The organism is Agrobacterium sp. SORGH_AS 787 (assembly GCF_030819035.1).
Classification (GTDB): domain Bacteria; phylum Pseudomonadota; class Alphaproteobacteria; order Rhizobiales; family Rhizobiaceae; genus Agrobacterium; species Agrobacterium larrymoorei_B.
The window spans coordinates 732,844-847,105 of the sequence record NZ_JAUTBG010000002.1 but is presented as its reverse complement, the minus strand read 5'-3'; the positions used below and the strand labels follow the sequence as shown (position 1 = coordinate 847,105).

108 protein-coding genes and 2 riboswitches (1 of these 110 cut by a window edge) are annotated in these 114,262 nt (G+C 59.3%); of the genes, 62 read left to right on the top strand and 46 right to left on the bottom strand.

Annotation, left to right across the window (positions count from 1 at the left end; all coding sequences use genetic code 11):
• From QE435_RS13470 to rplU, 11 genes are all read right to left on the bottom strand, one after another.
• On the bottom strand, window positions 1–232 hold the 5' portion of the coding sequence (locus QE435_RS13470) for a murein hydrolase activator EnvC (protein WP_349041682.1). 1,190 nt of this gene lie to the left of the window's left edge; only the first 232 of its 1,422 coding nucleotides appear in the window; it begins with the start codon at window positions 230–232; its stop codon lies off the left edge, out of view.
• Window positions 233–376: 144 nt separating this feature from the next.
• A complete protein-coding gene (gene rlmH, locus QE435_RS13465) occupies window positions 377–859 on the bottom strand; it encodes a 23S rRNA (pseudouridine(1915)-N(3))-methyltransferase RlmH (protein ID WP_349041681.1) in 483 nt (160 codons plus the stop codon).
• A 203-nt stretch (window positions 860–1,062) separates the two neighbouring features.
• Entirely contained in the window at window positions 1,063–1,500 is a 438-nt protein-coding gene (rsfS, locus tag QE435_RS13460; protein WP_306934629.1) for a ribosome silencing factor, read from the bottom strand.
• Between the two features lie 99 nt (window positions 1,501–1,599).
• Entirely contained in the window at window positions 1,600–2,196 is a 597-nt protein-coding gene (locus QE435_RS13455; RefSeq protein WP_306934933.1) for a nicotinate-nucleotide adenylyltransferase, read from the bottom strand.
• A gap of 42 nt (window positions 2,197–2,238) precedes the next feature.
• The gene (locus QE435_RS13450; RefSeq protein WP_349041680.1) at window positions 2,239–3,525 is read right to left on the bottom strand and encodes a glutamate-5-semialdehyde dehydrogenase; all 1,287 of its coding nucleotides are present in this window, start codon (window positions 3,523–3,525) and stop codon (window positions 2,239–2,241) included.
• Window positions 3,518–4,687, bottom strand: a complete 1,170-nt coding sequence (gene proB, locus QE435_RS13445) for a glutamate 5-kinase (RefSeq protein WP_306934627.1) — start codon at window positions 4,685–4,687, stop codon at window positions 3,518–3,520. Before proB ends, QE435_RS13450 begins: the two co-directional genes overlap by 8 nt.
• The gene (obgE, locus tag QE435_RS13440) at window positions 4,684–5,748 is read right to left on the bottom strand and encodes a GTPase ObgE (protein ID WP_296019228.1); all 1,065 of its coding nucleotides are present in this window, start codon (window positions 5,746–5,748) and stop codon (window positions 4,684–4,686) included. Before obgE ends, proB begins: the two co-directional genes overlap by 4 nt.
• 174 nt (window positions 5,749–5,922) lie before the next feature.
• The gene (locus tag QE435_RS13435; protein ID WP_306934625.1) at window positions 5,923–6,507 is read right to left on the bottom strand and encodes a GNAT family N-acetyltransferase; all 585 of its coding nucleotides are present in this window, start codon (window positions 6,505–6,507) and stop codon (window positions 5,923–5,925) included.
• Entirely contained in the window at window positions 6,504–7,136 is a 633-nt protein-coding gene (locus tag QE435_RS13430; protein WP_062424760.1) for a GNAT family protein, read from the bottom strand. Before QE435_RS13430 ends, QE435_RS13435 begins: the two co-directional genes overlap by 4 nt.
• Window positions 7,137–7,265: 129 nt before the next feature.
• Window positions 7,266–7,535 (bottom strand): 50S ribosomal protein L27, encoded by a 270-nt coding sequence (rpmA, locus tag QE435_RS13425; protein ID WP_062424761.1) that lies wholly within the window; start codon window positions 7,533–7,535, stop codon window positions 7,266–7,268.
• A 40-nt stretch (window positions 7,536–7,575) separates the two neighbouring features.
• Complete coding sequence (gene rplU / locus QE435_RS13420; protein ID WP_309771983.1) at window positions 7,576–7,890, bottom strand: 50S ribosomal protein L21; 315 nt, start codon at window positions 7,888–7,890, stop codon at window positions 7,576–7,578.
• Window positions 7,891–8,215: 325 nt separating this feature from the next.
• Between rplU and QE435_RS13415 the strand changes: the two genes are divergently transcribed.
• The gene (locus QE435_RS13415; protein ID WP_309771982.1) at window positions 8,216–8,659 is read left to right on the top strand and encodes a metallopeptidase family protein; all 444 of its coding nucleotides are present in this window, start codon (window positions 8,216–8,218) and stop codon (window positions 8,657–8,659) included.
• Window positions 8,660–8,826: 167 nt separating this feature from the next.
• Here QE435_RS13415 and QE435_RS13410 read toward each other — a convergent pair whose 3' ends face one another.
• Together QE435_RS13410 and QE435_RS13405 are read right to left on the bottom strand one after the other, a co-directional pair.
• Window positions 8,827–9,033, bottom strand: coding sequence for a DUF1737 domain-containing protein (locus QE435_RS13410; RefSeq protein WP_306934622.1), 207 nt, complete (start codon window positions 9,031–9,033; stop codon window positions 8,827–8,829).
• The gene (locus tag QE435_RS13405; protein ID WP_349041679.1) at window positions 9,030–9,941 is read right to left on the bottom strand and encodes a CoA ester lyase; all 912 of its coding nucleotides are present in this window, start codon (window positions 9,939–9,941) and stop codon (window positions 9,030–9,032) included. The genes QE435_RS13410 and QE435_RS13405 overlap by 4 nt, the downstream gene beginning before the upstream one ends.
• 111 nt (window positions 9,942–10,052) lie before the next feature.
• Here QE435_RS13405 and QE435_RS13400 point away from each other — a divergent pair, with 111 nt between their 5' ends.
• The 3 genes from QE435_RS13400 (at window position 10,053) to leuB (ending at window position 12,464) form a co-directional block, all read left to right on the top strand.
• Entirely contained in the window at window positions 10,053–10,289 is a 237-nt protein-coding gene (locus tag QE435_RS13400; protein WP_306934620.1) for a hypothetical protein, read from the top strand.
• A 145-nt stretch (window positions 10,290–10,434) separates the two neighbouring features.
• Window positions 10,435–11,040: a 3-isopropylmalate dehydratase small subunit gene (gene leuD, locus QE435_RS13395; RefSeq protein ID WP_309771979.1), complete on the top strand. Its 606-nt coding sequence runs from the start codon at window positions 10,435–10,437 to the stop codon at window positions 11,038–11,040.
• Between the two features lie 317 nt (window positions 11,041–11,357).
• Window positions 11,358–12,464, top strand: coding sequence for a 3-isopropylmalate dehydrogenase (gene leuB, locus QE435_RS13390; protein WP_349041678.1), 1,107 nt, complete (start codon window positions 11,358–11,360; stop codon window positions 12,462–12,464).
• Between the two features lie 68 nt (window positions 12,465–12,532).
• Here the strand turns inward: leuB and QE435_RS13385 are convergent, their stop codons facing one another.
• Entirely contained in the window at window positions 12,533–13,150 is a 618-nt protein-coding gene (locus QE435_RS13385; protein ID WP_349041677.1) for a metalloregulator ArsR/SmtB family transcription factor, read from the bottom strand.
• A gap of 111 nt (window positions 13,151–13,261) precedes the next feature.
• Here QE435_RS13385 and QE435_RS13380 point away from each other — a divergent pair, with 111 nt between their 5' ends.
• Entirely contained in the window at window positions 13,262–14,701 is a 1,440-nt protein-coding gene (locus QE435_RS13380) for an MFS transporter (RefSeq protein ID WP_349041676.1), read from the top strand.
• Between the two features lie 44 nt (window positions 14,702–14,745).
• Here QE435_RS13380 and QE435_RS13375 read toward each other — a convergent pair whose 3' ends face one another.
• From QE435_RS13375 to QE435_RS13360, 4 genes are all read right to left on the bottom strand, one after another.
• Entirely contained in the window at window positions 14,746–15,996 is a 1,251-nt protein-coding gene (locus tag QE435_RS13375) for a cytochrome-c peroxidase (RefSeq protein ID WP_349041675.1), read from the bottom strand.
• Window positions 15,997–16,106: 110 nt separating this feature from the next.
• Window positions 16,107–16,484: a hypothetical protein gene (locus tag QE435_RS13370; RefSeq protein WP_062444471.1), complete on the bottom strand. Its 378-nt coding sequence runs from the start codon at window positions 16,482–16,484 to the stop codon at window positions 16,107–16,109.
• Between the two features lie 11 nt (window positions 16,485–16,495).
• Window positions 16,496–17,392 (bottom strand): glutathione-dependent disulfide-bond oxidoreductase, encoded by an 897-nt coding sequence (gene yghU, locus QE435_RS13365; RefSeq protein ID WP_349041674.1) that lies wholly within the window; start codon window positions 17,390–17,392, stop codon window positions 16,496–16,498.
• Window positions 17,393–17,518: 126 nt separating this feature from the next.
• Entirely contained in the window at window positions 17,519–18,832 is a 1,314-nt protein-coding gene (locus QE435_RS13360; RefSeq protein ID WP_349041673.1) for a cobyrinate a,c-diamide synthase, read from the bottom strand.
• A gap of 91 nt (window positions 18,833–18,923) precedes the next feature.
• Between QE435_RS13360 and QE435_RS13355 the strand changes: the two genes are divergently transcribed.
• Window positions 18,924–20,045, top strand: a complete 1,122-nt coding sequence (locus QE435_RS13355; RefSeq protein ID WP_349041672.1) for a cobalt-precorrin-5B (C(1))-methyltransferase — start codon at window positions 18,924–18,926, stop codon at window positions 20,043–20,045.
• A 7-nt stretch (window positions 20,046–20,052) separates the two neighbouring features.
• On the opposite strand, the gene QE435_RS13350 is transcribed toward QE435_RS13355, so the two are convergent.
• Window positions 20,053–20,196, bottom strand: a complete 144-nt coding sequence (locus QE435_RS13350) for a hypothetical protein (RefSeq protein ID WP_165457044.1) — start codon at window positions 20,194–20,196, stop codon at window positions 20,053–20,055.
• A gap of 228 nt (window positions 20,197–20,424) precedes the next feature.
• On the opposite strand from QE435_RS13350, the gene QE435_RS13345 reads away from it, so the two are divergent.
• Window positions 20,425–21,528: an NAD(P)/FAD-dependent oxidoreductase gene (locus tag QE435_RS13345; protein WP_349041671.1), complete on the top strand. Its 1,104-nt coding sequence runs from the start codon at window positions 20,425–20,427 to the stop codon at window positions 21,526–21,528.
• A gap of 16 nt (window positions 21,529–21,544) precedes the next feature.
• Here the strand turns inward: QE435_RS13345 and QE435_RS13340 are convergent, their stop codons facing one another.
• The 5 genes from QE435_RS13340 to denD all read right to left on the bottom strand — a co-directional run bounded on the left by QE435_RS13340 (window position 21,545) and on the right by denD (window position 26,553).
• Complete coding sequence (locus tag QE435_RS13340; protein WP_349041670.1) at window positions 21,545–21,943, bottom strand: cupin domain-containing protein; 399 nt, start codon at window positions 21,941–21,943, stop codon at window positions 21,545–21,547.
• Window positions 21,944–21,977: 34 nt separating this feature from the next.
• Entirely contained in the window at window positions 21,978–22,952 is a 975-nt protein-coding gene (locus tag QE435_RS13335; RefSeq protein WP_349042854.1) for a threonine/serine dehydratase, read from the bottom strand.
• A 108-nt stretch (window positions 22,953–23,060) separates the two neighbouring features.
• Window positions 23,061–24,494, bottom strand: coding sequence for an aldehyde dehydrogenase family protein (locus tag QE435_RS13330; protein ID WP_349041669.1), 1,434 nt, complete (start codon window positions 24,492–24,494; stop codon window positions 23,061–23,063).
• 173 nt (window positions 24,495–24,667) lie between these two features.
• Entirely contained in the window at window positions 24,668–25,570 is a 903-nt protein-coding gene (locus tag QE435_RS13325) for an NAD(P)-dependent oxidoreductase (RefSeq protein WP_349041668.1), read from the bottom strand.
• Window positions 25,567–26,553, bottom strand: a complete 987-nt coding sequence (gene denD / locus QE435_RS13320) for a D-erythronate dehydrogenase (protein WP_349041667.1) — start codon at window positions 26,551–26,553, stop codon at window positions 25,567–25,569. The genes QE435_RS13325 and denD overlap by 4 nt, the downstream gene beginning before the upstream one ends.
• Before the next feature lie 154 nt (window positions 26,554–26,707).
• On the opposite strand from denD, the gene QE435_RS13315 reads away from it, so the two are divergent.
• From QE435_RS13315 to QE435_RS13290, 6 genes are all read left to right on the top strand, one after another.
• Entirely contained in the window at window positions 26,708–28,153 is a 1,446-nt protein-coding gene (locus QE435_RS13315; protein WP_349041666.1) for an FAD-binding oxidoreductase, read from the top strand.
• 50 nt (window positions 28,154–28,203) lie between these two features.
• On the top strand, window positions 28,204–28,923 hold the full coding sequence (locus QE435_RS13310; RefSeq protein ID WP_349041665.1) for a FadR/GntR family transcriptional regulator: 720 nt from the start codon (window positions 28,204–28,206) through the stop codon (window positions 28,921–28,923).
• 193 nt (window positions 28,924–29,116) lie between these two features.
• Complete coding sequence (locus QE435_RS13305) at window positions 29,117–30,277, top strand: fumarylacetoacetate hydrolase family protein (protein ID WP_309771963.1); 1,161 nt, start codon at window positions 29,117–29,119, stop codon at window positions 30,275–30,277.
• Between the two features lie 116 nt (window positions 30,278–30,393).
• Window positions 30,394–30,924 carry a TRAP transporter small permease gene (locus tag QE435_RS13300; protein WP_306934603.1) on the top strand — a complete coding sequence of 177 codons (531 nt, stop codon included), beginning with the start codon at window positions 30,394–30,396 and terminating at the stop codon, window positions 30,922–30,924.
• A gap of 3 nt (window positions 30,925–30,927) precedes the next feature.
• On the top strand, window positions 30,928–32,205 hold the full coding sequence (locus QE435_RS13295; protein ID WP_349041664.1) for a TRAP transporter large permease subunit: 1,278 nt from the start codon (window positions 30,928–30,930) through the stop codon (window positions 32,203–32,205).
• Between the two features lie 35 nt (window positions 32,206–32,240).
• Window positions 32,241–33,248, top strand: coding sequence for a TRAP transporter substrate-binding protein (locus QE435_RS13290; protein ID WP_306934602.1), 1,008 nt, complete (start codon window positions 32,241–32,243; stop codon window positions 33,246–33,248).
• A gap of 229 nt (window positions 33,249–33,477) precedes the next feature.
• On the opposite strand, the gene acs is transcribed toward QE435_RS13290, so the two are convergent.
• Window positions 33,478–35,436: an acetate--CoA ligase gene (gene acs, locus QE435_RS13285; protein WP_349041663.1), complete on the bottom strand. Its 1,959-nt coding sequence runs from the start codon at window positions 35,434–35,436 to the stop codon at window positions 33,478–33,480.
• Window positions 35,437–35,665: 229 nt separating this feature from the next.
• Here acs and QE435_RS13280 point away from each other — a divergent pair, with 229 nt between their 5' ends.
• Window positions 35,666–36,367 (top strand): DUF1013 domain-containing protein, encoded by a 702-nt coding sequence (locus QE435_RS13280; protein ID WP_309771960.1) that lies wholly within the window; start codon window positions 35,666–35,668, stop codon window positions 36,365–36,367.
• A 270-nt stretch (window positions 36,368–36,637) separates the two neighbouring features.
• Here the strand turns inward: QE435_RS13280 and QE435_RS13275 are convergent, their stop codons facing one another.
• Window positions 36,638–38,422 carry a glucan ABC transporter ATP-binding protein/ permease gene (locus tag QE435_RS13275; RefSeq protein ID WP_309771959.1) on the bottom strand — a complete coding sequence of 595 codons (1,785 nt, stop codon included), beginning with the start codon at window positions 38,420–38,422 and terminating at the stop codon, window positions 36,638–36,640.
• 343 nt (window positions 38,423–38,765) lie between these two features.
• On the opposite strand from QE435_RS13275, the gene QE435_RS13270 reads away from it, so the two are divergent.
• The 6 genes from QE435_RS13270 to QE435_RS13245 all read left to right on the top strand — a co-directional run bounded on the left by QE435_RS13270 (window position 38,766) and on the right by QE435_RS13245 (window position 47,387).
• Window positions 38,766–39,503 (top strand): LuxR family transcriptional regulator, encoded by a 738-nt coding sequence (locus tag QE435_RS13270; RefSeq protein WP_309771958.1) that lies wholly within the window; start codon window positions 38,766–38,768, stop codon window positions 39,501–39,503.
• 122 nt (window positions 39,504–39,625) lie between these two features.
• Entirely contained in the window at window positions 39,626–43,087 is a 3,462-nt protein-coding gene (gene pyc, locus QE435_RS13265; protein ID WP_349041662.1) for a pyruvate carboxylase, read from the top strand.
• Between the two features lie 113 nt (window positions 43,088–43,200).
• Window positions 43,201–44,025: a DeoR/GlpR family DNA-binding transcription regulator gene (locus QE435_RS13260; RefSeq protein WP_349041661.1), complete on the top strand. Its 825-nt coding sequence runs from the start codon at window positions 43,201–43,203 to the stop codon at window positions 44,023–44,025.
• Window positions 44,022–45,209 (top strand): MFS transporter, encoded by a 1,188-nt coding sequence (locus tag QE435_RS13255; RefSeq protein WP_349041660.1) that lies wholly within the window; start codon window positions 44,022–44,024, stop codon window positions 45,207–45,209. The genes QE435_RS13260 and QE435_RS13255 overlap by 4 nt, the downstream gene beginning before the upstream one ends.
• Window positions 45,210–45,405: 196 nt before the next feature.
• Window positions 45,406–46,656, top strand: a complete 1,251-nt coding sequence (ispG, locus tag QE435_RS13250; RefSeq protein WP_309771954.1) for a flavodoxin-dependent (E)-4-hydroxy-3-methylbut-2-enyl-diphosphate synthase — start codon at window positions 45,406–45,408, stop codon at window positions 46,654–46,656.
• Between the two features lie 68 nt (window positions 46,657–46,724).
• Entirely contained in the window at window positions 46,725–47,387 is a 663-nt protein-coding gene (locus QE435_RS13245) for an OmpA family protein (protein ID WP_306934595.1), read from the top strand.
• 97 nt (window positions 47,388–47,484) lie between these two features.
• Here the strand turns inward: QE435_RS13245 and QE435_RS13240 are convergent, their stop codons facing one another.
• Window positions 47,485–48,384, bottom strand: a complete 900-nt coding sequence (locus QE435_RS13240; RefSeq protein ID WP_349041659.1) for a polyprenyl synthetase family protein — start codon at window positions 48,382–48,384, stop codon at window positions 47,485–47,487.
• Between the two features lie 427 nt (window positions 48,385–48,811).
• Here QE435_RS13240 and mtgA point away from each other — a divergent pair, with 427 nt between their 5' ends.
• Complete coding sequence (gene mtgA, locus QE435_RS13235) at window positions 48,812–49,459, top strand: monofunctional biosynthetic peptidoglycan transglycosylase (protein ID WP_306934927.1); 648 nt, start codon at window positions 48,812–48,814, stop codon at window positions 49,457–49,459.
• Window positions 49,460–49,465: 6 nt separating this feature from the next.
• Here the strand turns inward: mtgA and QE435_RS13230 are convergent, their stop codons facing one another.
• Together QE435_RS13230 and metA are read right to left on the bottom strand one after the other, a co-directional pair.
• Window positions 49,466–50,491, bottom strand: coding sequence for an aldose epimerase family protein (locus QE435_RS13230; protein ID WP_349041658.1), 1,026 nt, complete (start codon window positions 50,489–50,491; stop codon window positions 49,466–49,468).
• Between the two features lie 43 nt (window positions 50,492–50,534).
• A complete protein-coding gene (gene metA / locus QE435_RS13225) occupies window positions 50,535–51,515 on the bottom strand; it encodes a homoserine O-succinyltransferase (RefSeq protein WP_349041657.1) in 981 nt (326 codons plus the stop codon).
• Window positions 51,516–51,577: 62 nt separating this feature from the next.
• Window positions 51,578–51,654: riboswitch (SAM riboswitch) on the bottom strand.
• Window positions 51,655–51,744: 90 nt separating this feature from the next.
• On the opposite strand from metA, the gene QE435_RS13220 reads away from it, so the two are divergent.
• The 7 genes from QE435_RS13220 (at window position 51,745) to QE435_RS13190 (ending at window position 60,066) form a co-directional block, all read left to right on the top strand.
• Window positions 51,745–52,395, top strand: a complete 651-nt coding sequence (locus QE435_RS13220; protein WP_349041656.1) for a thiamine diphosphokinase — start codon at window positions 51,745–51,747, stop codon at window positions 52,393–52,395.
• Window positions 52,396–52,399: 4 nt separating this feature from the next.
• Entirely contained in the window at window positions 52,400–54,226 is a 1,827-nt protein-coding gene (locus tag QE435_RS13215) for an ABC-F family ATP-binding cassette domain-containing protein (protein WP_349041655.1), read from the top strand.
• A 97-nt stretch (window positions 54,227–54,323) separates the two neighbouring features.
• On the top strand, window positions 54,324–54,716 hold the full coding sequence (locus QE435_RS13210; RefSeq protein WP_349041654.1) for a VOC family protein: 393 nt from the start codon (window positions 54,324–54,326) through the stop codon (window positions 54,714–54,716).
• A 45-nt stretch (window positions 54,717–54,761) separates the two neighbouring features.
• Window positions 54,762–54,869: riboswitch (TPP riboswitch) on the top strand.
• 38 nt (window positions 54,870–54,907) lie between these two features.
• Window positions 54,908–55,921, top strand: coding sequence for a thiamine ABC transporter substrate binding subunit (gene thiB, locus QE435_RS13205; RefSeq protein WP_349041653.1), 1,014 nt, complete (start codon window positions 54,908–54,910; stop codon window positions 55,919–55,921).
• A 19-nt stretch (window positions 55,922–55,940) separates the two neighbouring features.
• Window positions 55,941–57,566, top strand: coding sequence for a thiamine/thiamine pyrophosphate ABC transporter permease ThiP (thiP, locus tag QE435_RS13200; protein ID WP_349041652.1), 1,626 nt, complete (start codon window positions 55,941–55,943; stop codon window positions 57,564–57,566).
• A complete protein-coding gene (locus QE435_RS13195; protein ID WP_349041651.1) occupies window positions 57,563–58,279 on the top strand; it encodes an ATP-binding cassette domain-containing protein in 717 nt (238 codons plus the stop codon). Before thiP ends, QE435_RS13195 begins: the two co-directional genes overlap by 4 nt.
• A 263-nt stretch (window positions 58,280–58,542) precedes the next feature.
• On the top strand, window positions 58,543–60,066 hold the full coding sequence (locus QE435_RS13190) for a M48 family metalloprotease (protein ID WP_309771945.1): 1,524 nt from the start codon (window positions 58,543–58,545) through the stop codon (window positions 60,064–60,066).
• Between the two features lie 41 nt (window positions 60,067–60,107).
• On the opposite strand, the gene QE435_RS13185 is transcribed toward QE435_RS13190, so the two are convergent.
• On the bottom strand, window positions 60,108–61,181 hold the full coding sequence (locus QE435_RS13185; protein WP_349041650.1) for an MBL fold metallo-hydrolase: 1,074 nt from the start codon (window positions 61,179–61,181) through the stop codon (window positions 60,108–60,110).
• 337 nt (window positions 61,182–61,518) lie between these two features.
• On the opposite strand from QE435_RS13185, the gene ffh reads away from it, so the two are divergent.
• From ffh to trmD, 5 genes are all read left to right on the top strand, one after another.
• Window positions 61,519–63,087 (top strand): signal recognition particle protein, encoded by a 1,569-nt coding sequence (ffh, locus tag QE435_RS13180; protein ID WP_349041649.1) that lies wholly within the window; start codon window positions 61,519–61,521, stop codon window positions 63,085–63,087.
• A gap of 8 nt (window positions 63,088–63,095) precedes the next feature.
• Window positions 63,096–63,413: a chorismate mutase gene (locus QE435_RS13175; RefSeq protein ID WP_349041648.1), complete on the top strand. Its 318-nt coding sequence runs from the start codon at window positions 63,096–63,098 to the stop codon at window positions 63,411–63,413.
• A 32-nt stretch (window positions 63,414–63,445) separates the two neighbouring features.
• On the top strand, window positions 63,446–63,823 hold the full coding sequence (rpsP, locus tag QE435_RS13170; protein WP_306934584.1) for a 30S ribosomal protein S16: 378 nt from the start codon (window positions 63,446–63,448) through the stop codon (window positions 63,821–63,823).
• A 134-nt stretch (window positions 63,824–63,957) separates the two neighbouring features.
• Window positions 63,958–64,533, top strand: a complete 576-nt coding sequence (gene rimM, locus QE435_RS13165) for a ribosome maturation factor RimM (protein WP_306934583.1) — start codon at window positions 63,958–63,960, stop codon at window positions 64,531–64,533.
• 4 nt (window positions 64,534–64,537) lie between these two features.
• Complete coding sequence (gene trmD, locus QE435_RS13160; RefSeq protein WP_349041647.1) at window positions 64,538–65,236, top strand: tRNA (guanosine(37)-N1)-methyltransferase TrmD; 699 nt, start codon at window positions 64,538–64,540, stop codon at window positions 65,234–65,236.
• Here trmD and QE435_RS13155 read toward each other — a convergent pair.
• A complete protein-coding gene (locus QE435_RS13155) occupies window positions 65,218–65,964 on the bottom strand; it encodes a sulfite exporter TauE/SafE family protein (protein ID WP_349041646.1) in 747 nt (248 codons plus the stop codon). The genes trmD and QE435_RS13155 overlap by 19 nt on opposite strands.
• Window positions 65,965–66,227: 263 nt before the next feature.
• Between QE435_RS13155 and rplS the strand changes: the two genes are divergently transcribed.
• The 3 genes from rplS to QE435_RS13140 all read left to right on the top strand — a co-directional run bounded on the left by rplS (window position 66,228) and on the right by QE435_RS13140 (window position 68,634).
• Window positions 66,228–66,773, top strand: coding sequence for a 50S ribosomal protein L19 (gene rplS / locus QE435_RS13150; RefSeq protein ID WP_296076383.1), 546 nt, complete (start codon window positions 66,228–66,230; stop codon window positions 66,771–66,773).
• 214 nt (window positions 66,774–66,987) lie between these two features.
• Window positions 66,988–67,782, top strand: a complete 795-nt coding sequence (locus tag QE435_RS13145; protein ID WP_349041645.1) for a transporter substrate-binding domain-containing protein — start codon at window positions 66,988–66,990, stop codon at window positions 67,780–67,782.
• A gap of 36 nt (window positions 67,783–67,818) precedes the next feature.
• The gene (locus tag QE435_RS13140; protein ID WP_349041644.1) at window positions 67,819–68,634 is read left to right on the top strand and encodes an amino acid ABC transporter permease; all 816 of its coding nucleotides are present in this window, start codon (window positions 67,819–67,821) and stop codon (window positions 68,632–68,634) included.
• A 5-nt stretch (window positions 68,635–68,639) separates the two neighbouring features.
• On the opposite strand, the gene QE435_RS13135 is transcribed toward QE435_RS13140, so the two are convergent.
• Window positions 68,640–69,932, bottom strand: a complete 1,293-nt coding sequence (locus tag QE435_RS13135; RefSeq protein WP_349041643.1) for an MFS transporter — start codon at window positions 69,930–69,932, stop codon at window positions 68,640–68,642.
• 543 nt (window positions 69,933–70,475) lie between these two features.
• Between QE435_RS13135 and leuC the strand changes: the two genes are divergently transcribed.
• The 7 genes from leuC (at window position 70,476) to QE435_RS13100 (ending at window position 78,409) form a co-directional block, all read left to right on the top strand.
• Window positions 70,476–71,885, top strand: coding sequence for a 3-isopropylmalate dehydratase large subunit (leuC, locus tag QE435_RS13130; protein WP_309771936.1), 1,410 nt, complete (start codon window positions 70,476–70,478; stop codon window positions 71,883–71,885).
• A 326-nt stretch (window positions 71,886–72,211) separates the two neighbouring features.
• Window positions 72,212–73,144 (top strand): diaminopimelate epimerase, encoded by a 933-nt coding sequence (dapF, locus tag QE435_RS13125; RefSeq protein ID WP_349041642.1) that lies wholly within the window; start codon window positions 72,212–72,214, stop codon window positions 73,142–73,144.
• A complete protein-coding gene (mtaB, locus tag QE435_RS13120) occupies window positions 73,141–74,415 on the top strand; it encodes a tRNA (N(6)-L-threonylcarbamoyladenosine(37)-C(2))-methylthiotransferase MtaB (protein WP_349041641.1) in 1,275 nt (424 codons plus the stop codon). Before dapF ends, mtaB begins: the two co-directional genes overlap by 4 nt.
• Window positions 74,416–74,435: 20 nt before the next feature.
• Entirely contained in the window at window positions 74,436–75,884 is a 1,449-nt protein-coding gene (ftsY, locus tag QE435_RS13115; RefSeq protein WP_349041640.1) for a signal recognition particle-docking protein FtsY, read from the top strand.
• A gap of 2 nt (window positions 75,885–75,886) precedes the next feature.
• On the top strand, window positions 75,887–76,537 hold the full coding sequence (locus QE435_RS13110; protein WP_349041639.1) for a septation protein A: 651 nt from the start codon (window positions 75,887–75,889) through the stop codon (window positions 76,535–76,537).
• Window positions 76,534–77,130: a DUF2585 domain-containing protein gene (locus QE435_RS13105; RefSeq protein WP_349041638.1), complete on the top strand. Its 597-nt coding sequence runs from the start codon at window positions 76,534–76,536 to the stop codon at window positions 77,128–77,130. Before QE435_RS13110 ends, QE435_RS13105 begins: the two co-directional genes overlap by 4 nt.
• A 295-nt stretch (window positions 77,131–77,425) precedes the next feature.
• Complete coding sequence (locus tag QE435_RS13100) at window positions 77,426–78,409, top strand: GGDEF domain-containing protein (protein WP_349041637.1); 984 nt, start codon at window positions 77,426–77,428, stop codon at window positions 78,407–78,409.
• A gap of 18 nt (window positions 78,410–78,427) precedes the next feature.
• Here the strand turns inward: QE435_RS13100 and QE435_RS13095 are convergent, their stop codons facing one another.
• The 5 genes from QE435_RS13095 to ccmA form a co-directional block, all read right to left on the bottom strand.
• Complete coding sequence (locus QE435_RS13095; RefSeq protein WP_349041636.1) at window positions 78,428–79,027, bottom strand: DsbE family thiol:disulfide interchange protein; 600 nt, start codon at window positions 79,025–79,027, stop codon at window positions 78,428–78,430.
• The gene (ccmD, locus tag QE435_RS13090; protein ID WP_349041635.1) at window positions 79,024–79,200 is read right to left on the bottom strand and encodes a heme exporter protein CcmD; all 177 of its coding nucleotides are present in this window, start codon (window positions 79,198–79,200) and stop codon (window positions 79,024–79,026) included. The genes QE435_RS13095 and ccmD overlap by 4 nt, the downstream gene beginning before the upstream one ends.
• Window positions 79,201–79,204: 4 nt before the next feature.
• Window positions 79,205–79,966 (bottom strand): heme ABC transporter permease, encoded by a 762-nt coding sequence (locus QE435_RS13085; protein WP_349041634.1) that lies wholly within the window; start codon window positions 79,964–79,966, stop codon window positions 79,205–79,207.
• Between the two features lie 66 nt (window positions 79,967–80,032).
• On the bottom strand, window positions 80,033–80,692 hold the full coding sequence (ccmB, locus tag QE435_RS13080) for a heme exporter protein CcmB (protein WP_130978523.1): 660 nt from the start codon (window positions 80,690–80,692) through the stop codon (window positions 80,033–80,035).
• A 232-nt stretch (window positions 80,693–80,924) separates the two neighbouring features.
• Window positions 80,925–81,566 (bottom strand): heme ABC exporter ATP-binding protein CcmA, encoded by a 642-nt coding sequence (ccmA, locus tag QE435_RS13075; protein ID WP_349041633.1) that lies wholly within the window; start codon window positions 81,564–81,566, stop codon window positions 80,925–80,927.
• A 274-nt stretch (window positions 81,567–81,840) separates the two neighbouring features.
• Between ccmA and acnA the strand changes: the two genes are divergently transcribed.
• The 3 genes from acnA to QE435_RS13060 all read left to right on the top strand — a co-directional run bounded on the left by acnA (window position 81,841) and on the right by QE435_RS13060 (window position 86,272).
• A complete protein-coding gene (acnA, locus tag QE435_RS13070; RefSeq protein WP_349041632.1) occupies window positions 81,841–84,534 on the top strand; it encodes an aconitate hydratase AcnA in 2,694 nt (897 codons plus the stop codon).
• A 269-nt stretch (window positions 84,535–84,803) separates the two neighbouring features.
• The gene (locus QE435_RS13065; protein ID WP_349041631.1) at window positions 84,804–85,586 is read left to right on the top strand and encodes a thioredoxin family protein; all 783 of its coding nucleotides are present in this window, start codon (window positions 84,804–84,806) and stop codon (window positions 85,584–85,586) included.
• A 293-nt stretch (window positions 85,587–85,879) separates the two neighbouring features.
• The gene (locus QE435_RS13060) at window positions 85,880–86,272 is read left to right on the top strand and encodes a DUF2794 domain-containing protein (protein ID WP_062444399.1); all 393 of its coding nucleotides are present in this window, start codon (window positions 85,880–85,882) and stop codon (window positions 86,270–86,272) included.
• Between the two features lie 72 nt (window positions 86,273–86,344).
• Here the strand turns inward: QE435_RS13060 and QE435_RS13055 are convergent, their stop codons facing one another.
• From QE435_RS13055 to QE435_RS13045, 3 genes are all read right to left on the bottom strand, one after another.
• Complete coding sequence (locus QE435_RS13055) at window positions 86,345–87,127, bottom strand: Bax inhibitor-1/YccA family protein (RefSeq protein WP_349041630.1); 783 nt, start codon at window positions 87,125–87,127, stop codon at window positions 86,345–86,347.
• 266 nt (window positions 87,128–87,393) lie between these two features.
• Window positions 87,394–89,943 (bottom strand): ABC transporter permease, encoded by a 2,550-nt coding sequence (locus tag QE435_RS13050; protein WP_349041629.1) that lies wholly within the window; start codon window positions 89,941–89,943, stop codon window positions 87,394–87,396.
• The gene (locus tag QE435_RS13045) at window positions 89,940–90,653 is read right to left on the bottom strand and encodes an ABC transporter ATP-binding protein (RefSeq protein ID WP_349041628.1); all 714 of its coding nucleotides are present in this window, start codon (window positions 90,651–90,653) and stop codon (window positions 89,940–89,942) included. Before QE435_RS13045 ends, QE435_RS13050 begins: the two co-directional genes overlap by 4 nt.
• A gap of 67 nt (window positions 90,654–90,720) precedes the next feature.
• On the opposite strand from QE435_RS13045, the gene QE435_RS13040 reads away from it, so the two are divergent.
• The 6 genes from QE435_RS13040 (at window position 90,721) to rlmN (ending at window position 95,229) form a co-directional block, all read left to right on the top strand.
• The gene (locus QE435_RS13040) at window positions 90,721–91,371 is read left to right on the top strand and encodes an arylesterase (protein WP_349041627.1); all 651 of its coding nucleotides are present in this window, start codon (window positions 90,721–90,723) and stop codon (window positions 91,369–91,371) included.
• 68 nt (window positions 91,372–91,439) lie between these two features.
• On the top strand, window positions 91,440–92,033 hold the full coding sequence (gene thpR, locus QE435_RS13035; protein WP_306934561.1) for an RNA 2',3'-cyclic phosphodiesterase: 594 nt from the start codon (window positions 91,440–91,442) through the stop codon (window positions 92,031–92,033).
• 155 nt (window positions 92,034–92,188) lie between these two features.
• Complete coding sequence (locus tag QE435_RS13030) at window positions 92,189–92,494, top strand: 4a-hydroxytetrahydrobiopterin dehydratase (RefSeq protein WP_062424920.1); 306 nt, start codon at window positions 92,189–92,191, stop codon at window positions 92,492–92,494.
• Between the two features lie 52 nt (window positions 92,495–92,546).
• Window positions 92,547–92,924: a YkvA family protein gene (locus QE435_RS13025; RefSeq protein WP_306934559.1), complete on the top strand. Its 378-nt coding sequence runs from the start codon at window positions 92,547–92,549 to the stop codon at window positions 92,922–92,924.
• A gap of 359 nt (window positions 92,925–93,283) precedes the next feature.
• Window positions 93,284–93,787 (top strand): invasion associated locus B family protein, encoded by a 504-nt coding sequence (locus QE435_RS13020; RefSeq protein WP_306934558.1) that lies wholly within the window; start codon window positions 93,284–93,286, stop codon window positions 93,785–93,787.
• A gap of 269 nt (window positions 93,788–94,056) precedes the next feature.
• Window positions 94,057–95,229 (top strand): 23S rRNA (adenine(2503)-C(2))-methyltransferase RlmN, encoded by a 1,173-nt coding sequence (rlmN, locus tag QE435_RS13015; RefSeq protein ID WP_306934924.1) that lies wholly within the window; start codon window positions 94,057–94,059, stop codon window positions 95,227–95,229.
• Window positions 95,230–95,376: 147 nt separating this feature from the next.
• Here rlmN and QE435_RS13010 read toward each other — a convergent pair whose 3' ends face one another.
• Window positions 95,377–96,441 (bottom strand): M48 family metallopeptidase, encoded by a 1,065-nt coding sequence (locus tag QE435_RS13010; RefSeq protein WP_349041626.1) that lies wholly within the window; start codon window positions 96,439–96,441, stop codon window positions 95,377–95,379.
• A 480-nt stretch (window positions 96,442–96,921) separates the two neighbouring features.
• Here QE435_RS13010 and QE435_RS13005 point away from each other — a divergent pair, with 480 nt between their 5' ends.
• From QE435_RS13005 to QE435_RS12995, 3 genes are all read left to right on the top strand, one after another.
• Window positions 96,922–97,875: an ABC transporter substrate-binding protein gene (locus QE435_RS13005; protein WP_349041625.1), complete on the top strand. Its 954-nt coding sequence runs from the start codon at window positions 96,922–96,924 to the stop codon at window positions 97,873–97,875.
• A 184-nt stretch (window positions 97,876–98,059) separates the two neighbouring features.
• A complete protein-coding gene (locus tag QE435_RS13000; protein WP_309771914.1) occupies window positions 98,060–98,941 on the top strand; it encodes an ABC transporter permease in 882 nt (293 codons plus the stop codon).
• Window positions 98,938–99,732 carry an ABC transporter ATP-binding protein gene (locus QE435_RS12995; protein WP_309771913.1) on the top strand — a complete coding sequence of 265 codons (795 nt, stop codon included), beginning with the start codon at window positions 98,938–98,940 and terminating at the stop codon, window positions 99,730–99,732. Before QE435_RS13000 ends, QE435_RS12995 begins: the two co-directional genes overlap by 4 nt.
• A 41-nt stretch (window positions 99,733–99,773) precedes the next feature.
• Here the strand turns inward: QE435_RS12995 and QE435_RS12990 are convergent, their stop codons facing one another.
• Complete coding sequence (locus tag QE435_RS12990; protein ID WP_306934553.1) at window positions 99,774–100,421, bottom strand: LysE family translocator; 648 nt, start codon at window positions 100,419–100,421, stop codon at window positions 99,774–99,776.
• A gap of 79 nt (window positions 100,422–100,500) precedes the next feature.
• Window positions 100,501–101,355 (bottom strand): SDR family NAD(P)-dependent oxidoreductase, encoded by an 855-nt coding sequence (locus tag QE435_RS12985; RefSeq protein WP_306934552.1) that lies wholly within the window; start codon window positions 101,353–101,355, stop codon window positions 100,501–100,503.
• Window positions 101,356–101,613: 258 nt separating this feature from the next.
• Here QE435_RS12985 and QE435_RS12980 point away from each other — a divergent pair, with 258 nt between their 5' ends.
• Window positions 101,614–102,837, top strand: a complete 1,224-nt coding sequence (locus QE435_RS12980; RefSeq protein WP_306934551.1) for an argininosuccinate synthase — start codon at window positions 101,614–101,616, stop codon at window positions 102,835–102,837.
• Window positions 102,838–102,898: 61 nt separating this feature from the next.
• Here the strand turns inward: QE435_RS12980 and QE435_RS12975 are convergent, their stop codons facing one another.
• On the bottom strand, window positions 102,899–103,366 hold the full coding sequence (locus QE435_RS12975; protein WP_349042853.1) for a MarR family transcriptional regulator: 468 nt from the start codon (window positions 103,364–103,366) through the stop codon (window positions 102,899–102,901).
• A gap of 243 nt (window positions 103,367–103,609) precedes the next feature.
• Here QE435_RS12975 and QE435_RS12970 point away from each other — a divergent pair, with 243 nt between their 5' ends.
• From QE435_RS12970 to QE435_RS12945, 6 genes are all read left to right on the top strand, one after another.
• On the top strand, window positions 103,610–105,676 hold the full coding sequence (locus tag QE435_RS12970; protein ID WP_349041624.1) for a M3 family metallopeptidase: 2,067 nt from the start codon (window positions 103,610–103,612) through the stop codon (window positions 105,674–105,676).
• Between the two features lie 270 nt (window positions 105,677–105,946).
• Window positions 105,947–107,767: a translational GTPase TypA gene (typA, locus tag QE435_RS12965; protein ID WP_296039711.1), complete on the top strand. Its 1,821-nt coding sequence runs from the start codon at window positions 105,947–105,949 to the stop codon at window positions 107,765–107,767.
• Window positions 107,768–107,979: 212 nt separating this feature from the next.
• Window positions 107,980–108,486, top strand: coding sequence for a GNAT family N-acetyltransferase (locus QE435_RS12960; RefSeq protein WP_306934549.1), 507 nt, complete (start codon window positions 107,980–107,982; stop codon window positions 108,484–108,486).
• 246 nt (window positions 108,487–108,732) lie between these two features.
• Window positions 108,733–109,266, top strand: a complete 534-nt coding sequence (gene ppa, locus QE435_RS12955; protein WP_296020462.1) for an inorganic diphosphatase — start codon at window positions 108,733–108,735, stop codon at window positions 109,264–109,266.
• 239 nt (window positions 109,267–109,505) lie between these two features.
• Window positions 109,506–111,068 carry a PLP-dependent aminotransferase family protein gene (locus QE435_RS12950; RefSeq protein WP_349041623.1) on the top strand — a complete coding sequence of 521 codons (1,563 nt, stop codon included), beginning with the start codon at window positions 109,506–109,508 and terminating at the stop codon, window positions 111,066–111,068.
• Window positions 111,069–111,174: 106 nt separating this feature from the next.
• Entirely contained in the window at window positions 111,175–112,557 is a 1,383-nt protein-coding gene (locus tag QE435_RS12945; protein ID WP_349041622.1) for an aminotransferase class III-fold pyridoxal phosphate-dependent enzyme, read from the top strand.
• Window positions 112,558–112,618: 61 nt separating this feature from the next.
• Here the strand turns inward: QE435_RS12945 and QE435_RS12940 are convergent, their stop codons facing one another.
• Together QE435_RS12940 and QE435_RS12935 are read right to left on the bottom strand one after the other, a co-directional pair.
• Window positions 112,619–113,380 carry an SDR family NAD(P)-dependent oxidoreductase gene (locus QE435_RS12940; RefSeq protein ID WP_349041621.1) on the bottom strand — a complete coding sequence of 254 codons (762 nt, stop codon included), beginning with the start codon at window positions 113,378–113,380 and terminating at the stop codon, window positions 112,619–112,621.
• Window positions 113,381–113,400: 20 nt separating this feature from the next.
• Complete coding sequence (locus tag QE435_RS12935; protein WP_349041620.1) at window positions 113,401–114,144, bottom strand: sulfite exporter TauE/SafE family protein; 744 nt, start codon at window positions 114,142–114,144, stop codon at window positions 113,401–113,403.
• Between the last annotated feature and the right edge of the window lie 118 nt (window positions 114,145–114,262).

The window sequence follows — 114,262 nt, the reverse complement described above, 5'->3', positions numbered from 1 at the left end:
TGCTGTCCACCAGTTCCTGTAGATCCTGGCGGTTCTGGTTGCGCCGGGTTTCCAGTTCCTGCAATTCGCTCGATGATTCTGCCGGTGGAGTGGCCGTGGTCGGTGCCGCATCCTGAGCCGCTGTGCTTTGCGGGGTGAGGTATGTCAGACCGATGATGACAGCTGCGCTTGCTCGGAGCGCAAATCGACCCGCCCGCGGGGCAAGTCGAGATCTGTCGCACGCTGGACCCATGATGATGTTCTTCTACCCGCTTTATAAGATTGGCGACCATACGCTGCTTCGCGGCTTCGCGCCAATAGGCATGATCGCGACGCGACATAGACGCGTGTTTGCGACGAAAACATGTCGATGACGGGAAGACCTTAGGGGCCGAATCTAAATCCGGTGATAGGGATGGCCGGAGAGAATGGTCACGGCGCGGTAAAGCTGCTCGGAAATCAGGAAGCGGACGATCTGGTGCGGCCAGGTGAGTTTGCCGAGGCAGAGTGTTGCGGTCGCCTTCTCAGTCAACGACGGGTCGAGCCCATCTGCGCCGCCAATGGCGATGATCACATCGCGCTTTCCATTGTCACGCATGGTGGCGAAAAGCTCGGCGAAAGCGGGGCTGTCCAGCGCCTTGCCGCGCTCGTCGAGAAGGATCAGTGCGGCACCGTCGGCCAGATGCTTTTCCAGCATTGCCGCTTCTTCACGTTTGCGCGTGTCCGGGTTGGAGGCGCGACTTTCCTGCACCTCGATCATCTTGGCAAATTCCAGCCCGATCGCCGGGCCAGCCTTGGCAAAACGATCCAGATAGCGAGACGCAAGCTCTTTCTCAGGGCCGGATTTCAGCCGTCCCACCGCAAAAATTGAAATCCGCATTCACATATCAGCCTATTCGCAACCTGTTGAGTTGCGCTCGTAGCAGAATTGGCTGCGGGTTTCCATGCGACCGAAAAAGGCCTTCGGCCTAAGGCGTGTCGCGATCTTTCAGATCCACTCCCTACGCCTTATTCCTATGCCTTATCGCATCTTGTTATCGCAAAACCGCTGCCCATTTTTGCGCGGCATGCTCTAACCCGCGATCAATGCAGCGTTTCTTCCTCAATGTCCGGCGTCGCCCACATCTTTTCGATGTTGTAGAACGCTCGCACTTCAGGACGGAACACATGGACGATGACATCGCCTGCGTCGATCAGCACCCAGTCGCCGGCCTCGAGGCCTTCAACACGCGCACCGCCGAAACCCTCATCCTTCATATCGGTAATGAGATGTTCGCAGATCGCCGTCACATGCCTGTTCGACCGCCCGGACACGACCACCATGTAGTCTGCCAGCGCCGATTTTCCGGCAATGTTCAGGGAAACGATATCTTCTGCTTTGGAGTCCTCGACACTTGCAAGGACGGTTTCCAGGGCACGACGGGCGGCATCGACGCCACTCTCCTGGCCCTTCGGGATAGCGCTGTAAGCTCTTCCCTTCGTGTGTACTGTTGTCAGAGGTTGTCCTTTCCGAAATGACAAAACAGATACTGTGCGACGCGATTCTCAGCGACGCATAACAAAGGTGGCACCATTACATTCACTTTTCAAGATGTGGGGAACAACGCCCACGCTCATACTTCATTTATGGTGCGGGCTGTTGCCGTTGCGCAAAGCCGTCGAGCTCAGCGTCGAGCGCGGACCATGGATGAAGACCCAGGCAGGCGCCTGCTTCTTCCACAACACTCCGGCATCGTCTTCATCGATGCGCGCATGGCTGAAGGCCTGCGCCATGGTCGATGAAAGATAGGCAAGCGTTGCCCCCGGACGGTCGATCACCGCAATCGGAAAGGTCTCAGCGATCACGCGCCATTTCTGCCAATGGTGGAAGGTTCTGAGATTATCCGCCCCCATGACCCAGATGAAATGGGCGTGCGGATTGCGCGCCTTTATCTTGGCGAGCGTATTGGCCGTGTAGCTGACACCAAGCGTCTGTTCAAACGCGGTGATCTTGATGCGCGGGTCGGTGACGAGATCTTCGCAAGCGGCGATACGCTCGGCAAGCGGCGCCAATTCGGTCTTGCTCTTCAGCGGATTGCCGGGCGTCACCATCCACCAGAGTTGATCGAGGCCGAGGCGGCGCATGGCGATTTCCGCCACCAGCGCGTGACCGTCATGGGGTGGGTTGAACGACCCACCGAATAGCCCAATCACCATGCCGCGCTCGGTGTGCGGCATGGTCAGGTAACGTTGGTCAAGAGCCCGATCAGCCGCCAAATATCAGATCCGCGTTTGGCCGGTGCCATGCACGCGGTACTTAAAGGAGGTCAGCTGCTCCACGCCGACTGGCCCACGCGCGTGCATCTTGCCAGTCGCAATGCCGATTTCCGCCCCCATGCCGAACTCGCCGCCATCGGCAAATTGCGTCGAGGCATTGTGTAGCAGAATCGCACTGTCGATCTCGTTGAAGAAGCGCGCAACGACCTCCGGATCTTCGGCTATCACCGCTTCGGTGTGGTTGGAGGAATAGGTACCGATGTGCTGAATTGCACCGTCGATACCGTCCACCAGAGCCACTGAGATAATGGCGTCGAGATACTCCGTGTGCCAGTCCTCTTCGGTCGCCAGCTTTACCCCGGCAACGGCTTTCTGTACGTCCTCCGAACCGCGAACTTCGCAACCGGCATCCAGCAGAATTTTCACCAAGGGCTCGAGGTGGGTTGCTGCCACGGCGCGGTCCACCAGCAAGGTTTCGGCAGAGCCGCAAATGCCGGTGCGGCGCATCTTGGCGTTCAGCACGATCTTCTTCGCCATCTCAAGATCGGCGGATTTGTCGACATAGACGTGGCAGATGCCCTCCAGATGGGCGAAGACCGGCACGCGGGCTTCCGTCTGGACGCGTCCGACAAGGCTTTTGCCTCCACGCGGTACGATCACATCGACCGTGCCGCCAAGACCGCCGAGCAGCAGGCCAACGGCGGCACGGTCGGTGACCGGCACGAGTTGGATCGCATGCTCTGGAAGCCCTGCAATCTTCAAACCTTCCACGAGGCAGGCGTGGATAGCGCGCGATGAATATTGCGAATCCGATCCGCCGCGCAGGATCACGGCGTTGCCAGCCTTGAGGCACAGCGCACCGGCATCCGCCGTCACATTGGGGCGGCTTTCATAGATCACGCCGATGACGCCGAGTGGCGTGCGCACGCGTTCGATCTTCAAGCCGTTCGGACGATCCCAGGCGGCGATCACCTCGCCGACAGGATCGGCAAGATTGGCAATCGCACGGATGCCTTCGGAAATGCCAGCAATGCGCGACGGGTCGAGCTTCAGGCGATCGATGAAGGAGCCTGCCACGCCTGCCTGTTCGGCCGCTGCGACGTCCTTTTTATTGGCCTCGAGAATGCGGTCCACAGACGCGTCGATGGCGGATGCCATGGCGAGAAGCGCGCGGTTCTTCTGTGCGGTCGAAGCGATGGACAACGGTCGTGAAGCTGCTTTCGCCTGAGCGCCGATATTCATCATCAGCGCATCAACAGACTGGCTTTGCTTCACGGCCTGGTCAGGCATCGACTTCATCCTTCTTTGCTTTTTTGATTTTCACGGCAGCGCCGGTCATCACCAGATCGTCGCGATGGATCATCGCGGAGCGTCCGACATAACCAAGAATGGCTTCGATCTCGTTCGACTTGTGGCCGTTGATGCGGCGGGCCTCGTCGGCGTCGTAACCGGCAAGCCCGCGCGCGATTTCCCGGCCTTGCACCCCGATAATGGCAACGGCATCGCCGCGACCGAAATTGCCCTTCACCAGTTTGACACCGGCAGGCAGAAGGCTCTTGCCTTGATGGAGTGCCTTTTCGGCACCCTCATCGACATGCATTTCGCCGGCTGGCTGGAGCTGGCCGGCAATCCAGGTCTTGCGGGCTGTCACGGGCGTGCCGGAAGGCGCAAACCAGGAGGAGCGCGCTCCGTTCTCGATGGCTTTCAGCGGATGCAGCGTCTTGCCCGACGCGATGATCATGGCGCAACCGGCGGCAGTCGCAATCTTGCCCGCATCGATCTTGGTCCGCATGCCGCCACGCGACAGTTCAGATGCAGCGCCGCCCGCCATGGCTTCGATCTCAGGCGTGATTTCTGCGATGGTCTCGAGGAACCTGGCGTCTGGATCGAGATGCGGCGGGGCTGTGTAGAGACCGTCGATGTCGGAGAGCAGCACCAGAAGGTCAGCGCCGGTCATGGTCGCAACGCGGGCGGCCAAGCGGTCATTGTCGCCATAGCGGATTTCGGTCGTCGCCACCGTATCGTTTTCATTGATGATCGGCGTCGCACCAATCTTCAGCAACTGGTTGATCGTCGCACGCGCGTTGAGATAGCGGCGGCGTTCCTCCGTGTCAGAGAGCGTCAGCAGGATTTGCCCCGCAACGATATCGTGCTTGGAAAGGCTTTCGGACCAGGCGCGTGCCAGAGCAATCTGCCCCACGGCTGCCGCCGCCTGGCTTTCCTCCAGCTTCAACGCGCCAGAGGGCAGGTCGAGCACTGTGCGGCCAAGCGCGATCGCGCCCGAAGAGACGACCTGCACATCGGCGCCGTTCTTCTTCAGCGCCGCGATGTCATCGCAGATCGCGTCCAGCCAGTCCTTCTTCAGCCCCGTCTTGCGGTCCACCAGAAGCGCGGAGCCGATCTTGATGACGATGCGATGATGGCTGCCGAGCGGTTTTCGCGCAAGCGTCATAGACGGTCGTCTCCGTCTTCCAGCTCTTCGATGGGCATGGAACGGTCAGGAAGAGCTGTCTCGCCGCCTTCGCTGGCATCGACGATCACGTCACGAAGCGCGCGCAAGGCTTCCGTCATGCCGATATGGGCAGCAGCGGAAAGCAGAAGCGGCGGACGGCCACAGGCCTTTTCCAGCTCCTTGGCTTTCTTCTTCAGTTCCTTCTCATCCAGCACGTCGATCTGCGACAGCGCGACGATCTCGCGCTTGTCCGTCAAGCCACCACCATAGGCGTTCAGCTCCGCCTTGACGGTCTTGTAGGCCTGGCCAACCTTTTCTTCCTGAGCGGAAACCAGATGAAGCAGCACGCGGGTGCGCTCCACATGGCCGAGGAAGCGATCGCCAATGCCCACGCCTTCATGCGCGCCTTCGATGAGACCCGGAATATCGGCCAGAACGAATTCGCGGCCGTCAATCGTGGCAACGCCGAGATTGGGGTGGAGCGTGGTGAAGGGATAGTTGGCGATCTTCGGACGCGCGCGCGTAACCGTCGCCAGGAAGGTGGACTTGCCGGCATTCGGCAGGCCGACGAGACCCGCATCGGCGATCAGCTTAAGGCGAAGCCAGATCGTCTTTTCTTCACCTGCCAGGCCTGGATTGGCGTGCGTCGGCGCCTGGTTGGTCGAGGATTTGAAATACGCATTGCCGAAGCCGCCATTGCCGCCGGCGGCAAGACGAAAGCGCTGGCCTTCCTTGGTCAGGTCGACGATCAGCGTCTCATTGTCTTCCTCGAAGATCTGCGTGCCGACCGGCACTTTCAGCACCACGTCGGAGCCTTTGGCGCCGGTGCGCGTCTTGCCCATACCGTGCTGGCCGATCGAAGCCTTGAAATGCTGCTGGAAACGGAAGTCGATCAGCGTGTTGAGGCCGTTGACGACCTCGACCCACACATCACCGCCGCGTCCGCCGTCACCGCCATCCGGGCCACCGAACTCGATGAATTTTTCGCGCCGGAAAGAGACGGCACCTGCGCCGCCATCGCCGGACTTGATATAGACTTTTGCTTCATCGAGAAATTTCATCGGAATGCCGTTCTGTCAGCTTACATGCGGTCATGGACATGCCATCCGCGTCAAAAAGGTTCTGCCGCCTGGAATATAGCCGCTTGCCCTGAAGGTCAAAGATTATCATGGGCGAGCGCCGTTGGAACAAGGCCGGTTCGCGACAAAACCGGCCTTGCCCGTCATTGCTTCACATTACGGTCGAACAAAATCTTCCGCCGTTAACTCGGTATCGATATGCGCCACCATGGTGGAGCGTGCGACCGCGTAGATCTCGCTGCAGCCGGTGATGTTGAAGCCGAGCTTTTGCTGCACCTTCAGCGAGGCCGGGTTGTCGGCAAAGACGCCGGAATGCAGCACCTCGCCCGGCATGCGCCGGAAGAAGCGCTCGACGACCGCGCCGACAGCCTCAGTCATGTAGCCTCTGCCCCAGTAGAAGCGGTTCAGCCAGTAACCGAGATGCCACTGGCCGTGACGCCGTTCTACCGACACCACGCCGATCAGGGTGTCATCACCAGCGGTGATGGCAAAATCCCAGTCGGGCAGGGTGCCGGAGGTGCGCAGGATCAGCCATTCCAACGCATCCTGCTTGTAGTAGGGTGCGGGAACGCGGGCCAGCATCCGGGTGACCTGGAAATCGGCAAGCGATTCCGCGATCGAGCCCGCATCGCTAAGCCGCTGGGGGCGAAGCACCAGCCGCTTGGTTTCGATTGTCGGGCAGGGGCCGGGCGGGGCCATGGTTTCGACGCTGCGAGGGCGCATCAACTGAGCCGTACTCATCGCATGTCTCCCCAGCTTCTCAACGATACCCATGTCTTGCGATCCAGCCTGTACCATTCGACGGGAACCATGGCGCCCAGCGCCAGCGATCCGACCATGCCGGAACCCTGCAACTGAAAGCCGCACTTTTGTATGACGCGGCGCGAGCCGATATTGGTCACCCGGCAGCGCGCATCGATCTGGTCGATCTCGCGGGTACGAAAGGCCATGTCGATCAGCGCATGCGCCGCTTCGGTGGTGTAGCCCCTGTTCCAATAGGGTTCGCCAAGCCAGTAGCCCATTTCAAGGGTCTTCTCGTCTTCCTGCGGCTCCAGTCCGCAGCATCCCATGAACTCGCCATTGTCCATGCGCGTAATCGCATAGACGCACTTGCCAATCTCGCCATTTGCTGCACGGCGCACGAAATCCGCGGCGTCTTTCGCCGTGTATGGGTGCGGCATGCGCGACACCATGGTCGCGATGTTGGCGTTGTTGGCAAGATGGGCAAGGGCGTCGATGTCTTCTTCGTGGGGTTTGCGCAGAACAAGTCTCTGCGACAACAAGACGGGGCAATCGCTCCTTGACCGTTCAGGTCTTATCCGTTCCTCGGGTGACCGTGATTGGTCGACCCTCAACAATTCAGCTTGCATGGTTCAGTCCTCCGTGGAGTTAAAGAAAAAGGGGAGTTGGGTGGTGCCCCAACTCCCCTTTTTTGTGACTGAACCTGTTACGTCTCAGCCGGGTCATTGGGACACCGGCTGCATATGACGCTTACCGGCTTATTCTGCGGCTTCCGCTTTCGGCGCTACGGACACGAATACGCGACCATTGGCCTTCGTGCGGAAGTTAACGTTGCCTGCCGTGAGTGCAAAAAGCGTATGATCTTTGCCCATGCCGACATTGGCGTCGGGATGCCACTGCGTGCCACGCTGACGAACGATAATGTTGCCTGGAATGACGGCTTCGCCGCCGAACTTCTTCACGCCAAGGCGCTTGGAGTTGGAATCGCGACCGTTACGCGAAGAACCGCCAGCTTTTTTGTGTGCCATTGGATTGCTCCTTTAAACCTAGTTTCCCGTGTCGCGCCGATTAGGCAGCAACGATGTCCGTGATACGGACGACAGTGTGATGCTGACGATGGCCGCGCGAACGCTTGGAGTTCTGACGACGACGCTTCTTGAAGGCGATGACCTTCTTGCCGCGATTGTGCTCGACAACTTCAGCCTTGACCGTTGCGCCAGCAACGAAAGGTGCACCGAACTTTGCATCAGCGCCAACGCCGACAACGAGAACTTCAGTGAATTCTACAGTTGCGCCTGCGTCTGCTTCCAGCTTTTCGATGGTCAGCACGTCGTTGGCGCTTACGCGGTACTGCTTACCGCCGGTCTTGATGACTGCGAACATTTTTTATCCTTTCATGTTCGTTCCGGCTCTGCGCTTTTGGCGCTGGCCGTCTTTTTATCAGTCGGAGTAGCGGAAATTCGTCGAGGCAAATGCCCTTGGAAACTCTGCCGGTGAACCACTTTTTTCAAAGCGGAGTAAACGGAAGGCGCAATACGCCATCAATTTCGCTCGGGAGTTACGCGAGAGAGCCCCTTCTGTCAAGGTTCAAAACCGCCTAAAAACAACGGTGTCGCCTAGAAAATCGGGCCTTTTCTACCGTTGTTGCAAACAGGTCTCGAATTTTGCGCCGCAAGGGTTTATATCAGCCCCACAGCAAGGAGCAGAAATGGCCCGCATAGACAGTACCGACGATTGGCGGGATCGCCACGCGCCGACAATATCAGCGTTTGAATCGCTTGCCATTGAGGCATATGGCCACCTGCCGGAAGAATTTCGTGCGCTGACGAAAGATCTGATCATCGAGATCTCGGAATTTCCGACCGATGATGTGTTCGAGGACATGGCGCTCGAAACGCCGTTCGACCTGCTCGGTCTTTTCGAAGGCCGCGGTGTGTCGGAGCGTTTCACCATGGAAACCGGCGAGATGGTGAACCGCATCACCCTCTATCGCCGCCCGATCCTGGATTATTGGGCCGAGAACGAAGAAACGCTCGGCGACATCATCACCCACGTCCTCATCCACGAAATCGGCCATCACTTCGGCCTGTCGGACGATGACATGGAGCGGATCGAGGAAAGCGCCGACGACGCGGCGACCGATCGCGGGTGAGTGACTTAGCTTGCGTGCGCGTGTGCGACAAAGCCGCAACGCCCGCTTTTTGTCATTCTCGCCCTTGAGGCGAGGATCCATAAGCCATTGACGCTATTGGTAAAGGTGGATCCTCGGGTCAGGCCCGAGGATGACGGTAGAGGAGGCGTCGACCGTCACAAACGCTCTTACTGCTCACCCAGCTTCATATCAGGATGATAGTCCTTGCCTTCGACGGTCTTGGTCACCGCCTGGCCGCAATGCATGATGCCGGCTGCTGCGTTGAAGGCGTAGCTTGGGGAGCCCGCCAGTTCCCAGCCCTTGTTGAGGGCTTCGGTCACGCGGTGACAAAATTTGGCGTCGTCGGGGCCGGTGATGAAACGGTAGACCTTCATGTATTCTCTGCCTTTCTTGCGGCGATGATCTCGGCGATTGCGACGAGGCGTTGCGCTTGGCCCACATGCAGCCGTTCGATCATCCGTCCGTTCATGTTGATGACGTTCAATCCCACAGATTCGGGTTTTGCGAAAGCCGCGATCGTTTCGCGGGCTTCGGCAAGTGCGATCTCGTCCGGAGCAAAGGCGGTGTTGGCCGCATCGATCTGCGCCGGGTGGATCAGCATCTTGCCATCGAAGCCCATGTCGCGCCCCTGCTCACATTCCCTCGCAAAAGCGTCGAGATCGCGAAAATCATTCGAAACGCTGTCGATCACGTCCAGCCCGTAGGCGCGGGCCGCGAGTACAACCTGCATCAGCCAGGGCACGAGGTAGGCGCGTCCCGGTCTTGCCGGAACGCGGGTGTCCTTGCGCAGATCATTCAGACCCACCACAAAGGCGCCGAGTCTCGCGGCTTTGGTGTGAGCAGCCTCGGCGATCGCTGCGGCATTCAGGACGCCGCGCGGCGTCTCGATCATCGCCCAGATACGCAAACTTTCTGGAGCATCGGCCTCGTCCAGAAGATCGGCAAGTTCATGGATGTCCGAGGGCTGCTCGACCTTCGGCAGCAGCAAGGCCTGGGGTGCGCAGGTCAGCGCAGCCTCTACATCCTTGCGTCCGGCCGGAGTGGAGAGCGGATTGATCCGAATGATCGCTTCGTGGTTGGCAGGAGGTGTTTCGCGGAAGAAGGAAAGAAGGTTGTTTCGCGCCTCATCCTTCATGTCTGGAGCGACCGAATCTTCCAAATCAAAGATCGCGCCATCGCAGGCAAGAGAGCTCAATTTTTGTAAGGCTCTCAGATTAATAGCAGGCACTGAAAGCAGCGAGCGGCGCGGGCGGACAGTATTATCGACAAAAAAATCGGCCATGCCCCACTTGTGTCAATCTTTTGTTACATCTGCAAGGTCGATGACGGTGTGAAACCTCTTGCAAGCGTCAAGAAGAAGGCCCACATTCGTCTGGACAGAAAGGTTTGGACCATGCAGGGCATTCGTACATTCTTCATCGCAGCCTCCAGCATCGCAGTTCTGGCTTTGGCCGCGCTCTTCACCGCATCTCTGACGATCGCGTTCGTCGGAACGCTTGCGGTTCTCAGCATCGCCAAGATGTTCTCCTCCCGCCTCAAGCCTGAGCCTATCCGGGTTAAAACGCAGGACCACCGCCAGCAGAACATGCGCGTGTGGAATGACGGTCGCGGCACGATCATAGACCTCTGATCGCGTTGGCTGATTCTCGGGCATAAAGACCCAGATTATATGCGGCGTACCGCAATGGCGTGCTTTGATCTTCAAAAGCGCGCCTTTTTGCTTTAATGGCCTTGGTTAAACGGCTAAGGGCCGCAGCAGAAGTTCGGAGTGAGAGATGGATAAGTTCACCAAGCTGACGGGTGTCGCCGCCCCCATGCCGGTCGTCAATGTCGACACGGACATGATCATTCCCAAGGATTACCTCAAGACGATCAAGCGCACCGGTCTGGGCAAGGGCCTCTTCGCCGAATCGCGCTATTTGGAAGACGGTTCGCCAAATCCTGATTTCGTGCTGAACAAGCCCGCTTATCAGAATGCCCAGATTCTGGTGGCCGGGGATAATTTCGGCTGCGGCTCCTCGCGTGAGCATGCGCCATGGGCGCTGCTCGATTTCGGTATCCGCTGCGTCATCTCAACGAGCTTTGCCGATATCTTCTACAATAACTGTTTCAAGAACGGCATTCTGCCCATCGTCGTCAGCCCCGAAAACCTCGAGAAGCTCTTGGACGATGCCTCGCGCGGCTCCAATGCCGTGTTGACGATCGACCTGGAAAACCAGGAAATCAGTGGCCCGGATGGCGGACGCATCACCTTCGAGATCGATGCCTTCAAGCGTCACTGCCTGCTGAACGGTCTGGATGATATCGGCTTGACGCTGGAACATGCCGGCGCGATCGACAGCTTCGAAAAGACCAACGCCTCCGCCCGGCCCTGGGCCTAACAGCCCGTCCCATAATTGCCGTTGGCCGCCTGCAAATGGCAATTTCTGCGCTTCCGGTGCTCACGTACTTAAGTACGCTGCGCTCCGGTTCTCGAAATCCCCATTTTCGGCAGACCAGCGACAATTCTTGAACAGACTGTGAAACGAAACGAGGACGTCTCGAAAGCCGGTTTGGTGCGTCACCCGTACCGAATCGGCTTTTGCTTTGCTTGAAATGCTTGAGGTCGAGCGCTAAGAAGCCCGCATCTTGCAGCCCTTCGGTGTTGCAAACCATGTTTTGACGTGCGCTTTTTTTCCAAGCGCCCAAGGAGGATTTCATGACTGTGCGCTCGCTCTTCCTGTTGCCTGGCGACGGTATTGGCCCGGAGGCCATGGCCGAGGTCCGCAAGCTGATCGATTATATGAACAGCGAGAAGAATGCTGGCTTCACGGTTGAGGAAGGTCTTGTTGGCGGTTGCGCCTACGATGCGCATGGTGCGGCGATTTCCGATGCGGATATGGAAAAGGCGCTTGCAGCTGACGCCATTCTCTTCGGCGCGGTCGGCGGACCCAAGTGGGACGGCGTGCCTTATGAAGTTCGTCCGGAAGCGGGCCTGCTGCGCCTGCGCAAGGATCTTGAGCTTTTCGCAAACCTGCGTCCCGCCATCTGCTACCCGGCGCTCGCTTCTGCCTCGTCGTTGAAGCCGGAGCTGGTTGAAGGTCTCGACATTCTCATCGTCCGCGAACTCACCGGCGGCGTCTATTTCGGCGAGCCGAAGCAGATCATCGATCTCGGCAACGGCCAGAAGCGCGGGATCGACACGCAGATCTACGACACATTCGAAATCGAGCGTATCGCCAGCGTCGCTTTCGAACTGGCGCGCACGCGCGGCAACCGCGTCTGCTCCATGGAAAAGCGCAACGTCATGAAGTCCGGCGTCCTGTGGAACCAGGTCGTCACCGAAACGCATGCGGCGAAGTACAAGGATGTGCAGCTTGAGCATATGCTGGCCGATGCCGGTGGCATGCAGCTGGTGCGCAAGCCCAAGCAGTTCGATGTCATCGTCACCGACAACCTCTTCGGCGACATGCTCTCCGACGTCGCGGCCATGCTGACGGGTTCGCTCGGCATGCTGCCCTCCGCGTCTCTCGGTGCACCGGATGCGAAGACCGGCAAGCGCAAGGCTATGTATGAGCCGGTTCACGGCTCCGCGCCAGATATTGCCGGCCAGGGCATTGCCAATCCAATTGCGATGATCGCCTCCTTTGCCATGTGCCTGCGCTACTCCTTCAACATGGTCGATGACGCCACGAAGCTTGAAACGGCGATCGCCAATGTGCTGGAAAAAGGCATCCGCACCGTCGACATCATGGCGGCCGGCGCGCGCCAAGTCAGCACGTCGGAAATGGGCGATGCGGTTCTGGCGGAATTCAAGGCTCTGTAAGAAGGCCTCAACGTTCAGTGGCGCCCGAGCTTTGCTTGGGTGCCACTCTCACAGGGGGGAGCCTTGTGCTAGCCGATCCGGTAGGCGCACCGTCTTGCGCCGTGTAACAGGTGCTCGGTGCGCTCCACCGGTGCACTCAGCACAGTTCTGAAAATATCAATCTCTGAACGGCAGAAGCCACGGCAGGCGGTTGCGGCGGCACATATCGGACAATGGTTCTCGACGAGAATGAAGTGTCCGCTCGCTTCCTGCCACCAGCTTGCCATGTAACCCTCGGCGACCCGCAAGGCTGAGAGCCGTGCCACACGCTCGTCCAACGTTTCTGCGCCGAGAAGAGCCGCGCTATAAATCGCCGTTGTCTTGCGTTCTCGCGCTGTCATGATCGTTTCCAGCGCATTTTCACCAAGCTCGCTGCCTATCGCTTCGATGAGTGACACCGCCACGTCAGTGTGACCATCCGGAAATTCGCGATGGCCAGCACTGGTCAGACGCCAGCTTTGACGTGGTCGTCCCCGCCCGACTGCGGGCTGTGCAATGCTTTCCACCAAGCCTTCATCGGCGAGTTTGGCTAGCTGCTGGCGCGCCGCTTCGCCGGTCAGGCCAAGACTCTCGCTGAGCGCTGACGTGGCTTGCGGGCCTTCGGTCTTCAACAGGAAGAGTAGCCTGTCACGGGGAGAGGGGCGCATTTTGTCTGTCCTGCCGCTTGCTTAATTTATCTGCGGGTGTAATTTCCAAGATATAACTTGGATAAATCCAGACGGCCGACTTTGCAACGGCCTTTTATCGGAAATTCGATCATGTCTCCTTCCGGCACGCCTCCGTCAACCAACCTTTGGACTCTCTTTTCTGCCCGGCATGTGGCAGCAAGCCTGATGCTCTCGGGTGGCATCGCGCTTTATGCGATCGAGACCTACGTGACTGCCACGATCATGCCGTCTGTCGTGCGTGATATTGGTGGCCTGCCTCTCTTCGCTTGGGTGACGACGCTCTACGTCACTGCCTCTGTGCTGGGCTCGGTCTTTATCGCCATCCGTCCACGTGGCCTTAGCCTCAATCGGACCTACAGTCTCGGCGCAATCCTCTTTCTCCTCGGTTCGGCGATCTGCGCTGTGGCCCCAACCATGGAGATCGTCCTCGCCGGGCGAGCGGTGCAGGGCTTCGGGGCCGGGACATTGGCAACGCTGGGCTATGCTTTCATCCGCTATGTCTATCCCGAGTCTCTGTGGAACAAGGCAACGACGCTCTATGCCGCGATCTGGGGCATCTCGACCTTCATCGGACCGACGCTCGGTGGCTTCTTCGCTGAGGGCAGCGCATGGCGGCATGCTTTTGCGATCATCGTGCCCTTCGCACTTGTCATGGGCGTTCTCGCGCCGCGCCTGCTTCCAAAAGGGGTGGACGACCGGACCCAGACCAAGGCGCCGCTCCGGCAGATGATCCTGCTGTCTGCTTCGCTGCTGCTGGTCAGCTTCGCGAGCACCGCCGAACAGGTTGGCCTCCGCATCTCGCTTGTTGGTTGCGCCCTTGTTGCGATTGCCGGACTTCTGCTCGTCGAAAGACGAGCGACGCTGCGCATTCTGCCGCGCGGCGGCACCCTGCTCTCGATGCCGATCGCCCGCGTTTATGCCGCGATGGTCATGCTGCTGGCGGCGCTGACTTGCGACATTTACATCCCGTATTTTCTCCAGCATCTGCACGCGGTCCCACCGCTGATTTCTGGCTATCTGGTCGCCCTCGTGGCGCTCGGCTGGACGGTAGCCGCATTCATGTGCAGCAATTTCACAGGCAAGGCGATGCGCCATTCCATCCTTGCAGGCGCCATTTTGGAAGCTGTCTGCATCGGCATGCTGGCAGTGACGCTGGCACGGCCCAATCTCGATGGAAATGTGCTTCTGGTTAGCGCAGCCGCTTTCCTGATCTTCGGCATGGGCTTCGGTGTTGGGCTGGGATGGGCGCATCTCGTAACCCATGTTCTGCATCTCGCCGAGCCTGACGAGAAAGATAAGGCATCAGCTGGCATCACCACCGTACAGTCTCTCGGCAGCGCGTTTGGCGCGGCTCTTTCCGGTGTCATCGTCAACAGCACCGGGCTTGTCAGCCCCGGCGGCGTTGAAGGTGCTGCATCTGCCGCGACGTGGCTCTTCGTGCTCTTTGCGGTGCCTGCGGTTCTGGCAGCGTTCGCGGCCTTCTCATTGCCAGAGCCACGCTACGGAGCGCAGCTGCAAGAGGGTACTTGAACGGTCCTGGCCTGACCCGGAGACTTCGAAGTGCTTGCGAGTGCTTAGTTCTTCGCAGCCTCGCCAGGCTTTGCGGAGATGGCATGGACGGTCGGATCTTCCGGGCGTCCGATGTTCTCGCCCTTGGCAAGCAGTGGCTCGTAGCGCTTGTCGGTAAGCGTCTTGAGGAAAGCCACGATGGCATCGACACGTTTGTCGTCGAGTGCCGGCGCGGATGTCAGTTCTTCCATGGCGATGTTGTCCGGCACCTCCGGGGCGTCCCACTTTTCGCCCGTTTCCGGGTTGATCTGACGGCTCGGCTTCTTGCTCTTATATTTCACGTAGAACAGCACGACGGTGCGCAGGTCCTTGAAGACGCCGTTGTGCATGTAAGGACCGGTCACCGCGACATTGCGGAGCGACGGCACCTTGAACTTGCCGCGCTGTGCCGGATCGTCGCCGACCGCCGGGTTTTGCGACAGCCCCAGATCGACGGCATCCGGCTTCGAACCATTGGCCGCGCGCGCTATTTTATTGGCCGGGACGCCGATGTTGAAATATTTGTGGTTGGTAAAGACGCCGTCCGAGAGGCCGTGTTCGCCCTTGATCGTGTGGCAGGTGTTACAGTTGGTGAACTGTGTTGACGACATCAACACGCGGCCGAGTTCTTCCTGGTCAGTGAGCTTTTCCTCGCCGCGCAGGAAGCGGTCATATTTGGAATCGAACGTCGAAAGCGCGTCGGAGCGCTCGTAAGCCGCCAGCGCCTTGCCCATGGCGGCAAAGGCCTCCTCGTCGTTCTGGAGGACGTCTGGTCCAAAGTAGCTCGAAAACGCGGTGACATAGTCGGGGTTTTCCTTCAGCCGCTTCACCACGCTGCCCTTGTCGGCCATCCCCATTTCAATCGGGTTGAGCGGCGGGCCGCCGGCCTGATCTTCCAGCGTTGCGGCGCGTCCATCCCAGAACTGGCCGCCAACATAGTTTCCTTCGGCGTCCTTGCCGAAGGGCGGGGAGAATCTGGCGTAAGTTGCCGTCGGCGCGTTGCGATCCCCCAGCGACTTGCCATCATCGCCAAGCGAAACGGCATGGCCTGCCTTTTCCGTATCGCGGATGTCGGTAAAGCCATTAGCAGAGGTATGGCAGGTGGAACAGGACATCGTCCGGTTCATCGACAGATTGGTGTCGTGAAACAGCGCCTCACCGAGTTTTTCGACGGTTGGGTAACCAGTGCCGCCATGGGCCGCTCCGCCAAGACCCATCGCAACGGGGAGGAGAATCAGTGCCGAAGCGGCAAGAAAATGAGAGAATTGCCTGACCATGTCAGAGCCGCCGGAAATAATGAAACCGGTGTCTCTATACCATCTTCTACACGCCGCGCACAGAAACTTTCTTCAAGGTCTCCACTTTGTCGCAGGCGCTTGTTTCGGCCTTAGACGTCGAAGTAGTCCTCGAAGGATTCCGGGAAGCTCTGGCGCGCCACGCGCTCGTCGATCACGAGCATCGCCTCATAGGAAAGCGGATCGAAATTCTTCTCGGCGGGGAGAACTTCACGTCCGAAGAGTAGGCTGAGGCGGGCGGCATCGAGATTGCCGCGCTCGAAGGGTTCCGCGCCGAAATGGTGCCAGAGCGCGTGCAGGAAAGCCGCATCGATACGATGTTCCGGCGTGCCGGGCCGGGCTTTGCGCGGCAGCTGCTTGATGGGGGTGACGCCGCGCGGATTGGCGCGGCGTATGGTGAACTGGACGCCTGTGCCCGGCATGCCGGATGGAAAACCACGGTGTTTGGTCATGTCGGGCAGGTTTGCCATTCGTCTATCCTTCAGCTCTTGCCGATCTTGTCCTGCGTCTTGGTGTCGAAATCGGACGCGTCGTGACGTTCATGTAGCTGTTCTGAAGGATCACCGGAAGCCTTGTTGACCATGCGACCGCGTTTGACGGCGGGACGCTCGGCAATTTCATCGGCCCAGCGCTTCACATTCTTGTAGCTTGCGGCATCCAGGAACACTTCCGCCTTCGGGTAGGATTGTCCACGCGCCAAGTTGCCATACCAAGGCCAGATGGCAATATCGGCAATCGAATACTCGTCGCCCGCCATGTAGCGGTTCTCGGCGAGATGGCGATCGAGCACGTCCATCTGGCGCTTGGCCTCCATGGCAAAACGATCGATGGCATATTTGATGTGGATCGGTGCGTAGGCGTAGAAATGGCCGAAGCCGCCGCCGAGGAAGGGCGCCGAACCCATCTGCCAGAAGAGCCAGCTCAGCGCCTCGGTGCGGGCCTTATGCTCCTTCGGCAGGAGGGCGCCGAATTTTTCTGCGAGATAGAGGAGAATGGAGCCGCTTTCGAAGACGCGCGTTGGCTCTGGCGTAGAGTGATCGACGAGAACAGGAATCTTGGAATTCGGATTGGCCGCCACGAAGCCTGAACCGAACTGGTCGCCATCGCCGATCTTGATCAGCCAGGCATCATATTCCGCACCCGAATGGCCTGCCGCCAAAAGCTCTTCCAGCAGAATGCCGACCTTCTGGCCGTTGGGTGTTGCCAGCGAATAAAGCTGCAGCGGATGCTTGCCGACCGGCAGTTCCTTTTCATGGGTTGGCCCGGCGATCGGCCGGTTGATATTGGCAAACGCTCCGCCATTGCCCTTTTCCCACTGCCAGACCTCTGGTGGCTGGTAGCCTGCGGGGAAATTGTTTTCGGGAGACTTGTCGGTCATGAAGATCCGTCCTTATTCCAAATGGGGTTCCAGGTAGGGATGCAGTGTTTCAGCAATATAGGAAATGCAAAGTCGTTCCTCCACTCCCGCAAAGGACGGAACACCTGCCTCCAGAAAAAGAACCTGCTAAGCCTTTGCGATCGCGTGGAAAAATGTTCCGCTGACGAGGCCGCGCCTGCCGCCGGATGGCCCGAGCGGCTTGCCGAGACCATCGGCGATTTCCGCGAAAGGTTGATCGGTGCCGGCATCCGTGACGCTGGCATAATGAAACTCATGTCCGCGTAAAATATCGCCGGCTAGCCCAAGCGGGCCGGTCTCTGCAATCTTCGCCTGACGGTAACCCAGGTTCATTTTCCGCTTGGCAAAGCTGGTGGCGTGGGAGAGCAGACCAGTCATGGCATGCGTCACGCCGTTTGCGTCCTCCAGCGCTTCACCCAACACCATATAGCCTCCACATTCGCCATGGACCGGCTTCGTCTGCGAAAAATGGGCAAGCGAGGCCTTGAAGCGCGACGCGGTTGCAAGCGGACCGGCAAAAAGCTCTGGATAACCGCCGGGCAGCCAGCAGATGTCGCAGGATGCATCTGGACCTTCATCGGCAAGCGGGGAGAAGGGGAAAATCTCGGCACCGGCTTCCCGCCATTGGCGCTTCAGATGCGGATAGAGGAAGGTAAAAGCGGCATCTTCGGCCAAGGCGATGCGTTGGCCGGGCGGGGCAATTCCCGCTACGAGAGAACCTTCGGCCAAGTTTACGGGCGTTGCCAGAGCCAGCAGCGCATCGAGATCGATGGCGCGCTCCATCGTGTCGGCCAGTCTTTCGATATGGGCGTCGATTTCCGGATGTTCGCTCGCCTGCACCAGACCCAGATGCCGCTCGGGCAGGGTCAGCGACGGATCGCGCATGACGCAGCCGGCAACGGGAAGGCCGATCTTTTCGATCGCTTCGGTGCAGAGCGTGCGGTGGCGTTCGCTGCCCGCGCGGTTGAGGACCACGGCAGCCATCTTCACCGCCGGATCGTAATGGGCAAAACCATGCGCCATCGCAGCCGCCGTTTGCGACTGGCCGGACACATCCAGCACCAGCAGCACGGGGATATCGAACAGACCCGCCAGATCGGCGGCCGAACCGGTCCGGTTGTCGGAAACGGCAATGCCATCGAAGAGGCCCATGGCGCTTTCGATCAGCAGAAGGTCCGCGCCTTCTGCCTGTTGGGTCAGAAGATGGCGCAGCAGCTCGGGCTGCATCGCCCAGCTGTCGAGGTTGAGACCGGGTGTTCCGGTTGCAACCGCATGGAAGCCTGGATCGATATAATCCGGCCCGGTCTTGATGCCGCGCACTTTGACGCCGCGGCGGGCAAAGGCGCGCAGCAGACCGATGGTGACGCTGGTCTTGCCGGAGCCGGAGCGGGGCGCGCCGATGATGATGGCTTTTGCGGTCATGGCAGAATTCTAAACTCCGGGCCCTGTCTGATGTGCAATTGGTCTGTTGTTTACCGATGACGGCTCACGCTGCAAGGTCTATAGGACATTCATGGAAACGGATGGCAAAAACCTTCGGCGTGGCTGGACCACCGGCACCTGCGCTGCCGCAGCGACGAAGGCCGCCTGCCAGGCGCTTTTGACCGGTTACTTCCCCGATCTTGTCGATGTCGAACTTCCAAACGGGTCTCGACCGGCCTTTGTTCTGGCGACGGAGGAGAAGGGTGACGGGTTCGCCCGCGCGGGCATCGTCAAGGATGCCGGCGACGATCCCGATGTCACCCATGGCGCGCTGATCGAAAGCACGCTGCGCAGAACGGAGAAGGGAAGCGGTATCAGCTTCAAGGCGGGCAAGGGCGTGGGCATCGTCACCCGGCCCGGCCTACCGCTTTCGGTGGGAGAGCCTGCGATCAATCCCGTCCCGCGTCAAATGATCGCCACTGCAATCCATGAGGTGGCAGGCGGTGAGGCGGATTTTGAAGTGGAAATTTCCGTGCGCGATGGAGAGACGCTGGCGGAAAAGACGCTGAATGGACGGCTTGGGATCGTCGGCGGGCTCTCCATTCTCGGCACCACCGGCATCGTCATTCCTTTCTCCTGTTCCGCTTGGATCCACTCGATTTGGCGCGGCATCGATGTGGCACGGGCGGAAGGGCTTCCCCATCTGCTTGGCGCTACGGGGAATGCCTCGGAAAAGGCGGGACAAGCCTTTTATGGCCTGCCCGAGACCGCGTTGATCGACATGGGCGATTTCATTGGCGGCATGCTGAAATATCTGAAGAGCCATCCCGTCCCGAGAGTAACCGTGGCGGGCGGTGTTGCGAAGATGACCAAGCTGGCGCAGGGAATGCTGGATGTGCATTCCAAGCGTGGGATGGCGGATCTGGAAGCGTTGGCAACGCTGGCGGAAGAGGCAGGGGCGAAGGCTGAGCTTTCAGCCGCCATTCGGCAGGCCAATATGGTGGCGCACGCTTTTCAACTGGCCGAGGCGGCTCACATCGATCTTGGGCAAATTGTTGCTGAGAAGGCCTGGGTCACCGCCGCGGCAGCGCTTGGCCGGAATGATATCGTGTTCGATATTCTGGTCTTTGATCGCGACGGAAGCCTTAAGGGCCGAACATTGCCGACGCCATCCGATCACGCGGCCCCTTATTCCGAGGGGCCGATCGGCTAAAGCCTGATCACGGCACCAAGCCGAAGATCACCGCGGCGACGAAGGCGAAGCAGATGCCGACGAGCGCTGTATGGATCGATGCCTGCCAGCCGCGATGCGGCGCGGTTGACGGCGTGAAATCTCTTGCTTTTCCTGCTTTGGAATAAGACATCGCACCCTCCTGTTCGTCCAAAAATCGGTACCGCCGATCTGCGGGATCATGACGCTGAGAATATCGCTATTCTCTAGTGTTCCAGTAGAGATAAATTTCCATAAGATTGGGCTTGCGGAGAAAATACCGGTCGTGACTTGCCTCCTAACAAGGTCCGATCTACCGCATTCACGATTCTTTAACGTCCGAGTGGTGTTTCGGTTCAACGGGTAAAAGGCGGCTGTAAGCGTGGCGGATATCGATGCGATCATCATAGGGGCGGGCGTCATAGGCCTTGCCATCGGGCGTGCGCTGGCGCTTCAAGGCCGGTCCGTTATCGTATTGGAAAAGGAAGCGGAATTCGGCAGCGCCACCTCCTCGCGCAACAGTGAGGTTATCCATGCCGGGCTTTACTATCCTCAAGGCAGCCTGAAGGCGCGGCTCTGTGTCGAGGGGCGAAAGCGGCTCTATCACTTTTGCGAGAGCCATGGGGTTGCGCATCGCCGCTGCGGCAAGCTGATCGTGGCGACGAACGAGAGCGAAATTCCTCTGATCGAAGACCTGCAGCGCCGAGGTCTCGACAATGGTTGCGAGGCGCTGGATCTGATCAGTGCAACAGAGGCAAAGGTGCTAGAGCCCGCGCTCTCCTGCAAGGCAGCGCTCTCGTCACCCATGACAGGCATCATCGACAGCCATGGCTATATGCTGGCGCTGCTTGGCGACATGGAGGATGCGGGCGGCAGTCTCGCTTACAGAGCGCCATTCTTGCGCGCTGTCGTGGAAGATGACGGCTTTCGGGTCTTCGTCGGCGGTGGTGAGCCGGTAGAATTGACCTGCCGAATGCTGATCAATTCGGGCGGGCTGGTGGCACCGCAGATTGCCTGCGCCATCGAGGGGCTGGCGGCGGAGCATATTCCGCAAGCCTTTTACGCTAAGGGCTCGTATTTCTCGCTGAAAGGCAGATCGCCTTTTTCGCGGCTCGTCTATCCGGCCCCGCATAGCCATGGCCTCGGCGTGCATCTGACACTCGACATTGCCGGTCAGGCGCGTTTCGGCCCCGACATTGAATGGATCGACCATATTGATTACGCCGTCGATCCCGAGCGCTCCGCTGGCTTTGACGAGGCTATCCGCCGCTATTGGCCTGGCTTGCCGGATAATGCGCTTCAGCCAGCCTATTCCGGCATCAGGCCCAAGATTTCAGAGCCTTCAGAGCCTGCTATGGATTTTAGGATCGACGGACCGGAGCGGCATGGCGTTGCTGGCCTCGTCAATCTTTTCGGTATCGAGAGCCCCGGTTTGACGGCCTCGCTGGCAATTGCGGATGAGGTTGTCGCAAGGCTTACGGAGTAGCGTCTCTTATCGAACCTTAGCCGCCCGCGTATTGCGCATCCGTAACATGCTCAATCCAGTCCACGACCTTGCCATCTCTCACTTCCTGAATGGCAATATGGGTCATGGCGGTTTCCGCCGCCGCGCCGTGCCAATGCTTTTCACCCGGCGCGAACCAGACCACATCGCCGGGCGCAATTGTCTCGATCGGGCCACCTTCGCGCTGCACCAGACCCGATCCGGAGGTCACGATCAATGTTTGACCAAGGGGATGGGTGTGCCAGGCTGTGCGGGCGCCGGGTTCGAACGTCACCTGCGCGCCTTGCACGCGCTCTGCATCATGCGGATTGAACAGCGGGTCGATGCGCACCGTCCCGGTAAAATAGTCAGCCGGGCCTTTGCCGGATGGTTTCGTGCCAGCGCGGGTGATCTCCATGATCATTTTCCTCGTCTCGTTGAACTCTTGAAGATCAAGCGTATTTCGACAGAGCGTCCGCCATGATGGCGGGATCGACATTGCCACCGGATGCCACGGCGATCACGGTTTCGGTCTCCAACGCATCGCCATGGAAGAGGGCGGCGGCAAGTGCCACGGCACCGCCCGGCTCCACCACGATCTTCAGGCGCTGGAAGGCGAGCACCATGGCGCGCAGCGCTTCTTCTTCCGTAACGGCGATGCCTGCGCCGCAGAGGCGTTTCAGGATCGGGAAAGTGATATTGCCGGGTTGCGGCGTGATGATCGCGTCGCAGATGGAGCCGCTGAGTGCCGCGTTTCGCTCGATCTTTCCTGAAGCGAGCGAGCGCGCCACGTCGTCGAAATGTTCAGGCTCTGCCGTGCGCACCTTAAAGCCCGGTGCCTTGGCTTCCAAGGCAAGCGCGACACCCGAGGTCAGACCGCCCCCACCGCAGCAGACAAGCACCTCAGCCTTCTCGACACCGGCCTCTTGTGCCTGTTCGGCGATCTCCAGGCCCACCGTGCCTTGGCCGGCAATCACCAGAGGTTCGTCATAGGGGCGGATCAAGGTCAGGCCGCGTTCTTCGGAAAGCGTGGCGCCGATCGCGTCACGGTCTTCATTGGCGCGATCGTAAAGCACGACCTCAGCGCCATAGGCTTTGGTGTTCTCGATTTTGATCCGCGGTGCATCCCGCGGCATGATGATGACGGCAGGCACGCCGTGCAGGCTTGCCGCCAGTGCGACGCCTTGCGCATGGTTGCCGGAAGAAAAGGCGATGACGCCGCGCTTTCGCACCTCGGGTTCCAGGGCCGACACAGCCGACCAGCCGCCGCGAAATTTGAAGGAGCCGGTGCGCTGAAGGCACTCAGGCTTGATCAGCACCTTGCGGTCGGCAATCTCGTCGAGAAAAGGGGAGGACATCAAAGGGGTGCGGATTGCCTCGCCGCTCATACGCTGGCGGGCCGCTTCGATCATCGCAATATCGGTCATCATCGTCTCACGTCATTCCAGATGTTGCCTACCATAGGGCCAAATGCAGCGACGTGAAGCCAAAAAAATCCCCGGCCGAAGCCGGGGATTTTCAAAGTCTAACTCGGCTCAAGCCAGGGTATAAGCCGTCTTCACCGTGGTGAAGAACTCGTTGGCATATTTGCCCTGCTCGCGTGGGCCGAAGGAGGATGCCTTGCGGCCACCGAATGGCACGTGGAAGTCGACACCAGCGGTCGGCAGGTTGACCATGACCATGCCAGCTTCGGCGTTGCGCTTGAAGTGCGTCGCGTGCTTCAGGTTGGTGGTAGCGATGCCGGAAGACAGGCCGAAAGGCGTGTCGTTGGCAACGGCCAGAGCCTCATCATAATCCTTGACGCGGATGACGGAGGCGACCGGTCCGAAGATCTCTTCACGCGAAATGCGCATGTCGTTGGTGGCTTCGGTGAAAAGCGTCGGCTGCAGGAAGAAGCCGGGGGTTTCGCGCTTCAGCACTTCGCCGCCGAAGGCGAGCTTCGCGCCTTCCTTCTTTCCGATTTCGATGTAGTCGCAATCCTGCTTCAACTGCTTTTCGTCGACGACCGGACCGACATGGGTGTCCTTTGACAGAGCGTTGCCGACATTGATCTTGGCCAGACGCTCGGAAAGCGCTGCCACGAACTTGTCGTGGATGCCTTCGGTCACAATGATGCGCGAAGAGGCGGTGCAGCGTTGTCCGGTGGAGTAGAAGCCGGAGTTTGCAGCCGCTTCGACGGCAACGCCAAGGTCTGCATCATCGAGAACGACGAAGGGGTTCTTGCCGCCCATTTCCAGCTGGAACTTGCGGTTGAACGGCAGGGACGAAGCGGCAACGCGCTGGCCGGTGCCGGTGGAGCCGGTGAAGGTGATGCCAGCGAGATCCGGGCTGTCGAGCATCGCCTGACCGACGACGGAACCGCGACCCATGACGAGGTTCAGAACGCCCTTTGGCAGGCCTGCGCGATGCAGGATATCGACGATCGCCCAGGCGCAGCCCGGAACGAGGTCGGCCGGCTTGAAGACGATGGTGTTGCCGTAGCAAAGCGCCGGTGCAATCTTCCAGGCCGGAATGGCAATCGGGAAGTTCCAAGGGGTGATGATGCCGATAACGCCGAGCGGCTCGCGTGTCACTTCCACGCCGATATTCGGGCGAGCCGACGGAATGACTTCACCCGCCAGACGCAATGCTTCGCCGGCGAAGAAATCGAAAATCTGGGCGGCGCGGATCGTTTCGCCAATGCCTTCTGCGAGAACCTTACCTTCTTCACGCGCGAGAAGCGCGCCAAGCTCGTCCTTGCGGGCGAGAATTTCATCGGCGGTCTTCTTCAGGATGGCGTGACGCTCGAGAATGCCGGAGCGCGACCATGCCGGGAAAGCGGCCTTGGCTGCTGCGATGGCCTGCTTTGCGTCTTCGGCTGAAGCCTGGGCGTAAAGGCCGACGACTTCGTTGGTGTCGGAAGGATTGATGTTCTTCGACGTGTCGGATCCGATCCATTCGCCGCCGATAAGGTTTTGATGAATTGTCATTGGTGCACTCCCTATAAAGTTTTAAATCTGTGGTGTTGGACAGCGTCCGGCGCTGCCTTCCTCCCTCGCGATGTCACGCCGCACGAATGCGCGCGACGACGTCGGCGGTGACCCTATGTCATGTCATCCCGCCGCGAAAGGCATTCAGGCGTCTAATTGTATGATTTTTTAAATCAGCCTTTATGGTCGCGATTGTTCAGTCTTTCCAGATGCAGTAACAGGCCGCTGTGATCGATATCGGCGCCGCCATTGCTGACGAAGGTGTCGAAAGCGCGGGTCACTTCTTGCGTCAGCGGCAGGGCGAGATCGAGATCCTTGGCCGTGGCCAATACGCCGTTGAGATCCTTCAGCTGAAATTTCGACGGACCGCCGGGCACGAAGTCGCGCTTGACCATGCGCTCGCCATGCAGCTCCAGAATGCGGCTTTCGGCAAAGCCGCCACGGATAGCGTTGCGGAAGCCTTCGCGCGACGCACCACCGGCTTCAACCAGCATCATGGCTTCCGCCACCGCGCCGATGGTGATCGCGACGATCTGCTGATTGGCGAGCTTGCACAGCTGGCCGGCACCGGATGGTCCCACATAGGTGAGGCGACCCATGGCGGAGAAGACATCGGCGAGACTTGTCACGGTTGTCTCATCGCCACCGGCCATGATCGCCAGCGTTCCGGCGGTTGCGCCGGGCACGCCGCCGGACACCGGTGCGTCCACATGGGCAATACCAAGCGCTTTCAGCTTTTGCGAATGGTCGCGGGCGATTGGTGGGGCAATGGAACTGCTATCGACGACGATAGCGCCTTTTTTCAACGCCTCCGCAACGCCCATGTCGAACAGCACATTGCCGACGGCATTGCCATCGCTCAGCATGGTGATGACGACATCGGCACCTTTCGCCGCGTCCGCAGGGGAGGCGGCGAGGACCGCCCCATGCTCCACCAGCGCCTGCGCTTTCTCCACGCTGCGGTTCCAGACACGCACCGTGAAGCCGGCTTTCAACAGATTGCGGGCCATGGGACCGCCCATCAGGCCGGTGCCGAGGAAAGCGATGGTACGCGCTTGTTTGTCAGACTCACTCATTTCAACGAACCTCCCAGCTCATCTTCGATATGGACCTTGATGATCTCTTCGAAGCTCGTCTCTGCTGTGAAGCCCAGTTCGCGGGCGCGGGTCGCCTCGAAGCCGGGTGCCCAGCCCTCACACATGCGCATGATCATCTCGTTCGGCTCGCGGCGGATAAGGCTGACGGCTTTTTCGCCCGCGATCTTGCGCAGCGCCTCGATCTGCTCGCCCACCGTGGCGCTGAGGCCCGGCATGGAGAGATTGCGGCGGGGGCCGACCTTGTTGGTATCGATGGTTGCACCATGCAGCAGGAAGCCGACCGCCGAACGCGGCGAAGCGTGCCAGTGGCGGATCGATTCTGGTACTGGCAGTACGGCTTCCTGGCCGACCAGCGGCTCGCGCAAAATGTTGGAGAAGAAGCCGGAGGCAGCAGCATTCGGCTTTCCTGGGCGGATGCAGATCGTCGGCAGGCGAATGCCAATGCCTTCGAAGAAACCGCGTCTGGTATAGTCGGACAGCAGCAGCTCCGAAATCGCCTTCTGCGTGCCGTAGCTGGTCAGCGGTGTGGTGTGGAAATCATCGGGGATAGGGTAAGGCAGAGGCGCGCCGAAGACCGCGATGGACGAGGTGAAGACCACTCGCGGCTTGTAGCCATCCTGACCATGGGCAAGGCGGATGGCGTCGAAGAGATAACGCGTGCCGTCCAGATTGATACGATAGCCCTTGTCGAAATCGAGTTCGGCTTCGCCCGAGACGATAGCCGCGAGATGGAAGATCACATCCGGTCGCGTCGACACCAGTTTTTCGGCCTCGCCGGGAGCGGACAGATCGACCGCTCTGGCATCAACCGTGCCCTTGAAGCCAGCTGGCGATTCGGGCTGGAATACATCGATCAGGGTAAATTTCTCGATCTCCTTGCCATTCAGGTTTCCTTCGCGAACGAGCCTTTCGGTCAGTTTGCGTCCTACCATTCCGGCTGCGCCGACAATCGCTACATGCATCTGGTTTCTCCTCCACGGCATCACAAAAATTGACTTGTAAGGTTGTCTGATAACCTTATATGACTGGCTTGAAAACACTATTTTGAGAAACTGAAAGATTTAAGAGCGGAGACGCCGAAGAAGCGTTGCCGCCTGGGTGGAGGCGAAAGGGCAGATGCTCGAGGTTCATGCGCAATCACGCGAGGAGTTGCAGGCTTCGTTGAAGGCCGGTCTCGGCGAGGGGTTGGTTCTGACGGATGCCGTAGAAGTGGTCCGCTACTGCCGTGACTGGCATGGCGATGTCTCAAGCAGTGCCGTTGCCGTCATTCGCCCGCGCCATGTGGAAGACGTTGCCGCGACCGTGCGGCTCTGCGCAGAGTTGGGGCTCGCCATTGTGCCGCAGGGTGGCAATACCGGTCTCGTGCTGGGTGGCGTGCCGGATGCGCCGGATCGCCAGATCGTTCTCAGCCTTGAGCGCATGAATGCCATCCGCGCCATCGATACGGATGATTTTTCCGCGGTGGTGGAGGCGGGCTGCATTCTCTCTGAATTCAAGGATGCGGTGCAGGAGAAGGGCATGTTCTTCCCGCTGTCGCTCGGCGCGCAAGGATCCTGTCGCATCGGCGGCAACGTTTCGACCAATGCGGGTGGCATCAATGTGCTGCGCTATGGCATGACGCGCGAACTGGTGCTCGGTCTTGAAGTCGTTCTTCCGGATGGGACGATCTGGAACGGGCTGTCAACGCTTCGCAAGGACAACCGCGGTATCGATCTCAAGCAGCTTTTTATCGGCGCGGAAGGAACGCTTGGCATCATCACCGCCGTCTCGGTGAAGCTCTACCCCAATCCCGATCATGTCGAGACAGCGCTTCTTGGCGTGAACTCGCTGGACGATGCGATCAAGCTTTATCGCCGCGCGCGTCGTGAGTGCTGCGACCTGATGTCGGCCTTCGAATTCATGCCGCCGGTTGCCTTCACGCTTGCGATGGAAGCCATTCCGGATCTGAAGATGCCGATCGCCGGCGATTATGCCGCCTATGTGCTGATGGAAATTTCAGGCTCGGGTCTGGTGGACACCAGCGATCTGATGAGCCGCTTCCTCGAAGGCGTGATGGAAGACGGGCTCGTGCTGGATGGCGTCATTGCATCCTCGCGTGCGCAGGCCCAGTCGCTCTGGCTATTCCGCGAAGGCATGAATGAGGGCCAGGCGCTGCGCGGCGCGCATATGCGCACCGATATCTCCGTGCCACTGTCGCGTCTTGCCGAATTCGTTGCAGAAGCGGAGGCGGAACTGGCCAAGGATCTGCCGGAATGCCTCGCGGTTTCTTACGGCCATGTGGGAGATGGCAATGTGCATCTCAACGTATTGCCGCCGAATGGCAGCACGCGTGAGGAGCGGGACGCGTACATCTACAAGGCCAAGGTCATCGTCAATACGGTGCTTGATCGTTATGCCGGCAGCATCAGTGCCGAACACGGCATTGGTCGTTTGAAGCGCGAGGATTTCGAAAGCCGTCTCGGCTCCGTCCAGCGCGGCATGATCGAGCGGCTGAAAGCGGCCTTCGATCCGGAGCTTCTCATGAATCCCGGTTGCCAGCTTGCCGTACAAGCGGCTAGCTAGAAGAATGAAAGTGCGCCGTCCTTCGGCGTTTATGTCCACCGGGAGCCACCATGACGCTGGAGTTCAACCAGATTCACCGCACCGATCATCTTCCTGGCCGGATCGCCACGGAGATTGCGCGTGAGATCAATGATGGAAAGCTCAAAGCGGGCGACAAGCTCCCCACGGAGCATGTTCTGTCCAAGACATTCGGCGTCAGCCGTTCGGTGATCCGCGAGGCCATTGCCCAGCTTCGCAATGAGGGTGCGGTCGAAACGCGCCAGGGTGTCGGGGCTTTCGTCAGCGATCCTCGCCATCGCGTCTCCATTCGCATCGAGCGGTCCAAGCTCAACGATCCCGATAGTTTCCGCGATCTCTTCCAGTTGCGTCTGCCGCTGGAAATCGAGGCTGCGGGACTGGCCGCCGTCAATCGCACGCCGGAGCAGTTGAGCAGGCTGGAAGCGGTTCTCAACACTATGCGCAATGCACCAGAGTGGGAAAAGGAAGGCATTGCTGCCGATCTCGATTTCCATCGGACCCTGGCCGAGTCGACGCAGAACGATTATTTCTCGATGTTCCTCGGTTTCATAGCCGAGCGCATCAGCTACGCCATCAACATCGCCTTTTCGCGTGCGGTCTTCGGCGAAATTCTCGAGACCACGATCGCCGAGCACGTGGCGATCTATGATGCCATCGCAGCGTCGAATGCGGCGGCAGCACGAGCCGCCATGCGTGCCCATCTGCTCGGCGCCGCGCGCCGCGTCAACCTTGAGCTTGAAGTCTACGAATAAGCGGTCGCGTTGGGCTCATCGCGCTCCGCTCACCAAGGGTTGCGAATTTCATCGAAAATTCGGCGTCTGGCAGGCTGGACTAAGGCCTTTTCTCATACTAAGAAGATTGACGTATTCAGGTTGTCAGACATCCAGACAATACAGTCGCTGTGGAGGCAGTGGTCGGATGGGCTGAAAGTGGGAGGGATAAAGCTTGGTCGGATCTAGGACTGTCGATGCTGCTGCAATTTTGCCGGAAGACCATCAGGACGCGATCCTGATCGGTCGAGTCTGGTCCAAGAGCGAAGACGGCCCCTGTCCCGTCCTGTTGAAGGATGGCGTTCTCTACGATCTCTCCAAGCTTGCACCGACAGTGTCGGAACTCTTGGAAAAGCATGATCTCGTCGACCGGCTTTCCGACACCTTGCAGTTTGCCGCGCTCGGCGCCTTCGATGCCTTTCTTGACGGTTCGGCGGGGCAGTTGCTCTCGCCAAACGATGTTCAGGCGGTGAAGGCTGCCGGCGTGACCTTTGCCGACAGCATGCTGGAACGCGTCATCGAAGAACAGGCCAAGGGCGATCCGCAGCGCGCGCAGGAAATCCGCGGCCGTCTGGCTCCCGTACTTGGCGATAGTCTCAAGGGCGTTGAGGCCGGCTCCGAAAAGGCTGCCGAGGTCAAGCGCCTGCTGCAGGAAATGGGCCTCTGGTCGCAATATCTGGAAGTCGGTATCGGTCCGGATGCGGAGATATTCTCCAAGGCGCAGCCCATGTCTTCCGTTGGTTGCGGCTCGTTGATCGGCGTTCACCCGAAGTCGCAGTGGAACAATCCTGAGCCGGAAGTGGTGCTGGCCGTTACCTCCGATGGCCGCATTGTCGGCGCGGCCCTTGGCAATGACGTCAACCTGCGCGATTTCGAAGGGCGCTCCGCCCTGCTGCTGAGCAAGGCGAAGGATAATAATGCGTCCTGCTCCATCGGCCCGTTCATCCGTCTGTTCGACGGCAAGTTTACACTGGACGATGTGAAGCAGGCACAGATTTCGCTGCTGGTCGAAGGCGAAGACGGGTTCACCATGACGGGTGTCAGCCCGATGCAGGCGATCAGCCGCACGCCGGAAAACCTGGTGTCGCAGCTTCTCAACCGCGATCATCAGTATCCGGATGGCGCCGTCTTCTTCCTCGGCACCATGTTCGCTCCGGTCAAGGATCGTCATGGCCCAGGTCTTGGCTTCACCCATGCCAAGGGCGACCGCGTGGAAATCTCAAGCCCGCGGTTGGGCAAGCTGATCAACTGGGTGGCCAGCACATCCGATTGTCCGGAATGGACCTTCGGCACGACGGCATTGATGCGCAATCTCGCAAAGCGCGGGCTTCTATAACGTCCGTTGCGAGGCGAGCGATCTCGCTGACGCGACACGCATATCCACAGGCTTAAAACGTTGCGCGCGCGCCTCTTTGTGTTCGCGCCGCTTCGGATCATTCTCGGGAGGGGAAGATGCAGAAAGTCATCAATCTTTTTTACCGCATCCTCGAGACCATTCTCGTCGCGCTTCTTGCAGGCATGGCAATCATGGTCTTCATCAATGTGGTCATGCGCTACACCATGAATTCGGGCATCAATGTCTCGGAAGAACTGGCGCGCTATTTCTTCGTCTGGATCACCTTCATCGGTGCGGTCGTGACCTTCCGAGAAAACAGCCATATGGGCATCGAAACGCTGGTGATGTTCCTGTCGCGGCGCATGCGCATTGTCTGCATGATCCTGTCCAACATCATCATCCTTCTCTGCTCGGCGATCTTCTTCTGGGGAACGTGGAAGCAGTCCGCCATCAATGCCAGCATGCATGCGCCCGTCACCGGTCTGTCGATGATCTGGGTCTATGGCGTGGGCATGTTCACCGGCGGAATCATGTTCCTGATTGCTCTGGAACGGCTTTACCGGCTTTTGACCGGCAAGGTCCGTGAAGACGAGATTGCCGCCTTTGCCGGTGAAAATCTCACCATCGAACAGCTTTCGGAGCGCTGACACATGACACTTCTCGTTTTTGTCGGCTCGCTTCTCGGCGCCATGGCAATCGGCGTTCCCGTTGCCTTCTCGCTGATGTTCTGCGGCGTCGTGCTGATGTGGTACATGAGCATGTTCAATACGGCGATTATCGCCCAGAACATGATTTCCGGTGCCGATACCTTCACGCTGCTCGCCATCCCTTTCTTCATCCTGGCCGGTGAATTGATGAATTCCGGCGGCCTGTCGCGCCGCATCATCGACTTCGCCATCGCGCTGGTCGGCCATATTCGCGGTGGTCTTGGCATCGTTGCGATCGTCGCCGCCATCATCATGGCATCGATCTCCGGTTCTGCTGCGGCGGATACCGCGGCACTCGCCGCGATCCTGATCCCGATGATGGCGAAGGCCGGTTACAATATTCCGCGTTCCGGTGGTCTGATCGCGGCCGGTGGTATCATCGCTCCCGTCATCCCGCCGTCCATGGCCTTCATCGTCTTCGGTGTTGCGGCGAACGTGTCGATCACCCAGCTCTTTCTCGCCGGTATCGTGCCCGGCGTCCTGATGGGCATTTCGCTGATCGTCGCGTGGCTGATCGTCGTGCGCAAGGACAATGTCCAGCCGCTGCCGAAGACGACAGCGAAGGAGCGTCTCGTGGCGACGGGACGTGCCGGATGGGCGCTGGGCATGCCGGTTATCATTCTCGGCGGCATCAAGGCCGGTATCATGACGCCGACGGAAGCGGCGGTCGTTGCAGCCGTCTACGCGCTCTTTGTCGGCATGGTCATCTACCGGGAATTGAAGCCCGCCGATCTCGTTCATGTGCTGCTGCGCGCTGCCAAGAGCACCTCGATCATCATGTTCCTGGTTGCCGCGGCACTCGTTTCGGCCTGGCTGATCACGGCTGCCAATATTCCGGCGGAGGTTGCCGGCTATATCGAACCGCTGATCGACCGTCCGATGCTGCTCATGGCCGTGATCATGGTGCTGGTCTTCATCGTCGGCACAGCACTCGATCTCACGCCCACCATCCTGATCCTGACCCCTGTGCTGATGCCGATCATCAAGCAGGCAGGCATCGATCCGGTCTATTTCGGCGTGCTCTTCATCATCAACAACGCCATCGGCCTCATCACGCCGCCGGTCGGTGTTGTCCTCAATGTGGTTTCAGGTGTCGGGCGCATTCCGCTCGGCAAGGTTACGGTCGGCGTCTGGCCTTTCCTTGTCGCCGAAACCATCGTCCTGGCTCTGCTGGTGCTCTTCCCGCAGATCGTCATGGTGCCGCTGCAATATCTGCGTTGACCGAACGAATCGGTTTGTTTCCAAGGGAGGAAAACATGAGAAAGCTACTTCTACTCACAACGGCCATTGCCTTCACCGCCGGTGCTTCCGCACCTGCTTTTGCCGAATACAACAGCCGCATGATCCGCGTGTCGAACGGTATCAACCAGGATCACCCCGTCGGCAACGGCATCAAGGCCATGCAGGCCTGCCTGGACGAGAAGACCGGTGGCAAGCTGAAAATGACCGCATTCTGGGGCGGCGCGCTTGGCGGCGACTTGCAGGCAACGCAGGCACTGCGTTCGGGCGTTCAGGAAGCGGTCGTCACCTCGTCCTCGCCACTCGTCGGCCTTATCCCGGCGCTCGGCGTGTTCGATCTGCCCTTTCTGTTTTCCAACACCAAGGAAGTGGATGCCGTTCTCGACGGCGAGTTCGGCGACATGATGAACAAGAAGCTGGAAGAGCAGGGCCTCGTCAACCTGGCCTATTGGGAAAACGGCTTCCGCAATCTCTCCAACTCCAAGCGCGCGGTCGACAAGTGGGAAGACTTCTCCGGCCTCAAGGTCCGCGTGATGCAGAACAACATCTTCCTCGACACCTTCCAGAACCTCGGCGCCAATGCAACGCCGATGGCCTTTGGTGAAGTGTTCTCGGCGCTTGAAACCAATGCGATCGACGCCCAGGAAAACCCCTATGTGACCATCGACACCTCGAAGTTCTATGAGGTGCAGAAATTCGTCACCGAGACGAACCACGCTTACACGCCGTTCCTCTTCCTCTTCTCCAAGCCGATCTTCGACAGCTACACGCCCGAAGAGCAGACCGCCCTTCGCGAATGCGCGATCGTTGGTCGGGACGAAGAGCGCAAGGTTATCCGCGCGCTGAACCAGAAGTCGCTCGACAAGATCAAGGAAGCGGGCCTTAAGGTGAACGTCCTGTCTCCTGAAGAGCAGGCTCGTATTCGCGAGAAGTCCGCGGTCGTCTATGAAAAGCACAAGGCTCAGATCGGTGCCGACGTGGTTGACGGCATTCAGGCCAAGCTCAAGGAAGTTCGCGCCCAGTAACAGTCTATCCCATAATCGCCGCTGGCCGCCTGCAAATGGCAATTTCTGCGCTTCCGGTGCTCACGTACTCAAGTACGCTGCGCTCCGGTTCTCGAAATTACCATTTTCGGCAGGCCAGCGGCAATTCTTGAACAGACTGCGCGACGTAGAGCCTCAGATGAAAAACGCCCGGTGACAGATCGTCGCCGGGCGTTTGTCGTTTCGTAGGACCTACGGGTTGATGAAGACCTTATGCCGCCACAGGCTTGTTCTGGCGGTTCTCGATCAGGTCGTCGACGACCGCGGGATCGGCAAGTGTCGAGGTGTCGCCCAGCGCGCCAAAATCGTCTTCGGCGATCTTGCGCAGGATACGGCGCATGATCTTGCCCGATCGGGTTTTTGGCAGGCCGGGTGCGAACTGGATCTTATCCGGCGTCGCCACTGGGCCAATCTCATCGCGCACATGCTTGATGAGTTCGGCGCGTAGCGCTTCGTCGCCGGTCTTGCCCTTCATCAGCGTCACGTAGCAGTAGATGCCCTGTCCCTTGATATGGTGCGGATAGCCAACCACGGCTGCTTCTGACACGGCGCTGTGGGAGACAAGAGCCGATTCCACTTCGGCCGTGCCGAGACGGTGGCCGGAGACGTTCAACACGTCATCGACGCGACCGGTGATCCAGTAATAGCCGTCCTCGTCGCGCCGGCAGCCGTCGCCGGTGAAGTACTTCCCTTTATAGGTAGAGAAGTAGGTCTCGATGAAGCGCTGATGATCGCCATAGACGGTGCGCGCCTGGCCTGGCCAGCTATCGATGATGCAAAGATTGCCGTCGGCTGCCCCTTCCAGCACCTTGCCCTCGGCATCGACTAATTGCGGCTGGACGCCGAAGAAGGGACGGGTGGCCGAACCCGGCTTCAGATCGGTCGCGCCGGGAAGCGGCGAAATCAGAATGCCGCCCGTTTCCGTCTGCCACCAGGTATCGACGATCGGGCTCTTGTCCTCGCCGACCACGTGATAATACCATTCCCAGGCTTCCGGATTGATCGGCTCGCCGACCGTGCCGAGCAGGCGGATGCTGGAGCGCTCGGACCGTTTGACGAACTCGTCGCCAGCACCCATCAGCGAGCGGAGTGCCGTTGGCGCGGTGTAGAAGATATTGACCTTGTGCTTGTCGATGACTTCCCAGAAACGCCCCTGGTCGGGGAAATTCGGCACGCCTTCGAACATCAGCGTCGTGGCGCAATTGGCGAGCGGGCCGTAGACGATGTAGGAGTGGCCGGTCACCCAGCCGACATCGGCCGTGCACCAGTAGATATCGCCGTCCTTGTAGTCGAAGACATATTCATGCGTCATCGACACATAGACGAGATAGCCGCCGGTCGTATGCAGCACACCCTTCGGCTTGCCGGTGGAGCCCGATGTATAGAGAATGAAGAGCGGGTCTTCCGCCTTCATCTTCACCGGCTCGCAATGGGGTTTTACGTTTGCGGTCTCCTGGTGGTACCAGAGGTCGCGACCGGGCGCCCAGTTGGTCTTGCCGCCGGTGCGGCGCACGACCAGAACCTTGTTGACGATGACATGCTGGCGCGCAGCGATATGGATCGCCTTGTCGGTGTTTTCCTTCAGCGGAATGGGTTTGCCGCCGCGCACGCCTTCATCGCAGGTGATGACGAAAGTGGACTGGCAGTCGACGATGCGCCCCGCCAGCGCTTCGGGCGAGAAGCCGCCGAAGACGACGGAATGGATGGCACCGATACGGGCGCAAGCGAGCATCGCATAGGCCGCTTCCGGGATCATCGGCATGTAGATCGTGACGCGGTCGCCTTTCTTGACGCCGTGCTTCTTCAGCACGTTGGCGAGCCGGCAGACGGCGTCATAGAGCTGGTTGTAGGTGATCTTTTTGTCGATATAGGGATTGTCACCTTCCCAGATGATTGCGGTGCGTTCGCCATGCGTCTTCAGATGTCGGTCAATACAGTTGTAGGAGACGTTGGTCAGGCCGTCCTCGAACCATTTGATCGGCACCTTGCCCTTGAAGGAGGTGTTCTTGACCTTGGTGTATGGCTTGAACCAGTCGATCCGCTTGCCGTGCTTGCCCCAGAATTTTTCCGGGTCTTCCACGCTGTCCTGATACCATTTCAGATAGCGGTCATTGTCGATCAGCGTGCCGGTTTTGGCCGATTTGAGAACCGGGTAGATCTTCGCAGACATGAACTCCTCCTCATGCAGATTGTCTTTTAAGTCTGGAGACTCCAGTCCTCCAGTCATGTGTCCAATTCATAACAGGTTGGTGACATCCGGCAATTAGACAAAGGTCATTTGTTTCTCGAACAATTGCAATTCTGATGCAATCCGGTTATAGAGCCGTCATATTTCCGGAAATCAGTGGTTTTATCCCACGCCCGCGACACCGGCGCGGACGCTCAGAAGGATTGTATCTATGGCTCAAACACTGCTCATGCCGAAAGCGACTGCCGTCTGGCTGGTTGACAACACGGCGCTGTCGTTCGATCAGATCGCCACGTTCTGCAAGCTTCATCCGCTTGAAGTCAAGGCGATTGCCGATGGTGAAGCAGCGCAGGGCATCAAAGGTCTCGATCCGATCGCAACCGGCCAGCTCTCCCGCGATGAAATCCAGCGTGCGGAAGCCAATCCGAACCACAAGCTGAAGCTTTCCGAACCGAAGGTTCGCGTTCCCGAATCCAAGCGTCGCGGCCCGCGTTACACGCCGGTCTCCAAGCGTCAGGACCGTCCGAACGCCATTCTCTGGCTGGTGCGCAACCATCCGGAACTGAAGGATGCGCAGATTTCGCGTCTCGTCGGCACCACCAAGTCCACCATCGAGCAGATTCGCGATCGCACCCACTGGAATGCCGCCAACCTGACGCCGATGGACCCGGTCACGCTGGGCCTCTGCAGCCAGATCGATCTAGACCTCGAAGTCGAACGCGCATCGCGCGGTCGTCCGCTTCCGACCCAGGAAGAGCTGGACGCGACGCTGCAGCCAGCCAGCACCACCGAAAAGCTCGACTTCAGCTACGAGCGTGAAGAAGAGAAGGAAATCGACGCCAACGCCGTTTTCGCCAAGCTCTCCTCGCTCAAGTCGACGCGTAAGGATGACGACGAGGACGACAATTACTAAGCCGGTCTGCTAGAGCGCCGTGCGTCCTACTGGACGCACAAAGGACGCTTTATCTTATTCGATCTACTCATCGTGCTTTCCGAAAATCGATACCGATTTTCGGACCCATGTTGTAGGGCCAAGATCGCTCTTCACTCCATGGTAGTTTTACCGAAGCCCCGGTTCGCGCCGGGGCTTTTTGTTTCCTGCCGTTCGAGCAAAGGACACAAAGAAAAACCCCCGCAGCGCTGGGCGGCGGAGGTCAGTCTTATATCAGGACGTCTTTTTGTCTTATGCGTGGTTCATCTGTCGCTGCGGCATGTTGAGCGACGTGACACCCGTTTTTTCGTCATCATTGACAAGGCCGCTGGCTCTGAGAAGCGAGGTGAAGCGGCCGCCGCGCATGCTGAGTTCATCGAAGGTCCCCTTCTCGACGATCCGGCCATTGTCCATGAACAGCACCAGATCGGCGTCGCGGACCGTCGACAGACGGTGGGCGATAATGAAGGTGGTGCGGTCCTTGCGCAACGCATCCACCGCATCCTTGACGCGCGCTTCGGTTTCCACGTCGAGCGCACTCGTCGCTTCATCGAGAACGAGGATCGGCGCATTCTTCAGGACCGCACGGGCAATGGCGATACGCTGGCGCTCACCACCGGAGAGGCGGTTGCCGCGCTCACCCACCTGCGTCATGTAGCCGTTCAGCCTGCTGTCGATGAAGTCGGTCGCCGCTGCCGCAGTTGCGGCCTGAACGATTTCGTCGTCAGTTGCCGAATCGCGGCCAAGACGGATGTTGTCGCGGATCGACCGGTTCAAAAGGCCCGCATCCTGGAACACGGTTGCAATCGAGCTTCTGAGCGACTGGCGCGTGACCGTCGAGATATCGATGCCATCGACAAGGATCTGGCCGGAGCTTGGGTCATAGACGCGCTGCAACAGGTTGATGAGCGTCGTCTTGCCCGCACCTGTCGGGCCGACGATGGCGACCGTCTCGCCAGCATTGGCGACGAAGGAGACGTCATGCACGCCCTGCTTGGTGTTGGCGAAGCCGAAATTGACGTTGCGGAATTCGACCGTGCCTTCGACATGGCCGAGTTCGCCAGCCGAATTCGGTTCTTCACGTTCCTGCACGGAATCTTCCAGCTTGAAGAAGTCCTCGAGCTTGGCGCGGGCTTCGAAAATCTGGCTGACAAAGGCGCGCATCTGGTCGAGGCGGCCGATCAGCAGGTTGGCAAAGCCGATAAAGGCAATGACGTCACCGACGCGAAGCTCGCCGTTCTTCACCAGGATCGTACCGATGATGAGGATGATCATCATCGACAGCGTCGAGGCCGTGCGGTTCAGCGCGCTGGCGAAAGCCCACCAGTCGAGTACCGGATACTGGGCACTGAGCAGACGCTCGGTGAAAGACTTCAGGGCCTTGGTTTCCGCTTCGATGCGGTTGTAGCTGTGCAGCACCGAGACGTTGCTGATGGAGTCGCTCACATGGGCGAAGACGGTGTGGTAATGCTCTTCGACGGAGGCCTGGCCTTCCTTCGTGCGGTTCATCACCCACTTGCCGATGAACCAATAGAATATACCAAGGCCAACCAGCACGAAGCTGAGGCGAATATCCATCGAAAAGGCAGTCGGGATCAGCAGCGCCACGGCAACGAAGGTTGCCAGATGCGTGCGCATGAACTCAAGCCAAAGGCCGAACAGCGTCTCGCTGGCGCGCAGCAGTGTATGCAGCGCGTTGGAGGTGCCGCGCTGATGATGCCAGGAGAGCGGCATGGAAATGATGCGGCCGAAGGCTTCCGTCAGAAGCGAGGCGCGGCGCCCATGTGCAAGCCTGTCCGCCTCACGCGCCACGGCGACGTAAGCGACCGTGTTGAACAGGCCGAAGGCGCCCCAGAGAATGAGGATGTTGGTCGGAACGGACCCTGTCGACAGCGCATCGATGATCTTGCCGAACAAAACCGGCTCAGCGATGGTGATTGCCGCAAGAATAACGTTTGCAACAACGACGATCGTGACCCGCCACTTGTTGGTTGCAAGGTAGCGCAGGGCGCGCGTGTAAACTTGAAACAGTGTCAATTTCCAAATCCCGTCTTCATGTCAGTCCTGCCCCTGGAGGGCGAAACCCTCGACTTCAGCGACAAGGGCGATTGCGGGCTATGCAAGCAGTTGTTTTATCGCTCTTTCTACATGAATGGGCGCTTAACGCGGGGGCTTTTCAAGGGTCAGTCAAAAAAAATCGCAGTTTATCGAATCTGAACATTATGGATTGTCAAATCACTCCGTTTCGCGGAAAAGTTTCAATGCATGATAAGTTTCTTGATTACAAAGTCGCCGCGTTTGAACCTGGCTGATCGAGGGCGCGGAGAGGGTGCCTCCTGCAAGGTTCACGGTCTTTTTCACTGCCAGGATCCATTTTGAGATGCAGACGCTATTTACGTTCATGGATACCCATGCAGAGCCCTCGGGCCTGGATGAATTTCTATCTTTTTTTCAGCGCGTTATCAGCCATTATGGCTTTGACTATTATCGCATTTTTCGCCGCGCCGTTCGGCGTCTGGCGGTCAAGGATGTCGTGCTGGCCGAGCAGCAGCCGGAAGGCTGGTCCGCCGTTTACGATGCGAAGAAATACAGTGAGGTCGATCCCATCGAGCGGTCGCTTTGCCTCCTGCAAAAGCCCATCAGGTGGCGGGATTCGGCCTGCCTTCTTTCTCAGGCGACGCATCGTAAACGTGCAGCGAAACTTTTTCAGGATGCGGCTCGTCATGGAATACGAGAAGGCTATGCTTTTCCGATCCATGGGCGCAACGGGATGCTCGGTGGCATCTTCATCGGCGGCCTCGGCTGCCATCTGACCGAAACCGAACTGGCGATCTTCGATGCCGTCATGCGCGCGACCTTCTGGCGTGTGGCAGACTTTACCGGCCATTCGGAAGATCTGCTGGCCCTTCCCGACTTGTCGGTGGCGCAATTGACGCGCCGGGAGCGGGATGTGCTGGTCCTCCTGGCACTCGGCAACACGTCGCCCGAGATCGGCAAGGCACTTTCCATCTCCTGCCACACCGCCGATTGGTACCTCAGCGGCATTCAACGCAAGCTCGGCGCGCGCAATCGTCAGCACGTCGTGGCGCTTGCGTTTCGCTATGGCTTGATCGGCTGACGCATCCAGACGAGCCTCGCGAACGGAGATCACGAAAATCGCCCTTTCCAACATCTAATTTTGCTGCTTAATTTCGCGGTGCAGCATGATGGATTGCTCGTCTAGGTTCTTGGGAGGCCGTTTTGAAGATATCGAAAATTCTCGTTGCCAATCGTTCGGAGATCGCAATCCGCGTATTTCGTGCCGCCAACGAGCTCGGTATAAAAACGGTCGCCATCTGGGCCGAAGAGGACAAGCTCTCGCTTCACCGCTTCAAGGCGGATGAAAGCTATCAGGTGGGACGCGGCCCGCATCTTGCCAAGGATATGGGTCCGATCGAGAGCTATCTGTCGATCGAGGAAGTGATCCGCGTTGCCAAGCTCTCCGGCGCCGACGCCATCCATCCAGGCTACGGCCTTCTGTCGGAAAGCCCCGAATTCGTCGATGCCTGCGATGCGGCGGGCATCACCTTCATCGGCCCGCGCCCGGCAACCATGCGTCAGCTCGGCAACAAGGTGGCCGCGCGCAATCTGGCAATTTCGGTTGGGGTTCCGGTTGTTCCGGCAACAGAACCACTGCCGGATGATCTTGCCGCAGTGGAGCGCATGGCTGAAGAGATCGGCTATCCGGTCATGCTGAAAGCCTCCTGGGGCGGCGGCGGTCGCGGCATGCGCGCCATCCGCAAAAAGGAAGATCTGGCGCGGGAAGTCACCGAGGCCAAGCGCGAAGCAAAGGCCGCCTTCGGCAAGGACGAAGTCTATCTCGAAAAGCTGGTGGAACGCGCGCGCCACGTGGAAAGCCAGATTCTTGGCGATACGCACGGCAATGTCGTCCACCTCTTCGAGCGCGACTGCTCCATCCAGCGGCGTAACCAGAAGGTGGTCGAGCGCGCGCCAGCGCCCTATCTTTCCGAAGCGCAGCGCCAGGAGCTTGCCAGTTATTCGCTGAAGATCGCAGCCGCGACCAATTACGTCGGTGCCGGCACGGTCGAATATCTGATGGATGCCGATACCGGCAAATTCTACTTCATCGAGGTCAATCCGCGCATCCAGGTGGAGCACACGGTGACCGAAGTCGTCACCGGCATCGATATCGTCAAGGCGCAGATCCACATCCTTGAGGGTGCTGCCATCGGCACGCCGGAATCCGGCGTTCCCGAACAGAAGGATATCCGTCTCAACGGCCATGCGCTTCAGTGCCGCATCACTACGGAAGATCCCGAGCACAACTTCATTCCCGATTACGGTCGTATCACCGCCTATCGCTCCGCGTCCGGCTTCGGCATTCGTCTGGATGGCGGCACCTCCTATAGCGGCGCCGTCATCACCCGCTATTACGATCCGCTGCTCGTCAAGGTCACGGCATGGGCGCCGAAGCCGGATGAGGCGATCAGCCGTATGGACCGCGCACTGCGCGAATTCCGCATCCGCGGTGTGGCGACGAACCTCACCTTCCTCGAGGCCATTATCGGTCACGAGAGCTTCCGCAATAACACCTACACGACGCGCTTCATCGACTCGACGCCTGAGCTTTTCGCCCAGGTGAAGCGTCAGGACCGTGCGACCAAGCTTCTGACCTATCTTGCCGATGTGACCATCAACGGCCATCCGGAAACCAAGGGTCGCGCCAAGCCCTCCGACAAGGCCGTCAAGCCCGTCGTGCCCTACATCGATGCGCCGACGCCGGATGGAACCAAGCAGCTTTTGGACAGGCTGGGGCCGAAGGGTTTTGCCGACTGGATGCGCAACGAGAAACGTGTTCTCGTCACCGACACCACCATGCGCGACGGTCACCAGTCGCTTCTGGCAACGCGCGTGCGCACCCATGACATCGCCCGCGTGGCAAGCGTCTATGCCAAGGCGCTGCCGCAGCTTCTGTCGCTCGAATGCTGGGGTGGTGCGACCTTCGACGTCTCCATGCGCTTTCTCACCGAAGACCCATGGGAGCGTCTGGCGCTGATTCGCGAAGGCGCGCCGAACCTGCTTTTGCAGATGCTTCTGCGTGGCGCGAATGGCGTCGGCTACAAGAACTATCCCGACAATGTCGTCAAATATTTCGTCCGCCAGGCGGCAAAGGGCGGCGTCGATCTCTTCCGCGTCTTCGACTGCCTCAACTGGGTCGAGAATATGCGCGTGTCGATGGATGCGATCGCTGAAGAGAACAAACTCTGCGAAGCGACGATCTGCTATACCGGCGACCTGCTGAATTCGGCGCGTCCGAAATACGACCTCAAATATTACACAAGCCTTGCAGCCGAGCTGGAAAAGGCGGGCGCCCACATCATCGCCGTCAAGGACATGGCGGGGCTTCTGAAGCCCGCTGCGGCCAAGGTTCTGTTCAAGGCGCTGCGCGAAGCAACCAGTCTGCCGATCCATTTCCACACGCATGATACATCCGGCATTGCCGCGGCCACCGTCCTGGCCGCAGTGGATGCGGGCGTGGATGCGGTCGATGCGGCAATGGATGCCTTCTCCGGCACCACCTCGCAGCCGTGCCTTGGCTCCATCGTCGAGGCTCTGGCCGGTTCGGAGCGCGACACCGGTCTCGATGCGGAGTGGATCCGCCGCATCTCCTTCTATTGGGAGGCGGTGCGCAACCAGTATGTCGCCTTTGAAAGTGACCTCAAGGGACCGGCATCGGAAGTCTATCTGCATGAAATGCCGGGTGGCCAGTTCACCAACCTCAAGGAACAGGCCCGTTCGCTCGGTCTCGAAAGCCGCTGGCACGAAGTGGCGCAGGCCTATGCCGATGCCAACAAGATGTTTGGCGATATCGTCAAGGTCACGCCATCGTCAAAGGTCGTCGGCGACATGGCGCTGATGATGGTCAGCCAGGATCTGACGGTGGCCGATGTCGAAAACCCAGACAAGGAAGTTTCCTTCCCGGATTCGGTCGTCTCGATGCTGAAGGGCGATCTCGGTCAATCGCCGGGCGGCTGGCCCGAAGCGTTGCAGAAGAAAGCATTGAAGGGTGAGAAGCCTTACACGGTTCGCCCCGGCTCGCTTCTGGACGATGCCGATCTCGATGCTGAGCGCAAGGCAATCGAGACCAAGCTCGAGCGTACGGTCGATGATTTCGAGTTTGCCTCCTATCTGATGTATCCGAAGGTCTTCACCGATTTTGCACTTGCCTCGGAAACCTACGGTCCTGTCTCGGTGCTGCCGACGCATGCTTACTTCTACGGCATGGAAGATGGCGAAGAGCTGTTTGCCGATATCGAACGCGGCAAGACGCTCGTCATCGTCAATCAGGCATCTTCCGGCGTCGACGATAAGGGCATGGTCACCGTGTTCTTCGAGATCAATGGCCAGCCGCGGCGCATCAAGGTGCCGAACCGCGCGCACGGTGCCAGCGGCTCGGCTGCCCGCCGAAAGGCAGAGCCGGGCAATGCCGCTCATGTCGGCGCGCCGATGCCGGGCGTCATCTCCCGCGTCTTCGCCAATGCCGGGCAGGATGTGAAGGCGGGCGACGTTCTGGTCTCGATCGAAGCGATGAAGATGGAAACCGCTCTCCACGCCGAGCGGGATGGCAAAATTGCTGAAGTCCTCGTACGGCCAAGTGACCAGATCGACGCCAAGGATTTGCTGGTCGTTTACGCAGAGTAACGAACCGACATGAAGCGTTAAGAGGATGCCCGCCCTGTGCGGGCATTTCTGCTTGTAGATAAGGCTTTCTGCATGTATGCATGTTTGTGCACGATTCCACATGTTGATGCCGAATGTCCAAGATCGATCACTTTGTCAGCGAGCGTCAGACGCTCATCTTCACCGAGCTTCAGAACAAGGGCCGCGTTCTTGCGCAGGATCTCGCCCAGGCTTTCGATGTCTCGGAAGACACGATCCGGCGCGACCTTCGGGATATGGCGGCGCGTGGCCTCTGCGAGCGCGTCTATGGAGGAGCGCTGATCTCCGGCGGCAACACCGTTCCTCTCAGCCATCGCGTGGCGGATAGGCGGGACCGCAAAGATGCCCTCGGCCGAGCGGCAGCGTCCCGCATCGCATCGGGGATAACGATCTTTCTCGACGCCGGCTCCACCAATCTTGCCATCGCCCGCCATCTGCCGGAGAGCGCGAAGCTCACCGTTATCACCAATACACCCATTATCGCCTCCGAACTCTCAGGTCGTAGCGATCTCGAATTGATCGTGATCGGCGGACGGATCGATCCCGCCGTCGGTGCCGCCATCGACACGACGGCGATTTCGCAGCTGCAAGAGATGCGGCCCGACCTCTGCATCCTCGGTGTCTGCGGCATGACGACTGATGGCGGGCTGTCTGCCGATATCTATCAGGATGCGATCTTCAAGCGGCTGGCCTGCAAGGCGAGTGCGAGAACGCTGGCCGCCATCACCAGCGAGAAACTGGGTGCCGGGGCTGCCTTCCATGTGGCGCCGCTCAGCCCCGATCTGACCCTTGTTCTGGAAGGCGATGCGGAAGAGGCTTTCGTTCGCGATCTCCGGAGACAAAAGCTCGATATTCATGTTGCCGGACTCGATCCCCGTACGCCTTCCCAGCCATACTCACCGAAGGACCAGCCCGCATGACCGGCTCCCCAACGACCGCTTCCACGGTCCGCACCCCCTATATGACGAGAACCCGGTTTGGCGTGTCCCTGCTGTTCCTGATGAACGGTTTCATGATGGGTTCCTGGGCGCCGATGATCCCGGAATTTGCCAAGCGCCTTGCCTTGAGCGAAGGCGAACTCGGCCTCGTTATTCTCGTCTTCGGTCTCGGCTCTCTTGCCTGCATGCCGGTGGCCGGTTCGCAGATCGCGCGTGTCGGATCACGCACGGTGGTGCTGTTCTGCGCTGCCATCTTCGTGCCCACACTGCTTCTCATCACCCTGTCCAACACCGTCTGGGCGGGTGTCATCAACGTCTTCCTCTTTGGCGGTCTGACGGGGGCGATGGATGTGGCGATGAATGCCAATGCGGTTGTGGTGGAGCGCGGCATGCGTCGCGCCATCATGTCGTCATGCCATGCCTTCTGGAGCCTCGGCGGTCTGATCGGCGCGGGCCTCGGCGGCCTGCTGATCACCAAGATCGGCATTTATGGCCATGCGGTTGCCCTTACCATCATTGCTGCGGCACTTCTTGCGATTGCCTGGCCACGGGTCATGGTGGATCGTCCGCATCCTGAAGAAGAACGGCCGAAGGGTCGTTTGCCGCTCACGCCGCTGCCCTGGATCATCGGCCTGATGGCGCTGTTCTCCATGGTGCCGGAGGGTGCGGTTCTCGATTGGGGTGCGCTTTATCTGCGCAACGAGCTTGGTGCATCCGTTGCCGTTTCGGGCTTTGCCTTCGCCGCCTTCTCGCTGACCATGGCGGTCATGCGCTTTGCCGGCGACCTGGTGCGCGAACGGTTGGGGGCGGTGCGCACATTGCAAGTCTGCTCGGCTATGTCGATCGTCGGTCTTCTGATCGCTGGCGCTGCCGGAGACGCCTTCATCGCCATTATCGGCTTTGCCATTGCCGGTATCGGCATTTCCAACATGGTGCCGATTGCCTTTTCCGCTGCCGGCAACATGCCTGGGCTGGCACCGGGGATCGGTCTGTCTGTCGTTACCACCATGGGCTATTCCGGCATTCTGGTCGCGCCATCGGCGATCGGCTTCATTGCGGAACATACCGGCCTTGCGACAGTGTTCCTGTTCATTCCGCTTCTGCACGTGGTCGTGCTGCTGCTCTCCAGGCTTGCTCGTCATGCCGATGGTGCGAGCGGGCATTAAAGCCCAACCTTTGCGTGCTCCGTTTGATCAAAGTGCTTCCATTGCCAATGGAAGCGCTTTCGTTTTGGTAAGCTGGCAGACAGGCTCGAATTTCGCCACGATTGCAGTAAACTACCAGTTGACTGCTTCGATGTTGACAAGGCGCCCGCCTTGATCCACCTGAATGATGACCCTTACCGCAGTTGCAGAGACCATGATGAACGCACACGCCGACTACGATCCCAAGCCACGCCGCGCCTCTGTTGCCGTCGATGTGGGTGGCGTTATCGTCGGTGGCGGTGCTCCGGTCGTCGTGCAATCCATGACCAATACGGATACCGCCGATATCGATGCGACGGTCCAGCAGGTTGCAGCCCTCCATCGGGCCGGTTCTGAAATCGTCCGCATTACCGTGGACCGCGATGAGAGCGCTGCTGCCGTTCCGAAAATCCGCGACCGTCTGCTGCGGCTTGGCATGGACGTGCCGCTTGTCGGTGACTTTCACTATATCGGGCATAAGCTGCTCGCCGATCATCCGGCTTGCGCCGAGGCTTTGGCGAAGTACCGCATCAATCCCGGCAATGTCGGTTTCAAGGACAAGAAGGACAAGCAGTTCGGCGATATCATCGAGATGGCGATCCGCTACGACAAGCCGGTGCGCATCGGCGTCAACTGGGGATCGCTCGATCAGGAACTGCTCACCAGCCTGATGGACAAGAACAAGGAAGAGGGCTTTCCGCTGTCCGCCCGTCAGGTGACGCGCGAAGCCATCGTTCAATCGGCGCTGATTTCCGCCGAGCTTGCCGAAGAGATCGGCCTGCCGCGCAACCGCATCATTCTGTCCGCCAAGGTAAGCCAGGTGCAGGACCTGATCGCGGTCTACTCGATGCTGTCGGAGCGCTCCGACCACGCGCTGCATCTCGGCCTCACCGAGGCAGGCATGGGCTCGAAGGGCATCGTCGCCTCTTCGGCTGCCATGGGCTACGTACTCCAGCATGGCATCGGTGATACGATCCGCGTATCGCTGACACCGGAGCCGAATGGCGACCGCACCCGCGAAGTGCAGGTGGCGCAGGAGCTTCTACAGGTTATGGGCTTTCGCCAGTTCATTCCGGTGGTCGCGGCATGTCCGGGATGTGGACGCACGACGTCGACGGTTTTCCAGGAGCTGGCGCAGAACATTCAAAACGATATTCGCAAGAACATGCCGGTCTGGCGTGAGAAATATCCGGGCGTCGAAGCGCTGAACGTTGCCGTCATGGGCTGCATCGTCAATGGTCCGGGCGAGAGCAAGCATGCGGATATCGGTATTTCGCTGCCTGGAACGGGCGAGAGCCCTGCGGCACCCGTCTTCATTGATGGCGAAAAGGCGCTGACCTTGCGCGGTCCGAACATCGCCTCGGACTTCGAGGCACTGGTGACCGACTATATCGAAAAACGTTTTGGCCAAAAGGACGCGGCGGAGTGAGTCTCGACCGTGAAAATGCCCGAATCGCTGTGTTTTACCTCCAGAAACTCACGGAGCAATGATTTCCAATGATCAAGAAGTTTGCTGTTCTTGCGCTTGCCGCAACTTACCTTTCCGCCTGCACCACGACCGATCCCTACACGGGTGAGCAGAAGGTCTCCAATATGGCGGGCGGTGCGGGTCTTGGCGCGCTGGCCGGTGCAGTCGGCGGTCTGGCGATCGGCGGTGGCAATAAGGGCCGCAACGCGCTGATCGGTGCCGGTATCGGCGCGCTCGCCGGCGGTGCGATCGGCGGCTATATGGACAATCAGGAAGCCGAGCTTCGCCAGCAGTTGCAGGGCACCGGCGTCTCCGTCACCCGTCGTGGCGACAGCATCGTTCTTAACATGCCGTCCAACATCACCTTCGCGACGGATCAGGATCAGGTGATCCCGCCATTCTACCCGACGCTGAATTCGGTCGCGATCGTTCTGAACAAGTTCAACAAGACCTATATCGACGTCAACGGCTACACCGACTCCACCGGCAGCCTGAACCATAACCAGCTCCTGTCGCAGCGCCGCGCTGCCTCGGTTGCCAATTATCTCGCAAGCCAGGGTGTCGATCAGCGCCGCATGTCCACCATGGGCTTCGGCCCATCGCAGCCGGTGGCATCCAACGCAACGCCGGATGGCCGCGCCCAGAACCGCCGCGTGGAAGTGCTGATCTCGCCGCTGACGCAGAACGGCTAAAACGCACTAAAAGGCAATCGCGCCTATCGGATTTTAGAAAAGGGCTGCTTCGGCGGCCCTTTTTGTTGTTGGGCAAGCGTGAGAGGCGCTTGCGCTTTCAACTCTTCCGCTCAGCAATGAAGCGGGCCGCCTGTACCAGAATATCTGCCTTCTCTCCATAGGGAGAAAGCAGGTTTGCGGCATCGCGCACCTGCTCCTGAAGTTTCATCCGCGCCCAGTCTTCACCGCGCAGAGCCACCAGCGTGCCCTTGCCGCGGGCGGCATCCTTGCCGGTTGCCTTGCCCATGGTGGCGGCATCGGAGGTGAGATCGAGGAGATCGTCGGCAAGCTGGAAGGCGAGGCCGATCTTTTCTCCGAAGCTTCGCAGCGTCTGCCGGTGGGACGCATCGTTTCCGGCAATGATCGCACCGGCCTCGCAGGCGAAGCGCAGAAGCGCGCCGGTTTTCATAGCCTGCAATGTCACGATACCTTGCTCGTCCGGTGCCCGTTTTTCCGCCGCCAGATCGAGCGCCTGACCGCCTGCCATGCCGCCAATGCCGGCGGCGCGGGAAAGTGCCAGCACGAGTGCCGTCTTCTGGTCGCCGGTTAGCGGTGTTTCGGGAGCCGCGATGATATCGAAGGCGAGTGTCAGCAGGCTATCTCCCGCAAGAATCGCGGTCGCCTCGTCGAACTTCTTGTGCACCGTCGGCTGGCCGCGGCGCAGGTCGTCGTCGTCCATGGCGGGAAGATCGTCATGCACCAGCGAATAGCAGTGAAGGCATTCCAGTGCGGCACCCACACGCAGGGCGGCAGCTTCGTTTCCACCGAGAAGCCGCGCGGTTTCGATGACAAGGAAAGGCCGCAGGCGCTTGCCGCCATTCAGCACGCCATGGCGCATGGCGTCCAGCAGGTTTGCGGGCCGGGCGATCTCGTCGTCACCGACCGTGCCCGTCAGAAGCTCTGCCAGCAGTTTTTCCGTGCTTGCCGCGTTATCGCGCAGCCTGGTTTCGAATGTCATGGCACCGCTTCCTTCCGTCTCGCGGCTGTTTGGCATGGGTAAAAAGGGCTGGCAAATGTTTTGTTAAACCATAATACCAAAGATCACTGATGATGACCCATTCGACCGGCGCCGACGCCTTGGCCTGGAAATCGGCCACCGGAGGGCGTCGAAATCCTCGACCGATGCACAGACATCGCTCTGCGGTTTCTCCTACCCGGATGACCGTTTCCAAGCCATCGCATGGATCATCATCAGTGATCTTTGGTATGGAACTTCATCATCGTGAGTAGCCTTGATGGTGCAAGCGGAATATGAAAGGCTTGATCTGAACGAGCGGGGACGGGATGTGAGCAGTACGCCGGAAAGCGATAGGGAGTACGAAGCGCTTCCCGACGAGGAGAGCAGGCCGAAGGTGGATATCAAGAACCTTGCCAAACGCGTCGGCATGTTCGTGCTCGCTTTGCTGATCCTGCCCTATCTGCTGATCCCTGTTTATGCGCTTCCCTTCATTCGCCCCGTCTCGACGCTGATGCTTGCCGATCTGGTGACGTTTCAGGGCTATGACCGGCAGTGGGTGCCGCTTGAAGACATTTCGCCCCGTCTGATCCAGTCGGTCATGATGTCGGAAGACGGCCAATTCTGCTTCCATCATGGCGTCGACTGGAACCAGATGCAGGATGTCGTCAACGACGCATTGGAAGGTGAGGCCACACGTGGGGCCAGCACCATTCCGATGCAGACCGCCAAGAATCTCTTTCTCTGGAACGGCCGATCCCTTATCCGCAAAGGGCTGGAGCTTCCGCTTGCACTTTTCTCCGACTTCGTCTGGTCGAAGAAGCGGATGATGGAGATTTATCTCAATATCGCCGAATGGGGCCCGGGCATCTACGGTATCGAGGCCGCAGCGCAATACCATTTCAAGGTGCCCGCTTCCAAGCTGACAGCCCGTCAGGCCGCGCTTCTCGCCGTATCCTTGCCAAACCCGATCGATCGCAATGCCAGCAAGCCCGGCCGCGGTATGCAGCGCCTTGCGGGGCTGATCGAGCGCCGGGCCAGAGGCTCCGGCGCTTATGTCGGATGCGTACTGGACTGAACCACCTCACCCCTTGGTAAAGATGTAATCCGTTTCTTGCCGCAGCGTTTCGCCAGGGCGAAGGATGGCCTTGGGGAAGCCTTCGTGGTTGACGGCGTCCGGCCAGATCTGGGTTTCCAGGCAGAAGCCGGCAAAGGGGCCGTAGTGGCGGCCGTCATGACCGGGGACGGCGGTGTTCAGCTTGAAGCCGGAATAGAACTGCACGCCGGGTTCGGTGGTGTGAACTTCGAGCGAAATGCCGGAGGCCGGCGCATGGACGCGGGCGACTTTGCGCTTGGCCACACGCTCTGCGGAGAGGCAGAAATTGTGGTCGTAAAGCACCTGTTCGCCTTGGTCGTCCTTTCGGCTCATCGGCGTCGGCTCACGCAGGTCGAAGACGGTACCGGAAACGGCACGGATTTCACCGGTTGGAATCTGGCGCTCATCGGTCGGTAGATAATGATCGGCGGCGATTTCAATCTGGTGATCGAGTGCGGTTTCAGCACCATCGAGATTGAAATAGGAGTGCTGGCAGACATTGGCGATGGTCGGCAGGTCGGTCGTCGTCTCATACAAGACAGAAAGCACGCCGCCTTCGCGGATCGTGTAAGTTGCCGTTATCGTGCAATTGCCGGGATAGCCAGCGCGGCCGTTCGGATCGATGATCTGCAGCACGACGTGGCTTGGCCCATGTTCCATGATCAGCCAGTTGCGCTTGCCCGTGCCATCGCTGCCGCCATGGAGATGGCTGATGCCCTTTTCGTTGAGCTCGAGTTGGTAGTCCTTGCCGTCGATGGAGAACGTACCGCCACCGATGCGATTGGCGTTTCGGCCCGGCGTAGCGCCGAAGTAGGAGGAGTATTTCGGGTAGTCGTCAAAACCATCGAAGCCGAGCACCAACGGCGGCTGATGACCCTCAAGGCGCAGATCCTGGATGACCGCACCCCAGGTCATCACCTTGGCGGTCAGGCCGCCAGCGGAAATCGTTACCCGCTCGACCTTTTCGCCGGTTGCCGTAAAGCCGAAATTCTCCCGTGCGCCTGCTTCGCTCATCCCGAATGCTCCCTATCGCTTGCGATTTGTGCGGGACGTTGCGTCATTTTAGCGTCTGGCGCAACGCCGCAATGTCAAATTCGTCACGGCTCTTGATCAGCCGGTCGTCTTTGCCGATCTCGGCGAGTTCGTAAGGTGTCGTCTGGTAGATCTCGTTGATCCAGTTGCCGAAGAACAGATGGGCATGGCTGCGCCAGCGGTTGAGCGGCGTCAGCGCCGGGTCGTTATGCGGGAAGTAGTCATGCGGCAGCTTGATTGGCACGCCGGAATTCACGTCGCGGAAATATTCGTCTCCGAGCGACGTGGAATCATATTCCACATGGTTGAACATGTAGAGGCGCTTGCCGCGCTTCTCATGCACCAGGCACACGCCCATTTCCTCGGATTCCATCAGGATTTCCAGGTCGGGATGCTTCTCGATATCGGCGCGGCGCACTTCCGTCCAGCGGGACACCGGCACCTGGAAGTCGTCGGAGAAGCCGTTCAGATAGATGGAGGCGGGGCAGAGATTGCGGTGGCGATAGACGCCGAAGGCCTTCTCTTTCAATTCGTGCTTCGGCACGCCATGGAAGTGGTAGATTGCCGCCATCGCACCCCAGCAGACATTCAGCGTCGAGTGGACGTTGGTCTCCGTCCAGTCGAAGATCTTCTTCATCTCGTCCCAGTAGGTCACGTCCTCATAGGCCAGCGTTTCCACCGGTGCGCCGGTGATGATGAAGCCGTCGAACTTGCGGTGGCGCACCTCTTCCCACGTCTCGTAGAAGGAAAGCAGATGTTCTTCCGGCGTGTTCTTGGCGCGGTGTCCGCCAATGCGCACCAGTGACAGCTCCACCTGAAGCGGCGAGGCGCCGACGAGTCGGGCCATCTGGATTTCGGTCTTGATCTTGTTCGGCATGAGGTTCAGGAGCCCGATCTGCAGCGGGCGGATATCCTGACGGATCGCCACGGTCTCGGTCATCACCCGCACACCCTCATTCACCAGGGTTTCGAAGGCGGGCAGCGTATCGGGGATCTTGATGGGCATTGCGAACTCTCACGTCCAAAAACAAAAAAACCGGCAGCGAAATCGCGACCGGTCCTCGGAAATTGCCTGTTTCCTCGACCCTTTAGCGACTTCTTTAAAGTGGCTGCAAGCCGGTCGGCAAATCACCACTGGCGGCTGTCATAATCCTCTCTGGCCGAAAAATCAATATCGCCGCCCTTCTGGGCGTTTCCGCCTTTCCTTGAGGGGATGTTTCGCGATAAGGCAGGGCATGACATCGGATCATTTCACCATTCTGCTGGGCGGCGATATTGTCGTGACGGATCGCCTGCACAAGGCGGTTGCAGGATCGCGTGTGATTGCCGCAGACAGCGGCATGAAACATGCCAAGCCACTTGGTCTGAAGCCTGAGCTTTGGGTGGGTGATTTCGACTCTGCCGATGCAGCGCTTGTCGACGAATGGCCAGATGTGCCGCAGCAACCTTTTCCCGCCGCCAAGGGTGAGACCGATGGCGAGATTGCCGTTTCCGAGGCTTTGGCGCGGGGTGCGAAACGATTGACGCTGGTCGGCGCGCTTGCAGGCGAGCGATCCGACCATGCGCAGTTTCATCTGCTCTATGCTGTAGCGCTGGCCGAGCGCGGCTTCAAGGTAACGCTGACTTCCGGCAACGAGGAAGCGTTCCCGTTGCTTGAAGGTGAACTCGTGCTCGATTTGCCGCGCGGCTCGCTATTTTCCGTCGCCGGTTTTACAGTCCTTTCCGGCCTCGACATCGAGAATGCCCGCTACCCTCTCAACGATTTTGCGCTTGCCTTCGGCTCGTCGCGCACTATGTCCAACGTGGCTGAGGGTGACATTCGCCTTCGCCTCAAAAGCGGCAAGGCCATCGTGCTTGCCCGTCCTTACGATCTAACCGGAGCCTGATGCCTTGGCACCCCCCATTCTGAAACTCGACGATATCAAGCTGACCTTTGGCGTGACGCCCCTTCTGGATGGCGCCAACTTACAGGTGGAGCCGGGCGACCGTATCTGCCTCGTCGGCCGCAACGGGTCGGGCAAATCGACGCTGATGAAGATCGCCGCCGGCCTGGTCGAAGCGCAATCGGGCGAGGTTTTTCGTCATCCCTCCGCGACGATCCGTTATCTGGAGCAGGCGCCGGATTTCGGCGCTTACGACACCGTGCAGGCCTATGCCGAATCCGGTCTTGGACCAGGCGACGATCCCTATCGCGTCAGCTATATTCTCGAACATCTCGGTCTGACCGGCCAGGAAAATCCAGCAAGCCTGTCGGGCGGTGAAGCGCGTCGCGCGGCCTTGGCGCGGGTCATGGCGCCGGAGCCGGACATTCTCATGCTGGACGAGCCGACCAACCATCTCGACCTGCCGACCATCGAATGGCTGGAAAGCGAATTGCAGCAGACGCGAAGCGCGCTTGTCCTCATTTCGCATGACCGTCGTTTCCTCGAAAAGGTCTCGACCGCCACCGTCTGGCTCGACCGCGGCCAGTCGCGCCGTCTCAATCGCGGCTTCGGCCATTTCGAGGAATGGCGCGACAAGGTGCTGGAAGAGGAAGAGCTGGAACAGCACAAGCTTGGCAAGGCCATCGAGCGCGAAGAGCACTGGATGCGTTATGGCGTGACGGCACGCCGCAAGCGCAACATGCGCCGCGTGGGAGAGCTGCGCGACATGCGCGCCGCCTATCGCGGACATAAGGGTCCGCAGGGCACCGTGCAGGCAACCGCAGTCGAAGCGCGCGAATCCGGCAAGCTGGTCATCGAGGCGGAAGCCATCACCAAGGCTTATGGCGATCGCACCATCGTCGCCCCTTTTTCGCTGCGCGTGCATCGCGGCGACTGCATCGGCCTTGTTGGCCCAAATGGTGCTGGCAAGACCACGCTTCTCAAGATGCTGACCGGAGAGTTGGCACCCGACAGCGGCACGGTGAAGCTCGGCACCAATCTGGAAATCGCGACACTCGACCAGAAGCGCGAGGACCTCAATCCGAACGATACGCTGGCGCATTACCTGACCGATGGTCGTGGCGAAAGCCTGCTGGTCAATGGCGAGCAGAAGCATGTGACCGGCTATATGAAGGACTTCCTGTTCCAGCCGGAACAGGCCCGTACGCCGATTCGCAATCTGTCCGGTGGTGAGCGCGCGCGTCTCATTCTGGCGCGGATCCTGGCAAGACCGACCAACCTACTGATCCTCGATGAGCCGACGAACGATCTCGACATCGAGACCCTGGATCTGCTTCAGGAGATCGTCGCAAGCTTCTCAGGCACCGTCATCCTCGTCAGCCACGATCGCGACTTTCTCGATCGTACGGTGACCTCGACGATCGCGCCTGCCAATCCGGATGCGCCGGACGGACGCTGGATTGAATATGCAGGCGGCTATTCCGACATGATGGCGCAGCGCAAGGGTGCGGCAGAAGACAAGAAGCGTTCGGAAAAGCAGGAAAAGGCCAAGGCCTCGGCAAGCGCCGCGACCAGTGCCGAGCCTGCCAAGGCCAGGGGCAAGCTTTCCTTCAAGCAGAAATTCGCGCTCGAAAACCTGCCGAAGGAAATGGAAAAGCTTCAAGGCGAAATTGCCAAGCGCGAAGAGCGCATGGCCGATCCGCAACTTTTCGCCAAGGACCCCGGCGGCTTCAACAAGCTGGCAGACGAGATGGCGAAGCTGCGTGAGAAGCTTGAGGCCATGGAAGAAGAGTGGCTAGAGCTTGAGATGCTGCGCGAAGAGATGGAAGGCTAGGGCGCTTTCCGTCAAGGAATACGCTTCATTTTAGCGCCGTCTTTGACAGGTGCGTGAATATGGGCTTTGCTTTGCTCCAACAGGGAGGAGCCAGCCCATGCGTATGATCTTCGTCAATTTGCCGGTGAAGAATATCGAGATATCGAAAGCCTTCTTCACCGCGCTCGGCTTCAGCTTCAATCCGGAATATTCGGATGAGCGAACGCTGTGCATGATCGTCGAGAAGAACATCTTCGTCATGCTGCTTCAGGAAGAGCGCTTCCGCGATTTCATCAATGGCGAGATCGCCGATGCGAAGAGCAGCACGGAAGTGCTGACCTGTCTCTCGGCGTCCAGCCGTCAGGAGATCGACAGCATGCTAAAGACGGCGCTGTCCTCCGGTGGGCGCGAGTGGAAACCGGTGCAGGATCATGGCTTCATGTATGCCGCAAGCTTTCAGGATCCCGATGGCCATGTATGGGAACTGGTTTACATGACGGAGCAAGCATAGGCGCTTGCCGTCTTGCCAATAACCGATTGTGTCATTACATCTTTTCTCGCTCTAACGGGGTGCTTTGTCGGAAAGACGAGGCTGAGAGGCTTTAGCCAACCCGAAGAACCTGATCCGGTTAACACCGGCGGAGGGATTAGACGGCTTCCATCCAGACGCCTATTCCCGTAACCCATTCGAGAAGGTGTCTGATGTATCGTCGTTTTCTGCTGTCCGGCCTCGTCGCCGCATCCTTCCTCCTGCCGAGCCTTGGTGCTGCGCAGGACAAGAAGGTTCTCACCGTCTACACCTATGAAAGCTTCGTCTCCGAATGGGGTCCAGGCCCCAAGGTCAAGGCGGCGTTCGAGAAGACCTGCGATTGCACCGTCAATTTCGTCGGCGTCGCCGATGGTGTGGCGCTGCTCAACCGCCTGAAGCTGGAAGGTGCCGGCTCCAAGGCGGATGTCGTGGTCGGTCTCGACACCAATCTTATTGCCGAAGCTAAAGACACCGGGCTTTTCGAAGCATCGGGCATCGATGCCTCCGCGGCCAAGGTTCCCGGTGGCTTCAAGGACGATGTCTTCGTTCCCTATGATTACGGGCACTTCGCCGTCGTCTATGACACCCAGACGCTGAAGAACCCGCCAAAGAGCCTGAAGGAACTGGTTGAGGGCGACCCGTCGCAGAAGATCGCCATTCAAGATCCAAGGACCTCGACGCCGGGCCTCGGCCTGCTGCTCTGGGTCAAGTCGGTCTATGGCGACAAGGCGCCGAAAGCCTGGGCAAAGCTCAAGGATCGCGTTTTGACGGTGACCCCCGGCTGGTCGGAATCCTATGGCCTCTTCACCAAGGGCGAAGTGCCGATGGTGCTCTCCTATACCACGTCGCCCGCCTATCACATGGTGTCCGAGCACAGCGAGCGCTATCAGGCTGCAAGCTTCGAGGAAGGCCATTACATTCAGATCGAAGTCGCCGGTCTGTTGAAGAACGCGCCGGAGAAGGAGCTGGGCAAAAAGTTCCTTGCCTTCATCCTGACCCCTGGTTTCCAGGATGCCATTCCGGAAAACAACTGGATGATGCCGGTCACCGCTACGTCGCAGCCGCTGCCGGATGCCTTCAACAAGCTGGTCCAGCCGACCAAGACCTTCCTGATGTCGCCGGAAGAGGTGGCGAAGAACCGTAAGGCCTGGATCGATGAGTGGCTGACCGCGATGAGTGTGAAGTAATATCACGCGGACCCCGCCCGTGATTGCGCGCAGCGACAGAAGATGGTTCCTGATCAGTGGCACGGCGGCTTTCACCGCCGTGTTGCTCTTCATCGGGCTTGCGGTCGCAGCGCTTCTGTCCTTCGATACACAGGCGGCGTCGGGCGCCCTCTTCGATACCTACACGCTGCGCATTCTTCGCTTCACGCTATGGCAGGCGACGCTCTCCACCGTTCTTTCGGTCGCGCTCGGTCTACCGGTCGCCTTGGCGCTCGCTAGACAGAGAGATTTTCCCGGCCGTATCTGGATCATCCGGCTGATGGCGGTGCCCATGGGTCTGCCGGTGATCGTTGGTGCTCTCGGGCTGATCGCCATCTGGGGCAGGCAGGGGCTTCTCAATACGGCACTCCTCTCTGCCGGGGTGGAACAGCCTTTCAGCATTTACGGCCTTTCCGGCATTCTCATTGCCCATGTCTTCTTCAACCTGCCGCTTGCCGTGCGTTTCTTCCTGGCGGGGCTGGAAAGAATGCCCGACGAATATTGGCGCATGAGTGCCGTGCTCGGCATGAATTCCCTCTCCACGTTCCGCTTCATCGAATGGCCGGTGGTACGGCGGCTGGTGCCGGGTGTGGCGGGCCTGATCTTCATGCTCTGCGCCACGAGCTTCACGCTCGTCCTGCTGCTCGGCGGCGGTCCGGCTGCGACCACGATCGAAGTGGCGATCTATCAGGCGCTGCGCTTCGATTTCGATCCGCCACGTGCCATAGCACTCTCGCTAATGCAGATTGCGATGACCGGCCTGCTTCTCGTGCTGCTCTCGTTTCTGCCGGGTGCGGAAGCGGAGGGTCAGACGCAGAGCCAGACGGTTCGTCGTTTCGATGCCGCTCGCCCGTTGGCGCGTCTTTGGGATGGGCTTGTCATTGTTCTTGCGATGCTGCTGGTCGGGTCGCCGCTGATAGCGGTCGCAGTCTCCGGGCTGACTGCCGATCTGGGGCGTCTTTTGAGCGCCGAGGTGTTTCGACGCGCGGCGATCACCAGCCTGTCGATTGCCCTTCTCTCGGCATCGCTCTCGGTCCTTATTTCCGTGGCGCTTATTCGGGCGCGCCAGGCGATTGCAGATCGCCGCGAGCCGGGGCGGGGCGCGAGGGTTCTTTCGGCGATGCTGGGTGGCGGCGCTTCGATGGTGCTTCTGGTGCCACCCGTGGTGCTTGGCAGTGGCTGGTTCCTGCTGTTGCGTTCTTTCGGCGATGTGTCCGTCTTCGCGCCATTTCTCGTGGCGCTCATCAACATGCTGGTGGCCTTGCCCTTTGCCATGCGTGTTCTGGAACCTGCATTCACCACACATCAGGCGAGAACCGGCAGACTAGTTGCCAGCCTAGGGCTTAGCGGTTTTTCCCGCTTTCGCCTGATCGATCTCCCGGTCCTGTGGCGGACCTTCGCCATGGCCTTTTCCTTCGCCATGGCGCTGTCGCTCGGTGATCTCGGGGCCGTCGCTCTCTTCGGGTCCGAAAGCTTCGTCACCTTGCCGTGGCTGGTCTATAGCAATATGGGCAGCTACCGCACCAATGATGCAGCGGGTTATGCCTTCATCCTTGGCGTTATTTGCCTCATCCTCGCGGCAGGCGGCGTGTCGCGCCAATCCGAGAGAGCGAAAATAGCAGCATGAAAAGCGATCGAGTAAACGTCACGCTGGAACAGGTATCGCTGCAGCTTGGACAGCAGGCGTTCTTCCTTGATACGTCCTTCGAGGAAGCGAAGGTGACGGCGGTCGTCGGTCCTTCCGGGTCGGGCAAGTCGACGCTTCTCAACCTTGTAGCGGGCTTTGAAAAGCCGGCGAGCGGTCGCGTGCTGATTGGGCTTGAGGATGTCAGTGGACGCGATCCGGCCGAACGCCCGATCTCGCTGATCTTTCAGGATAACAACCTCTTCGCCCATCTCGATATCGCCACCAATATCGGTCTCGGCATCAGTCCATCGCTCCGTTTGACCAGCGAAGACAAGGCCAAGATTGCGTCAGCGCTGGAACGCGTGGGGCTTGCGGGTTTTGAAAAGCGGCTGCCATCCAGCATGTCCGGCGGCGAACGTCAGCGTGCGGCGCTGGCGCGGGCACTTGTTCGCCAACGGGCCGTCATGTTGTTGGACGAACCCTTTGCAGCACTCGATCCGGGCTTGCGTGCCGGCATGGCGGGGCTGTTGAAAGACCTGCAATCGGAAAACGGCAACACGGTCCTTCTCGTGACCCATCACCCGGACGATATTCGCCGTCTTGCCGATGCCGTGGTGTTTCTGTCGGATGGCAAGATCCTGTTTCAGGGAACGACGGAGGCCTTCTTTTCCGCCACAGACATTCCCGAGGTCGGCGCCTTCCTCCAGAAGTAGTGCGTTGCCGTGCCACAATTTGGACGCGGCGCAATGTCAATCCTGCAAATAGACAGTGAAGGTGCGTATTTTTTGCACTTGCCAATTAGGCTCAACTATTTGAGACATATATAGAGAACGTCTTTTGTCAGGGTCTTTCCGCAGCATAGATCGTTTTTGGGATCGTTTTGGATGTTCAGGCATTCTGGTGCCTGTGGGGTTTAAGCTGATATTCTGGTCTGCATATAACGGATGATCAGGAACGTTTGGAGCGGACTGGCGGTATGATGACGCGTGTGAAGGCCGTAAATGGCCGCTCCGGTCACAATGAGGAAAGACGGTCGGGATCGCGGCGGGGCATCGTAGCTCTCGGTGCCGCAGCATTGTTGCTGTCCTCATGCCAGTCGCTGTTCAGTCCCGCCTATCAGTCGACGCTGAAGCCTTCCGACAACCCGCAGACCGTGGAAGAGGTGCAGAAGAACGATCCGCGCGCGCAGATGGGGGCGCGTGAGCATCCGCGCATCGTTGCAAGCTATGGCGGCGAATATCACGACGAGAAGACCGAGCGTCTGGTGGCCCGCATCACCGGGGCGCTGACGGCGGTGTCGGAAAATCCGCAGCAATCCTATCGCATCACCATTCTGAACTCCCCAGCCATCAACGCTTTCGCGCTGCCGGGCGGCTATCTCTATGTCACACGTGGCCTGCTTGCGCTTGCCAATGACGCTTCTGAAGTGGCCGCCGTGCTGTCGCACGAGATGGGCCACGTGACTGCCAATCACGGCATCGAGCGCCAGCGCCGCGAAGAGGCGGAAGTCATTGCCAGCCGCGTCGTGGCGGAGGTGCTGTCCAGCGATCTTGCCGGCAAGCAGGCGCTCGCACGCGGCAAGCTTCGGCTTGCGGCCTTCTCGCGCCAGCAGGAATTGCAGGCGGACGTGATCGGCGTGCGGATGCTGGGGGAGGCGGGTTATGATCCTTACGCTTCGCCGCGCTTCCTCGATTCCATGGCGGCCTATGCGCGCTTCACCTCGGCCGATCCCGATAGCGACCAGAGCCTCGACTTCCTGTCGAGCCACCCCAATACGCCGCAGCGCATCGAGCTTGCCAAGCGCCATGCCCGCGCCTTCGGCCAGGAAGGCCAGGTGGGCGACAAGGGCCGCGACTGGTTCCTCACCGGCATCGACGGCCTGCTTTATGGCGATAGCCCGCAGGAGGGCTATGTCCGCGGCAATACGTTCCTGCACGGCAATCTCGGCATTCGCTTCGATGTGCCGGAAGGCTTCCAGATCGACAACAAGGTGGAAGCGGTTCTCGCAACCGGCCCTGGCGATATGGCGATCCGCTTCGATGGCGTGGCCGATCCCAAGCAGACCAGCCTGCCCAACTATCTGACGAGTGGCTGGGTGGCCGGCTTGATACCGGATACGGTGCGGGAAATTCAGGTGAACGGCCTGCCTGCGGCAACGGCGCGCGCCAGCGCCGACAAGTGGGATTTCGACGTCACCGTCATTCGCGTCGGCGACCAGATATTCCGTTTCCTCACCGCTGTGCCGAAAGGCAGCGCGCAGTTGGAAACGGTTGCGAACTTGCTGCGCTCCAGCTTCCGCAAGATGACGCCTGCCGAAATTTCCGCGCTGAAGCCGCTTCGCGTTCGTGTCGTTACCGTCAAGCCCGGCGAAACCGTTGCCTCGCTTGCCGCGCGGATGATGGGTACGGATCGCAAGCTGGAACTGTTTCGCGTGCTGAATGCGCTGAGCACCACGGCCTCGGTCGAGCCGGGTCAGCGGGTCAAGATCATTTCAGAGTAAGTGAAGTCTCGTCGGGAAGCGTTCTCAGTTACCCGCCTGCGTCAGACGGAGGGAACGTCGAACACTTCGCCCGGGCGCATCGGGCGGAACCTGTCTTTGGTCACACTCTGGTTTTTCAACGCCGCTTCGAGCGCGATTATGGGCGCGTCGATCGCCTCATCGGTCAATTGCACCGTGCCCCAATGGTGGCCGCAGGCGTAAGCCGCGTTGCAGATCTTCATGCCTTCCACCGCTTCTGCCGGATTTTGATGCTGGCCCTTCATGAACCAGCGCGGCTCGTAGGCGCCGAAGGGCAGGTTGGCGAGGCGGAAACTGCCATGCTTCTTGGCGGCGGCGTGGTAGTTCAGCCCGCTGTGAAAGCCGGTATCGCCGATATGGTAGATCTTGCCGCCGGGCGTCTCGATGACGAAGGCGGCCCAGAGCGCCATGCGCCTGTCGTTCAACCCGCGTGCCGACCAGTGGTGGCAGGGTTCGAAATGGACTTTGATGTCGGGGCTGACGGCAATCGCATCGCCCCAGTCTCCGACCGAAATCTTCGCCGCCTGCACCTTGGTGCGGATGATCGCGTCATTGCCGAGCGGCGTGACGAAATGCGGCTTGTGCTCGACATGCAGCCTGTGCAGCGTTTCGAGATCAAGATGGTCGTAGTGATTATGCGTGACCAGAACGAGATCGATCGGCGGCAGGTCCTCGAAGCGGATGCCGGGCGGGTTGACGCGCTTTGGCCCGATAAAGCTGAACGGACTTGTGCGCTCCGACCAGACCGGATCGATCAGAATATTCAACCCTGCCGTCTGGATGAGGAAGGAGGCGTGGCCAACAAAGGTGACGCGTAGATCATTGCCCTCGACGCGGGCCTCTGGCTTGGCTGTCGGATAGGGGCTTGGATAGTTCTCCGGCCACTCAGCTCTGTGGCCGTTGAAGCGCCATTTCATCAGGTCGCCAAAACCATTCGGCTGTTCGCCGTTGGGATTGAAGAATCTCACGCCGTCGAAATGATCGGAGGCGGGGCCGTTGTAATAAGCGCTGGCGTAGGAGCGGCTGGCAAAAATGCCGCCGCTGCCGAGCAGCAGGCCAGCAATGGCGGAGAGGCGAAAGAAGTTTCGACGGTTCATGATGTAAGCTATAGGAAGAGGATAGATAAACGACAAGCGCCATACTCGTCGAAGAAGCGTCTACAATGTCGTCCGTTTGAAGGCGTTTTCGCCAAAACACCGGACTTGCCTTGACTTTGGCGCGCATTTCCTGTTTATCCCGCCCGATCAGCTGGCAGTTTCAAGACTCCAAGCCACCGACCGGGACCCGTCAAGGTATAAAGAGATCCCGGAGGTCAACACCCGACAGCGCGACGCGCCCTCGGGTGCTTTTTGGCTTTGCCCATTTCCGGGCGTCTTGTTTTTGCCAGCAAAAGCACCGACGTTTCGGGAAACCGAAACGAAGAAGGAAGAACAGATGTTTGAAAACCTCCAGGACCGCCTTGGCTCCATTTTGAATGGACTGACCGGCCGTGGCTCGCTTTCGGAAGCCGATGTTTCCGCAGCGCTGCGTGAGGTTCGCCGTGCGCTTCTGGAAGCGGACGTGGCGCTGGAAGTCGTTCGTACCTTCACCGAAAAGGTGCGCGAAAAGGCGGTTGGCGCTTCTGTCCTGAAGTCCATCAAGCCCGGCCAGATGGTCGTCAAGATCGTCCATGACGAGCTTGTTGAAATGCTGGGCTCGGAAGGTGTTTCGGTCGATCTGCATGCGCCGGCACCCGTCGTCATCATGATGGTGGGTCTGCAGGGTTCGGGTAAGACGACCACCACCGGCAAGATTGCCAAGCGTCTGACGGATCGCGAGAAGAAGAAGGTGCTGATGGCATCTCTCGACACGCGCCGCCCCGCCGCCCAGGAGCAGCTGCGCCAGCTTGGCGTGCAGACCGGCATCGATACGCTGCCGATCGTTGCCGGCCAGTCGCCGACCGATATCGCCTCGCGCGCCGTCCAGGCGGCCAAGCTTGGCGGCCATGATGTCGTGATCCTCGATACCGCCGGTCGTACCCACATCGACGAGCCGTTGATGCTGGAAATGGCCGACATCAAGAAAAAGGCCAATCCGCACGAAATCCTGCTGGTTGCCGACAGCCTGACCGGTCAGGATGCCGTCAATCTGGCGCGCAATTTCGATGAACGTGTCGGCATTACCGGCCTTGTGCTGACCCGTATGGATGGCGATGGTCGTGGCGGCGCAGCGCTTTCCATGCGTGCCGTCACCGGCAAGCCGATCAAGCTGATTGGTACCGGCGAGCGGATGAACGAACTGGATGAGTTTCATCCACGCCGTATCGCAGACCGCATTCTCGGCATGGGCGATATCGTCTCGCTGGTCGAAAAGGCTGCAGAGAATATCGATGCGGAAAAAGCCCGCGCCATGGCCGAGAAGATGGCCAAGGGCAAGTTCGACCTCAACGATCTGGCCGATCAGCTGCGCCAGATGCAGAAGATGGGCGGCATGGGCGGCATCATGGGTCTGATGCCCGGCATGGCCGGCATGAAGGACAAGATGGCGTCCGCCGGTTTGAACGACAAGATGTTCGACCGTCAGCTGGCGATCATCTCGTCGATGACCAAGGCTGAGCGCGCCAACCCGGATATTCTCAAACACAGCCGCAAGAAGCGCATCGCTGCCGGTTCCGGCACGGATGCTGCCGAAATCAATAAGCTCTTGAAGATGCATCGCGGCATGGCCGACATGATGAAAGCCATGGGCGGCAAGGGCAAGGGCGGCATCATGACGCAGATGATGGGCGGTCTTGCTGGCAAGATGGGTCTCGGTGGCATGGGCGGCATGCCCGATCTCGCCAATATGGACCCCAAGCAGCTTGAAGCGCTGCAGAAGCAGGCGGAAGCCGCAGGTCTTGGCAAGCCGGGTGCTCTGCCTCCGGGTCTTGGTGGGTTGCCGGGCGGATTGCCTGGCCTCGGTGGTGGCAAGCTGCCGGGTCTCGGCGGTCTTCCGGGTCTTCCCGGTTTTGGCAAGAAGAAGTGAGGCCACCCGTGACCACGACAGACGTCAAACAGAAACTCGCTGAATACCGCCAGTCCATCGACAATGTCGATGCCGCTCTGGTGCACATGCTGGCCGAACGCTTCCGCTGTACCAAGGCGGTGGGCGTGTTGAAGGCCACCCACGATTTGCCGCCGGCGGACCCGGCGCGCGAAGAATACCAGATCGAACGCCTGCGCCGCCTGGCCAAGGACGCCAATCTGGATCCGGATTTCGCCGAGAAGTTCCTGAACTTCATCATCAAGGAAGTCATCCGGCATCATGAAGCCATTGCCGCTGAACACAACGGCACAGAAAAGACCGCCTGACCGGCGGGCAAGCCATTATAAGGAGAACTCACATGGCACTGAAAATTCGTCTCGCACGCGGTGGTTCCAAGAAGCGCCCGTACTACCAGATCGTTGTTGCTGACGCCCGCAGCCCGCGCGACGGCCGCTTCCTCGAGAAGGTCGGTTCCTGGAACCCGATGCTGCCGAAGGACAACGCTGATCGCATCCAGATCAACGGCGACCTCGTCAAGGAATGGATCGCAAAGGGTGCACAGCCGACCGACCGCGTTCTGCGCTTCCTCGCAGAAGCCGGCATTGCAACGCGCGACGCGCGCAACAACCCTGAAAAGGCAAAGCCAGGCAAGAAGGCTCTCGAGCGCGTTGCCGAGAAGAAGCAGAAGGCTGAAGACGCCGCTGCTGCTGCCGCTGAAGCCGCTGCTGCAGAATAAGTCTGGTTTATCCTGATAGAAACGGGTGGCACGGTTTCCGCGCCACCCGTTTTCATGTTTAATTCCCATGGACTTGGCGGTAGATCAGCCAGGTACTAAAACGATACGCGCACAACGCGACAACGGACGGTTCAATGGCAAAGCTGGAAAACCCCATTCTCATGGCCAAGATCGGCGCAGCCCAGGGCTTGCGCGGCGAAGTGCGGGTCAGCTCCTATACCGACGATCCCCTGGCGCTTGGTGATTACGGCAATCTGGTTGCCGCCGATGGGCGCGTGTTTGAAATTCTCGAAGTGCGCCAAGGCAAGAATGTCGTCATCGTGCGCTTTCGCGGTATCAATGACCGCAACGCCGCTGAAGCGTTGAACGGGCTTGAGCTCTTCGTCGATCGCGACAACCTGCCTGACGAAGATCTGGACGAGGACGAGTTCTTCTACACCGATCTCGAAGGCCTCGACGTGGTGGACGCCGAGGGCAAGAGCTACGGTTCTGTGAGTGCCGTCTATGATTTTGGCGCAGGCGATCTGCTTGAGTTGAAGGGTGCGGGACGTCGTCCGGCGCTTATCCCCTTTACCGAGGCTGCCGTTCTCGAAATCGATCTGGAGGGCGGAAAGATCCTGATCGATCCCTTTGCCGCCGGGCTGATCGACAATCCGGAAGACGGCAAGGACGATCCCGATCATCCGATCTTCGGCAAGGGCAAGAAGTAAGCCGATGAGCTTCAAGGCAACCGTGCTGACGCTCTACCCGGAAATGTTTCCGGGGCATCTGTCCTATTCTCTGGCGGGCAAGGCGCTGGAGCGCGGCCAATGGCAGATGGAGCCGGTGCAGATCCGCGATTTTGCCACCGATAAGCATCGCAGTGTCGATGACACCCCAGCAGGAGGCGGTGCTGGCATGGTGCTCAAACCCGATGTGTTGGCAGCGGCGATTGACGCAGTGTCGGAGGGTGATGTCCGTCCACGTCTGTTGATGAGCCCGCGTGGCAAGCCGCTGACGCAGGAGCGTGTGCGCGAGCTTGCGGCGGGCGAGGGCGTCATCATTGTCTGTGGTCGCTTCGAGGGCGTGGACCAGCGGGTGATCGACGCGCGTGGCCTCGAAGAGGTCTGCATCGGCGACTATATTCTTTCGGGCGGTGAGCCCGCAGCGCTGACGCTTCTCGATGCGGTGGTGCGCATTCTGCCGGGCGTGATGGGCAACGATCTGTCCGGTGTGCATGAAAGTTTCGAAGGCGGACTGCTCGAGCATCCGCACTACACAAGGCCGCAGGTCTGGGAAGGCCGGGATATTCCCGCCGTTTTGACGTCGGGCAATCACAAGCTGATCGACACGTGGCGGCATGAGCAGGCGCTGGCCCTGACGAGAGAGCGCCGCCCGGATTTGCTGGCCGAAACTCAAGCGGTGAAGAAGTAGTAGCTCGTCAGCAATAGCCCGACCGTGATCACCAATGCTCGGATGATCCATTGTGGAACGCGGCGGGCAAGATAGACGCCACCATAGCCGCCGAGCGCAGAGGCGGGGATCATGATCAGCGCCGCGTGCCAGGCGACAACACCACCGCCGACGAAGACAACGATGGCAACGGCCGCAATGACAACCGCCAGCAGGTTCTTCAGCGCGTTCAGATGATGATAGGTTCCGCCTGCGGTCAGGCCGAGCACTGCGAGCATCATGATACCCATGCCGGCACCGAAGAATCCGCCATAGATCGAGGTGAAGAACTGGCCGATCAGGCTCGCGACATTGCTTTTCGGATGCTCTTCACTCGAGCGCGGACGAAGCCAGGGACCGGCGGCAAAGAGCGCGGTTGCGGCAAGCAACAGCCACGGCACTAACTGGCGGAAGGAGGGGTTGTCGAGCGACAGCAACAGCAGTGCGCCACCGGTTGAACCGAGGATGGAGAGGACCGCGAGCAGGACGGCACCCCTCCAATGGGCACGGATTTCCGGCCAGTAGGCGATCACCGACGTAACGTAGCCTGGAAACTGGACGATGGAGGAGGTGGCATTGGCCGAGATCGGTGCGATACCCGCCACCGTCATGGCGCCGAAGGTCAGGAAGGTGCCGCCACCTGCAATGGCATTGACGGCGCCGGACAGGAAGCCGCTGACGAACAACAGTAGAATGATAGCAATGGACATGGCCCCTCCCCGAGCGTTCCATCTCCCATATAAGCAGTTGCCATTTCCTACAATCAGGTGGCGGCCGACAAAATATTGTCATGAAAGGGATGACAAAGCGGCCATCTTGCTGTATTGGCCCGCGTGGAATTGGGCTTATGCCCATTAACCGCAAGCAAAGAATGGCGAACCCGCTCCTGCCGCAAGGCATAATTCCAAGGACAGGATCCAAGGAATGATCTCGTTGAGCGCTCTGGCTGTTTCAGAAGAACTCAGAGGTTAACATGACCAACATTATTGCACAGCTGGAAGCCGAACAGGCCGCCAAGATCGAAGCGAAGCGCAAGCTTCCTGAATTTTCTCCTGGCGACACCGTTCGCGTCAACGTGCGCGTTACCGAAGGTAACCGTACCCGCGTACAGGCTTACGAAGGCGTCGTTATCGCTCGCTCCGGCGGCGGTCTTAACGAGAACTTCACCGTTCGCAAGATCTCCTACGGCGAAGGCGTAGAGCGCGTATTCCCGGTTTACTCTCCGCTGGTTGAAGGCGTTGAGATCGTTCGCCGTGGTAAGGTTCGCCGCGCGAAGCTCTACTACCTGCGCGACCGTCGCGGCAAGTCCGCTCGTATCGTTGAAGACACCGGCGTTCGCGCTCGCAAGCTCAACGATGCCGAGCGTCAGGCTGCTGCCGACGAAAAGGCACGTATCGAAGCTGAAAAGGTTGCAGCAGCACAGGCTCTGGCCGCCGAAAAGGCAGCAGCAGAAGCCGCTGAAGCCAAGGCAGCTGAAGAAGCTGCAGCAGCAAAGGCTGCTGAAGGTGCAGCTGAATAAGCTTTTCCCTTTGGGATTATCGAAAAGGCGGTCTTCGGGCCGCCTTTTTTGTTGTCGGGTTTTGCTGCGTCGCGCGCCACCCGGCGTTCTATGGCGACGTGCGGTCAAGAGACTTGGTGGCATTCTAACAAACCCCGCTTTCTTGAAACGCATGTCTCTTGCGCGGCGGCTTTAAAGCGTGTCAGTTTCTGACCTTCTTTTCAGGAGACCGCCATTGTTCAGACGCTCGTTTTTCATCGCCATCGCCGCCACGCTATTATCACCAGTCCTCGCATCGGCGGCCGGTCTGCCGGATCTGAAGGGTCGCGAGATCGTCGTGGTGACGGAGAATGCCTATCCGCCGCTGCAATTCGTCGACCCGAAGACGGGCAAGCCGATCGGTTGGGAATATGACGCGATGAACGAGATCGCCAAGCGGCTGAATGCGAAGGTCGAGTATCAGAACGCATCCTGGGATGCGATGATCCCGGCGGTTTCTGCCGGGCAGTACGACATCGGCATGACCGGCATCAGCATCAAGGAGGATCGCAAGGAGAAGGTGGATTTCTCCGATCCCTACATGCGCTCGGAAATGTTCATGCTGGTGCGCGCAGACGAGACGCGCTTTACCGACGCCAAGAGCTTTGCGGCTTTCGATAAGGGCTTGATCGGCGCGCAGGCTGGCACAACGCCCTTCTATACGGCTATCTACGATATCCTGGATGGCAATGAGCAGAACCCGCGCGTCAAGCTGATGGAGACCTTTGGCGCCACCGTGCAGGCGCTGCGCACCGGCGATGTCGATCTGGTTTTGACCGACGGCGTTGCGGGCAAGGGCTATGTCGATTCGTCGAATGGCACGTTGAAGCTGATCGGTGGGCCGCTCGGTGGCGACGATTTCGGCTTCATCTTCAAGAAGGGCTCCGATCTCGTGGCACCCGTCAATGCTGCGATTGCTGCCTTGAAGGCCGATGGCACCTTTGCCGCGCTCGATAAGAAGTGGTTCCTGGACTACAAGCTTGGCGAATAAGCGAATGCGCATGTCATCGCCTTGGAGCGTTCCGGCGTGAACCGTCCGCAATCCAAACATGCAGCGGATGATTTTCCCTGGTGGCTGGTGGCGCTGGTCGGTATCGGCACCATTCTTGCCGTAGTGATTGCCGTCAATGGCATCTATGCGCAGGTCTTCACCACGGTGATCAATGGCATCGGCATGACGATCTTCGTCACGCTGGTGGCCTTCTTTCTTGCCTGCCTCTGGGGCCTGCTGATTGCCCTTCTCGGCATGGCCGATACCATTGTGCTGCGGCAGGTTGCGCGTTTCTATATCGAAACCATGCGCGGCATTCCGATCCTTGTCGTGCTGTTCTACATCGCCTTTGCTGGCGCGCCGTTGCTGATTGATTTCGTCAATTGGCTGATGACGCCGTTGATTGCTGCGGGTTGGGTCGAGCTGGTCATCGTGCGCGACTTCTCGCTGATGTGGAGGGCGGTCCTGGCGCTGATGCTATGCTACGGGGCATTTCTCGCCGAAATCTTTCGTGCTGGTATCGAGGCTGTCGATCAAGGGCAGATCGAGGCGGCAAAGGCGCTCGGGCTCAGCCGCTATCAGCGCTTTCGTCTGGTTGTCTTTCCGCAGGCGGTGCGCACGATCTTTCCGCCGCTCTCCAATGATTTCGTTTCGATGGTGAAGGATAGCTCGCTGGTCTCGGTGCTGGGTGTCGCGGATATCACGCAGCTCGGCAAGGTCTATGCGGCAGGCTCCTTCCGCTTCTTCGAGACCTATTCCATCGTCGCTTACGTCTATCTGATCCTGACGCTTGGGCTGTCGCTGATCCTGCGGCGCATCGAAAAAGGGATGCGCCGCAAGCAGGGGCGTTGAGGGCCTCAGGCCTTCAAATTCGGCTGCGAGGTGATCTGCCTGGCGATCATGCGTCCGGCGATGATCACGAGCACACCGGCAATCGCGAGGCAGGCCGAGAGGAAGAACATCGGGGCGATGGTGCTTCCCGTCTCATCGCGGATCCAGGGAACGACGTTCTGGGCGACGAAACCGCCGAGATTGCCGACCGAGTTGATCGCGGCGAGACCTGCGGCTGCACCTGCACCCTTTAGGAAGCGACCGGGAAGGCTCCAGAACACCGGCTGTCCGGCAAAGATGCCAGCGGCTGCGATGCAGAGGAAGGCGAACTGCGCGACAGGCGATGTCATCAGAGCAGACATCAGCAGGCAGAAGGCGCCAACGAAGGCAGGCACGACGATATAGGTGATCTTCTTCTCGGAGCGATCGGCAGCTGATGGCACCAGATAGAGGGCAACGGCAACGATCAGCCAAGGGATGATATTGATGAAGCCATTTGCGGTGTTCGACACGCCGAAGCTTTTGACGATGGTCGGCAGCCAGTAGCTCAGACCATAGGCGGCCAGCGGAAAGCCGACATAGCAGAGCGACATGAAGAGGACGCGCGGATTGATCAGCGCGCGGAAACCGTCCTCTGCATGTTCGTCCATGCCGGAGTTCTCCGAAGCGATGCGCTTGTTCAGCCAGTCCTTCTCGTCCTGCGACAGGAATGCAGCCGTTTCCGGCTTGTCGTCGAGATAGAAGATGGTGACGATACCCGCAATCACGGCCGGAATGCCAGTGGCAAGGAAGACCCACTCCCAGCCTGCATAGCCCCATAGCCCGTCCAGATCGAGCAACATGCCGCCAAGCGGTGCGCCAACGGCATTGGCGAGCGCGGAGAAGATCATGAACAGACCGACCATGCGGCCGCGATAATCGCGCGGGAACCAGAGGGTCAGGAGATAGAGGACGCCGGGGAAGAAGCCAGCCTCGCAGACGCCGAGAAGGAAGCGCAGGATATAGAACATCGTGGGGCTGCTCGTATAGGCGAGCGCAATGGTCACAAGGCCCCAGGAAATGATGATGCGGGCAAACCAGAGCCTGGCGCCGAAGCGATTGAGCAACAGGTTGCTCGGCACTTCGAAGATGAAATAGCCGATGAAGAACAGCGACGCGCCAAGGCCATAGGCATATTCGCTGAGACCCAGATCGCCGACCATTTGCAGTTTAGCGAAGCTGACATTCTGACGGTCGATATAGGCGATGAGATAGAGAAGCCCAAGAAACGGCATCAGTCGCCATGTGATTTTTGAGATAAGTGCTTTTTCAGATACCAAGATGTACCCCTCCCTGTCGGCAGCACGCCGAGGCGCCGCCCGATTTGACGAGACCGGCTCTCACGGCATCGTGAGAAAGCGGTTTCGGTGCCGTCCTAAAACGCGTCGCGATCCTTCGGATTCGCTCGTCACGCTTTAGGTCCTTCTTTTGCCGCATGTCGTTATCGCAAAACCGGTGACCACTTTTGCGCGACGTCCTCTAACGTTTCACACGAGACTTTTATCCCGCCCACAACGCCCGGCATTTTTTTGCGTTGCACAAGAGAGATTCCTTAAATACGGGCCGGGCGGTTTTCAATCGCAAAGCGCCATGTTGCTGTTGAAAAGCCGATCTGCTATGAGAGACGCATGGGATCGAAATTCGGATGTCTCGCGCCAAACATTTTCGTGCTGCAGGATCACAAGCGTCTGCCGGCACGATTTTTCGCGCGTGTTTCCGGCGCGTTCAACGGCCGACTTACGTTCGCCTGATGGCCTGAAAAGGCTGTCGGCCTTTACTCCACATCCCCCAATTTCCTTTTTGACATTCGAATGGATAAAGCCATGAGCGCACCGCGTACTCTGTATGATAAAATCTGGGATGATCACGTCGTCAACCGCGATCCCGATGGAACCTGTCTTCTCTATATCGACCGTCACCTGGTCCATGAAGTGACATCGCCGCAGGCCTTCGAAGGCCTGCGCATGGCCGGTCGTCCGGTTCACTCGCCCACCCGCACGCTCGCCGTCGTCGACCATAACGTTCCCACGACCGCCGACCGTCTGGAAGGCATCAAGAACGAAGAGAGCCGCATTCAGGTGGAAGCGCTGGCGCAGAACGCCAAGGAGTTCGGCCTCGAATATTATTCCGAGCGCGACAAGCGTCAGGGCATCGTTCATATCGTCGGACCGGAGCAGGGCTTCACCCTGCCGGGCATGACGATCGTTTGCGGGGATAGCCACACCTCCACCCATGGCGCTTTCGGCGCCTTGGCGCATGGTATCGGCACCTCCGAAGTCGAACACGTGCTGGCAACCCAGACGCTGATCCAGAAAAAGGCCAAGAACATGCTGGTGCGTGTGGATGGCAAGATTCCGGACGGTGTTACGGCAAAGGACATCATTCTCGCCATCATCGGTGAGATCGGCACGGCTGGCGGCACGGGCCACGTCATCGAATTTGCCGGTGAGGCGATCCGTTCGCTGTCGATGGAAGGTCGCATGACCGTCTGCAACATGACGATCGAAGGCGGCGCGCGCGCTGGCTTGATCGCACCGGACGAGACGACCTTCGATTACATCAAGGACAAGCCGCGTGCGCCGAAGGGCGAGACGCTGGAACAGGCCATTGCCTATTGGAAGACGTTGAAGTCGGATGAGGGTGCCCATTACGACAAGGTTGTCATTCTGGATGCCGCCAACCTGCCGCCGATCGTTTCCTGGGGTTCGTCTCCGGAAGACGTGGTTTCGGTGCAGGGTATCGTGCCGAACCCGGACGATATTGCCGACGAGAACAAGCGCAATTCCAAGTGGCGTGCGCTCGACTATATGGGCCTCAAGCCCGGAACCAAGATGACCGATATTGCTATCGATCGTGTCTTTATCGGCTCCTGCACCAATGGCCGCATCGAGGATCTGCGCGCTGCCGCCAAGATCGTCGAAGGCCGCAAGGTCGCACCGACCGTTTCGGCCATGATCGTTCCAGGCTCGGGTCTCGTCAAGGAACAGGCGGAGAAGGAAGGCCTGGACAAGATCTTCCTCGAGGCTGGTTTTGAATGGCGCGAGCCGGGCTGCTCCATGTGCCTGGCGATGAATGACGACCGTCTGGCACCCGGTGAGCGTTGTGCCTCCACCTCCAACCGCAACTTCGAAGGCCGTCAGGGCTACAAGAGCCGCACACATCTGGTCTCTCCTGCCATGGCGGCGGCAGCGGCCGTTGCGGGCCATTTCGTCGACGTGCGTGAATGGCAGTAAGCACTGCTTGATGCTTAGGCTCCCAAGGTCTTTGGGAGCTGACACAGCTTCGCGCCCTCCGTCGTCATCCTCACCCTTGAGGCGAGGATAGATGGCACATGTGAGGAGCGAAATCGTCGATCCTCGGCTCAAGGCCGAGGATGCGGCAGAGGGTGGGGTGGCTCGTGGTCACCAACTGACATCTGGTCATGCCCCTGAGCGAGTGGTACCACGCCCAATCGCACTTGGTTTTCCCGCACCCAGACTGGTAATTCCCCCGCAATTCCGCCATATAGAGGCGAATTAGGCGCCGCTTGCGCGCGCCCATCTCGGACAAGGTCAGGCACATGACACAGACGGTCGAATTCGCGAAGATGAACGGGCTTGGCAACAAGATCCTGGTTGTCGACATGCGCGGCCGCAAAGACATGGTCTCGCCGCAGGCGGCGATCGCGCTGAACGCCGATGCTGAAACGGCCTTCGACCAGATCATGGCGATCCACGATCCGCGCCTTGCCGGAACCGACGCCTATATCGACATTCTCAATTGCGATGGTACCAAGGCGCAGGCCTGTGGCAATGGCACACGCTGCGTGGTGCAGGCGCTGGCGTCAGAAACCGGCAAGAAGGCCTTCACCTTTCAGACCGTCGCCGGGATCCTGAAGGCCAACGAGCATGAGGATGGGATGATTTCCGTCGATATGGGTCTGCCGCGTTTCCGCTGGAGCGATATTCCGCTTTCGGAAGAGTTTCACGATACGAGCCGCATCGAACTGCAGATCGGGCCCATCGACGATCCGGTGCTGCATTCGCCATCTGTCATGTCCATGGGCAACCCGCATGCCATCTTCTGGGTGGATCGCGATCCGATGGAATTCGATCTCGAGCGGATCGGGCCGCTGCTGGAAAACCATCCGATGTTTCCGGAAAAGGCCAATATCACGCTCGCTCAGGTCATCTCCGACAGCCGGCTTCGCACCCGCACCTTCGAGCGCGGTGCAGGTCTGACGCTTGCCTGCGGATCGGCCGCTTGTGCTGCCGCCGTCTCAGGTGCACGGACTGGCCGCACCGGTCGCCGCGTGGAGATCGATGTGGCGTCCAGCCCCGTTCGCATTCCGCTGACCATCGAATGGCGGGAGGATAACCACGTCATCATGACCGGTCCTGCCGAATGGGAATGGGCCGGGCATGTCGATCCCGTGACCGGCGCATGGACGCGGGACTTGGGGACTCAAGAGGTGGGGACTCGAGAGGCTGGCGAGAAGCAGGGCGTCTTATGAGCGGTGTCGAGGTTATAACCTTCGGCTGCCGCCTCAATACCTATGAATCGGAAGTGATGCGGGCCGAAGCCGAAAAGGCGGGGCTCAACAATGCGGTGTTGGTCAATACCTGTGCTGTGACCGGTGAAGCCGTTCGCCAGGCACGTCAGGCCATCCGCCGGGCGCGTCGCGACAATCCGCATGCGCGCATCATCGTCACCGGTTGCGCTGCCCAGACGGAAAAGCAGACCTTTGCCGCCATGCCGGAGGTCGATGCCGTGCTCGGCAATGAGGAGAAGCTGAAAAGCACATCCTATCGCGCACTGCCGGATTTCGGCGTCTCGGCGGAAGAGAAGCTGCGCGTCAATGACATCATGAGCGTCAAGGCCACCGCGCCGCAGATGGTCAAGCACATTGATGGGCATGTGCGCGCTTTCATTCAGGTGCAGAATGGCTGCGATCACCGTTGCACCTTCTGCATCATCCCCTATGGCCGCGGCAATTCCCGTTCAGTGCCGATGGGTGCAGTGGTGGATCAGGCGCGCAAGCTGACGGAAAGTGGTTACCGCGAAATCGTCCTGACCGGCGTGGATGCTACTAGCTATGGCGCCGATCTGCCGGGTGAACCAACCCTCGGTTATCTGGCGAAAACGCTGCTGAAGCAGGTGCCGGATATTCTGCGGCTCAGGCTTTCCTCCATCGACAGCATCGAAGCGGACCGTCACCTGATGGACCTGATTGCCGACGAGCCACGCTTCATGCCGCATCTGCATCTGTCGTTGCAGCATGGCGACGACATGATCCTGAAGCGGATGAAGCGCCGGCATCTGCGCGACGACGCCATTCGGTTCTGTCGCGAGGTGCGCGCTTTGCGTCCGGAGATCGCTTTCGGTGCGGATATGATCGCCGGCTTTCCGACCGAGACGGAAGAGATGGCGGAGAATGCCGCGACACTTGCGGAAGCGTGCGGCATTTCCAGCCTGCATGTCTTCCCCTATAGCCCGCGCCCCGGCACGCCTGCGGCAAGGATGCCGCAGCTTGATCGTGCTTTGGTCAAGGAGCGGGCGGCAAAGCTGCGCGCCCGTGGAGAGGCGCTTCGCCTTGCGCATCTCGACGCCATGGTTGGACGCGAGCAGACGATTCTCGTCGAGAACAATGGTTTTGCCCATACCGATAACTTTACCCTGGTGGCGGCACCTGATCTTGCGCCCCGCACTCTTGCGCGGGTTGCCATTACGGGTCACAACGGTAAGCACTTGAATATGCAATATCTGGCGGCGCAGGCGGCCTAAAAACAAGAGACGGAATAGTCATGGCCCTCGGCTTCATCAAAAAAGTCTTTTCGTTCGGCAACGACAAGGCCGAGACGGATAAGCCCGAAGGCGAAGAGGCCGTTTTGCATGAGCAGGACCGCAGCGCCTTTGAAGAAGCGTTGAGCGAGGCAGAAGCCCATACGCTTCCTGCCGAAGATCCTGTTGCCGATGTGGAAATGGAAACCGCCGCAGGGCCTGTTTCCGATGACGTTGAGCCGGTAGTCGAAGATGAGGATGATGAAGACGCGCCGCTTTTGCCTGGGCCTGAACTGGTCGGCGATATCGGCATGGTGCCGCTCTCCCTGCTGGAAGCCGAAGCGGCTGCCGACGAGGCTGTCGATGGTATCTCGCAGGATACTGTTTCCGCTGATGCGCCTCTCAACGCTCACACGCTGAATGATATTCTGGACGAGGCGGAAGCCGCCAGCGGCATTCCGCCCGCCGCATTGTCTCCTGCCGTTCCGGCCAGCCTTCCAAAAGGCTTCGCCTCCGCTGCGGATCGCGTCGAGCCGGTCGAGGTCGCACCGGAGGTGAAGCTCACCTGGTTTCAGCGCCTGCGCGCCGGTCTTGCACGCACCTCTTCGCAACTGACGAACCAGATTTCGGCCCTCTTCACCAAGCGCAAGCTCGATGAAGACACGCTGGATGAGCTGGAAGATCTGCTGATCCAGTCCGACCTCGGCGTCGAGACCGCCATGCGCATTACCGGCGCGCTGTCATCGGAGCGCTACGGCAAGGATGTCAGCGGCGAGGATGTCGCCAAGATCATGGCAAGCGAGATCACCAAGGTTCTTTTGCCTGTCGCCAAGCCGCTGGAACTCGATCTGTCGCACAAGCCGCATGTCATTCTGGTGGTTGGCGTCAACGGTACTGGCAAGACCACCACCATCGGCAAGCTTGCGGCAAAACTCTCCGGCTCCGGCCTGAAGGTGATGCTGGCGGCTGGCGATACGTTCCGCGCGGCTGCCATCGAGCAGTTGAAGATCTGGGCGGATCGCACCGGATCGGACTTCCTCGGCACCAAGCTTGGCGCCGATGCCGCAGGGCTTGCCTATGATGCCTATGAACAGGCGCGGGCGAAGAAGAGCGACGTGCTGATCATCGATACGGCGGGCCGTCTGCAGAACAAGACCGAGCTTATGGCCGAGCTGGAAAAGATCGTGCGCGTGCTGGCCAAGCTCGATCCGGAGGCGCCGCATACCGTTCTTCAGACGCTGGATGCGACGACGGGTCAGAACGCGATGAACCAGGTTGAGATTTTCCGCAACGTTGCGGGTGTCTCGGGCCTGATTATGACAAAGTTGGATGGCACGGCGCGCGGCGGTATCCTCGTTGCGATCGCTGCCAAGCATAAGTTGCCGGTCTATTTCATCGGCGTGGGTGAAGGCGTGGACGATCTGGAGCCGTTCGAAGCAGAAGATTTCGCCAAGGCGATTGCGGGAGTTTGAGTATGGATGTGGAAAGCAATCAGCGCGAAAGCGAAAAAATGGTGCGGGAAATCAGCCCGCTTCTGAAGTTCGTTTTGGAACTTGGGCCGCTTGTGGTTTTCTTCTTTGCCAACTCCAAGGGCGACTGGCTGGCCGAAAAGCTTCCCGTTCTGCATGAATTCGGTGGTCCGATCTTCATTGCCACGGGCCTCTTCATGATCGCCACCGCACTCGCGCTCACCGTCTCCTGGATTCTCACCAGAACCCTGCCGATGATGCCGCTGATCTCCGGCCTTGTGGTTCTCGTCTTCGGCGCGCTGACGCTCTATTTGCAGAACGATACCTTCATCAAGATGAAGCCGACCATCGTCAATACGCTCTTCGGCGTCATTCTGCTTGGCGGGCTGTTCTTCGGCCAGTCCTTGCTCGGCTATGTCTTCAACTCCGCCTTCAAGCTGACGGATGAGGGCTGGCGCAAGCTGACGCTGCGCTGGGGCATCTTCTTCCTGTTCCTGGCGGTGCTGAATGAAGTGGTCTGGCGGAATTTCTCGACTGACACATGGGTTGCCTTCAAGGTGTGGGGCACCATGCCGATCACCATCATCTTCACCATGGCCCAGATGCCGCTCGTCATGCGCCACTCCGTCGAACCGCTGAACAAGGACCACAAATGACCACGACGGTTGTGCCGGCCTCCCGCTCCTCTTCAATCAAATGGTATTGGGTAGCCGTCGGGCTACTGCTCGCGCAGATCGTCATTCTCTACATGATGGGCCGCGTTCCGATTTGCGAATGCGGCTATGTAAAGCTGTTCGAGCCGGGGGTGAACACGCCCGGTAACTCACAGCACATCGCCGACTGGTACACGCCGTCCCACATCATCCATGGCTTCCTGTTCTACGGACTTGCCTGGCTTCTCTTCCGCAGCAAGCCCTTGTCGTTTCGGCTGTCTCTTGCCGTTCTGGTGGAAGCGGCCTGGGAACTCCTGGAAAACTCGCCGATCATCATCGATCGCTACCGCACTGCCACCATGGCGCTCGGCTATAGCGGTGACAGCATTTTGAATTCCGCGATGGACACGGTGTTCATGATCGTCGGCTTCTTCTTCGCCGCCCGTGTGCCAGTGTGGCTGACGATCCTGATTGCGATCTTCTTCGAGATCTTCACCGGCTGGCTGATCCGTGACAATCTGACCTTGAATGTGCTGATGCTGGTCTGGCCGGTGGATGCCGTCAAGGAATGGCAAAACGCGCTTCCTGGCGCCTGATCGGCCAAGATTCTGCGTGAAGGCGGGGGCTTTATTAAGAAAGCTCCGTTAGAGCTAAAGGCCTCTCTCTTCCCATGCGCGAAGGCCGACGTCTTGCAGGATAATTTTGCCTATCTGCTGCCTTTCATCATGTTCACTTTCGGCGTGGTCTTCCTCGGCTTGCAGGCCATAGGCTTTCGCCCCGGGCGCTATTGGGGGCTTGGTTACATCCTGGGTGCTGCCGGTTTTGCTTTGCCGATGGTTCTGCCGGAGGGGTTTGATCTTTTCGGGGCGCTGCTGGCCGATTTCCTCTTCCTTGCCGTCTTTGTCCTTTGGCCACGCTCTTCTCGTCCAGTTCGGAGCGCCAACCTATGTGAGGGTGCGGCTCGGTGCTGCCATAGTGGCCTATCTTGTCGTCTGCTTCTTCATCCTGGTTCAACCAAACCTCAGAAACGAGCTTGCGACATCCGATATGGGGCTTGCTCTCCTTCTGGCTCCATCCATTTTCCTCGTTCGCCGCAAGACGCGAAACCTGATGGACAAGCTTTTGCTGGTCGCTGTCTCGCTGGTGGTTGCGGAGACGGTGACACGGGTTGGCATATTCTTATCGTTCACGAGCGGCGCTTCGCCGGAGAGCGTGGGCGCATATTTTGCCTCGGACTATTCCTATCTGGCGCAATTTACCGCCAGCATCTGCGGCTTCCTCATGGCGCTCTCGGTGCTCGGTAGTGCGATCGCCGGGGTCATCGAGCAGCACAGGCTGGACGCGGACCACGATCCGCTCACCGGGCTTCTCAATCGGCGGGGTTTCGATCTTTCCGCCCCGGACTTCCGGTTGACGCCGCCACCGGCGGGCGCGGTGCTGATCTGTGATATCGATCACTTCAAGTCGGTCAATGATCGCTTCGGCCATGCAACCGGGGATCGGGTGATCAGTGCGCTTGCGTCACTTCTGAAGGAAACGCTGCCTGCCAGTGCCAAGATTGCGCGCTTTGGCGGGGAGGAATTCGTCGCCTATGTGCCAGATCTCCCGGCCTCGCAGCTTGCGATACTGGCCAATATGGCGCGCAGTGCCTTTGCTGCTCGCAACTGGTCGGCAGGGCCGTTGCCGGTCAACATCACCAGCAGCTTCGGCGTGTCCGCCATCGCGCTTGGCGACCACTCCATTCATGACGCGATCTCGCGGGCGGACGGCTTTCTCTACAGGGCGAAGGAAGCGGGCCGCAATCAGGTGATGCAAGAAGGAATCGCGGTTCTGGGTGCCACGCCTGCGACCAGCCTCAAGGTCGTTTCGAGCTGAGGTCCACCACCGCTGCCATCAATCTCCGGCAGCGGCGTTCTCGATGGCCGGGATCAATTCGCGCTCATAGGTCGCCACGTCGATCGGGCCGACTTTCTTATAGATGATCGTGCCATCCGGGCCGACGAGATAGGTCTCCGGAATGCCATAGACGCCCCAGTCGATTGCGGCCCTGCCATTCGGATCGACGCCGATGGCGGCGTAGGGGTTGCCGAGTTCACCCAGAAAGCGGACGGCGTTGTCCGTCTTGTCCTTGTAATTGATGCCGACAATGTTGAGCCGCTTGTCCTTCGACAGCTCCTTCAGCATCGGGTGCTCCTGCCTGCAGGGCACGCACCAGGAGGCAAAGACATTGACCAGCGTCAGCTTGCCGGTAATGGCCGCATCGGTGAGCGCCGGTACATTGGAGCCTTCAAGCGGTAGAAGCGCTAGCGCGGGCGCCTTCGTGCCGATCAGTGCCGAGGGAATGGCGCTGACATCGAGGCCATTGACGTCCTGCTCGTAGAGCATCTTGGCCGCGATCGCCGCGAAGCCACCAAAGACCAGCAGCGGCAGGAGTGCGAGCACGTAGCGCGAGCGACCGCGCGATGTGGGAGGAGGCGCTTTCGTGTCGCTCATGTCGAGGGTGCCTCGGTTTTGGTCGGGCGGGAACGGCGGCGGATGCCGAGTGCTTCCAGCTCCTTCAGTTCGCGCTTGCGGGCGCGGCCATCAAGCCAGACCCAGGCAATCAGGGCGAAGACGATGAGGCCGGTGAGGGCGTAGGACATGCCGATGTAAAAGGCGTGGGTCATCGCGTCACGCTCCTCTTCCGGCGGCACGCGCGGCAAGACGCCGTTGCGCTGCGATGCGCCGGCGCAGGATCTCGTTGCGCATGGCGGCAAGATGAAGCGTGAAGAACAGCAGGGTAAAGCCGACAGCCATGGTCAGCAGCGGCCAGAGAAATTCCGGATCGATAGCCGGGCCGTCCATGCGCATCACGCTTGCCGGCTGGTGCAGCGTATTCCACCATTCGACGGAAAACTTGATGATCGGAATGTTGACGAAGCCGACGAGGATCAGAACCGCGCTGACACGCGCGGCCTTTGACGGATCGTCCATCGCCTTGTTGAAGGCAATCAGCCCGAGATACATCAGGAACAGAATGAAGACGGAGGTCAGGCGCGCATCCCACACCCACCACGTGCCCCACATGGGCTTGCCCCACAACGAGCCGGTGATCAGCGCAATCAACGTGAAGGCGGCACCGATCGGCGCTGCGGATTTGTGGCTGACATCGGCGAGCGGATGGCGCCAGACCAGCGTGCCGATGGCCGACAGCGCCATGACGGTATAGCACATCATCGAAAGCCAGGCGGCGGGCACATGCACATACATGATCCGCACCGTATTGCCCTGCTGATAATCGCCGTCCGTCGAGAAGGCGAGATAGAGGCCAGCCAGCAGACAAAGGGCGGATAGCCCCGCCAGCCATGGCAACAGGCGCGACGACAGCGCCAGAAACCGGGTGGGATTGGCGAGATCGCTAAATTTGGTGATGGCTAGGCTCGTATTGGTCATGGCATCTTTCTGGCCCCGGGCGAAGCCCTTTTACAATGCCGACGAAGCCGCGGCAATTGATCCTTGTCAATCGGCGGAATTGCGCAATGCCAAAGCGGCGAAGAACGGTCCAACCACCGATGAAAAGAGCGTGATGGCGATCAGGATCAGGAATGGCGGCATGAAGGGGGCCGGATCTTCCACCGCTGCATAAGACGCGCTGACGCCAAAGATCAGCACGGGAATGGCGAGCGGCAGAACGAGGATCGACACCAGCAAGCCGCCGCGCGGCAAGGCAACGGCGACGGCCGCGCCCACTGCACCGATGAAGGTGAGGGCGGGTGTGCCGACGAGCAGCGTCAGCATGACAGCGCCGATGGCGACTTCGCCCATATTCATGAAGAGGCCGAGAAGAGGCGAAGCGATGACGAGCGGCAGGCCGGTCGCTGTCCAATGCGCCAGGCACTTGACCAGAACTGTCAGGACCAGCGGGTTTTCATGCATCAGGATCAGATCGAGAGAGCCGTCATCTCTTTCTGCCTGGAACAGACGGTCGAGACCGAGGAGGGCTGCGAGCAGCGCGCCGATCCAGACGATGGCTGGACCGATGCGGGAAAGGAGATTGAGGTCTGGCCCGACACCGAAGGGGATAACGGCGACCACAGTCATGAAGAAGAGGACGCCGATCAGCGCGCCGCCACCGGCGCGGATGGAGAGTTTGAGATCGCGTAGGAAGAGGGCGGTCATCGTGGCGTGCTCCCTCTTTTGGAAAGTCTGCGCTGGGGCTTTTGTTGCGGACCCCCCTCTGCCCTGCCGGGCATCTCCCCCTCACGGGGGGAGATCGAATCGCGGCACGGTCTCGCCAATCTCAACTCTTGAAGATGGAGTGGAGGGCACGCCTCTTGCCGATCTCCACCCTTGAGGGGGAGATGCCCGGCAGGGCAGAGGGGGGTAAGCGCGGCACACTCGAGGAAGCCCATCAATAAACCTCCTCCACCCAAGCAAACCCCGTCATCCGCAATTCCTTAGCCTCCTCCAGCCCCAGCGGCTGATGGGTCGCGGCAATCACCATCCCGCCCTTGGCAAGATGCGTCTTTACCAGTCCGGTAAACATCCGGTCCGCTTCCGCATCCAGCGCCGCCGTCGGCTCATCCAGGATCCAGATCGGCTTCCATGCCACAAGCAGCTTCGCCATGGCGAATCGCCGCTGCTGACCAGCGGAAAGATATCCGAAGGGCAAATGGGTGATTCCGGCAAGGCCGACGATCTCGGCTGCGTCTTCGATCGAGGCAGAGGAGGTGCCGTTGAAGTCACCGAGAAAACGCTTCCAGAAGGACAGGTTCTCGTAAACCGTCAGTTCCTGCTTCATGGCGTTGCGGTGGCCGAGATAGTGGCTGACTTCGGCGGGACGAGTGCCCTTTTCTATTCCTTCGCCGGCTATCTTTATGGTGCCGGTCTCGGCAGGCAGGAGCCCTGCAAGGACGCGCAAAAGCGTGGATTTGCCCGATCCGTTGGGGCCAGTGAGAACGAGAGCGTCACCATCCGTTAACTGGAGATAAACGTTCATGAATATGAAATCTTCGCCTCGTCTGACGCCAAGATTTTCCGCTGTCAGATGCACTGCTCCGCCTCGTTTAAGATTTTAATCATCTCGATCAAAAAAAATCGAAATTAGCCGTTCGTTGGTCTGGCACGTTTTGGTGAAATTATCTATATGGGTCTCAACCACGCCAGCGGCCGGCGTGAACATCACCTAGCGCCGGACCTGAACGTTGCAAAAGCAATTTTCTCGTGCGGACAGCGGAAATGGTCGTACCCGCATCCTGATGTGCATGATAGTGCATAGGTGTCCGCACGCGCGTGTTGGCTATCAGAATGAGCGGGGTTTAATAACCGTGGCCAAATCTCTCGACAGTTTCAATTGTCGTTCCGTTCTTACCGTCGACGGTAAGGATTATGTCTATTACAGCCTGCCGAAAGCGGAAGCGAACGGCCTCAAAGGCGTTGCCAATCTCCCCTATTCGATGAAGGTTCTGCTTGAGAACCTGCTGCGTAACGAAGACGGCCGTTCGGTCCGCAAGTCCGATATCGAGGCTGTTGCCGAGTGGCTGAGCAACAAGGGCCTGAAGGAAGCGGAAATCGCTTACCGTCCTGCTCGCGTTCTGATGCAGGACTTCACCGGCGTTCCCGCTGTCGTCGACCTTGCAGCCATGCGTGATGGCATCAAGGCGCTTGGCGGCGATCCTGAGAAGATCAACCCGCTTGTGCCTGTCGACCTCGTCATCGACCACTCGGTCATCGTCGACGAATTCGGCAACCCGAATGCCTTTGCCCGCAACGTTGAGCTGGAATATGAGCGCAACGGCGAGCGCTACCGCTTCCTCAAGTGGGGCCAGCAGGCGTTCAAGAACTTCCGCGTCGTTCCTCCGGGCACCGGCATCTGTCACCAGGTGAATTTCGAATATCTCGGCCAGACCGTCTGGACGAAGGAAGAGGACGGCGAGACGATCGCTTATCCGGATACCTGCGTCGGTACCGACAGCCACACGACCATGATCAACGGTCTTGGCGTTCTGGGCTGGGGCGTTGGCGGTATCGAAGCCGAAGCGGCTATGCTCGGTCAGCCGGTTTCCATGCTTCTGCCGGAAGTCATCGGCTTCAAGCTGACGGGCACGCTGAGAGAAGGTGTCACCGCGACCGACCTCGTTCTGACCGTCGTGCAGATGCTGCGCAAGAAGGGCGTCGTTTCCAAGTTCGTCGAATTCTTCGGACCTGGCCTCGACACGCTGCCGGTTGCAGACCGTGCGACCATCGGCAACATGGGCCCGGAATATGGCGCGACCTGCGGCTTCTTCCCGGTCGATACCGCAACCGTCGGCTACCTCGACATGTCCGGCCGTGCGAAGGATCGTATCGCACTCGTCGAAGCCTACTCCAAGGCGCAGGGCATGTGGCGCGACAATGACGGTTCGCAGCTCGTCTTCACCGACACGCTCGAACTCGACCTCGGCGACGTCGTGCCGTCCATGGCTGGCCCGAAGCGTCCGGAAGGCCGCTTGCCGCTTGAAACCATTGCACCCAACTTCGCAACGGCTCTCGAGAACGACTACAAGAAGCCTGGACAGCTCCACACCCGCTACGCGGTTGAAGGCGAAAGCTACGATCTCGGCCATGGCGATGTGGCCATTGCCGCGATCACGTCGTGCACCAACACCTCCAACCCGTCGGTGCTGATCGCTGCCGGCCTTCTGGCCCGCAACGCGGTTGCCAAGGGCCTGAAGTCCAAGCCTTGGGTCAAGACCTCGCTTGCACCTGGAAGCCAGGTCGTGGCGGAATATCTCGAAAAGGCTGGCCTGCAGAAGGAGCTCGACGCGCTCGGCTTCAACCTCGTCGGCTTCGGCTGCACGACCTGCATCGGCAACTCCGGCCCGCTGCCTGCACCGATTTCCAAGACCATCAACGACAAGGGTCTGATCACCGCTGGCGTTCTCTCCGGTAACCGTAACTTCGAAGGCCGTATCTCGCCCGACGTTCAGGCGAACTACCTCGCTTCTCCGCCACTCGTCGTCGCTTATGCGCTGGCCGGCACGGTGCAGAAGGACCTGACGACCGAGCCGCTCGGCGAAGACCAGAACGGCAACCCGGTTTATCTGAAGGATATCTGGCCGACCTCTGCGGAAGTCCAGGAATTCATCCAGAAATACGTCACGCGCGAACTGTTCGAAACCAAGTATGCGGACGTGTTCAAGGGCGACGAAAACTGGCAGTCGGTACAGATTCCCGATGGCCAGACCTATGCCTGGGACGACAACTCGACCTACGTCCAGAACCCGCCTTACTTCGTCGGCATGGGCAAGAAGGGCACGGGCCTCAAGGATATCAAGGGCGCTCGCGTTCTCGGTCTCTTCGGCGACAAGATCACCACCGACCACATTTCTCCGGCCGGTTCGATCAAGGCCGCATCTCCTGCCGGTGCCTACCTCACCGAAAACGGTGTGGCGGTTGCCGACTTCAACCAATACGGCACGCGCCGTGGCAACCACGAAGTGATGATGCGCGGCACGTTCGCCAACATCCGTATTCGTAACCACATGCTCGGGCCGAACGGTAAGGAAGGTGGCTACACCATCCACTATCCGTCCAAGGAAGAGATGTCGATTTACGACGCAGCGATGAAGTACAAGGACGAGGGCGTTCCGCTCGTCATCTTCGCTGGCGTCGAATACGGCAACGGTTCCTCGCGTGACTGGGCTGCAAAGGGCACCAACCTGCTCGGCGTCAAGGCCGTCATCGCGCAGTCCTTCGAGCGTATTCACCGCTCCAACCTGGTCGGCATGGGCGTCGTTCCCTTCACCTTCCAGGAAGGCACGACCTGGGCAAGCCTGGGTCTGAAGGGCGACGAAACCGTCACCATCGAAGGCCTGGAAGGCGAGATCAAGCCGCGTGAGACCAAGATCGCCAAGATCACCTACTCGGACGGCACAGTGAAGGAAATCCCGCTGCTTTGCCGCATCGATACGCTGGACGAAGTGACCTACATGGACAATGGCGGCATTCTGCAGACCGTTCTTCGCGATCTGGCAGCCTGATCCATCTGTAAAGAGTTCGAAACGCCGGGAGCGATCCCGGCGTTTTTTTGTGGCTTTCGGGGTGGCATCTTCCGGGAGCCTGATGGGTCGGAGGACGGGACGGAGCACCGGTCTCCATCACTCTCTTGTTCCCCTCACACGAAGGCTGCGAAGCTCACCCCATCGTGACTTCCTCTTGAACGGAGTTCGAGGCTATTTTCCGCCTTGCCACCACACCCAAATTGATTGCATCAATGGTTCGGACCGGCCTTCAGACAAGGGTTCACACTATGCCGAATACAATTGACCCGCAGCGAAGCGGCATTTTTAGAAACAGGCTTCGCAGCGTCGGCGTTTCTCTGTGCCTGTTCGGTGGGTTTTCTGCAGGTGCTGCCTATGCTCAGGACGGGCTGAAAGGTGTGGTCGAGCTCTTCACCTCTCAGGGCTGCGCCTCCTGCCCTCCGGCGGATGCCAATCTGCGCAAGCTCATTCAAAATGGCGATGTGATCGGTCTGTCCTACCATGTGGACTACTGGAATTATCTCGGCTGGACGGATTCGCTGGCGTCGAAGGAGAATACCGAGCGGCAATATGGCTATGCCCGTGCGCTGGGACGCAACAATGTCTACACGCCGCAGGCCGTGGTGAATGGCCGCGACCATGTGAAGGGTGCGGATATCCAGACGATCTACCGCCGCCTGGACGATTTCAACAAGGCAGGTGAGGGCTTGAACGTGCCGATCAGCACCGAGCGCGTCGGCGATGAGATCGAGATCGATATCGGTGCCGGTCAGGGCAAGGCCGAGGTCGTCGTTGCCTATTTCAACCGCGAGCAGGTCGTCGACGTGCAGAAGGGCGAGAACCAGGGCAAGACCATTTCCTACTGGCATAGCGTCTATGATGTGCAGACGGTTGGCATGTGGGACGGCAAGGCCATGACCGTGAAGCTGCCGGCGAGCGTCATGAGCAAAGCGAAATCGGGCGGCTGCGCCGTGCTGCTGCAACAGATGGATGCAGCGGGCAATCCATCGGCCATCGTCGGCGCGAATGTATTGATGCAGTCTGAGGGATAAAAGAAATTGGGGATCCCGCTAGGGGAGATCCGGCCCGGGCATTGGGGGCTGGGGGTAAAGGGTCAATGCACCGGACCGGGTCATCTTGGTGCCTAGGCATCAATTGACAATCGCACTATTCCATTGAATTCGGGCCATGATTTGTTCGAAATTGGGCATTTGCGCCTGTTCCGTCCGCCTCATTGGTTACTGGAAAAGCTGCCCTTTACGCGCTCACTTTGCGGGCTTGCAATTTCACCAAGGCAGAGACAGACTGTCGTAGAGATGTCATAAGCAGTCGAGCGAGGTGCCTGATGGCCGATCAGCCGGATTTGCAATACGCGACTTCCCAGACTCGGGAAGGCTCCACCGTTGTTGATCTTCGGGAATACAAGCGAGCCAAGGACCCCTTGCCCGTGACCTTCCACCGCCGAGAACTGGACGCCATCCTGCGCGTCTACGGTCGAATGGTGGGCGAGGGGGAATGGCGCGATTATGCCATCGACCACATGAAGGAAAAGGCGGTCTTCTCCGTCTTCAAGCGCTCCGGCGAAATGCCGCTCTTCAGGATCGAGAAGAACCCCAAGCTTGCCGCCAAGCAGGGCGCTTACTGCGTTATCAATACCGATGGCCGCATTCTCAAGCGCGGGCATGAGTTGCCTCAGGTGCTTAAGGTCTTCGATAAGGCGCTCAAGCTGATCGATTGATATGGGTCGAGTAAGCGGACATGAAAAAAGGCGGCCACTGGCCGCCTTTCTGTTTGAGCGCTATCGCGATCCTTAGTTGTTCCGGTTGCCCAGGAACTGAAGCAGGAACATGAACAGGTTCAGGAAGTCGAGGTAGAGCGTCAGCGCACCCATGATCGCCTTGCGACCGGCCACGAGAACGTCATCACCTTCGAAGTACATTTCCTTGATCTTCTGCGTGTCATAGGCGGTCAGGCCTGCAAAGATCAGGACACCGATCGCAGAGACCGCAAAGCCAAGAGCGTCGGACTTAAGGAAGATGTTGACGATCGACGCGATGATGAGGCCGAACAGGCCCATGATCAGGAACGAGCCCATTCCGGACAGGTCCTTCTTCGTCGTGTAGCCATAGAGCGAAAGAGCGCCGAATGAAGCAGCCGTGATGAAGAACGTCTGGACGATGCTGGCTTCAGTATATCTCAGGAAGATCGAAGAGATCGAGAGACCGACAAGAGCCGCATAGACCCAGAAGGTCGCCTGAGCGGCAGACACGCTCATCTTATGTACGCGGAAGCTCAGGAAGAAAACCAGAGCCAGCGGAGCCAGCATCACGGCCCAGCGAAGCGGCGATGCGTAGATCGCGTAACCCAGGTTCGTCAGCATCTTACCGTTGGGCAGAGTCGCGACAGCAGCCGAAGGATCAGATGTGACGGCGAGGCTCGCAAAACCGAAGGCAGCAATACCGGTGATCACCAGCGCGAGCGCCATAAGGTTGTAAACCTTGAGCATATAGGAGCGAAGACCTTCGTCGATCATCGCACCAGACTGAGCACGGCCCTGGGCCATACGGTTCTGGTAGTTGTTAAAGTCAGCCATTGTTTCCTCTTTTAGCTCCGAAGTTGCTACGGTGTCGGGATAAGACCGTTATGCGGATACTACCCCAGGCGCCGCTGCGGAGCTACAGCAAGCCTACCAGAGAATATGAGGCGATGGCGCAGTCGTTACAAGAGCCAAAAATAGCGAAAAAACACCGTATGCGCGAAAAGCGATAACGTTTCTGACATCATTACCAAGAATTAATCGTAAAAGTTAAATAGCGCACAACTTTTCCGTTTTTTAGATTTTCACATGCAGCCAGCGGATTATTCGCCAGCTTGGCGCAGCACCGGTGCAGCCTTCTGGCCGAGGATGCGCCACGTGCCGATCAGGCCGATGCCCACAGTCATCACCAGCGAAACGACAAGCGTGCCGATCGCCACATCGGGCAGAAAGCTGGAGGGCAGCTTCATGATGCGGGCAATCACGAACCATGCGGAGACCCCACCAGCCAGAAGCGCGAAGGTGGCGGTCGCAACGCCGAGGATCATGTATTCGTAAGAGAAGGCGCGGATCAGCATGGAGCGGGTGCCACCGAGCGTCTTCAGGATCACCGCATCGCGGGTGCGGGCACGGTTGCCTGCCGCCAGCGCACCGGCCAATACAAGCACGGAGGCAATGAGCGCAACGGCTGCCGCCGCGCGGATCGCGGTTGCGAGCTGGCCCACCAGCCGGTCGACAATATCGAGCGCATCCTTGACGCGCACGGTGGTGATCGTCGGATAGGCATTGGTGACGCTGCGCAAGATCTCGCCCTCCTTGGCGGGCGTCGCCGACGGGTCCGCGAGTGTTGCAAGCCATGCATGCGGCGCGCCACGGAAGGTATTGGGCGAAAAGACCATGACGAAATTGATCGACATCGACTGCCATTGCACATCGCGGAGGTTGGCGGTCCTGGCGGTGATGCTGCGGCCAAGGACGTTCACGGTGACCGTATCGCCGATCTTGAGGCCAAGCTCGCGCGCCTCTTCGGCGGCGAAGGAGACCAGCGGCTCGCCGCTGTAATCCTTGCCCCACCACGTGCCCTCCGTGAGCTTGGAATTTTCGGGCAAATCTTCCGAATAGGTGATGCCGCGATCGCCGCGCAGAACCCATCGACCGGATGGCGGCACGTCGATCTTGGTGACGTCCTGGCCGTTCAGCGCCAGGATACGGCCGCGCAGCATCGGGACTTCGGTCAGCGTACCTTCCGGGGCCTCGCGCTTGACGAGGTCGCGGAAGCCATCGCGCTCGCTGCCCTGGATGTCGACGAAGAAGAAGTTCGGTGCCTTCTCCGGTAGCGTAGACGTCAGCTCCCGGCGCAGATTGCCGTCGATCAGCGTCAGCGTCACCAGAAGCGTGAGGCCAAGGCCGAGCGACAGCACGACGGAGGGCGTCAGCGCGCCGGGCCGGTGAATATTGCCGATCGCCAGCCTAAGCGCTGCAGAATGAACGCGTGGGCTGCGTCTTGCCAAGGCGCGGATGCCCCATGCGACGAGTCTGAGCACGACAAAGGCGAAGGCGATGGCGCCGAGAAAGACCGAGGCGATGAAGCGATCATCCGCCGTGAAAATCGCAAGGCCCGCGAGCACTGCGAGAAGGATGGCGGTTGCGGCGAGATAAGGCCACGAAGGAAGCCGTCCTTCGTCGAAGCCCTGTTCGCGGAAGAGCGCGGTTGCCGGCACTTCACGGGCCTGTCCGAGCGGCACGATGGCGAAGGCGAGCGTTGTCAGCATGCCGAAGACGGCGGCAAGCCAGAGTGCCGAGGGATAGAAGGCAAGCTCCTTCGGAATTGGCAGCACGCCGTCCAGAAAGCGCATGGCAATCAGCGGGGCAACGGCGCCGAACACCAGTCCGATTAGGATGCCGACGCAGGCAATGAAGCCGATCTGGAAGAGATAGGTCATTGTCACCACGCTTGCCGGTGCGCCAAGGCATTTCAGCGAGGCGATGGTGGTGCGCTTGGAATCAAGAAACGCCCGAACGGCATTGGCGACACCGACGCCGCCGACGATCAGCGCGGTCAAGCCAACCAGCGTCAGGAATTGCGAGAAGCGGTTGACGTTTTCGGTGAGCTGCGGCGCGGCACGATCGCTGGTGCGAATGGACCAGCCAGCGTTCGGAAATTCTTTGTTGGTCGTTTCGATGATCGTCGCACGCTTGGATGGGTCGGTCAGGCGAACCTTATAGGTGTGCTCAATCAGGCTCCCTGTCTGGATCAGGCCAGAGGCGACCAATGCGTCGCGGCTGATGAGCAGGCGGGGCGCAAAGCCGAAACCGTCAGACAGCGTGTCCGGCTCGGTGACGATAGTCCCCGTCAGTTTCAGCCTTGCATTGCCAAGAAGCAGTCCGTCGCCAATCTTGATGCCGAGACGCTCAAGCAGCATGGGGGCCGCGACCGCGCCAAAGCTTTCGCCTTGCCTAGCCAAAAGCTCGGGAAGGGGTCGTGCCGGTTCGGCGACAAAATCACCGTAGAGCGGATAAGCGCCATCGACGGCTTTCACCTCGGTCAATGTCTGCTGTGAGCCGTCCTCCAGCCGGGCCATGGAGCGCAGTCCGTCGGAAACGGCGACGTCGCCGAGACTGTCGATGTAAGCACGCTCTTCAGCGGTCGCTTCGCGGTTTCTGAGTTCGAAGCGCACGTCGCCCGCGAGGATCGACTGGCCCTCATCGGCAATGGCGCTGGTCACCGCGCGCGAGACCGAGTTGACGGCAGCAATCGCCCCGGTGCCGAGCGCGATGCACGCGAGGAAGATGTAGAAGCCGCCGAACCCGCCGCGGATTTCCCGGCGTGCCAGTCTCAGCGCATTTCGAATGTTGGTGGCAGAAGGGATCATGCGCTTGCTGCCTGTTTGGCGGCGGTGGAGCTGGCGCTATCCCCTTCGATCTGGCCGGAGCGGACCTTGATCTGGCGGGTACAGCGGGCAGCGAGCGACGGATCGTGAGTGACGAGGATCATCGTCATGCCGCGCTCGGCCTGCTTGGAGAAGAGCAGGTCGGCAATCTGCTTGCCGGTATCGGTGTCGAGATTGCCGGTCGGCTCGTCGGCGATCAGCACGGCAGGCGATGGAGCGAGCGCTCTGGCAATCGCCACGCGCTGCTGCTCACCGCCGGACAATTGGCCGGGATAGTGGTTGAGGCGCAGACCGAGGCCGACGGCGGTGAGTTCTCGTGTCGCAATTTCGAAGGCATTCGGCACATTGGCGAGTTCAAGCGGAACGGCAACATTCTCAAGCGCCGTCATATTGGCGATCAGGTGAAAGGACTGAAAGACGATGCCGATATTCTTGCCGCGGAAATCGGCCAGCGCGTCTTCTCCAAGCGTGTGGAGATGTGTTCCCGCAATTGTGATCTCGCCGCTATCGAGCCTTTCAAGACCCGCCAGAACCATCAGCAGTGTGGACTTGCCAGAGCCGGAAGGCCCGACGATGCCGACGGCTTCGCCTTCTTCAATGGTCAGATCGATGCTCTTTAAAACGTGGACGGAGGCGGCGGCATTGCCAAGGGTGAGGTCCGCCTTCTTCAACTCGATGGTGCTTTTCGCCACGTTTTTGCGTTCCTATATGATCAAGAGTGCAGAAGCCTTGCCGGCTTCACAAATTAGGAAGGCTGGAATGAATTTTAAAGCCGTTGCCGCTCACTTCGTCGTCATCTGTGGAGCGCTTCTTTCCTCCTCAGTCGCCAACGCTCAGGACAAACCCTTGCAGATCGTCGGCTTCGGCGACAGCCTCATGGCCGGTTATCAACTGGCGCCGAATGAAAGCTATGCTGCGCAGCTCGAAGCGGCGCTGAAGGCCAAGGGTGTCGATGTGGTCGTCACCAATGCCGGCGTTTCGGGAGACACGAGTTCCGCGGGCCTGGCGCGCGCCGAATGGTCCGTGCCGGATGGGACGGATGGCGTGATCCTTGAGCTTGGCGCTAACGATGCGCTGCGCGGCATTCCGCCAGCGGACACCGAGAAGAACCTGTCGGCCATTATCGAAGGGTTCCAGAAGCGCAATATCCCGGTCCTCCTGATGGGCATCATCGTGCCGCCGAATATGGGTGGCGATTACGGCAAGGCGTTCAACCCGATCTATGAGCGCTTGGCGCAGAAGTACAAAGTGCCGCTCTACCCGTTCTTCCTGGATGGCGTTGTGCTGGACCAAAGCCTGCAACTGGAAGACAGAATGCATCCTAATGCCAAGGGCGTCGCAGTGATGGTGGAGAAGTCTCTGCCCGCCGTCGAGGCCTTTGTTAAGACTATCAGTGAGCAAAAAAAATAAGCACTTGCGCAGCGAAGCTTTGCATGATTCGCTGTACTTGTTCTGCCAAGAGATTCGGGGAGCTCGCCATGCCGAGACTATTTACCGCCCTCGAAATTCCGCGCAATGCGGCGATGAGCCTTTCATTGTTGCGCGGTGGTCTGCCGGGAGCCCGGTGGATTGACGTGGAGAATTATCACATCACCTTGCGCTTTATCGGGGATATAGACGGTCGCACCGCTGACGAGGTGGTCGACCGGCTGGATCGCATCGATCGCGAGGAATTTCAGATCAACCTGACGGGCATGGGCTCCTTCGGATCGAAGAAGCCGCATTCCCTCTGGGCCGGGGTTTCTCCTTCCCCGGAAATGGTCGCTCTCCAGGCAGAAATCGAGCGCATCTGCCAGCGTCTCGGCCTGCCGCCGGATCCCCGAAAGTTCACGCCCCATGTCACGCTGGCGCGGCTTCGCAATTCGAGGCTCGATGATGTGGTCCATTATCTTTCGGGCCGCGGGGATTTCCGAACGTCACCCTTCACCGTCGGGCGCTTCGTTCTGATGTCCTCGAAGGAATCGGTCGGTGGCGGACCCTACATCGTCGAAGAGGCCTTCCCGCTCTATGAAAGCCGTTCGACCGGCATCTATTCCGACGCTGGACTGCTTCCGGAAAAGAGCCTGTTCTAAAATCCGCGCATCGATGATGCCTGATCAAGCATCGGCTGGGCCATTGTCCCGGTCGAGCGCCCATTCGCGTGACGATCTGACGGTCAAGCATGAACCAAAGCGCATGCCTGTCCGTTCAGTCGTCATGGAACAGTGTATAAGGGGGAGGGATCGTCATGACCTATGCAAAACTTGAAGCGGACGCAGTGCGAACGGCGCTTGAGACGCTGGACGGCTGGTCTTTGCGCGAAGACGGCCTGGCAATCGTCAAGGCCTACAAGTTTGCCAGTTTCGCCGAAGCCTTCGGTTTCATGGCTGAATGTGCGCTTGCGGCGGAGAAGCTCAACCACCACCCGGAATGGTCGAACGTCTATTCGCGGGTCAAGATCTGTCTCACCACGCATGATTCCCAAGGAATTACCGAGCGTGATATCCTGCTGGCCAAGGCCATGGAGAAGGCGGCTGCCGGGCGCGGCAATTGAACGGTGGTCTTGCTCGCCTATATTATTTGCGATGATCACAGGAACTACGACAATGGATGACGTCAAGATCGGTGAAATCCTGCTTCCCGGCGATCCCGACACGCAGAAGGAACGCGAACAGACGGTACGTGCCAAGTTCTGGCCGAAGATGAAGCGGGTCGTCAGCAAGGTGCCTTTTGCCAGAGATGCCGCTGCCGCCTATTATTGCGCGGTCGATCCCGCCACGCCCCTGCGTGCCAAGGGCATTCTTCTTGCTGCGCTCGGGTACTTCATCATGCCGATCGATGTCGTGCCGGATATGCTGGCGGTTATCGGCTTTACGGATGATATCGCCGTTTTGACTGCAGCGCTTGCTATGATCCGGGCCCATATCAAGATGGAGCATTACGACGCTGCCGACGTTGCGCTGGAAAAGATGCGCGGGGAATAACGGCTCTGTGATGGGCCGTTAGACGCGCTTCCAAATCCCGACAAATTCTTGCCTGAATTGCCGTGTCATACCTTTGGCGTGGCGCTGACTCGCGTCGCTCGAAGCGTGTTTTGCATGCGTTGAGGACCTCTAACGCATGTGTTTTTGTCAAGGCGTTTTCAGCCTTGGCGCGGCATGTTTTTTGGGGCGCGGGGAGTATCCGAACTGTAACACCGCGATACAATTCTCACCTTTTAATGATGGCGTTGACGGTTTGGTAACCGTTCCTTAGCCAAAATGAAGATGACGGCCTTCACCTAGCACCGGCCCGGCCTAGCCGTTCGGGCAACTGGAAGACAATAAACCCGGCAGGAAATTCAATGTTTGTAAGAAGTGTAGCAACCGCAGCCGCCATTTTGCTGACCAGCGTCAGCATTGCCTCTGCACAGTCGCCCACGCGCATCCAGCAGTTCAACGCTTGGGGTGCCTATTCGTACAAATCGGGTAAAAGCACCGTTTGCTATGTTCTGTCCGTTCCAACCGCCAAGGAGCCGGCAAGCGTCGACCATGGCGATATCTTCTTCATCGTGTCGCAGCGTCCCGGCCAGAACATCTCCTATGAGCCGCAGGCCATGGTTGGCTATCCTCTGAAGGAAGGCTCAAAGGTCAATGTGACGATCGACAACAAGAACTTCGTCATGTTCACCAAGGACAAGGCTGCCTGGGTCGAGAATGCCGCTGAAGAGCCGGCACTCGTTGCCGCCATGAAGGTTGGCAAGAGCATGACCGTCAAGGCGACGTCGGGTCGTGGCACGGCAACCTCCTATTCCTATTCGCTCTCCGGCATCTCTGCCGCGCTGAAGCAGATCGAAAGCTGCAAGTAAGCAAACGTCGAAGATCAAGTCTGATGGCCGGTCTCTTGACCGGCCATTTGCGTTTCTGCCGGTTTGATGCTAGATGCGCGCCCAACACGAATGCTGGCGACACCAAGATGATCGCCGCAGTTTTGGATTTCTCGACATGCAGATGACGTTCCGCCGTTTCGACAGGTCGGTTTTGCTCGTGCATTGGATGATGGGATAGGACGATGTCCACTTTGGAAGCTACACCCGGTCTTGCCGTCAAGGCGCCTCTGGTCCCCAATGGCGACCTCATGTCCGGCAAGCCGTCGCTGATCGGCATGACGCGCGACGAGATGGCCGATGCGCTGATGGAAATCGGCGTGCCGCAGAAGCAGGTGAAGATGCGCGTCAGCCAGTTGTGGAACTGGCTCTATGTGCGCGGCGTCTCCGATTTCGACAACATGACGAATGTCGCCAAGGAGCTTCGCGAGACGCTGAAGGCGAAGTTCACCATCGCGCGCCCGGAAATCGTCGAAGAGCAGATCTCCAATGACGGCACGCGCAAGTGGTTGATGCGCTTCCCCCCACGCGGTGCCGGTCGCCCGGTGGAAATCGAGACCGTCTATATTCCAGAAGAAGGCCGCGGGACGCTCTGCATCTCCAGCCAGGTCGGCTGTTCGCTCACCTGTTCCTTCTGCCACACCGGCACGCAGCGCCTGGTGCGCAACCTGACGGCGGAAGAAATTCTCTCGCAGCTTCTGCTCGCCCGCGATCGTCTGGGCGATTTCCCGGATGGCTCGACGCCGGTCGGCGCCTATGTGCCGAGCGAAGGCCGCAAGGTCTCCAATATCGTGATGATGGGCATGGGCGAGCCGCTCTATAATTTCGAGCATGTGAAGACCGCACTCCTGATCGCCACCGACGGCGACGGCCTGTCGCTCTCCAAGCGCCGCGTGACGCTCTCCACCTCCGGTGTCGTGCCGGAAATCTTCCGCACCGGCGACGAAATCGGCGTGATGCTGGCCATTTCGCTGCATGCCGTGCGCGACGAGCTGCGCGACATGCTGGTGCCGATCAACAAGAAGTATCCGCTGAAGGAACTGATCGAAGCCTGCCGCAATTATCCGGGCCTGTCGAATGCGCGCCGCATCACCTTCGAATATGTGATGCTGAAGGACGTCAACGACAGTCTGGAAGATGCCAAGATGCTGATCCAGCTTCTCAAAGGCGTTCCGGCCAAGATCAATCTTATCCCCTTCAACCCCTGGCCCGGCACCAACTATCAGTGCTCGGATTGGGCGCAGATCGAGAAGTTCGCCGACTTCATCAATCAGGCCGGCTACGCCTCACCGATCCGCACCCCTCGTGGACGCGATATTCTGGCAGCCTGTGGCCAGCTGAAGTCGGAATCCGAGCGCATGCGCAAGACCGAGCGCCTGGCGTTCGAAGCGATGATGATTGCCAATCATGGGGCTGACGACTGAATTTCCGGTGTCGTCGCCCCGAGGACAGCCTCAGTCTTGAGCCTTTCCGGTACGGGGTCTGTGGCGACACCCTTTTTTGACATCACCCTCGAATCCAGGTCATGTCCCGCTGCCACTGGCAGCTTTTACTTTATCCGCTGCGTCCGCTCACGATTGCAGTTTGCTCGGCACAGGGTTTGTCCATAACTCATCCAGCTCAGCAAACACTCGCTTGGCAAAATCGTCTTCCAAGAGGGCAAGTGCGGATGTTGACACTGGTTCTATGGTAAAAAGCTCGGCATAGCCCAACGCTGAAAGACGTTGAGCACAGGACGGATGAGAGGACAGTTCGTCGACCTCTATCGACCATGCGTGGCGCGCATAGCTGTTCAACAGGTCACTCATATTGAGCATAGACACCGCGTTCAAAAGGCTTTTCGTGGGCGAAATGACAGGTGGCACTGGACCCGTGCGTTCTTTCCGCAACGACTCATAAAATGTTTGCTGCAGGAATATGGCGGACGCATCGACCAGCAGCAGGGCGCGAGCGGCCTCCTCGCCGTGACCACCCTTTGCCGCTTCGAGGTCGGCTTTGATCTCGGCGTCTCGAGACAGACGCATCTTCTCACGCGCAAATGACGGTGAGAGTCTTTTCCATAAAGCGTAGAGCAGGTGCCCGGTGATTGATTTATCCGGTGGAGCGAAGTCGAAGACGATGTTGAGGCTTTCTTCGAGTTCTGCCAGACGGAGCTTTCCATTCACATCCTCGTTCAGCACGTGACCATTCTCATGGATAAGAATGGCAAACATCGCTTCTTTATCTGTGACTGCCAGCAAAGGAATGCCGACCTTCAGCTGGTAATAGCGGCGAAATCCGAGCAGAGTGCGATGCATCCTGATGCTCGCATTCACCGCGTCACCCAATGTAATCGCGGTTTTCCTGGCTATGGCCTTTCCAGCAACAGCTTCCCACATGGACCATAGTCCAGGGGCTTGGGCTCGACTGATCCCATTGACCTTTTTGCTCGATAGATTTGCAAAGAATATGCCCTTCAACAAAGCGATCGTGATGTCTACCGTCCATAAGGCAAAGCCGATCAGAACAAAAAGCCAAATGACGTGCTGATCTAACAAAAAGAAGCACAGGCTCATGATGAGTGCCAGCAGCGCGATCAGAAACAGTAAAGTAAATCGCCCGAAACGGCGACCGGCAGCCAGAATAATCTTTGCCAAATCAAGTCTCACTCAAAGGCTGACGCCACCGATCGCACAGGGCAATTTGCTGGAACATTCCGATGACATTTCCCAGCCACTGTCTCAAGATTCTTATTGCTGGGAAAGTGGTGATCTATCGAAGAGAGCACATGCCGACGAAGGCCTAGGCTGCTTGATTGCTTCGGGCTTGAGTACCTATTGCAAGAGTACGTCTGTAGCGCGATCGCGGAAATTTTGTCTTAAGCCAGCCGGTTATTGGCGTTGAGCTTTGGCTGCGGGGCATCAGGCCGGTGCGGTGAAGACGATATTCAGGAGAAGAGGATCGACAGTTTCGATCTATTTTTCCAGCAGAACTCATATACCTCCTCTGTTTTTCGTGCGCTTTACCCTTGATCCAATCAAATATTTGATCACTCCGATCTCTCCCGCATGATTGATTTCGGCTTTACCCTTTCCTAAAGAAGGCGGGAAAAGCAAAACAATCGGAGGAATACCCCTATGCGCGCACTTATTCTGGCGCTCGCCGCCGCCACGGCTCTTGTCCTTCCTGCCAAGGCGGAAGACGTCACCGTCGCTGTCACAGCCATTGTCGAGCATCCAGCCCTCGACGCCGCACGTGATGGTGTGAAGGCAGCGCTTGCCGAGGCTGGCTACAAGGAAGGCGAGAACCTCAAGTTCGTCTACCAGTCCGCACAGGGTAACCCCGGCACCGCCGCGCAGATCGCCCGCCAGTTTGTTGGCGACGCGCCGAATGTCATCGTGCCGATCTCCACGCCGTCGGCGCAGGCCGTCGTTGCCGCAACGCGCGATATTCCGGTCGTCTTCACCGCGGTTTCCGATCCCGTCGGCGCGCAGCTGATCAAGTCGATGGAGAAGCCCGGCCGCAACGTGACCGGTCTTTCCGACGCGCTTCCGGTCAATGAGCATCTGGCTCTGGTCAAGGAAATCGTGCCGTCTGCCAAGACGATCGGCTACATCTACAACTCGGCTGAGGCCAACTCCGTTTCGACGCTCGCTCTGCTGAAGGAAGCAGCAGCAAAGGCGGGTCTCACGGTTGTCGAATCCGTCGCCACCAAGTCCTCCGAAGTTCAGGGCGCGACCCGTGCGCTGGTCGGCAAGGCGGATGTCATCTACGTCCCGACCGACAACACCATCGTCTCCGCCTTCGAAGCGGCAGCCGGTGTTGCGGCTGAAGCGAAGATCCCGCTCTTTGCGGCTGATACGGATTCGGTTGCTCGTGGTGCCGTTGCCGCGCTCGGCTTCAACTATTTCGATGTGGGCAAGCAGACGGGCGCTGTCGTTGTGCGTATCCTGAAGGGTGAGAAGCCCGGCGATATTCCAGCAACCACAGCTGTTGGCACCGACCTTGTTCTCAACAAGAAAGCCGCTGAAAAGGTTGGCGTCACGTTCCCCGAGAGCGTTGTGAAGCGCGCCACGAAGGTGATCGAGTAACACCGGACTTTTCGTCTCGTGTTATCCTCGGCCCTAACGGTCCCATGGATGCTCAGGTCAAGGACGACCATGACGAAAGCAACGTTTCGACCTTCATTCTCAATCGAGAGTGCCGCTGACAAGCGGCGCTCTTGCTCTATCGGCCCGGCGAAACATCCGGTCGAAAAACCCAAGGACTTCTGTCGTGAGCCAAATCGCCTTCTGGGGTGCCGTCGAACTGGGGCTGGTCTTCGCCTTTGTCGCTATCGGCGTTTATCTCGCCTTTCGCGTGCTCGATTTTCCCGATCTGACCGTTGATGGTTCCTTTCCGCTCGGCGCTGCCGTGGCGGCGGTGCTGATCATTGCCGGTCTTAACCCTTGGCTGGCAACAGGCGTTGCGATGATTGCCGGTGCCGGTGCGGGTATGGTCACGGCGCTTTTGAATGTCCGCTTCAAGATCCTCAATCTTCTCGCATCCATCCTGACGATGATTGCGCTGTTCTCGGTCAATCTGCGCGTCATGGGCAAACCCAATGTGGCGCTGCTGAACCAGGAAACGGTCATCGAGCCCTTCTATGGTCTCGGCGTCTCCGACTATCTGGTGCGGCCCCTTTTCGTCGGCCTGCTAGTGATCGTTGCCGTCATCCTCGTCTGGCGCTTTCTGGAAAGCGATGCGGGGCTTGCCATGCGCGCTACCGGTGCGAATGCCCGAATGGCCCGCGCTCAAGGGGTAAAGACCGGCAACCAGATCTATCTCGGCATGGCGCTGTCCAACGCGCTTGTCGCTCTTGGCGGTGCGCTCTTTGCCCAGACCAATGGTTTTGCCGATGTCACGTCCGGTGTCGGCACCATCGTCGTCGGTCTTGCCGCCGTCATCATCGGTGAAACGCTTTTTGGCGCGCGCGGCATCCTGATCGCGCTGATCGGCTGCGTCTTCGGGTCGATTGCCTATCGTCTCGCCATCCAGCTCGCGCTCTCCAGCGATGCGCTGGGGCTTAAGGCGTCCGACCTGAATTTTGTCACCGCCGTTCTGGTGGCCGTCGCCCTTATCCTGCCGCGCCTGCGCCGTGGAGGAGCCGCATCATGATTTCACTGTCCGATATTCAGGTCATCTTCGGCAAGGGAACGCCGCTGCAAAAGCAGGCGCTCTCCAAGCTCAATCTCACCATCGAAAACGGTTCCTTCGTCACCGTCATCGGCTCCAACGGTGCCGGCAAGTCCACGCTTCTGGGCGTGCTGGCGGGCGACGTGCTGCCGAGTGCTGGCAAGGTGACGATCAGCGGCGTGGATGTGACACGCAAGCCGACCGCCAGCCGTGCGGGCCAGGTGGCGCGAGTGTTTCAGGATCCGCTGGCGGGAAGTTGCGGCGCGCTCACTATCGAGGAAAATCTGGCGCTAGCAGCCGCGCGCGGCAAGGTCCGCGGTCTTTTGCCCGCACTCGGCGGTGGACGTCGGGCATTCTTCCAGGACCGCATCGCCTCACTTGGCCTTGGGCTGGAAAACCGGCTGAAGGATCGCATGGATCTTCTGTCGGGCGGTCAGCGTCAGGCGGTTTCGCTCGTCATGGCAACGCTTGCTGGTTCCGATGTCCTGCTTCTCGACGAACATACCGCAGCGCTCGATCCCGGCATGGCGGAGTTCGTTATGGAGCTCACCCGCAAGGTGGTGGAAGAACGCAAGCTTACCACGCTGATGGTGACGCATTCCATGCGCCAGGCGCTGGATTACGGCGACCGCACCATCATGCTGCATGCGGGCGAAGTCGTTCTCGATGTGTCGGGCGAAAGCCGCAAGGGCTTGCAGGTGGAAGACCTGATCGAGATGTTCCGCAAGATCCGCGGCCAGACGCTCGATGATGACGAGTTGCTGATCGGATAAGGAAAAAGGCGCCGGACAGGCGCCTTTTTCGTATCCGCTTATTACTTCGCCTGCGTCAGGAAAATCTTCACGGCAAAGAGCGAGAAGACACCGGCGATGGTGTAATCCAGTCCCCGCAGGACCTTGCGATTGCGTTGCAGCCAGTCGGAGAGCGAGTCTGCTGCAACGACAATGCCGATGCCGATCGGCAGGGCGACGATGATCGACCAGATGCCGAGGAAGATCAGCTTGCCGGTGACGTGCGGGTCGGAGGCTGTAACGAATTGCGGCAGGAAGGTCATGAAGAAGATGATGACCTTGGGATTGAGCAGGTTGACCCAAAGCCCGTTAACCAGAGCCGATGTCATCGACGCATCCGTCTTCTGCTCCTTCGGGCGCTCCATGACGAAGTTGGAGCCGTGGCGGATCGCCTGTATCGCAAGCCAGACGAGATAGGCAGCACCCCCCGTCTTCAAGATCATGAAGGCCGTTGGCGAAGCGACGATGAGCGCGGCAACGCCGAAGGCGACCAAAAGCGTGTGAACAGTAATTCCAAGATTGGTGCCGACCAATGTCATGAAGCCCGCCTTGCGACCCTCACGCAGCGAACGGCTGATCCACAGCGTCATGTCCGGACCGGGCGTCACCGCCAGTACGAGAATGGCGATGGTGAAGGCAATGAGTGTCGGCAGGCTCGGAATGAAGTCCACGGCGGTACCATTCGGCTAGGGTTCAGATGCCTACCCATAACGCTGTTTGATGAGCCTGCCAATTCCTCTTCACGTTGCGTCAGCTATTCAGGAACGTCCGGAAATGCTCGGCATAATCGCCATGCCAGCGCGACAGTGGCGGCCGGTTCTGGACGATGTCGTTGGCAGCCCAGAGAATGCGCTTCTCGTCGGTCTTTCTGTCCACCTCGTTATCGGGGCAGAGAATATAGAAATCGCCGCGACCGATGCTTTGCAGCATGAACTCCACCGTCTGTTCCGGCGTCCAGGCTCCCTCCGGCTTTTCGGTGCGATCGCCTGCGGTGAGGCCGGTAAAGACGAAGCCAGGGATGAGCAGATGCGCCGAGATCGAGCCCTTGTCGGCATTGCGCAACTCATGCTCCAGCGCTTCCGTGAAGGCCTTCACACCTGCCTTTGAGACATTATAGGCGGGGTCGCCAGGTGGTGTGGTGATGCCCTGTTTCGAGCCCGTATTGATGATCAGCCCCGGCTCTCCATGCGCCAGCATGCCCGGGCCGAAGACACGCGTGCCGTTGACGACGCCCATCAGGTTGACGCCAAGCACCTTGTCCCAGTTGGCCTGCGGGCCAAAGAGTGCGCTGCCCGGCTGAATGCCGGCATTGTTCATCAGCACATGCACGCGCCCGAAGCGCTGGATGACGGCTCTTTCGAGGGCCTCAAGCTCATCGAGCTTCGACACGTCGGTCGGAATGGCGACGATTTTGGCTGCGCCATCATTCACCTCTGCGGCGATCTGGCTTTCGGCGGCTCGCAGTTTTTCGCCATCGAGATCGACCAGCACGACGCTCATGCCGAGATGAGCAAACTGGCGTGCCGCGGCAAAGCCTATGCCGGATGCAGCGCCGGTGATGACGGCAACATTGTCTTCTGCGAATGCAGGGTGAAATCTCGACATTGGTTTCTCCTTCTCCAGGGCCGACTTTTTCGAACGGCGGTGGCATCCCATGCAACCAAGCACATCTCAGGCGCACTTGGAAAATGCGTGTTTTTCTCTCTCAAGTCACGTGACAAGTCGCCGGGCGCTCGATGTGTTCCCGGGCCTGATCCATTTTCATTATCTCTTGCGTGTGCCGATAAACTCGCTAAAAGTGCCGCAATCTCAAGGAAAGGCGAGGCTTCAAGCGATCGCCGGTTATGCAAATGGATTTCACGAATGGCACTCCCGAAAGACGTTAAGAAAGTCGTTCTCGCCTATTCCGGCGGTCTCGATACCTCGATCATCCTGAAGTGGCTCCAGACCGAACTCGGCGCGGAAGTCGTCACCTTCACCGCCGATCTCGGCCAGGGGGAAGAGCTTGAGCCTGCGCGCAAGAAGGCGGAGATGCTCGGCATCAAGGAAATCTTCATCGAGGATGTCCGCGAAGAGTTCGTTCGTGACTTCGTCTTCCCGATGTTCCGCGCCAATGCCGTCTATGAAGGCGTCTATCTGCTCGGCACGTCGATTGCTCGCCCGCTGATTTCCAAGCACCTGATCGAGATTGCCAAGAAGACCGGCGCTGATGCCATTGCCCATGGTGCCACCGGCAAGGGCAACGACCAGGTTCGCTTCGAGCTTTCCGCTTACGCGCTGAACCCCGACATCAAGATCATTGCGCCTTGGCGCGACTGGACCTTCAAGAGCCGTACGGACCTCTTGAACTTTGCCGAGCAGCACCAGATCCCGGTTGCCAAGGACAAGAAGGGCGAGGCGCCGTTCTCTGTCGATGCCAACCTGCTGCACTCGTCCTCCGAAGGCAAGGTTCTGGAAGACCCGGCACAGGAAGCCCCGGAATATGTGCATATGCGCACCATTTCTCCGGAAGCTGCACCCGACAAGGCAACCGTCATCAAGGTCGGTTTCCGCAAGGGCGATGCCTGCTCGATCAACGGCGTTGAAATGTCGCCCGCGACGCTTCTCAAGACGCTGAACGATTATGGCCGCGACAATGGCATCGGTCGTCTCGACCTGGTGGAAAACCGCTTCGTCGGCATGAAGAGCCGCGGCGTCTACGAGACCCCCGGCGGCACGATCCTGCTTGCAGCCCACCGCGCCATCGAATCCATCACGCTCGACCGCGGTGCAGCGCACCTCAAGGACGAGCTGATGCCGCGTTACGCCGAGCTGATCTATTACGGCTTCTGGTTCTCGCCGGAGCGCGAAATGCTGCAGGCCTTGATCGACAAGAGCCAGGAGCATGTGGAAGGCGAAGTGACGCTGAAGCTCTATAAGGGCAATGTCATGGTCACCGGTCGTGAGAGCGCCAAGTCGCTTTACTCCGACAAGCTCGTCACCTTCGAAGACGACCAGGGCGCCTACGACCAGAAGGACGCCGCCGGCTTCATCAAGCTCAACGCGCTGCGTCTGCGCACGCTCGCCAAGCGTAATCTGGGCAAATAATCTGCGTTTGATGTGACCATTCAAAGCCCCGTTTCGCGCGGGGCTTTTTGTTGCCTCCGGCTTAGCTTTCCGCCCGGCTTTTATCCATGGCAGCGGTATGGAGGTTCTTCTGCATGACAGACAGCAGCGCATGGAAGCGCTCAATGTCTTCTTGATTGAGACCTTCGGTCGCCTGGGCCATCAGGCCATCCACCTCTTCGCGCACCGATTTCAACATGTCGGTCGAGCTTTGCGTCAAATAGATGCATTTCGACCGGCGGTCGTCCGGGTTGGGGCGGCGCTCCACGAGGTCGAGCGATTCCAGTTTGTCGAGATAGGTACAGACCGTCATCGGTTCGAGACCGATGCGGGCGGCAATGTCAGCCTGCTTGGCGCCGTCGATGGCGGCGACCGTCAGGAGCGCGCGGGCTTCGCCGGGTGTCAACCCAAGGCCGGCATTGGCGATACGTCGCTCGAAAACGCTGTTGAGGAATCGGGCGCTGCTGTTGAGCAGAAAGGCCAGCGGTTCTCTTTCGGGATTGGATGTCATCAAACAGGTGCTTTTCATTAGAACTCTTCTACTTTGTGACAATTTCTCGCTGCCCATGCAATCGGACGAAAGAAGAAAGTGTTCCGCATTGCGCTCTATTTCTTGAACTGCAGCCATCGTGCTTTTTGAAAAATCGCATCCGATTTTGCCCCATTGCTGTCGCGGTTCCTGGGATCGGATATTGAAAGCTTGTATCGGGCATGCCCATATGGCTGACAATCACATCTGCATGAGGACATCACCATGACATCGACGATCGCGCATTATTCCGCTCTGACCGACTGGAACGGAAAAAACGGCCTGCCGCGGTTCGATGCTGTCAAGGATGAGGATTTCGCGGGCGCCTTCGATGCGGCGCTTGCTGCGCATGATGCGGAGATCAATGCCATTGCCGGCAATAGCGAGGTGCCGAGCTTCGCCAATACAGTGATAGCGCTCGAGATCGCAGGCGATGAGCTGTCGCGTGTCTCGGCGCTGTTCTGGAACAAGGCGGGTGCCCATACCAATCCGCAAATCCAGGCGCTGGAGCGTGAGATCGCGCCAAAAATGTCGCGCCACTATTCGCGCATCGGCATGAACGAGGCGCTGTTCAAGCGCATCGATACGCTGTGGGACAAGCGCGAAACGCTGGGGCTGACCCAGGAGGAATTGCGTGTGCTTGAGCGCCACTGGAAGGGTTTCGTCCGTGCCGGTGCGAAGCTGCCCAAAGCCGAGCAGGAGCGTCTGGCCGCGATCAACGAAGAACTGGCGGGTCTTGGCGCGAATTTCGGTCAGAACGTTCTGGCGGATGAGAAGAACTGGAAGCTGTTGCTCTCTTCGGATGACGAGCTTGCCGGTATCCCAGGCTTCCTGCGCGATGCCATGGCGGGCGCCGCCAAGGAGCACGGCGAAGATGGCAAGTTTGCCGTGACGCTGTCGCGCTCGATCATCGAGCCTTTCCTCACCTTCTCCGAGCGCCGTGATCTGCGCGAACAGGCCTTCAAGGCCTGGGTGGCGCGGGGCGAAAATGGCGGCGAGACGGACAATCGCGAGATCGTCAAGAAGACGCTGGCGCTGCGCGAAGAAAAGGCAAAGCTGCTCGGCTACGACAACTTTGCAGCCTACAAGCTGGACGACACCATGGCGAAGACGCCGGATGCGGTGAACGGTCTTTTGACCCAGGTATGGGAAAAGGCCGTGGCGCGCGCTGGCGAAGAGGAAGCCGAGCTTGCAGCGATCATTGCCGACGAGGGCAAGAACCATGAGGTCATGCCCTGGGACTGGCGGCATTACGCGGAAAAGCTCAGAGCAAAGCGCTTCAATTTTTCCGAAACGGAGCTGAAGCCCTATCTTCAGCTGGAGAAGATCATCGAGGCCTGCTTTGACGTGGCGACACGCCTCTTCGGCATTCACGCCGTCGAATTGAAAGACGTTAAGGCTTATCACCCCGATGTCCGCACCTTCGAAATTCGCGATGCCAATGGCGAGCTGAAGGCAATGTTCCTTGGCGATTATTTTGCGCGTCCCTCCAAGCGCTCGGGTGCCTGGATGAGTTCGTTCCAATCGCAGCACAAGCTGCCGCTGAAGAATGGTGCTGTCGGTGAACTGCCGATCATCTATAATGTCTGCAACTTCGCGAAGCCCTCAGCCGGCAAGCCGGCGCTCCTCTCGTTGGATGATGCGCGCACGCTGTTTCACGAATTCGGCCATGCGTTGCATGGCATGATGTCGAACGTCACTTATCCCTCCGTTTCGGGAACTGGCGTGTCCCGCGACTTCGTCGAACTGCCCTCGCAGCTCTACGAGCATTGGCTGACCGTGCCGCAAATCCTTGAAAAATATGCGCTACATTACGAAACCGGCGAGCCGATGCCGAAGGCGCTGCTCGACAAGGTACTGGCGGCGCAGACCTTCAATGCCGGTTTCAACACGGTCGAGTTCACTTCCTCGGCGCTGGTCGATATGGCGTTCCACACCCGTGGAAAAGTTGACGACCCGATGGCGGTTCAGGGGGAGGTGCTGTCCTCGCTTCACATGCCGAAGTCGATCACCATGCGCCACGCCACGCCGCACTTCCAGCACGTGTTTTCCGGTGACGGCTATTCGGCTGGTTACTATTCCTACATGTGGTCGGAAGTGCTGGATGCCGACGCTTTCGAAGCTTTCGAGGAGACGGGCAATCCCTTCGATCCGGAAACAGCGCGCAAGCTTCTCGACAATGTCTATTCCGTCGGTGGCGCGGTCGATCCGGAAGTGACCTACAAGGCCTTCCGCGGCAAGATGCCGAGCCCGGAGGCGATGCTGAAGAAGCGCGGACTGGTGGCCGCGTAACGCGTGCCGCGCAGACGCGTGAAGCCGTCTTGCGACGCCGACACGTGAGCGAAGAAGGGGTGAAAGCGGGAGGATCGAATCTGAAAGATCGCGCCCGCTTTAATCTCAAAATCCCGCAAAAACCTGTCACACAACTCTGATACCGCGTTTTCGCAAGGGGCTTATGTCATAAGCCCCCCTTTCGCATTTGCAAAAAAAAGGTTATGAGCCCGCCAAACTAAATTGGCGCATCCCATACGATCAGCGCCCCAACCTCAGAGATTTAATCATATGGCCCTTCGCAACATCGCGATCATCGCGCACGTTGACCATGGAAAAACGACACTTGTTGACGAGCTTTTGAAGCAGTCTGGTTCGTTCCGCGACAACCAGCGTGTTGCCGAGCGTGTTATGGATAGCAACGATCTGGAAAAGGAACGCGGCATCACCATTCTCGCCAAGGCGACTTCGGTTGAGTGGAAGGGTGTTCGCATCAACATCGTCGACACCCCCGGCCACGCCGACTTCGGTGGCGAAGTCGAGCGTATCCTTTCGATGGTGGACGGCGCTATCGTTCTGGTCGACAGCTCCGAAGGCCCGATGCCGCAGACGAAATTCGTCGTCTCCAAGGCGCTGAAGGTCGGTCTTCGCCCGATCGTCGCGATCAACAAGATCGACCGTCCGGATGGCCGCCACGAAGAAGTCATCAACGAAGTGTTCGACCTTTTCGCAAACCTCGACGCGACCGACGAGCAGCTGGACTTCCCGATCCTTTACGGCTCCGGTCGTGATGGCTGGATGAACGTCAACCCGGAAGGTCCGAAGGACCAGGGTCTCGCACCGCTGCTCGATCTGGTTCTCGAACACGTTCCGGAGCCCAAGGTCGAAGAAGGTCCGTTCCGCATGATCGGTACGATCCTTGAAGCCAACAACTTCCTCGGCCGTATCATCACCGGTCGTATCGCATCCGGCTCGATCAAGCCGAACCAGGCCGTCAAGGTTCTGGGCCAGGACGGCAAGACGATCGAAACCGGCCGTATTTCGAAGATCCTCGCCTTCCGCGGCATCGAGCGTACCGCGATCGAAGAAGCCCATGCGGGCGACATCGTTGCGATTGCCGGTCTTTCCAAGGGCACCGTTGCCGATACCTTCTGCGATCCGTCGGTCACCGAAGCGATGACGGCGCAGCCGATCGATCCGCCGACCGTGACCATGTCCTTCATCGTCAATGACAGCCCGCTGGCTGGCACCGAAGGCGACAAGGTAACGAGCCGCGTTATTCGCGACCGTCTGCTCAAGGAAGCCGAAGGCAACGTTGCGCTGAAGATCGAAGAAGCCGAAGGCAAGGACTCGTTCTTCGTGTCCGGTCGTGGCGAATTGCAGCTTGCGGTTCTGATCGAAACCATGCGTCGCGAAGGCTTCGAGCTTGCCGTGTCGCGTCCGCGCGTCGTGATGCACAAGGATGAGAACGGCACCCTGCTGGAGCCGATCGAAGAAGTCGTTATCGACGTCGATGAAGAGCATTCCGGTGTCGTCGTCCAGAAGATGTCCGAGCGCAAGGCTGAAATGGCCGAGCTTCGCCCTTCCGGTGGCAACCGCGTTCGTCTGAAATTCTACGCCCCGACCCGCGGCCTGATCGGCTACCAGTCGGAACTCTTGACCGACACGCGCGGTACGGCCATCATGAACCGCCTGTTCCACGATTATCAGCCCTTCAAGGGCCAGATCGCGGGCCGCGTCAACGGCGTTCTGCTGTCGAACGGTTCGGGCGAGGCCGTCGCTTACGCCATGTTCAACCTGGAAGACCGTGGTCCGATGATCATCGAGCCGGGTGAAAAGGTCTATGCCGGTATGATCATCGGCATTCACACCCGCGACAACGATCTCGAAGTCAACGTGCTGAAGGGCAAGCAGCTCACCAACATCCGCGCCGCCGGCAAGGATGAAGCCGTGAAGCTGACGCCGCCGATCCGCATGACGCTCGACCGCGCTCTGTCCTGGATCCAGGATGACGAGCTGATGGAAGTGACGCCGAAGTCGCTTCGTCTGCGCAAGCTGCATCTCGATCCGAACGATCGGAAGCGCTTCGAAAAGGCAAAGATGGCTGGCTGATCGCCTCGCTATTAACCGTATTTCCAAGAACCCGGCTCGAGCACCCCTCGAGCCGGGTTTTTCTTTGTGCGGGCGAATCAGGCCCGCTTGTCTCAATGGTAAAAAAAGCGTTAATCTTGGCGTTATCGTCCACATGATTAGGCTGTGGGTAAACTTGCTGCCGTTAACCTTTATGGCTGGTAAGTTTTCATGGCCGGGGCCAGAATCGCGTTATGAAAACGTTATCCATCGATGTTCGCCGGGCTGAGCCGGAAGACGCTGGCGCTATCGCACAGACGCACCGGCTGTCCTGGGAGCAAGCCTATTCGGGACTTATTCCCCACAAGCCGCTCTGGCAGATGCTGGATCGCCGCGACGAGGATTGGTGGCGCCGGGCTGCGCGCGGATCTGCCACGCTGCTGGTGGTCGAAGTTGCCGGAGTGATCGCCGGCTATACGACGCTTGGCCTCAATCGCGCCCGCGGCCTTCCCTATGATGGCGAGATCTATGAGCTTTATCTGCGCCCGGAATATCAGGGTATCGGCCTTGGAACCGTTCTTTTCAAAGAGGGGCGCCGCCTGTTGAAGTCGCTTGGCTGCAACGGCGTGGTGGCCTGGTGCCTTGAAGATAGCGATGTCGCCAGCCGCTTCTTCCGCTCGCATGGCGGCAAGGATATCGCCGAAGGCATGGAAGACTTTGCCGACAAGCAGTTGCGCAAGATCGGTTTTGCCTGGCGCTAAGCGGGTACCAGCAGCCCACCTGATTTCTGCAACGATTGCGACCAGGACGCTGCGACTGATCCTATGACGTCGGCACAGCACGTCCTCAGACTTCTTGCCCCTTGTTTCTTGTAACACTCTCAATCCTTTAAGCTGCGCCCATTCTTGGTTCGACAAAAGCGCCCGGCTCGCGGCGGGCAATGTTGCAAAGCGCTGCCTTTCCCAGTATCGAGGATCAACCTCAACTCACCGAAATAAGGAAAGAGTATGCGTATTGATGCAATCTCCGTCGGCAAGAACCCGCCTGAAGACGTCAATGTGATCGTTGAAGTGCCGGTCGGCGGCCATCCTATCAAGTACGAGATGGATAAGGATGCAGGCGCACTGATCGTCGATCGCTTCCTCTACACGCCGATGACCTATCCGGGCAATTACGGCTTCGTGCCGCACACGCTCTCGGATGATGGCGACCCGATCGATGTGTTGATCTGCAATACCCGTCCGCTGGTCCCAGGCTGCGTCATCAATGTCCGCCCCATCGGCGTGATGATCATGGAAGACGATGGCGGCAAGGATGAGAAGATCCTGGCGGTTCCGGTTCCGAAGCTGACGCGCCGCTACGACAAGGTCGTCAACTACACCGATCTGCCGGAAATCACGCTGAAGCAGATCGAGCACTTCTTCGAACACTACAAGGATCTGGAACCCGGCAAGTGGGTGAAGATGGGCGGCTGGCAGGATGTCGACGTTGCCAAGAAGCTGATCGTCGAAGCTGTCGAGCGCTACAAGGCTCAAGGCTGATACATGTTCGGAAGCGTGAGATGTCTCATCTCACGCTTCGTCTCTCTACCGGACGCGACACCGCTCTTTCGCACACGCCTTGAGCCATGGTGAGGTGATGGTAAGCCGAAGATCTCCTCGTCTTGTCACGGCAAGTTCCGCGTCGAAGCTGTCTCGCACTTTGCGATCATCTCCATTGTTTTTGCTGTTCTCCAAGCACGGCGCAGGTCAACTGGCCCGCAGCTTGCATCGCGCATCCTATGAGGACATCAAAATTTAGCCATGGGCAGGCAGTCACACACGTTACATGGCACCGGCTTTTCGGCGCGCTGAACAAGGACGGCCAGGCTCTTAACCTGCAAATACGGCGCATGATCGTGCATGCGATAGAGACAGGCGTGCTCAACAAGAACATGCGTCTGCCGTCCACACGGGAACTTGCGGGCCTTCTTGGAATTGCGCGCAATACGGTCACGACTGCCTATCAGTTACTCATCGATGAAGGTTTTTTGGTCTCGCGCGAACGCAGCGGTATTTTCGTCGCCGCCAATGGCACGCGCAACGGCCCCAATCGGCGTGACGAGGCTTCGGTCGATGACTGGTCGTCGCGCTTTGCCATCCAGCCATCCCGACTTCGCCAGATCTGCAAGCCGCGAGACTGGCTGGATTACCCTTATCCTTTTCTTTTCGGTCAATACGACCCTGCGCTTTTCCCAACCAATAATTGGCGCGAAGCGGTGAAGGCGGCATCCAGCGTCAAGGAAATCCAGGGCTGGGCCGGGGATATGATCGACGACGATGACCCCGACCTTGTCGAGCAATTGCGTGTGCAGGTGCTGCCGCGACGCGGCATCTTTGCCGGTCCGGGCGAGATTATCGTCACCATCGGCTCGCAGCAGGCCTTGTCGATGCTGGTGCAGCTTCTCGTCGGACCGAGCACCGCGACCGGCATGGAGGACCCTGGATACCCTGATGTCCGAAACATGCTGAGCCTGGCGACACAGAATGTGATCGCACTGAAACAGGATCGGCATGGCATCGTGCCGGATGCCGACTTTGCCAGCCGTGATGTTGCGTTTCTTACCGTCAGCCATCAGTGCCCGACAACCACTGTGACGCCGCTCGAGCGGCGGCGACAGTTGTTGCAAGCCGCCAACCGCGACGACGTCCTGATCGTCGAGGACGATTATGAAGCTGATCTTTCGATCGAGAGCGATGGCGACATTCCGTCTCTCAAGAGCCTCGATACGGAGGGCCGCGTCATCTATGTTGGCAGCTTCTCCAAGGTTCTCGCGCCCGGTTTGCGGGTGGGGTATATCGTCGCCCCGCAGCCGGTGATCGATGAGTTGAGGGTTCTGCGCCGGTTGATGCTTCGTCATCCGCCCACGAACAATCAACGCGCATTGGCGAACTTCATTGCACTTGGACATTACCGACAGCACCTCGGTCGCACCGGCGCCGTCATGCTGGAACGGGCAACGCTGATAGCGGATCTCCTTCCAGACCTCATTCCTTCCTGCAGGATCGCTCGCGGTGAAGGGGCAACGAGCTTCTGGATCGAGGGGCCACCCGGTTTTGACCCACGCCGGCTTGTCGATACTGCCCGTCGATCCGGCGTCTTGGTCGAGGCGGGGGACATCTTCTTCGCCGATCCAGCCGCAGGCCAGCGCTATCTCAGGCTCGGATTTGGTTCGATTGCGACCCATCGCATCGAGGCTGGTCTTGCAAGACTGGCACCGCTCATCAAGACATTTGTCGACAGAGCGGACAAAGCGCCACGCACCGATTTCCGACCCGCGCCCTTTCCGGCGGCGCCTTTCTGAGCAGCGGGTCCAGAACGGACAATCCATGGAGCCAGAGACCGTTTGCACGGGCAAAGGCGGTCGCGTCCGTGCTAATGCGGAGCCAGCAACGCTTTTGGAGGCACCCATGAGTTCGATCGTTCAACCCAACGACATCCGGGACGTTATCGAGGCCGATCGCGCCCATGTCTGGCATCACCTCACGCAACACAAAACATTCGAGACCGCCGATCCGCGGATCTTCGTTGAGGGACGCGGTATGCGGGTCTGGGACGCGACGGGCAAGGAATATCTGGACGCTGTCGCGGGCGGCGTGTGGACTGTCAATGTCGGCTTCGGTCGCGAAAGCATTGCCAATGCGGTTCGCGACCAGCTCGTCAAGCTGAACTATTTCGCCAATTCAGCGGGCTCCGTTCCCGGCGCATTGTTTGCGCAGAAGCTGATCGAAAAGATGCCTGGCATGAGCCGGGTCTATTATTCGAACTCAGGCTCGGAAGCGAACGAGAAAGTCTTCAAGATGGTGCGCCAGATTTCGCATCGTCACCACAAAGGCAAGAAGTCCAAGATCCTCTACAGGGAGCGTGATTATCACGGCACGACGCTTGCCACGCTGGCCGCAGGCGGCCAGCCGGAACGCCGCGAGCAATATGGTCCGCTGCCAGCCGGCTTTGTCGAAGTGCCCCACTGCCTCGAATATCGCAGTCAGTATGGCGATATTGCCAATTACGGCGAGCGCGCCGCCGAGGCAATCGAAGACGTGATCCTGCGCGAGGGACCGGATACCATCGGCGCGCTCTGCCTTGAGCCTATCACGGCGGGTGGCGGCGTCATCGTTCCGCCTGCCGGTTACTGGGAAAAGGTGCAGGACATCTGCCGCCGCCACGACATTCTGCTTCATATTGATGAAGTCGTCTGCGGGGTAGGGCGCACGGGCAAGTGGTTCGGCTATCAGAATTTCGGTGTCGAGCCGGACTTCGTCACCATGGCCAAGGGCGTGGCCTCCGGCTATGCGGCGATCTCCTGCACCGTCACCACCGAGAAGGTGTTCGACCTCTTCAAGGACGATCCATCCGACCCGATGTCGTTCTTCCGCGATATTTCGACCTATGCGGGCTGCGTCGGCGGCCCGGCAGCGGCGCTCGAAAACATGCGGATCATCGAGGAGGAGAACCTGCTTGAAAACACCGCCCTTATGGGCGAGCGGCTTCGGTCCAATCTTCGGGAGCTGCAAGTGCGCCATGCGGTCATCGGTGAGGTGCGCGGCGCGGGCCTGTTCTGCGGCGCGGAGCTTGTCAGCGACCGGACAACGAAGACGCCGGTGGAGGAGAAACAGGTTCAGGCCGTCATCGCCAACTGCATGGCGAATGGCGTCATCATCGGTGCCACCAACCGCGCCCTGCCGGGGCTGAACAATACGCTCTGCTTCAGCCCCGCCTTGATCGCGACGGCAAGCGACATCGACGAGATCACAGCTGCGGTCGATCAGGCACTGACAAAGGTCTTCGGCTGATCAATCCATCTTTACAAGTGAGAAGGCCCGCACATCCAAGGCGGGCCTTCTCTCATTCTGTTCAGGCTGTTTCCTGGCGATAAACCTGAAATGGCGCCCAGGACTGGCTGACAGGCATGATCTCGACACTGTTGATGTTCACATGTGCCGGAAGCGACGCGACCCAGTAGATGGTCTCGGCGATATCCTCCGGCTGAAGGGGATTGGCGCCCTTGTAGAGCCTGTCGTAAGCCGCCTGATCGCCGCCGGTGCGCACCAGTGTGAATTCGCTTTCCGAAAGGCCGGGCTCGATGGATGTCACGCGGACGCCACGGCTGGAAAGATCGCTGCGAAGCCCGAGCGAAAACTGGCGGACGAAGGCCTTCGTGCCGCCATAGACATTGCCGCCGGGATAGGGCCAGTTCGATGCGATGGAGGCGAGATTGACCACAAGCCCACGGCGGGCGAGCAGGGTTTCGAGCAGCATCCGGGTTATCGTCACCAGTCCGGTGACGTTCGTGTCGATCATCGTCTTCCAGTCGTCAAGCTCGCATAGATCGGCAGTTCCCGTCCCCAGGGCAAGACCCGCATTGTTGACCAGCGTATCGATCGCCGCGAAGGCGGGGGGAAGCGAAGCCAGAGCCTGTTGCATACCCGCTTCATCGCGAATGTCGAAGCAGAGGCCGTGCGCGCGCGACGGGCCGCCGAGTTCGGCAACAAGCGCGTCCAGCCTGTCTTTTCGTCGGCCGGTGATGACGACGGACCAACCTTCCGTGACGAAGCGCCTAGCTATGGCCTGCCCAAAGCCCGATGTGGCGCCGGTGATCAGGGCGATTTTCGACATGATGCATTCCTTTCCATTGGTCATGCTGCCACAAGGGCGAAAACGGCCTGTATCAGGCCGATAATGGCGATGGTCACGAGACCACCCGATGAAAACCGATGCCAGACATGCGGCTGAAGCCGCCGCGATACGATGTAACCGACAGCAAAACCCACCAGTGTTGCAGGCAGGTAGGTGGCGATCAGCCATGGCAATTGAGGATCGACCTCGCCCAGGAACACTCTGCTCGCAAGGCTGACGAGGTCGATGGCGCCGAAGAATACGGCGAGCGTGCCGCGCACATGAGATCGTTGGGTACCACCGGCAAGCAGCCACGCCGCGGCAAGCGGCCCGCCGACCGCAAAGGCGGAAAGCAGCAGGCCGACGGCGAAACCGAAGAAAACCCCGAAGACGCGTCCGGCAAGCCACGCTGGCGGATTGCGGATCAGCGCGACACAGGCCGCCAGCATCACGATAGCCGCAACGAGAATGCGTGCTGTCTCTTCGTCCAGATGGGCTGCCGACCAACCGCCGAAAAACGCGCCGCAGAAGCCTGACGCCAGGAGGAGACGCGCAGCCTTCCAATCGACCGCGCCAATCTTGCGGTCGCCAAGGGTGAATGCCGTCAGGACAAGATCGTTGAAGAGAATGAAGGGTACGCTGCTTTGCGGCGCCATCAGGGCTGCCGTCAGGCCGAGTGCGGCGACCATGGCATAGCCGAAGCCGGTCACGCCGCGAAATGCGCCGGCAATGATCGTCACTGCCGCGATTGCTGCCATTTCCATGATATCTCCGGTGCCTGGTTTTCTTCTCCTTGCTTCTAAAAGCGGCGAGGTGCCTTCCGGCAGAGCCAGACGAAGGCATCTGTGGGACCAGTCGTGCATGGATCCCGTCTGCACTGGG

Bases quoted from the DNA above. Each gene is read 5' to 3' on its own strand.
- rlmH (WP_349041681.1), bottom strand. From the start codon at position 859: ATGCGGATTTCAATTTTTGCGGTGGGACGGCTGAAATCCGGCCCTGAG.
- QE435_RS13455 (WP_306934933.1), bottom strand. From the start codon at position 2,196: ATGCCGCACACCGAGCGCGGCATGGTGATTGGGCTATTCGGTGGGTCG.
- QE435_RS13450 (WP_349041680.1), bottom strand. From the start codon at position 3,525: ATGCCTGACCAGGCCGTGAAGCAAAGCCAGTCTGTTGATGCGCTGATG.
- proB (WP_306934627.1), bottom strand. From the start codon at position 4,687: ATGACGCTTGCGCGAAAACCGCTCGGCAGCCATCATCGCATCGTCATC.
- obgE (WP_296019228.1), bottom strand. From the start codon at position 5,748: ATGAAATTTCTCGATGAAGCAAAAGTCTATATCAAGTCCGGCGATGGC.
- QE435_RS13435 (WP_306934625.1), bottom strand. From the start codon at position 6,507: ATGAGTACGGCTCAGTTGATGCGCCCTCGCAGCGTCGAAACCATGGCC.
- QE435_RS13430 (WP_062424760.1), bottom strand. From the start codon at position 7,136: ATGCAAGCTGAATTGTTGAGGGTCGACCAATCACGGTCACCCGAGGAA.
- rpmA (WP_062424761.1), bottom strand. From the start codon at position 7,535: ATGGCACACAAAAAAGCTGGCGGTTCTTCGCGTAACGGTCGCGATTCC.
- rplU (WP_309771983.1), bottom strand. From the start codon at position 7,890: ATGTTCGCAGTCATCAAGACCGGCGGTAAGCAGTACCGCGTAAGCGCC.
- QE435_RS13415 (WP_309771982.1), top strand. From the start codon at position 8,216: ATGGCCCGCATAGACAGTACCGACGATTGGCGGGATCGCCACGCGCCG.
- QE435_RS13410 (WP_306934622.1), bottom strand. From the start codon at position 9,033: ATGAAGGTCTACCGTTTCATCACCGGCCCCGACGACGCCAAATTTTGT.
- QE435_RS13405 (WP_349041679.1), bottom strand. From the start codon at position 9,941: ATGGCCGATTTTTTTGTCGATAATACTGTCCGCCCGCGCCGCTCGCTG.
- QE435_RS13400 (WP_306934620.1), top strand. From the start codon at position 10,053: ATGCAGGGCATTCGTACATTCTTCATCGCAGCCTCCAGCATCGCAGTT.
- leuD (WP_309771979.1), top strand. From the start codon at position 10,435: ATGGATAAGTTCACCAAGCTGACGGGTGTCGCCGCCCCCATGCCGGTC.
- leuB (WP_349041678.1), top strand. From the start codon at position 11,358: ATGACTGTGCGCTCGCTCTTCCTGTTGCCTGGCGACGGTATTGGCCCG.
- QE435_RS13385 (WP_349041677.1), bottom strand. From the start codon at position 13,150: ATGCGCCCCTCTCCCCGTGACAGGCTACTCTTCCTGTTGAAGACCGAA.
- QE435_RS13380 (WP_349041676.1), top strand. From the start codon at position 13,262: ATGTCTCCTTCCGGCACGCCTCCGTCAACCAACCTTTGGACTCTCTTT.
- QE435_RS13375 (WP_349041675.1), bottom strand. From the start codon at position 15,996: ATGGTCAGGCAATTCTCTCATTTTCTTGCCGCTTCGGCACTGATTCTC.
- QE435_RS13370 (WP_062444471.1), bottom strand. From the start codon at position 16,484: ATGGCAAACCTGCCCGACATGACCAAACACCGTGGTTTTCCATCCGGC.
- yghU (WP_349041674.1), bottom strand. From the start codon at position 17,392: ATGACCGACAAGTCTCCCGAAAACAATTTCCCCGCAGGCTACCAGCCA.
- QE435_RS13360 (WP_349041673.1), bottom strand. From the start codon at position 18,832: ATGACCGCAAAAGCCATCATCATCGGCGCGCCCCGCTCCGGCTCCGGC.
- QE435_RS13355 (WP_349041672.1), top strand. From the start codon at position 18,924: ATGGAAACGGATGGCAAAAACCTTCGGCGTGGCTGGACCACCGGCACC.
- QE435_RS13350 (WP_165457044.1), bottom strand. From the start codon at position 20,196: ATGTCTTATTCCAAAGCAGGAAAAGCAAGAGATTTCACGCCGTCAACC.
- QE435_RS13340 (WP_349041670.1), bottom strand. From the start codon at position 21,943: ATGGAGATCACCCGCGCTGGCACGAAACCATCCGGCAAAGGCCCGGCT.
- QE435_RS13335 (WP_349042854.1), bottom strand. From the start codon at position 22,952: ATGACCGATATTGCGATGATCGAAGCGGCCCGCCAGCGTATGAGCGGC.
- QE435_RS13330 (WP_349041669.1), bottom strand. From the start codon at position 24,494: ATGACAATTCATCAAAACCTTATCGGCGGCGAATGGATCGGATCCGAC.
- QE435_RS13325 (WP_349041668.1), bottom strand. From the start codon at position 25,570: ATGAGTGAGTCTGACAAACAAGCGCGTACCATCGCTTTCCTCGGCACC.
- denD (WP_349041667.1), bottom strand. From the start codon at position 26,553: ATGCATGTAGCGATTGTCGGCGCAGCCGGAATGGTAGGACGCAAACTG.
- QE435_RS13315 (WP_349041666.1), top strand. From the start codon at position 26,708: ATGCTCGAGGTTCATGCGCAATCACGCGAGGAGTTGCAGGCTTCGTTG.
- QE435_RS13310 (WP_349041665.1), top strand. From the start codon at position 28,204: ATGACGCTGGAGTTCAACCAGATTCACCGCACCGATCATCTTCCTGGC.
- QE435_RS13300 (WP_306934603.1), top strand. From the start codon at position 30,394: ATGCAGAAAGTCATCAATCTTTTTTACCGCATCCTCGAGACCATTCTC.
- QE435_RS13295 (WP_349041664.1), top strand. From the start codon at position 30,928: ATGACACTTCTCGTTTTTGTCGGCTCGCTTCTCGGCGCCATGGCAATC.
- QE435_RS13290 (WP_306934602.1), top strand. From the start codon at position 32,241: ATGAGAAAGCTACTTCTACTCACAACGGCCATTGCCTTCACCGCCGGT.
- acs (WP_349041663.1), bottom strand. From the start codon at position 35,436: ATGTCTGCGAAGATCTACCCGGTTCTCAAATCGGCCAAAACCGGCACG.
- QE435_RS13280 (WP_309771960.1), top strand. From the start codon at position 35,666: ATGGCTCAAACACTGCTCATGCCGAAAGCGACTGCCGTCTGGCTGGTT.
- QE435_RS13270 (WP_309771958.1), top strand. From the start codon at position 38,766: ATGCAGACGCTATTTACGTTCATGGATACCCATGCAGAGCCCTCGGGC.
- QE435_RS13260 (WP_349041661.1), top strand. From the start codon at position 43,201: ATGTCCAAGATCGATCACTTTGTCAGCGAGCGTCAGACGCTCATCTTC.
- QE435_RS13255 (WP_349041660.1), top strand. From the start codon at position 44,022: ATGACCGGCTCCCCAACGACCGCTTCCACGGTCCGCACCCCCTATATG.
- ispG (WP_309771954.1), top strand. From the start codon at position 45,406: ATGAACGCACACGCCGACTACGATCCCAAGCCACGCCGCGCCTCTGTT.
- QE435_RS13245 (WP_306934595.1), top strand. From the start codon at position 46,725: ATGATCAAGAAGTTTGCTGTTCTTGCGCTTGCCGCAACTTACCTTTCC.
- QE435_RS13240 (WP_349041659.1), bottom strand. From the start codon at position 48,384: ATGACATTCGAAACCAGGCTGCGCGATAACGCGGCAAGCACGGAAAAA.
- mtgA (WP_306934927.1), top strand. From the start codon at position 48,812: ATGTTCGTGCTCGCTTTGCTGATCCTGCCCTATCTGCTGATCCCTGTT.
- QE435_RS13230 (WP_349041658.1), bottom strand. From the start codon at position 50,491: ATGAGCGAAGCAGGCGCACGGGAGAATTTCGGCTTTACGGCAACCGGC.
- metA (WP_349041657.1), bottom strand. From the start codon at position 51,515: ATGCCCATCAAGATCCCCGATACGCTGCCCGCCTTCGAAACCCTGGTG.
- QE435_RS13220 (WP_349041656.1), top strand. From the start codon at position 51,745: ATGACATCGGATCATTTCACCATTCTGCTGGGCGGCGATATTGTCGTG.
- QE435_RS13210 (WP_349041654.1), top strand. From the start codon at position 54,324: ATGCGTATGATCTTCGTCAATTTGCCGGTGAAGAATATCGAGATATCG.
- thiB (WP_349041653.1), top strand. From the start codon at position 54,908: ATGTATCGTCGTTTTCTGCTGTCCGGCCTCGTCGCCGCATCCTTCCTC.
- QE435_RS13195 (WP_349041651.1), top strand. From the start codon at position 57,563: ATGAAAAGCGATCGAGTAAACGTCACGCTGGAACAGGTATCGCTGCAG.
- QE435_RS13190 (WP_309771945.1), top strand. From the start codon at position 58,543: ATGATGACGCGTGTGAAGGCCGTAAATGGCCGCTCCGGTCACAATGAG.
- QE435_RS13185 (WP_349041650.1), bottom strand. From the start codon at position 61,181: ATGAACCGTCGAAACTTCTTTCGCCTCTCCGCCATTGCTGGCCTGCTG.
- ffh (WP_349041649.1), top strand. From the start codon at position 61,519: ATGTTTGAAAACCTCCAGGACCGCCTTGGCTCCATTTTGAATGGACTG.
- rpsP (WP_306934584.1), top strand. From the start codon at position 63,446: ATGGCACTGAAAATTCGTCTCGCACGCGGTGGTTCCAAGAAGCGCCCG.
- rimM (WP_306934583.1), top strand. From the start codon at position 63,958: ATGGCAAAGCTGGAAAACCCCATTCTCATGGCCAAGATCGGCGCAGCC.
- trmD (WP_349041647.1), top strand. From the start codon at position 64,538: ATGAGCTTCAAGGCAACCGTGCTGACGCTCTACCCGGAAATGTTTCCG.
- QE435_RS13155 (WP_349041646.1), bottom strand. From the start codon at position 65,964: ATGTCCATTGCTATCATTCTACTGTTGTTCGTCAGCGGCTTCCTGTCC.
- rplS (WP_296076383.1), top strand. From the start codon at position 66,228: ATGACCAACATTATTGCACAGCTGGAAGCCGAACAGGCCGCCAAGATC.
- leuC (WP_309771936.1), top strand. From the start codon at position 70,476: ATGAGCGCACCGCGTACTCTGTATGATAAAATCTGGGATGATCACGTC.
- dapF (WP_349041642.1), top strand. From the start codon at position 72,212: ATGACACAGACGGTCGAATTCGCGAAGATGAACGGGCTTGGCAACAAG.
- mtaB (WP_349041641.1), top strand. From the start codon at position 73,141: ATGAGCGGTGTCGAGGTTATAACCTTCGGCTGCCGCCTCAATACCTAT.
- ftsY (WP_349041640.1), top strand. From the start codon at position 74,436: ATGGCCCTCGGCTTCATCAAAAAAGTCTTTTCGTTCGGCAACGACAAG.
- QE435_RS13110 (WP_349041639.1), top strand. From the start codon at position 75,887: ATGGATGTGGAAAGCAATCAGCGCGAAAGCGAAAAAATGGTGCGGGAA.
- QE435_RS13105 (WP_349041638.1), top strand. From the start codon at position 76,534: ATGACCACGACGGTTGTGCCGGCCTCCCGCTCCTCTTCAATCAAATGG.
- QE435_RS13095 (WP_349041636.1), bottom strand. From the start codon at position 79,027: ATGAGCGACACGAAAGCGCCTCCTCCCACATCGCGCGGTCGCTCGCGC.
- ccmD (WP_349041635.1), bottom strand. From the start codon at position 79,200: ATGACCCACGCCTTTTACATCGGCATGTCCTACGCCCTCACCGGCCTC.
- QE435_RS13085 (WP_349041634.1), bottom strand. From the start codon at position 79,966: ATGACCAATACGAGCCTAGCCATCACCAAATTTAGCGATCTCGCCAAT.
- ccmB (WP_130978523.1), bottom strand. From the start codon at position 80,692: ATGACCGCCCTCTTCCTACGCGATCTCAAACTCTCCATCCGCGCCGGT.
- QE435_RS13065 (WP_349041631.1), top strand. From the start codon at position 84,804: ATGCCGAATACAATTGACCCGCAGCGAAGCGGCATTTTTAGAAACAGG.
- QE435_RS13060 (WP_062444399.1), top strand. From the start codon at position 85,880: ATGGCCGATCAGCCGGATTTGCAATACGCGACTTCCCAGACTCGGGAA.
- QE435_RS13055 (WP_349041630.1), bottom strand. From the start codon at position 87,127: ATGGCTGACTTTAACAACTACCAGAACCGTATGGCCCAGGGCCGTGCT.
- QE435_RS13050 (WP_349041629.1), bottom strand. From the start codon at position 89,943: ATGATCCCTTCTGCCACCAACATTCGAAATGCGCTGAGACTGGCACGC.
- QE435_RS13040 (WP_349041627.1), top strand. From the start codon at position 90,721: ATGAATTTTAAAGCCGTTGCCGCTCACTTCGTCGTCATCTGTGGAGCG.
- thpR (WP_306934561.1), top strand. From the start codon at position 91,440: ATGCCGAGACTATTTACCGCCCTCGAAATTCCGCGCAATGCGGCGATG.
- QE435_RS13030 (WP_062424920.1), top strand. From the start codon at position 92,189: ATGACCTATGCAAAACTTGAAGCGGACGCAGTGCGAACGGCGCTTGAG.
- QE435_RS13025 (WP_306934559.1), top strand. From the start codon at position 92,547: ATGGATGACGTCAAGATCGGTGAAATCCTGCTTCCCGGCGATCCCGAC.
- QE435_RS13020 (WP_306934558.1), top strand. From the start codon at position 93,284: ATGTTTGTAAGAAGTGTAGCAACCGCAGCCGCCATTTTGCTGACCAGC.
- rlmN (WP_306934924.1), top strand. From the start codon at position 94,057: ATGTCCGGCAAGCCGTCGCTGATCGGCATGACGCGCGACGAGATGGCC.
- QE435_RS13005 (WP_349041625.1), top strand. From the start codon at position 96,922: ATGCGCGCACTTATTCTGGCGCTCGCCGCCGCCACGGCTCTTGTCCTT.
- QE435_RS12995 (WP_309771913.1), top strand. From the start codon at position 98,938: ATGATTTCACTGTCCGATATTCAGGTCATCTTCGGCAAGGGAACGCCG.
- QE435_RS12985 (WP_306934552.1), bottom strand. From the start codon at position 101,355: ATGTCGAGATTTCACCCTGCATTCGCAGAAGACAATGTTGCCGTCATC.
- QE435_RS12980 (WP_306934551.1), top strand. From the start codon at position 101,614: ATGGCACTCCCGAAAGACGTTAAGAAAGTCGTTCTCGCCTATTCCGGC.
- QE435_RS12975 (WP_349042853.1), bottom strand. From the start codon at position 103,366: ATGACATCCAATCCCGAAAGAGAACCGCTGGCCTTTCTGCTCAACAGC.
- QE435_RS12970 (WP_349041624.1), top strand. From the start codon at position 103,610: ATGACATCGACGATCGCGCATTATTCCGCTCTGACCGACTGGAACGGA.
- typA (WP_296039711.1), top strand. From the start codon at position 105,947: ATGGCCCTTCGCAACATCGCGATCATCGCGCACGTTGACCATGGAAAA.
- QE435_RS12960 (WP_306934549.1), top strand. From the start codon at position 107,980: ATGAAAACGTTATCCATCGATGTTCGCCGGGCTGAGCCGGAAGACGCT.
- ppa (WP_296020462.1), top strand. From the start codon at position 108,733: ATGCGTATTGATGCAATCTCCGTCGGCAAGAACCCGCCTGAAGACGTC.
- QE435_RS12950 (WP_349041623.1), top strand. From the start codon at position 109,506: ATGAGGACATCAAAATTTAGCCATGGGCAGGCAGTCACACACGTTACA.
- QE435_RS12945 (WP_349041622.1), top strand. From the start codon at position 111,175: ATGAGTTCGATCGTTCAACCCAACGACATCCGGGACGTTATCGAGGCC.
- QE435_RS12940 (WP_349041621.1), bottom strand. From the start codon at position 113,380: ATGTCGAAAATCGCCCTGATCACCGGCGCCACATCGGGCTTTGGGCAG.
- QE435_RS12935 (WP_349041620.1), bottom strand. From the start codon at position 114,144: ATGGAAATGGCAGCAATCGCGGCAGTGACGATCATTGCCGGCGCATTT.